Origin of the sequence: Streptomyces sp. FXJ1.172, from assembly GCF_001636945.3 — a bacterium.
Lineage (GTDB): Bacteria > Actinomycetota > Actinomycetes > Streptomycetales > Streptomycetaceae > Streptomyces.
On the sequence record NZ_CP119133.2, the window covers coordinates 226,328 to 341,670 of the forward strand.

The 115,343-nt window shown below is 68.9% G+C and carries 90 protein-coding genes and 23 pseudogenes (2 of these 113 running past the window's edge); 59 read left to right on the forward strand and 54 right to left on the reverse strand.

Translation table 11 applies throughout. The features are described from left to right. A pseudogene (locus tag A6P39_RS01205) lies at positions 1–68 on the reverse strand (cytochrome P450) (its annotated part extends 354 nt beyond the left edge of the window); the annotation flags it as partial. An 81-nt stretch (positions 69–149) separates the two neighbouring features. Beyond that, a pseudogene (locus tag A6P39_RS01210) lies at positions 150–360 on the reverse strand (ferredoxin). Positions 361–729: 369 nt separating this feature from the next. Between A6P39_RS01210 and A6P39_RS01215 the strand changes: the two are divergent. The 4 genes from A6P39_RS01215 to A6P39_RS01230 all read left to right on the forward strand — a co-directional run bounded on the left by A6P39_RS01215 (position 730) and on the right by A6P39_RS01230 (position 2,497). Beyond that, positions 730–1,167, forward strand: coding sequence for a hypothetical protein (locus tag A6P39_RS01215; protein ID WP_067055412.1), 438 nt, complete (start codon positions 730–732; stop codon positions 1,165–1,167). Positions 1,168–1,518: 351 nt separating this feature from the next. Continuing rightward, positions 1,519–1,908 (forward strand): SsgA family sporulation/cell division regulator, encoded by a 390-nt coding sequence (locus tag A6P39_RS01220; protein ID WP_234379249.1) that lies wholly within the window; start codon positions 1,519–1,521, stop codon positions 1,906–1,908. Between the two features lie 41 nt (positions 1,909–1,949). After that, the gene (locus tag A6P39_RS01225) at positions 1,950–2,279 is read left to right on the forward strand and encodes an NIPSNAP family protein (protein ID WP_067055418.1); all 330 of its coding nucleotides are present in this window, start codon (positions 1,950–1,952) and stop codon (positions 2,277–2,279) included. A 29-nt stretch (positions 2,280–2,308) separates the two neighbouring features. Further along, entirely contained in the window at positions 2,309–2,497 is a 189-nt protein-coding gene (locus A6P39_RS01230; protein WP_199841024.1) for a hypothetical protein, read from the forward strand. On the opposite strand, the gene A6P39_RS45275 is transcribed toward A6P39_RS01230, so the two are convergent. From A6P39_RS45275 to A6P39_RS01245, 4 genes and pseudogenes are all read right to left on the reverse strand, one after another. After that, complete coding sequence (locus tag A6P39_RS45275) at positions 2,410–2,811, reverse strand: PP2C family protein-serine/threonine phosphatase (RefSeq protein WP_067055421.1); 402 nt, start codon at positions 2,809–2,811, stop codon at positions 2,410–2,412. The genes A6P39_RS01230 and A6P39_RS45275 overlap by 88 nt on opposite strands. Positions 2,812–2,876: 65 nt before the next feature. Further along, positions 2,877–3,389: pseudogene (locus A6P39_RS01235) on the reverse strand (amidohydrolase family protein); the annotation flags it as partial. Between the two features lie 117 nt (positions 3,390–3,506). Further along, positions 3,507–5,015: an MFS transporter gene (locus A6P39_RS01240; RefSeq protein WP_067055427.1), complete on the reverse strand. Its 1,509-nt coding sequence runs from the start codon at positions 5,013–5,015 to the stop codon at positions 3,507–3,509. Positions 5,016–5,362: 347 nt separating this feature from the next. Continuing rightward, the gene (locus A6P39_RS01245; RefSeq protein ID WP_234379251.1) at positions 5,363–6,031 is read right to left on the reverse strand and encodes a TetR/AcrR family transcriptional regulator; all 669 of its coding nucleotides are present in this window, start codon (positions 6,029–6,031) and stop codon (positions 5,363–5,365) included. Between the two features lie 253 nt (positions 6,032–6,284). Here A6P39_RS01245 and A6P39_RS01250 point away from each other — a divergent pair, with 253 nt between their 5' ends. The 4 genes from A6P39_RS01250 to A6P39_RS01265 all read left to right on the forward strand — a co-directional run bounded on the left by A6P39_RS01250 (position 6,285) and on the right by A6P39_RS01265 (position 12,393). Then, entirely contained in the window at positions 6,285–9,506 is a 3,222-nt protein-coding gene (locus A6P39_RS01250; protein ID WP_067055432.1) for a bifunctional cytochrome P450/NADPH--P450 reductase, read from the forward strand. Positions 9,507–9,668: 162 nt separating this feature from the next. Beyond that, positions 9,669–10,715, forward strand: coding sequence for a zinc-binding dehydrogenase (locus tag A6P39_RS01255; protein ID WP_067055435.1), 1,047 nt, complete (start codon positions 9,669–9,671; stop codon positions 10,713–10,715). Between the two features lie 108 nt (positions 10,716–10,823). Next, on the forward strand, positions 10,824–11,492 hold the full coding sequence (locus A6P39_RS01260; RefSeq protein ID WP_067055439.1) for a TetR/AcrR family transcriptional regulator: 669 nt from the start codon (positions 10,824–10,826) through the stop codon (positions 11,490–11,492). A gap of 169 nt (positions 11,493–11,661) precedes the next feature. Continuing rightward, on the forward strand, positions 11,662–12,393 hold the full coding sequence (locus A6P39_RS01265; RefSeq protein WP_067055442.1) for an alpha/beta fold hydrolase: 732 nt from the start codon (positions 11,662–11,664) through the stop codon (positions 12,391–12,393). A 347-nt stretch (positions 12,394–12,740) separates the two neighbouring features. On the opposite strand, the gene A6P39_RS01270 is transcribed toward A6P39_RS01265, so the two are convergent. Continuing rightward, entirely contained in the window at positions 12,741–13,376 is a 636-nt protein-coding gene (locus A6P39_RS01270) for a TetR/AcrR family transcriptional regulator (protein ID WP_067055445.1), read from the reverse strand. Positions 13,377–13,514: 138 nt separating this feature from the next. On the opposite strand from A6P39_RS01270, the gene A6P39_RS01275 reads away from it, so the two are divergent. The 6 genes from A6P39_RS01275 (at position 13,515) to A6P39_RS01300 (ending at position 20,379) form a co-directional block, all read left to right on the forward strand. Continuing rightward, positions 13,515–14,660 (forward strand): VOC family protein, encoded by a 1,146-nt coding sequence (locus A6P39_RS01275; RefSeq protein WP_275883767.1) that lies wholly within the window; start codon positions 13,515–13,517, stop codon positions 14,658–14,660. After that, complete coding sequence (locus A6P39_RS01280) at positions 14,657–15,595, forward strand: fumarylacetoacetate hydrolase family protein (RefSeq protein WP_067045102.1); 939 nt, start codon at positions 14,657–14,659, stop codon at positions 15,593–15,595. The genes A6P39_RS01275 and A6P39_RS01280 overlap by 4 nt, the downstream gene beginning before the upstream one ends. Continuing rightward, positions 15,592–17,208 carry a bifunctional 3-(3-hydroxy-phenyl)propionate/3-hydroxycinnamic acid hydroxylase MhpA gene (gene mhpA / locus A6P39_RS01285; protein WP_067045098.1) on the forward strand — a complete coding sequence of 539 codons (1,617 nt, stop codon included), beginning with the start codon at positions 15,592–15,594 and terminating at the stop codon, positions 17,206–17,208. Before A6P39_RS01280 ends, mhpA begins: the two co-directional genes overlap by 4 nt. Before the next feature lie 16 nt (positions 17,209–17,224). Beyond that, a complete protein-coding gene (locus A6P39_RS01290) occupies positions 17,225–19,258 on the forward strand; it encodes an acetoacetate--CoA ligase (protein ID WP_067045095.1) in 2,034 nt (677 codons plus the stop codon). Then, the gene (locus A6P39_RS01295) at positions 19,255–19,602 is read left to right on the forward strand and encodes a DoxX family protein (protein ID WP_067045092.1); all 348 of its coding nucleotides are present in this window, start codon (positions 19,255–19,257) and stop codon (positions 19,600–19,602) included. Before A6P39_RS01290 ends, A6P39_RS01295 begins: the two co-directional genes overlap by 4 nt. Before the next feature lie 72 nt (positions 19,603–19,674). Next, positions 19,675–20,379 carry a hypothetical protein gene (locus A6P39_RS01300; protein ID WP_067045089.1) on the forward strand — a complete coding sequence of 235 codons (705 nt, stop codon included), beginning with the start codon at positions 19,675–19,677 and terminating at the stop codon, positions 20,377–20,379. Between the two features lie 72 nt (positions 20,380–20,451). On the opposite strand, the pseudogene A6P39_RS01305 reads toward A6P39_RS01300, so the two are convergent. Beyond that, positions 20,452–20,777 (reverse strand): annotated as a pseudogene (locus A6P39_RS01305) (4-hydroxy-2-oxovalerate aldolase); the annotation flags it as partial. On the opposite strand from A6P39_RS01305, the pseudogene A6P39_RS01310 reads away from it, so the two are divergent. Further along, positions 20,725–21,702: pseudogene (locus A6P39_RS01310) on the forward strand (IS701 family transposase); the annotation flags it as partial. The pseudogenes A6P39_RS01305 and A6P39_RS01310 sit on opposite strands and share 53 nt — an antisense overlap. Positions 21,703–22,070: 368 nt before the next feature. Then, positions 22,071–22,805: a hypothetical protein gene (locus A6P39_RS01315; protein WP_067045086.1), complete on the forward strand. Its 735-nt coding sequence runs from the start codon at positions 22,071–22,073 to the stop codon at positions 22,803–22,805. A gap of 581 nt (positions 22,806–23,386) precedes the next feature. Here A6P39_RS01315 and A6P39_RS01320 read toward each other — a convergent pair. From A6P39_RS01320 to A6P39_RS01335, 4 genes are all read right to left on the reverse strand, one after another. Next, positions 23,387–24,718: a Dyp-type peroxidase gene (locus A6P39_RS01320; protein ID WP_067045083.1), complete on the reverse strand. Its 1,332-nt coding sequence runs from the start codon at positions 24,716–24,718 to the stop codon at positions 23,387–23,389. Between the two features lie 47 nt (positions 24,719–24,765). Further along, complete coding sequence (locus A6P39_RS01325; protein ID WP_067045108.1) at positions 24,766–25,746, reverse strand: tetratricopeptide repeat protein; 981 nt, start codon at positions 25,744–25,746, stop codon at positions 24,766–24,768. A gap of 86 nt (positions 25,747–25,832) precedes the next feature. Beyond that, complete coding sequence (locus A6P39_RS01330; protein ID WP_067045079.1) at positions 25,833–26,990, reverse strand: DUF4331 family protein; 1,158 nt, start codon at positions 26,988–26,990, stop codon at positions 25,833–25,835. 115 nt (positions 26,991–27,105) lie between these two features. Beyond that, positions 27,106–27,630, reverse strand: a complete 525-nt coding sequence (locus A6P39_RS01335; RefSeq protein ID WP_067045076.1) for a hypothetical protein — start codon at positions 27,628–27,630, stop codon at positions 27,106–27,108. Positions 27,631–27,874: 244 nt separating this feature from the next. Between A6P39_RS01335 and A6P39_RS01340 the strand changes: the two are divergent. Continuing rightward, positions 27,875–29,249, forward strand: a pseudogene (locus tag A6P39_RS01340) (IS1380 family transposase). A 589-nt stretch (positions 29,250–29,838) separates the two neighbouring features. On the opposite strand, the gene A6P39_RS01345 reads toward A6P39_RS01340, so the two are convergent. Together A6P39_RS01345 and A6P39_RS01350 are read right to left on the reverse strand one after the other, a co-directional pair. Further along, positions 29,839–30,243 (reverse strand): nuclear transport factor 2 family protein, encoded by a 405-nt coding sequence (locus A6P39_RS01345; RefSeq protein ID WP_067045105.1) that lies wholly within the window; start codon positions 30,241–30,243, stop codon positions 29,839–29,841. 629 nt (positions 30,244–30,872) lie between these two features. Next, positions 30,873–31,368, reverse strand: a pseudogene (locus tag A6P39_RS01350) (pyridoxamine 5'-phosphate oxidase family protein). A 350-nt stretch (positions 31,369–31,718) separates the two neighbouring features. On the opposite strand from A6P39_RS01350, the gene A6P39_RS01355 reads away from it, so the two are divergent. Next, positions 31,719–31,865: a hypothetical protein gene (locus A6P39_RS01355; RefSeq protein WP_159396060.1), complete on the forward strand. Its 147-nt coding sequence runs from the start codon at positions 31,719–31,721 to the stop codon at positions 31,863–31,865. A 163-nt stretch (positions 31,866–32,028) separates the two neighbouring features. Here the strand turns inward: A6P39_RS01355 and A6P39_RS01360 are convergent, their stop codons facing one another. Continuing rightward, entirely contained in the window at positions 32,029–32,598 is a 570-nt protein-coding gene (locus A6P39_RS01360; protein ID WP_067046054.1) for a TetR/AcrR family transcriptional regulator, read from the reverse strand. 252 nt (positions 32,599–32,850) lie between these two features. Between A6P39_RS01360 and A6P39_RS01365 the strand changes: the two genes are divergently transcribed. The 4 genes from A6P39_RS01365 (at position 32,851) to A6P39_RS01380 (ending at position 36,372) form a co-directional block, all read left to right on the forward strand. Beyond that, entirely contained in the window at positions 32,851–34,260 is a 1,410-nt protein-coding gene (locus A6P39_RS01365) for a carboxypeptidase regulatory-like domain-containing protein (protein WP_234378922.1), read from the forward strand. Between the two features lie 226 nt (positions 34,261–34,486). Further along, positions 34,487–34,699, forward strand: coding sequence for a hypothetical protein (locus tag A6P39_RS01370; RefSeq protein WP_234378921.1), 213 nt, complete (start codon positions 34,487–34,489; stop codon positions 34,697–34,699). A 141-nt stretch (positions 34,700–34,840) separates the two neighbouring features. After that, a complete protein-coding gene (locus A6P39_RS01375; protein WP_275883768.1) occupies positions 34,841–35,278 on the forward strand; it encodes a hypothetical protein in 438 nt (145 codons plus the stop codon). 911 nt (positions 35,279–36,189) lie between these two features. Next, complete coding sequence (locus tag A6P39_RS01380; RefSeq protein ID WP_275883769.1) at positions 36,190–36,372, forward strand: hypothetical protein; 183 nt, start codon at positions 36,190–36,192, stop codon at positions 36,370–36,372. A gap of 1,682 nt (positions 36,373–38,054) precedes the next feature. Here the strand turns inward: A6P39_RS01380 and A6P39_RS01385 are convergent. Both A6P39_RS01385 and A6P39_RS01390 read right to left on the reverse strand, forming a co-directional pair. Then, complete coding sequence (locus A6P39_RS01385) at positions 38,055–39,629, reverse strand: FMN-binding glutamate synthase family protein (RefSeq protein WP_443053047.1); 1,575 nt, start codon at positions 39,627–39,629, stop codon at positions 38,055–38,057. 115 nt (positions 39,630–39,744) lie between these two features. Continuing rightward, the gene (locus A6P39_RS01390; protein WP_234378919.1) at positions 39,745–40,479 is read right to left on the reverse strand and encodes an alpha/beta hydrolase family protein; all 735 of its coding nucleotides are present in this window, start codon (positions 40,477–40,479) and stop codon (positions 39,745–39,747) included. A gap of 369 nt (positions 40,480–40,848) precedes the next feature. Between A6P39_RS01390 and A6P39_RS01395 the strand changes: the two genes are divergently transcribed. Further along, positions 40,849–41,127 carry a hypothetical protein gene (locus tag A6P39_RS01395; protein WP_275883770.1) on the forward strand — a complete coding sequence of 93 codons (279 nt, stop codon included), beginning with the start codon at positions 40,849–40,851 and terminating at the stop codon, positions 41,125–41,127. Between the two features lie 141 nt (positions 41,128–41,268). Next, a complete protein-coding gene (locus tag A6P39_RS01400) occupies positions 41,269–41,784 on the forward strand; it encodes a hypothetical protein (RefSeq protein WP_199840800.1) in 516 nt (171 codons plus the stop codon). A 38-nt stretch (positions 41,785–41,822) separates the two neighbouring features. Here A6P39_RS01400 and A6P39_RS01405 read toward each other — a convergent pair whose 3' ends face one another. The 3 genes from A6P39_RS01405 to A6P39_RS01415 form a co-directional block, all read right to left on the reverse strand. Then, a complete protein-coding gene (locus tag A6P39_RS01405; RefSeq protein ID WP_067046044.1) occupies positions 41,823–42,413 on the reverse strand; it encodes a malonic semialdehyde reductase in 591 nt (196 codons plus the stop codon). 34 nt (positions 42,414–42,447) lie between these two features. Continuing rightward, a complete protein-coding gene (locus A6P39_RS01410; protein ID WP_159396058.1) occupies positions 42,448–42,828 on the reverse strand; it encodes a hypothetical protein in 381 nt (126 codons plus the stop codon). 321 nt (positions 42,829–43,149) lie between these two features. Continuing rightward, on the reverse strand, positions 43,150–46,005 hold the full coding sequence (locus tag A6P39_RS01415; protein ID WP_079133401.1) for a helix-turn-helix transcriptional regulator: 2,856 nt from the start codon (positions 46,003–46,005) through the stop codon (positions 43,150–43,152). Between the two features lie 158 nt (positions 46,006–46,163). Here A6P39_RS01415 and A6P39_RS01420 point away from each other — a divergent pair, with 158 nt between their 5' ends. Beyond that, on the forward strand, positions 46,164–47,699 hold the full coding sequence (locus A6P39_RS01420) for a 4-hydroxyphenylacetate 3-hydroxylase family protein (protein WP_067046038.1): 1,536 nt from the start codon (positions 46,164–46,166) through the stop codon (positions 47,697–47,699). 19 nt (positions 47,700–47,718) lie between these two features. Here the strand turns inward: A6P39_RS01420 and A6P39_RS01425 are convergent, their stop codons facing one another. From A6P39_RS01425 to A6P39_RS01440, 4 genes are all read right to left on the reverse strand, one after another. Continuing rightward, a complete protein-coding gene (locus A6P39_RS01425; protein ID WP_067046036.1) occupies positions 47,719–49,938 on the reverse strand; it encodes a LuxR family transcriptional regulator in 2,220 nt (739 codons plus the stop codon). Between the two features lie 134 nt (positions 49,939–50,072). Then, the gene (locus tag A6P39_RS01430) at positions 50,073–50,561 is read right to left on the reverse strand and encodes a flavin reductase family protein (protein ID WP_079133400.1); all 489 of its coding nucleotides are present in this window, start codon (positions 50,559–50,561) and stop codon (positions 50,073–50,075) included. A gap of 106 nt (positions 50,562–50,667) precedes the next feature. Then, positions 50,668–51,537, reverse strand: a complete 870-nt coding sequence (locus A6P39_RS01435) for a dioxygenase family protein (protein WP_067046031.1) — start codon at positions 51,535–51,537, stop codon at positions 50,668–50,670. Next, on the reverse strand, positions 51,530–52,852 hold the full coding sequence (locus A6P39_RS01440) for a maleylacetate reductase (protein ID WP_234378918.1): 1,323 nt from the start codon (positions 52,850–52,852) through the stop codon (positions 51,530–51,532). Before A6P39_RS01440 ends, A6P39_RS01435 begins: the two co-directional genes overlap by 8 nt. Positions 52,853–53,080: 228 nt before the next feature. Here A6P39_RS01440 and A6P39_RS01445 point away from each other — a divergent pair, with 228 nt between their 5' ends. The 10 genes from A6P39_RS01445 to A6P39_RS01490 all read left to right on the forward strand — a co-directional run bounded on the left by A6P39_RS01445 (position 53,081) and on the right by A6P39_RS01490 (position 62,833). Then, positions 53,081–53,815 carry a sigma-70 family RNA polymerase sigma factor gene (locus A6P39_RS01445; protein ID WP_079133398.1) on the forward strand — a complete coding sequence of 245 codons (735 nt, stop codon included), beginning with the start codon at positions 53,081–53,083 and terminating at the stop codon, positions 53,813–53,815. 115 nt (positions 53,816–53,930) lie between these two features. Continuing rightward, on the forward strand, positions 53,931–54,356 hold the full coding sequence (locus A6P39_RS01450; protein WP_067046029.1) for an SsgA family sporulation/cell division regulator: 426 nt from the start codon (positions 53,931–53,933) through the stop codon (positions 54,354–54,356). Positions 54,357–54,413: 57 nt separating this feature from the next. After that, positions 54,414–55,274, forward strand: a complete 861-nt coding sequence (locus A6P39_RS01455; protein WP_067046027.1) for a DMT family transporter — start codon at positions 54,414–54,416, stop codon at positions 55,272–55,274. Between the two features lie 222 nt (positions 55,275–55,496). Then, on the forward strand, positions 55,497–56,252 hold the full coding sequence (locus tag A6P39_RS01460; protein ID WP_067046025.1) for a CoA transferase subunit A: 756 nt from the start codon (positions 55,497–55,499) through the stop codon (positions 56,250–56,252). Then, positions 56,252–56,896, forward strand: a complete 645-nt coding sequence (locus A6P39_RS01465) for a CoA transferase subunit B (RefSeq protein ID WP_067046022.1) — start codon at positions 56,252–56,254, stop codon at positions 56,894–56,896. The genes A6P39_RS01460 and A6P39_RS01465 overlap by 1 nt, the downstream gene beginning before the upstream one ends. Then, positions 56,893–58,095, forward strand: coding sequence for a thiolase family protein (locus A6P39_RS01470; RefSeq protein WP_067046020.1), 1,203 nt, complete (start codon positions 56,893–56,895; stop codon positions 58,093–58,095). The genes A6P39_RS01465 and A6P39_RS01470 overlap by 4 nt, the downstream gene beginning before the upstream one ends. Positions 58,096–58,196: 101 nt before the next feature. Beyond that, positions 58,197–60,374 (forward strand): SpoIIE family protein phosphatase, encoded by a 2,178-nt coding sequence (locus A6P39_RS01475; protein WP_079133397.1) that lies wholly within the window; start codon positions 58,197–58,199, stop codon positions 60,372–60,374. 149 nt (positions 60,375–60,523) lie between these two features. Then, positions 60,524–61,144, forward strand: a complete 621-nt coding sequence (locus A6P39_RS01480; protein WP_275883771.1) for a TetR/AcrR family transcriptional regulator — start codon at positions 60,524–60,526, stop codon at positions 61,142–61,144. Next, positions 61,141–61,896 (forward strand): SDR family NAD(P)-dependent oxidoreductase, encoded by a 756-nt coding sequence (locus A6P39_RS01485; RefSeq protein WP_067046018.1) that lies wholly within the window; start codon positions 61,141–61,143, stop codon positions 61,894–61,896. Before A6P39_RS01480 ends, A6P39_RS01485 begins: the two co-directional genes overlap by 4 nt. Positions 61,897–61,954: 58 nt before the next feature. Next, positions 61,955–62,833, forward strand: a complete 879-nt coding sequence (locus A6P39_RS01490) for an ABC transporter substrate-binding protein (protein ID WP_067046016.1) — start codon at positions 61,955–61,957, stop codon at positions 62,831–62,833. Between the two features lie 61 nt (positions 62,834–62,894). Here the strand turns inward: A6P39_RS01490 and A6P39_RS01495 are convergent, their stop codons facing one another. From A6P39_RS01495 to A6P39_RS01510, 4 genes are all read right to left on the reverse strand, one after another. After that, complete coding sequence (locus tag A6P39_RS01495) at positions 62,895–63,452, reverse strand: SpoIIE family protein phosphatase (protein ID WP_079133403.1); 558 nt, start codon at positions 63,450–63,452, stop codon at positions 62,895–62,897. Positions 63,453–63,680: 228 nt separating this feature from the next. Next, positions 63,681–64,052, reverse strand: a complete 372-nt coding sequence (locus tag A6P39_RS01500; protein WP_030651808.1) for a nuclear transport factor 2 family protein — start codon at positions 64,050–64,052, stop codon at positions 63,681–63,683. Positions 64,053–64,084: 32 nt separating this feature from the next. Further along, positions 64,085–64,798: an SDR family NAD(P)-dependent oxidoreductase gene (locus tag A6P39_RS01505; protein WP_067046056.1), complete on the reverse strand. Its 714-nt coding sequence runs from the start codon at positions 64,796–64,798 to the stop codon at positions 64,085–64,087. 287 nt (positions 64,799–65,085) lie between these two features. After that, on the reverse strand, positions 65,086–66,009 hold the full coding sequence (locus A6P39_RS01510; RefSeq protein WP_067046014.1) for a LysR family transcriptional regulator: 924 nt from the start codon (positions 66,007–66,009) through the stop codon (positions 65,086–65,088). 165 nt (positions 66,010–66,174) lie between these two features. On the opposite strand from A6P39_RS01510, the gene A6P39_RS01515 reads away from it, so the two are divergent. Together A6P39_RS01515 and A6P39_RS01520 are read left to right on the forward strand one after the other, a co-directional pair. Continuing rightward, positions 66,175–66,477, forward strand: coding sequence for a muconolactone Delta-isomerase family protein (locus tag A6P39_RS01515; RefSeq protein WP_067046012.1), 303 nt, complete (start codon positions 66,175–66,177; stop codon positions 66,475–66,477). Between the two features lie 94 nt (positions 66,478–66,571). Beyond that, positions 66,572–67,855 carry a YbfB/YjiJ family MFS transporter gene (locus tag A6P39_RS01520; protein ID WP_443052797.1) on the forward strand — a complete coding sequence of 428 codons (1,284 nt, stop codon included), beginning with the start codon at positions 66,572–66,574 and terminating at the stop codon, positions 67,853–67,855. A gap of 62 nt (positions 67,856–67,917) precedes the next feature. Here the strand turns inward: A6P39_RS01520 and A6P39_RS01525 are convergent. From A6P39_RS01525 to A6P39_RS01540, 4 genes and pseudogenes are all read right to left on the reverse strand, one after another. Then, a pseudogene (locus A6P39_RS01525) lies at positions 67,918–68,268 on the reverse strand (TetR family transcriptional regulator C-terminal domain-containing protein); the annotation flags it as partial. Positions 68,269–68,330: 62 nt separating this feature from the next. Then, positions 68,331–68,624 (reverse strand): 2Fe-2S iron-sulfur cluster-binding protein, encoded by a 294-nt coding sequence (locus A6P39_RS01530; RefSeq protein WP_331454066.1) that lies wholly within the window; start codon positions 68,622–68,624, stop codon positions 68,331–68,333. Then, a complete protein-coding gene (locus A6P39_RS01535; protein WP_331454194.1) occupies positions 68,621–69,928 on the reverse strand; it encodes an MOSC domain-containing protein in 1,308 nt (435 codons plus the stop codon). Before A6P39_RS01535 ends, A6P39_RS01530 begins: the two co-directional genes overlap by 4 nt. A 496-nt stretch (positions 69,929–70,424) precedes the next feature. Next, the gene (locus tag A6P39_RS01540) at positions 70,425–70,841 is read right to left on the reverse strand and encodes a MarR family winged helix-turn-helix transcriptional regulator (protein WP_067054399.1); all 417 of its coding nucleotides are present in this window, start codon (positions 70,839–70,841) and stop codon (positions 70,425–70,427) included. 380 nt (positions 70,842–71,221) lie between these two features. On the opposite strand from A6P39_RS01540, the gene A6P39_RS01545 reads away from it, so the two are divergent. The 5 genes and pseudogenes from A6P39_RS01545 to A6P39_RS01570 all read left to right on the forward strand — a co-directional run bounded on the left by A6P39_RS01545 (position 71,222) and on the right by A6P39_RS01570 (position 76,961). Next, a complete protein-coding gene (locus A6P39_RS01545; protein ID WP_079133747.1) occupies positions 71,222–73,966 on the forward strand; it encodes a multifunctional oxoglutarate decarboxylase/oxoglutarate dehydrogenase thiamine pyrophosphate-binding subunit/dihydrolipoyllysine-residue succinyltransferase subunit in 2,745 nt (914 codons plus the stop codon). An 81-nt stretch (positions 73,967–74,047) separates the two neighbouring features. Beyond that, positions 74,048–74,862, forward strand: a pseudogene (locus A6P39_RS01550) (1-deoxy-D-xylulose-5-phosphate synthase N-terminal domain-containing protein); the annotation flags it as partial. Positions 74,863–75,108: 246 nt separating this feature from the next. Beyond that, on the forward strand, positions 75,109–75,660 hold the full coding sequence (locus tag A6P39_RS01555) for a transketolase C-terminal domain-containing protein (protein WP_443053048.1): 552 nt from the start codon (positions 75,109–75,111) through the stop codon (positions 75,658–75,660). Further along, positions 75,572–76,663: pseudogene (locus tag A6P39_RS45280) on the forward strand (DUF488 family protein, N3 subclade); the annotation flags it as partial. The gene A6P39_RS01555 and the pseudogene A6P39_RS45280, both read left to right, overlap by 89 nt. A gap of 127 nt (positions 76,664–76,790) precedes the next feature. Continuing rightward, the gene (locus A6P39_RS01570) at positions 76,791–76,961 is read left to right on the forward strand and encodes a hypothetical protein (RefSeq protein WP_275883998.1); all 171 of its coding nucleotides are present in this window, start codon (positions 76,791–76,793) and stop codon (positions 76,959–76,961) included. A gap of 97 nt (positions 76,962–77,058) precedes the next feature. On the opposite strand, the gene A6P39_RS01575 is transcribed toward A6P39_RS01570, so the two are convergent. Beyond that, the gene (locus tag A6P39_RS01575; protein ID WP_067054409.1) at positions 77,059–78,138 is read right to left on the reverse strand and encodes a TDT family transporter; all 1,080 of its coding nucleotides are present in this window, start codon (positions 78,136–78,138) and stop codon (positions 77,059–77,061) included. Between the two features lie 563 nt (positions 78,139–78,701). Here A6P39_RS01575 and A6P39_RS01580 point away from each other — a divergent pair. Next, on the forward strand, positions 78,702–79,706 hold the full coding sequence (locus A6P39_RS01580; protein WP_199840997.1) for a GlxA family transcriptional regulator: 1,005 nt from the start codon (positions 78,702–78,704) through the stop codon (positions 79,704–79,706). 72 nt (positions 79,707–79,778) lie between these two features. On the opposite strand, the gene A6P39_RS01585 is transcribed toward A6P39_RS01580, so the two are convergent. Next, the gene (locus A6P39_RS01585; protein WP_199841001.1) at positions 79,779–79,955 is read right to left on the reverse strand and encodes a hypothetical protein; all 177 of its coding nucleotides are present in this window, start codon (positions 79,953–79,955) and stop codon (positions 79,779–79,781) included. A gap of 54 nt (positions 79,956–80,009) precedes the next feature. Between A6P39_RS01585 and A6P39_RS01590 the strand changes: the two genes are divergently transcribed. Both A6P39_RS01590 and A6P39_RS01595 read left to right on the forward strand, forming a co-directional pair. Further along, positions 80,010–80,918, forward strand: coding sequence for a DNA-3-methyladenine glycosylase (locus tag A6P39_RS01590; protein ID WP_079133754.1), 909 nt, complete (start codon positions 80,010–80,012; stop codon positions 80,916–80,918). A gap of 390 nt (positions 80,919–81,308) precedes the next feature. Continuing rightward, positions 81,309–81,824 carry a DinB family protein gene (locus A6P39_RS01595; protein ID WP_067054413.1) on the forward strand — a complete coding sequence of 172 codons (516 nt, stop codon included), beginning with the start codon at positions 81,309–81,311 and terminating at the stop codon, positions 81,822–81,824. Between the two features lie 13 nt (positions 81,825–81,837). On the opposite strand, the pseudogene A6P39_RS01600 reads toward A6P39_RS01595, so the two are convergent. The 5 genes and pseudogenes from A6P39_RS01600 to A6P39_RS01620 form a co-directional block, all read right to left on the reverse strand. Next, positions 81,838–82,524: pseudogene (locus A6P39_RS01600) on the reverse strand (IS5 family transposase); the annotation flags it as partial. A 71-nt stretch (positions 82,525–82,595) separates the two neighbouring features. Further along, positions 82,596–84,422 carry a reverse transcriptase/maturase family protein gene (locus tag A6P39_RS01605; protein WP_079133748.1) on the reverse strand — a complete coding sequence of 609 codons (1,827 nt, stop codon included), beginning with the start codon at positions 84,420–84,422 and terminating at the stop codon, positions 82,596–82,598. Positions 84,423–84,957: 535 nt separating this feature from the next. Further along, positions 84,958–85,149: pseudogene (locus A6P39_RS01610) on the reverse strand (transposase); the annotation flags it as partial. 136 nt (positions 85,150–85,285) lie between these two features. Beyond that, positions 85,286–86,566, reverse strand: coding sequence for an IS701 family transposase (locus A6P39_RS01615; RefSeq protein WP_079133749.1), 1,281 nt, complete (start codon positions 86,564–86,566; stop codon positions 85,286–85,288). 52 nt (positions 86,567–86,618) lie between these two features. Then, positions 86,619–88,106, reverse strand: coding sequence for an FAD-dependent monooxygenase (locus A6P39_RS01620; protein WP_067054417.1), 1,488 nt, complete (start codon positions 88,104–88,106; stop codon positions 86,619–86,621). A gap of 365 nt (positions 88,107–88,471) precedes the next feature. Between A6P39_RS01620 and A6P39_RS01625 the strand changes: the two genes are divergently transcribed. Continuing rightward, complete coding sequence (locus A6P39_RS01625; RefSeq protein ID WP_067054419.1) at positions 88,472–89,302, forward strand: alpha/beta fold hydrolase; 831 nt, start codon at positions 88,472–88,474, stop codon at positions 89,300–89,302. 57 nt (positions 89,303–89,359) lie between these two features. Next, a pseudogene (locus A6P39_RS45285) lies at positions 89,360–90,445 on the forward strand (IS630 family transposase). Here the strand turns inward: A6P39_RS45285 and A6P39_RS01640 are convergent. Together A6P39_RS01640 and A6P39_RS01645 are read right to left on the reverse strand one after the other, a co-directional pair. Further along, positions 90,439–91,182: pseudogene (locus A6P39_RS01640) on the reverse strand (RNA-guided endonuclease InsQ/TnpB family protein); the annotation flags it as partial. The pseudogenes A6P39_RS45285 and A6P39_RS01640 overlap by 7 nt on opposite strands. Before the next feature lie 111 nt (positions 91,183–91,293). After that, positions 91,294–92,841, reverse strand: coding sequence for an SDR family oxidoreductase (locus A6P39_RS01645; protein WP_067054422.1), 1,548 nt, complete (start codon positions 92,839–92,841; stop codon positions 91,294–91,296). 202 nt (positions 92,842–93,043) lie between these two features. Here A6P39_RS01645 and A6P39_RS01650 point away from each other — a divergent pair, with 202 nt between their 5' ends. The 4 genes and pseudogenes from A6P39_RS01650 to A6P39_RS01665 all read left to right on the forward strand — a co-directional run. Continuing rightward, positions 93,044–94,597 (forward strand): bifunctional phosphatase PAP2/diacylglycerol kinase family protein, encoded by a 1,554-nt coding sequence (locus A6P39_RS01650; protein ID WP_079133751.1) that lies wholly within the window; start codon positions 93,044–93,046, stop codon positions 94,595–94,597. Positions 94,598–94,751: 154 nt separating this feature from the next. Then, the gene (locus A6P39_RS01655) at positions 94,752–94,937 is read left to right on the forward strand and encodes a CsbD family protein (protein WP_067054424.1); all 186 of its coding nucleotides are present in this window, start codon (positions 94,752–94,754) and stop codon (positions 94,935–94,937) included. A 150-nt stretch (positions 94,938–95,087) separates the two neighbouring features. Continuing rightward, the gene (locus A6P39_RS01660) at positions 95,088–95,987 is read left to right on the forward strand and encodes a YihY/virulence factor BrkB family protein (protein ID WP_067054425.1); all 900 of its coding nucleotides are present in this window, start codon (positions 95,088–95,090) and stop codon (positions 95,985–95,987) included. Between the two features lie 9 nt (positions 95,988–95,996). Continuing rightward, positions 95,997–96,332, forward strand: a pseudogene (locus A6P39_RS01665) (type III effector protein); the annotation flags it as partial. Positions 96,333–96,489: 157 nt separating this feature from the next. On the opposite strand, the gene A6P39_RS01670 reads toward A6P39_RS01665, so the two are convergent. After that, positions 96,490–96,744 (reverse strand): hypothetical protein, encoded by a 255-nt coding sequence (locus tag A6P39_RS01670; protein WP_159396185.1) that lies wholly within the window; start codon positions 96,742–96,744, stop codon positions 96,490–96,492. Between A6P39_RS01670 and A6P39_RS01675 the strand changes: the two genes are divergently transcribed. After that, the gene (locus tag A6P39_RS01675) at positions 96,743–97,384 is read left to right on the forward strand and encodes a carbonic anhydrase (RefSeq protein WP_067054426.1); all 642 of its coding nucleotides are present in this window, start codon (positions 96,743–96,745) and stop codon (positions 97,382–97,384) included. The genes A6P39_RS01670 and A6P39_RS01675 overlap by 2 nt on opposite strands. A 272-nt stretch (positions 97,385–97,656) precedes the next feature. On the opposite strand, the pseudogene A6P39_RS01680 reads toward A6P39_RS01675, so the two are convergent. After that, positions 97,657–97,896: pseudogene (locus A6P39_RS01680) on the reverse strand (Sua5 family C-terminal domain-containing protein); the annotation flags it as partial. Between the two features lie 268 nt (positions 97,897–98,164). Between A6P39_RS01680 and A6P39_RS01685 the strand changes: the two are divergent. Further along, positions 98,165–99,157 (forward strand): diacylglycerol/lipid kinase family protein, encoded by a 993-nt coding sequence (locus A6P39_RS01685; protein WP_331454067.1) that lies wholly within the window; start codon positions 98,165–98,167, stop codon positions 99,155–99,157. 143 nt (positions 99,158–99,300) lie between these two features. On the opposite strand, the pseudogene A6P39_RS01690 reads toward A6P39_RS01685, so the two are convergent. Beyond that, positions 99,301–100,117, reverse strand: a pseudogene (locus A6P39_RS01690) (transposase); the annotation flags it as partial. 103 nt (positions 100,118–100,220) lie between these two features. Continuing rightward, positions 100,221–101,327: a group II intron reverse transcriptase/maturase gene (ltrA, locus tag A6P39_RS01695; RefSeq protein WP_275883772.1), complete on the reverse strand. Its 1,107-nt coding sequence runs from the start codon at positions 101,325–101,327 to the stop codon at positions 100,221–100,223. A 41-nt stretch (positions 101,328–101,368) separates the two neighbouring features. On the opposite strand from ltrA, the gene A6P39_RS45290 reads away from it, so the two are divergent. The 3 genes and pseudogenes from A6P39_RS45290 to A6P39_RS01705 all read left to right on the forward strand — a co-directional run bounded on the left by A6P39_RS45290 (position 101,369) and on the right by A6P39_RS01705 (position 104,024). Next, on the forward strand, positions 101,369–101,620 hold the full coding sequence (locus A6P39_RS45290) for a DUF5372 family protein (protein ID WP_443053049.1): 252 nt from the start codon (positions 101,369–101,371) through the stop codon (positions 101,618–101,620). A 237-nt stretch (positions 101,621–101,857) separates the two neighbouring features. Further along, positions 101,858–102,172 (forward strand): annotated as a pseudogene (locus tag A6P39_RS45295) (recombinase family protein); the annotation flags it as partial. Positions 102,173–102,326: 154 nt separating this feature from the next. Then, positions 102,327–104,024, forward strand: coding sequence for a recombinase zinc beta ribbon domain-containing protein (locus A6P39_RS01705; protein WP_067039993.1), 1,698 nt, complete (start codon positions 102,327–102,329; stop codon positions 104,022–104,024). Between the two features lie 474 nt (positions 104,025–104,498). Here the strand turns inward: A6P39_RS01705 and A6P39_RS01710 are convergent. From A6P39_RS01710 to A6P39_RS01735, 7 genes and pseudogenes are all read right to left on the reverse strand, one after another. Then, a pseudogene (locus tag A6P39_RS01710) lies at positions 104,499–105,272 on the reverse strand (ISL3 family transposase); the annotation flags it as partial. Positions 105,273–105,544: 272 nt separating this feature from the next. Next, entirely contained in the window at positions 105,545–106,882 is a 1,338-nt protein-coding gene (locus A6P39_RS01715) for an MFS transporter (protein ID WP_067039996.1), read from the reverse strand. Continuing rightward, positions 106,879–107,544 carry an ArsR/SmtB family transcription factor gene (locus tag A6P39_RS01720; RefSeq protein ID WP_067039999.1) on the reverse strand — a complete coding sequence of 222 codons (666 nt, stop codon included), beginning with the start codon at positions 107,542–107,544 and terminating at the stop codon, positions 106,879–106,881. The genes A6P39_RS01715 and A6P39_RS01720 overlap by 4 nt, the downstream gene beginning before the upstream one ends. A 123-nt stretch (positions 107,545–107,667) precedes the next feature. Then, a complete protein-coding gene (locus tag A6P39_RS01725; protein WP_067040002.1) occupies positions 107,668–108,597 on the reverse strand; it encodes an ADP-ribosylglycohydrolase family protein in 930 nt (309 codons plus the stop codon). 52 nt (positions 108,598–108,649) lie between these two features. Beyond that, a complete protein-coding gene (locus tag A6P39_RS01730; RefSeq protein WP_067040005.1) occupies positions 108,650–108,946 on the reverse strand; it encodes a hypothetical protein in 297 nt (98 codons plus the stop codon). 73 nt (positions 108,947–109,019) lie between these two features. Further along, positions 109,020–109,268: pseudogene (locus A6P39_RS45300) on the reverse strand (IS5 family transposase); the annotation flags it as partial. Beyond that, positions 109,232–109,864, reverse strand: a pseudogene (locus A6P39_RS01735) (IS5 family transposase); the annotation flags it as partial. The pseudogenes A6P39_RS45300 and A6P39_RS01735, both read right to left, overlap by 37 nt. Positions 109,865–110,034: 170 nt before the next feature. On the opposite strand from A6P39_RS01735, the pseudogene A6P39_RS01740 reads away from it, so the two are divergent. Further along, positions 110,035–111,305: pseudogene (locus A6P39_RS01740) on the forward strand (IS256 family transposase). Positions 111,306–111,387: 82 nt separating this feature from the next. Here the strand turns inward: A6P39_RS01740 and A6P39_RS01745 are convergent. Continuing rightward, positions 111,388–112,968, reverse strand: a complete 1,581-nt coding sequence (locus A6P39_RS01745; RefSeq protein WP_275883973.1) for an IS1182 family transposase — start codon at positions 112,966–112,968, stop codon at positions 111,388–111,390. 260 nt (positions 112,969–113,228) lie between these two features. Continuing rightward, a complete protein-coding gene (locus tag A6P39_RS01750) occupies positions 113,229–114,029 on the reverse strand; it encodes a S1 family peptidase (protein ID WP_067045286.1) in 801 nt (266 codons plus the stop codon). Between the two features lie 208 nt (positions 114,030–114,237). Here A6P39_RS01750 and A6P39_RS01755 point away from each other — a divergent pair, with 208 nt between their 5' ends. Next, a complete protein-coding gene (locus tag A6P39_RS01755) occupies positions 114,238–115,128 on the forward strand; it encodes a hypothetical protein (protein WP_275883774.1) in 891 nt (296 codons plus the stop codon). Positions 115,129–115,317: 189 nt separating this feature from the next. After that, positions 115,318–115,343 (forward strand): annotated as a pseudogene (locus tag A6P39_RS45305) (IS701 family transposase) (its annotated part continues 223 nt past the right edge of the window); the annotation flags it as partial.

A 115,343-nucleotide genomic window follows, 5' to 3' on the forward strand; every position in this document is an offset into this window, starting at 1 on the left:
AGCAGTTCCTCCACCGCTCGCGGCAGCAGTTCGGGGTCGCGGCGCAGCCGGTCCAACTGCTCGGGATGCGGTGAAGCCCTCCTCGCGCAGCGCCTCCGCGGCTCTCAGCCCGGCCAGCGACGCGCCGACGATGACCATACGGCCGTCTTTCAGGTCACCGGGCGACTCACCTCTTCCCCGAGGAGGATCGCCTGCACCGGGCACGCCGCCGCGGCCTGGCGTACCCGCTCCACCTGGTCGTCCGGGACCGCAGCGGCGTACAGCAGCCCCTCCTCCCCGTGCAGCTCGAACACCTCCGGGGCCGAGGAACACGCACTGTGCATAGCCCTGGCAGCATGCGAGGTCGACAACGGTCCGCATCTCCACCACTTCTTCCTCCGTTGCCACACCCCCTCCTCTCCAGCGTGGGGCCAGAGCTGAGTGCCTGCATGCCTGGTGATGGAGAGCTGGTATTCGGGCCAGCAGGGTGAGGGGGAAGGAGGCGAACTCACGGCAACCACCTTCCAGTTGCTGAGAAGCGTTCAGGTACATCCCTTCGGCCAGGTGGTCCGGGTGACCCGAGTCACTGTCACCGCCGCCCCATTTCCATACGTCGTATGGTTATCCTGGCGGGGTGATTCCGTACAGCGTATGGAACTGCTGACGGACAACGCCACACAACGCCAGGCGCTACACATCGCCTGCAAAAGCAGCCGTTGGTGCAGACCGCACCAACCGGAAGGAAAGATCATGAAGAAGCTCACGAAGCGGATTGCTGTCGCCGTTTCCTCCGTGGCGGTCGCGGGTGTCGCCGTTGTCGGTGCCGGGGGCACCGCTTCGGCCGCGACTCCCGCCTCCGTGCACGTCCAGCGGTCGGCCGAGGTCAACCCCGCCGACTACCGCTGGGACCACGGCGTGGGCTACCTGATCGAGCAGGGCTACTGCTGGGACGCAGAGCGTGGCTGGCACCACGACGACCATGTCGCCGGCTCCCTCTGGCACAGCCGCGACGGTCGCTGCTACCGCTGGGACGACGAGGGGCGCGAGTGGAAGTCCGACATGTCCTACCGGTACGACTGGAACCGCTACGAGAGCGACGGCCGGGGCTGGGACCACTACTACCGGAACCACGGTGGCTGGGACTCCTACGGATGGGACCACTACGGCCGGAACCAGGGTGACTGGTAAGACAGGTCCCGTCTGTGCCCCTGAGCGGAGGCTATACCTCTCACCTTGATGCCTGTCGGCGGCGGGGATGCGACCGCTGGTCACGGATCAGCGGTCCCCTGCCCGCCGCCCGGGCGGCCTGCTCCCTCTGAACCTGCCTGCGGCACCACCTCGTGCCACAAGGCGCGCGTCGCCCAACTGCCGCGACGCCACGACTCGCGCGGTCCGCCGATGCTGTCCGGCGCCCGGGCCCTGCTGAACACCTCCTGATTCGATGCGTGGTTGTCGCCACGAGCACCGGGGCGCAGCCGAGGCAAGGGGGGTGCCTTGGAGTGAATGCCCATGGAGTCTTCGAGGACCGTGGTTCGGGCAGTGACCGCGCAGCTCGTCGTCTCGCGCACCTACTCACAGCCCTTGTGCATGCGGCTGCGGTACGAGCCTGCTGATCCCTACGTCGTCCGTGCCGCTTTTTTCGTCCACAGCGACGAGCCGGTCGAATGGGTCCTGGGGCGTGACCTTCTGGCCGACGGCCTGAACGGTTGCGCAGGTCATGGGGACGTCCGGATCTGGTCGGCCGCCGACCGCGGTGACCCCGCGATGTACATCGCTCTCGGGTCTCGCGCGGGCACCGCCCTCGTCGAGGTCCCCGTACACGACGTCAAGACCTTCCTGGAGCGCACGGAGACCGTGGTGCCACGGGGCACCGAGTCGGAGCGCATCGACTGGGACGCCGAACTGGCACACCTGCTCTCGCAAAGCTGACCACTGATCATCATGCTCAGACAGAAAAGGATCGACTGTTCATGTCCCAGTACCAGCTTCGTGTCTACACGCTGTGCAGCCGCAAGGCGCTCGTCGCCTACGCGAACATCTGGTCCAAGCACATTCCCGGCATGGCGAAGTACCGGATCACCACGCACGGTGTCTGGACGGTGCCCGCGGCTCCCGGCAGTGAGACGCCCCAGCTGTACGCCCTCGTCTCCTACCGGGACGGCGACGACGTGCAGGAGCGGCTACTGGCGTATCTGGCCAGCCCGGAATTCCGCGCCGATATGGAGGGCTTCGACCTCAGCCAGATCGTCGGCGTCACCGAGACCGCGCTGACGCCCACCGCCGACTCACCCTTGCGCTGAGGGTTCTCGCGCGACCGGATGCTTCGGCCATGGCGGCCGACGTCCAACGGGTCTCGTTACAAGGCAGTTCCCTCGGCGCCGGACATGAGGTGCGGCCGGTGCAGATGACGCGAGGGGGTGCGTTGGATGATCAGGAAAGCGTCGTCGTCGGTGAGTCGCCCTGCGGTGTATTCGAGCAGGTCGTGGTGAATGTGGTGCAGCAGCGCGTGGGGGCTTGAGGCGGGGAAGAAGGCGACCCGTTGGCGAGCGGGTAGAAGGCTCCGGCGGGTGAGCGGGCTTCGATGACGCCGTCGGTGTAGAGCAGCACCATGTCACCAGGTTCCAAGGTGAACGGGTCGGTGCTGTCCTTCCGGACGCAGAGGGCGCACAGGCCCAACGGGGGCGCGGGCCGGCGGGAGTGCAAGACGGTCACCTGGTCTCCACAGATCAGCAGGGGCGGGGGATGGCCGCAGCTAAGCATCTCGGCCGGCGGACCCTGATCGGGGATGTCTAGCAGGGCAGCGGTGATGAAGTGCTCGTCGGCGTCGTGCACCGTTGCGGCGACCCGGCGCGGGCCGCGGTGCTGTCGTGGCGACCGCAGTCGTCAGACCCAATTGCTCATGACCGGTGCCGCGCAAGTTGCTGGCGTTGCCGGTGGTGAGGTAGTGACGTGGCGGACGGCTGCAGCGCGGAGTCGACGGTGGCGACCTGAGCGAGCACCGCGTCGATGGGTGTCCAGCAATAGTCGCAGCCATGCAGGAGACGCTCGGTGCCGAAGGCCGCGTCGAAGGCCGGGACCTGGCGCGGAAAGGGCGTGCCGGCCACGTCGTACCAGAGGAGGCCGAGCTGCTGGACGGCGCTCGGCGCGTCGACGGCGCCTCCGCCGACGTGCGCGCGGAAGAGTTCCATCCGGTCGGCGAGCAGCGGCAGCACACCTCCGCCGTGTGTCAAGATCCAGCTGATCCGCGGACGGCGGGCGAGGACTCCTTGCAGGAGCAGGTCGCTCATAGTGCGGGCGATGTCGAAGAGGAACTCCAGCATCGGTCGTGGCCGGCCAAGAGCAAGCTCGTCGGCGTGGGGCGCTGAGGTGGGGTGAACGTGGACGACGGCGCTGCGGCGGTCGAGTTCCTCCCAGAGCGGCTCGAACCGGGGTCACCGAGGCATCATGCCGAGATGATCTGCGACGCTCCACGCGGGCCAGCCAGGCATCCCGTCGGGATGCTTGATACCGTCGGCACTTTCTGCCCCCTACATGTGCACGACAGGTGCGGCGTTCTCGTTCTGCTGGGGCACACCCCGGCGGTAGAGCAGGGCGGTGACGACCAGGCCGGCGACGAAGACGGCCGCCGACCACCAGTAGGCCGTGGAATAGCCCTCCAGACCGGCCTGAGCCAGCACGCCGGGGTTCTTGGGATTGCGGCCGGAGAGGTAGCCGGTGGCGGCGTCGGAGGCCATCGTGCTGAGCAAGGCGATGCCGATGGAACCGCCTATCTGCTGGAGGGTATTGACTGCGGCCGATGCGACGCCGGCATCGGCGGCCTCCACGCCGGAGGTCGCCAGGCTCATGGCGGGCGCGATGACCGTGCCCAGCCCGATGCCGACGAGTACCAACTGGGGCAGTACCTGCGTCACGTATCCGCTGTTCAGGCCCAGCGTGGTCATCCAGGTCAGGTCGGCGGCCGCGATGGCCATGCCCAGCGGGACCACCGGCTTCGGTCCTATGCGCGCCACCAGGACGTTGTTCGCCACCGCGGAGGCGGACGACGACGCCACGATCATGGGCAGGAAGGCGAAGCCGGTGTTCAGGGCGCTGTAGCGGAGGCTCTGCTGCAGGTAGTAGGTCAGGAACAGGAACACGCCGAACATGCCCGCGCCGGTGACGAAGAGGGCGGCGAAGGAGGCACCGCGGTTACGGTCCAGCAGGACCCGCAGGGGCAGCAGCAGAGACGTCGCCCTGCTCTGCCACCACACGAAGACGGCCACCAGTACGGCTCCGGCCGCCAGCATGCCCCAGGTCGCCACCGAGCCCCAGCCACGCGTCTCGGCGTTCGAGAACCCGTAGACCAGGCAGAACAGTCCGATGGAGGCCAGCAGGGTGCCGGGGACGTCGAGCTTGGAGGACGTGTCGCGCGGGGTGCGGTGCAGCAGGTTCGCCCCACCGGCGAACGCCACCCCCGCGAAGATCACGTTGACGTACATGGTCCAGCGCCAGTCCAGGTACTGGGTCAGCACGCCGCCGAGGATCAGGCCGATGGCTCCGCCGGCACCGGCGATCGAGCCCGCGACAGTGAAAGCTTTCGCCCGCTCGCGCGGATCGGTGAAGGTGGTCATCAGGAGCGACAGCGCGGACGGGGCCAGCAGGGCGGCGAACAGGCCCTGGACGGCGCGCGCGATGACGAGCATGGCGAAGCCGTTCGCCGCACCTCCCACCATGGAAGCGGCCGCGAAGCCGGCCAGGCCCACCAGGAATGTCACCTTCTGACCGACCAGGTCCGCGACCCGGCCGCCGAGCAGCAGCAGGCTGCCGAAGGCGAGCGCGTAGGCAGTGACCACCCACTGCCGGTCGGCGTCCGAGAAGCCGAGGTCGTGCTGGGCTGACGGCAGGGCGATGTTCACGATGGTGCCGTCGAGGACACCCATCAGCATCGACAGGGAAATGACCACCAGGATCCACCAGCGACGCGGGTGCGACAGGTCGGGCACATTCTCAGGTGTGGTCTCGGCGCCGCAAGCAGCGACGGTGGCGTTCTGGGACATGGGAGGCAGCCCTCCGGACAGCGAATGGGGGGTGGAGGAAGAGAGAAAAGAACGGATCGAGAGATCGGGGAGGTCCCATCCGGTACGGGGCGCCACTTCGCGCTCACGGGCGGGAGCACTTGGCGGCGTAGCCGCCTCGGTGAACGGATGACGCGGGTGATTCAGCTCGACGAGGCCGACGGTCTCCCCCCTCAGGAGGGAGACCAGGAACAAGCCAACGACCATGGTCATTTCACGGTTCAGCGTCGGCATACGGCTGCCGTGCAGGGGCTGGATGTGGAACCACCCCGCCGGGCGGTCTCACCCGATGTGACGGGGTGGCGCCGGCGCCTCAGGGGCGCAGCGTCTCAGGCTGACTGGCTCAATGGCCGGCGTGCACGGCCGTCACGACCGGCGGTGAGGCGGCCTTCCAGGCCCGTGATCAGCGTGTCCATCACGAGACGGAACATGTAATCCGGGTCAGGGCCTTCAGAGGCCGCACTCGTAGAGCCAAGGTCTGCGTCCGCGGCCCCGTCTTCGTCGACTTCAGGGCCGTGGGACTTGAGGGTCGACCACTGGTGGAGTGCGCCGTTCAGTTCTGCGGCGAGGACACCGATGACGACGGCGACCATCAGCGCCGCGATCTCCGAGACCTCTGACTGCGGAACCCCGGCAGCCTCCACGATCGCGGTGAGCGCGGTCCAGAACGGGTCGTCGGGCTGGATGAAGTCGGGCTGATGGCTGAACGAGTAGGCCATCAGTTCGGGGTGACGGTGCGCCAGGGTCCGAAAGTCAGTTGCGAGCAGGCGGATGCGCTCCTGCCAGGGAGCGTCCTCCAGCGTCACGGTGCGGAACTGGGCGCCGACCATTCTCGTGACGCCGCGCAGCACCGCTTCCTTGTTCGGCACGTGGTGATACAGCGACATCGGGTTCGCGTCGAGCGCGGTGGCGAGTTTGCGCATGGTGAGCGCCTCGACCCCGTCCTCGTCGATGAGCCGCAGGGCGGCGGCATAGATCCCGGCCTCCGTCAGAGGCACGTCTCTCTTCCTCGTTCCCCGCGGGGGCCGTCTCGCCTTCTTTTCCATACCCCGTACGGTACCACTTCCGTACACGGTATGGAAATGAGCTTCACCACAGCGTCACCTGGACTCCCGGGGTTGCACTCCACTTTCCGTACCGCGTATGGTTCTAATTCCATACGGCGTATGTTTCTGTATGGCGCCACGGCATCGATCTGCGCAGCGCGCCCTTGCCCACCCCCTCCACCCCCTCCACGCAGAGGAGCAAGTCATGACCACGCACTCCGCGAACGACCTTCGTCCCATCCGGTCCCCGCGGGGGATCCCTCTGCTCGGCCACACGCCGCAGATCCCCGACACCAACCCGGTGGAGTACTTCGGTGAGCTGTCCAAGCAGTTCCCCGAGGGCATCTACGGCATGGACATCGCCGGCATCGAGCAGGTCTTCGTCTACGACCCGGACCTGGTGGCCGAGGTCAGCGACGAGACACGGTTCTTCAAGCAGATCGACAAGACGCCGCTGCACCACATCCGGGACTTCGCCGGCGCCGGCCTGTTCACCGCCCACCAGCACGAAGAGGAATGGGGCAGGGCACACCGGATCCTGCTGCCGGCCTTCAGCCAGCGGGCCATGAGGAACTACTTCGGGCAGATGCTGGAGATCGCCCAGAACCTGGCGGGCAAGTGGGAGCGCCGGGAGGGTCAGCCGGTCAACATCACCGACGACTACACCCGCCTGACGCTCGACACCATCGCCCTGTCGGGGTTCGGCTACCGGTTCGACTCCTTCGACAAGGAGGAGCTGCACCCGTTCCTCAACGCGATGCTGGGCGCGCTGACCGAGTCGATGCGGCGCTCTCAGGAGCTGCCGATGATGACCAAGCTGCGCAGGGCCGATGCCAAGAAGTACGGCGAGAACATCCAGGCGATGCGCGAGCTGGTCGAGAGCGTGATCAAGGAGCGCCAGGAGGGCAAGGGCAGCGCTGAGGACGACCTGCTGGGCCTGATGCTTGAGGCCACCGACCCGGAGACCGGCAAGCGGCTGGACGTCGACAACGTGCGTGACCAGGTGCTGACGTTCCTGATCGCCGGGCATGAGACCACCAGTGGTCTGCTGTCGTTCGCCACGTACTCGCTGATGCGCAACCCGCACGTCCTGGCCCAGGCGTATGCCGAGGTGGACCGCCTGCTGCCCGGCGACACCGTCCCGGACTACGACACGATCATGAAGCTGGACGTCATCCCGCGGATCCTGGAGGAGACCCTGCGGCTGTGGGCTCCCATCCCGATGATCGCCAAGGCGCCCATCGACGACACCGTCATCGGCGGCCGCTACGAGCTGAAGAAGGGCACACGGGTCAGCATCCTTGAAGGCCCGCTGCACACCCACCCCAAGGCATGGGAGCGGCCCGACGAGTTCGACATCGACCGGTGGCTGCCGGAGAACCGGGCCCAGCAGCACCCGCACGCCTACAAGCCGTTCGGCAACGGCGTTCGCGCCTGCATCGGCCGCCAGTTCGCGCTCACCGAGGCCCGCCTGGCCCTGACACTGGTGCTGCAGAAGTTCAAGCTCTCGGACACCAGCGACTACAAGATGGACGTACGGGAGGCGCTGACGCGCAAGCCCGGCAACTTCGAGCTGATCGTCCGGCGCCGTCAGGAGCACGAGCGGACCGTCTTCGGCACCGCGGACGTGCAGACCGGCGACACGCAGGCGCAGGCAGCGGTCAGCGGTGTCGGTGTGAACCTGACCGTCGCCTACGGCTCCAGCCTCGGCTCCTGCGAGGACCTGGCGCGCACCATCGCCGACCGCAGTGAGCGCTCCGGCTTCGGCACCACGCTGGTGAGCCTGGACGAGCTGGGCGACAACCTGCCCACCGAGGGCCTGCTCGCCGTTGTAGCCGCCAGCTACAACGGCAAGGCCCCCGACAACGCCCAGCGCTTCGACGACCTCCTCGCCGCCGGACTGCCCGAGGGCTCACTGTCCAACGTGCGGTACGCGCTGCTGGGCGCCGGCAACACCCAGTGGGTGGCCACCTACCAGGCATTCCCCAAGCGGATCGAGGAAGGTCTGCTGGCCGCCGGCGCGACCCCGGTCGTCGAGCGCGGCATCGCGGACGCCGCCGGTGACTTCGACGGCATGGCCACGCGGTGGATGGACAACCTGTGGGCCACTCTGGCCGAGGAGTACGCCGCCGACACTTCCGAGGCGAGCGGCCCGCGCTACCAGGTCCAGCTGCTCACCGAGTCCGACGTGCGCCCCGCCATCGTCTCCGAGCAGGCGTACCCGCTCACCGTGGTGATCAACGAGGAACTCGTGGCCGACGCGACCGGCCTGTGGGACTTCGCCATCGAGCCGCCGCGCCCGTCCGCGAAGTCCATCACCTTCGAGCTGCCCGAGGGCGTCACCTACGACACCGGCAACCACCTGGCCGTCTTCGCCAAGAACGAACTCGCCCTGGTGGAGCGCGCGCTGAGGCGGCTCGGCGTCGAGTACGACCAGGTGCTCCGGCTCGATCAGCCGGCCGGTGGCCGCACCCACCTGCCGGTCGGCACCCCGGTCACCGCCGGCATCCTGCTCACCGAGTTCCTGGAGCTGCAGGACGTGGCCACCCGGTCCCAGATCCAGACGCTCGCCGAGTACACCGAGTGCCCGTGGACCCGGCCGCAGCTCCAGGCGTACACCGCCGACACCCAGGAGGCCGAGGAGCGCTACAGCAAGGAGATCCTCGGCAAGCGCATCTCGGTGCTGGGCCTGCTGGAGCGCTTCCCGGCCGTCGAGCTGCCGCTGGCGGTGTTCCTGGAGATGATGGGCCCCATCCGGCCGCGCTTCTACTCCATCTCCTCCGCCCCGTCCGCCAACCCGCGCCATGTGCGCCTGACCGTCGGCCTGCTGGAGGGCCCGGCCCTGTCCGGCGACGGCCAGTACCGCGGCACCTGCTCCGCCTACATCGCCGGCCTCGAGCCCGGTGACGTCGTCTACGGCTACGTCCGCGTGCCCTCCCCGACGTTCGCCCCGCCCGCCGACCCCGCCACGCCGCTGATCCTCATCGGTCCCGGCACCGGCATCGCGCCGCTGCGCGGCTTCCTGGAGGAGCGGGCGACACAGCACGCGAACGGCACCCAGGTGGGCACGTCGCAGGTCTTCGTCGGCTGCCGCCACCCGGAGCACGACTACTTCTACAAGCAGGAGATGCAGGACTGGGAGCAGGCCGGGATCGCGCAGGTGCACACCGCCTACTCGGCGGTGACCGGGCACCCGGCCCGGTTCGTGCAGAACGCCATAGCCAATGCCGCCGACGCGGTGTGGCAGGCCATCGAGGACGGCGCGTACATCTACGTCTGCGGTGACGGCCGCCGTATGGCCCCCGCCGTCCGCGAGGCCCTCGCCGCCATCCACCGCCAGAAGACCGGCAGCGACGACGAGACCGCCCAGCAGTGGCTCGCCCAGCTCGAAGCGGACGAGCGCTACCAGCAGGACGTCTTCGCCTGACCGTCGCACGCCGTCAAGGCGTGTGCCCCTCAGCCGCCGGGAGGCGTGCGGCCCCGTCCTGCAACCCCCCACGCCTCCCGGCCACCACAAGCCCTCCAGACACCACATGGCACCCTCCGGCCCGAAACGCCGGGCGGTGCCGCTCACCGAAAGCAGATCTTCATGGACACCATGCTCGCCGGACGCTTCCACCTCGACAGCAGGAAGTTCGCCGTGGAAGAGGTCCCGATCCCCGTGCCGGGCCCGGGCGAGGTCCTCATAGAGGTCAAGGCCGCCGGCGTCTGCCTCTCCGACGTCCACCTGCTCGACGGCTCCCTCGTCCCGCTGTTCGCCACCTCCGACACCATCACCGTCGGCCACGAGGTATCCGGCGTGATCCACACGCTCGGCCCCGACCTCAAGCGCGGCCTGCCCGTCGGCACCCGCGTCACCCTGGAGGCCGGCAAGACCTGCGGCCACTGCGCCGGCTGCGTGCGCCACCGCCCCTGCACCCAGATGCTCACCGCCGGCATCGACTACGACGGCGGCTGGGCCGAGTACGTCATCGCCCGCGAGGACACCCTCATCCCCATCCCCGACAGCCTCCCCTTCGACCAGGCCGCGATCATCCCCGACGCGGTCTCCACCCCCTACGCCGCCGTCGTCGCCACCGCGGGCGTCCGTGCCGCCCAGTCCGTCGGCGTCTGGGGAGTCGGCGGAGTCGGCGCCCACAACGTACGCCTCGCCCGCCTGGTCGGCGCCGCACCGATCATCGCCGTCGACCCGCTGCCCAGCGCCCGCGAGCGCGCCCTGGCCTTTGGCGCGGACCTCGCGCTCGACCCGGCAGCCCCCGACTTCGCCGACCAGGTCCGCGCGGCCACAGGCGGACGCGGCCTCGACTTCGCCTTCGACTGCGCCGGCGTCCCCGCCGTCCGCGACCAGGCCGCCTCCGTGCTCGGCCTGGGCGGCTCCCTGATCCTGGTGGGCATCACCCCCAGGCCGCTCACCATCACCGAGGGCCTGACCTTCAACTACCTGCAGAAGCAGGTGCGCGGCCACTATGGCGGCTTCCCCGAGTCCGTCTCCGAGCTGGTGCAGCTGACCGCGGCCGGCCGGCTCGACCTGGCCCCCTCCATCACCGACCACATCCCGCTCATCGACGCGGCCAACGCGGTCAGCCGTCTGGAGAACAAGATCGGCGACCCGATCCGCCTCATCCTCGTCCCCTGACGCCCGTCAGCAGGACGACAAGCCACCCTGGGCAGGGGTGAGTGGGCGCCGGTGTGTGAGGGTGCACCGGCGCCCACGGCTTTCCGGCAACCGTGGAGAGACAGAACCATGCAGACGACCGACGCCCCGGGCCGCGCACCGCAGCGCAGCGACGCTCGCGCGAACCGTCAACGCATCCTCGCCACCGCTCGGCGGAAACTGCGGGACGACCCCGACGCAAGTCTCGACAGCATCGCTGCGGCAGCCGGCCTCGCGCGGCGCACCCTCTACGGACACTTCTCCAACCGGCACGCGCTCATCACCGAGTTGACGCAGGACGCAGCCCAGGCGCTTCGCCAAGCGTTCGCCATGACACGCATCCCGGGCGCTGATCCGCTGGAGGAGATGGCGCGGATGGCCCTGGCGGCATGGGCGGTGGGTGACCAGTACCGCATGCTCATCTCCCTCGGTCGCCGCCATCTCGGAGAGGAGGCCATCCGCGCCACCCTGGCACCTGCCCGCCAAGAGGCCATCGCGGCCATACGACGTGGCCAGCACGAAGGCGTGTTCGCGAACCACGTCCCTCCGCCCGTCCTCGCACAAACGCTGGAAGCACTGATGCTGGCCCTCGCCGAGGAGAACACCACGTCCACCTGGGCGGACCCCACGGGTGAGGCCGCGGCGACCGCGTTCCTCGTCGCCGCCGGCGTAGCACCACAGACCGCATCACTCCGGGTTCGAGCCGTGTTGCATGACCAAGTCGTCGCCCCGATCGGGACGGCTGCATCGACTCGTTGACCAATGTCGATCGAAGCGCCGCAGGCGGGAAGTGCCGCCACTCGGTCCCAGTCCCATCCACGTGGGCGCGAAGGCGCGGGCCTGCGGCACGAGGCTTCGGCTCCTTCACCCTCCCTGTGCCGTTATTTCGCTTCTCAATGAAAATATCCGTCCTTGTAGGAGTTCATTCATGCCTGCCATTCTGATCCACGGCGTACCCGACACCCACCACGTGTGGGACGGCGTTCGCGAGCACCTGACCCGCAGCGACGTGGAGGCTTGGGACCTGCCCGGTTTCGGTTCGCCGCGACCCGAGGGCTTCCACTGCACCAAGGAGGGGTACGTCTCCTGGCTCATCGAGCGGTTGCAGGCAATCGGCGAGCCGGTCGACCTGGTCGGGCATGACTGGGGCTGCCTCCTCACCGCGCGCGTGGCTTCCGTACGGCCGGACCTGATCCGCACGTGGGCCGGCAGCAACGGTCCGGTCAGCGCCGAGTACGTCTGGCATCCGCTGGCCAAGCTGTGGCAGGACTCGGTCGCGGGCGACCGCTGGGCCAAGGAGTACGACCCCGGCGCGTTCGCCAAGGACCTGACCGACAACCTCCAGATCCCGGCTGAGCTGGCCGAACAGACGGCCGGCCGCGTGGATGAGACCATGCGCGACAGCATTCTCAAGCTGTACCGCTCCGCATTGACGGTCGGTGCGGAGTGGGAACCGGGTCTGGCGGACCTGGCCGGACCGTCCCTGGTGTTCTGGGGGGCGTTCGACCCAGTCTGCCCCGTCGACTTCGGCGAGAAGATGGCGGCTTCCGTGCGCGCCACCCGCTTTCTGAGGCTGGACAGCAGCCACTGGACGCCTATCCAGAAGCCGGCCGAGGTCGCCACCGCCCTCGAGGAGCACTGGAGCAGCTCTCGGGGCTGAGTGGCGCGCCCACCAACAGCGCCCGTGGGCGCACCCCGGGCGGCGCTGGCCCCATGGCGCCCGACACCCATGGGAGGGCTCCCGCACCGCTGCGCATACCGCCGAGCGGGGCGAGGGCCCATTCCAACACGGCCGGAGCCTCGGTGTGGCGGCACTGGGTCCTGTCGACTGGCGATAGCGCCGCGGAGCTTGGCCAATGACACCGCCCCGGTTCGCAGGCTTGGGCCGCCACATGTAAATCGGTGTCCACGACATCGTGGATCGCCGACGCCCCAGCCTGTAGGGCAACGCTGCCGTAGCACGGGGCCCACCCGACTTGGCCGGCGGCGGCGCGCCGATCCGGACCCTCAGACGAGATCGGGCAGCGGGCGCCGGGTGACCTCGTGCGCGTCCTCCGGCGGGAGCCCGAGCATGCGCAGGACCATCTCCGCCAGGTCGGAGGCGGCCTCGTCGCCGTCGAGGTTGGGGCGGGCCAGCCTGAGCGCCACCAGGGACAGCAGGGTGCCGCCCAGGGCGGACAGGGCGGTGGTCGCGTTGCCGCAGGTGAAACGACCTGAGGCGATGCCGATCTCCAGGTCGCGCAGGGCGCGTGGGGCGAGGCCGCGGTCGGAGTGGATGTGCGCCAGGCCGCGGTCGCGCAGGATCCGCATGAGTTCCGGGTGGGAGTCGGCCATCCGGGCGGTGAGTCGGAAGCCGGCCGCGACCAGCTCGGCCGGGTCGTCGATGCCTTCCACGCGCTCGTCGATGACCTGCCCGAACTCCTCCAGGGCGTCCGTCACCGCCGCGTCGAACAGCTGCGTCTTCGACTCGAAGTGGTTGTAGAAGGACCCGAATCCGACATCGGCGCGCTCGGCGATGGCCTGGATGCTCGCGCTCGTGTCCCCGGTTTCCGCGAGGATCTGCCGGGCCGCGCGGACGAGCGCCTGGCGGGTCTCGGCACGGCGTCGCTCGAAGCGGTTCTTGGGCGGGGCTGACGTCGGCATACGGCCCAGTGTAACCGCCGCAAGGACGATACTGCCATTACTGATGAGATCCTCAATTATTTGGGCTGCACCTATTGACGATGAGAATCAGCAGAGTTGATGATTTCCTCATTACGGCAGTGTTGCTTGGAGGACACCATGTCCCACATCCCCGTTAACAAGGGCGGTCCTCTGACGCCCCACCAAGACCTCCACAGTGAGCAGGGGGCCCTTCGCGGCGAACATCCCGGCCGGTCCCAGAACCCCGTGATCAAGGTGGCGGACCTGGCCTGGCTGGAGTTCGAGAAGCCGGACCTGGACCGGGCCGAGGTCTTCGCGCGCGACTTCGGCTTCGCGATCGCCGCCCGCACCGAGGAGGCACTCTGGCTGCGCGGCACCTTCGCGGGCCCACCCTGCATGGTCATCCAGCGTGGGCATGCGTCCCGCTTCGTCGGGCCGGCGTTCCGCGCGGACGAGCGCACCGACCTCGACCGGCTGGCCGCAGCCACCGGCAATACCGTCCGGGACATCAACGTGCCCGGCGGAGGGAAGTCGGTCTCGCTGCTCGACCCCTCCGGCCTCCCGGTCCGCGTCGTGCACTGCGGCGAACAGCTGCCCACGCTGCCCGAGCAGAAGCCGCTGATCCTGAACTTCGGCACGGACCACCGTCGGACGAACGCCACCCAGCGGCCCCCGCGCGAGCCGTCGCGCATTCAGCGCCTCGGTCATGTGGTGCTGGAGACAAGGTCGTTCATGCGCACCCTGGACTGGTACCTGGACACCCTCGGGATGATCGTGTCCGACTTCCTGTTCCTGGACGGGCAGCGTCAGCGCGGGCCGACGATGGCGTTCATCCGCTGCGACCAGGGCAGCGTGCCGGTCGACCACCACACACTGGCCCTGCACCTGGGGCCCGGCACCGGCTACGTCCACTCCGCCTACCAGGTCACCGACCTCGACGCCATCGCCGCCGGCGGCGAGTACCTCGCCGAGCGCGGATACAAGCGCAGCTGGGGAATCGGCCGGCACATCCAGGGCAGCCAGCTCTTCGACTACTGGCGCGACCCCGACCGCTTCATGCTGGAGCACTTCGCCGACGGCGACCTGTTCTCCTGCGACCTCGAACCCGGATGGGCGCCGATGTCGGCGAGCGGCCTGGCCCAGTGGGGCCCGCCCGTCACCCGCGACTTCCTGGGCGCGAGCCCGTCCCCGGCCAAGCTGCGCCAGGTCATGAGGGCCCTGCGCGGCGACAACGAACTCGACCCCGCACGCCTGCTGGGCCTGATGAAAGCGATGACCTCATGAGCACCAACGTTCTGCGCACCCCCGACGGCTGGTGGGCCGTCCGCAACAAGCACGCCGTCCGCATCGACACCAAGGCCGTCACCACCGCCGAACTGCTCGCCGACCGTGACGCGGTCCGCGAAGCCGCCGCCTCCACCGACAGCGGCACGCCCGTCGTCGACATGGTCGCGCTGCCCCCCGTCACCACCCCGTGCCGGGTGGTGGCCCAGATGGTCAACTACCGCAGTCACGCCAAGGATTCCGGGTTCACCGGCGACATTCCGCCCACCTTCTTCCGCAAGGCGTCCGGCTCCGTCAGCGGCCCGCACGACACGATCGTCCGCCCGTCGCACGTTAAGTTCCTCGACTACGAGGTGGAACTCGGCCTCGTCATGGGCGCATCCCTGCCGGTGGGCACCGTCGTGGCGGAGCAGGACCTGCCGCGCTACGTCGCCGGGCTGGTCCTGACCAACGACGTCAGCGCCCGCGACGTGCAGCTGACCAAGACCCAGTTCTACGAGAGCAAGTCCTACCCGACCTTCACGCCGACGGGCCCGTACCTGGCGCTGCTGGAGCCCGAGGACTTCGCCCACCTGCTGAACCTGCGGCTGCGGCTGAACGTCAACGGCGTACCGCGCCAGGACCGCACCCTCGCCGACATGATCGTACGGCCCGCGCAGGCGCTCACCCTGCTCGCCCGCTTCCAGACCCTCGACCCGGGCGACCTGCTGCTCACCGGCACCCCCGGCGGCACCGCACTGAAGGCCCCGCCCGCACCGGTCGCGAAGATCAGTGCACTGCTGCCGCCCGCGGCGAGGTGGAAGGCGTTCTTCAAGGGCCAGGCCAAGAACCCCCTCTACCTGCACGCCGGTGACCTCATCACCGCCACGATCGCCACCCCGGACGGGCGGATCGACCTCGGCGAGCAGCGGAACCCTGTGGCGGACGCAAGGTGAGCGCCGCAGCCGCCAGCAGACCGGTAGTGATCATCGGCGCGGGGCCCGTGGGGGTCACCGCCGCGCTCCTGCTCGCCCGGCGCGGAGTGCCCAGCGTGCTCCTGGAACGCCACAGCGACATCTACCCCTTGCCGCGGGCCGTCGTCGTGGACGACGAGGTCCGCCGGATCCTGCAGAGCGTCGGCGTTCACGAGGAGTTCGCCGCCGTCGCGCGCCCGGCACCGGGCCTGCGGCTGCTGGACCCCCGGCGCCGCGTGATCGCCGAGTTTACGCGGTCCCTGCACGGCCATCACGGCTTCCCGCAGACCAGCATGTTCGACCAGCCCGAGCTGGAGCGCCTGCTGCGGCGCGCCTTGGCGCGCCGCCCCGAGTGCGAGCTGTGGAGCGGGGTGGAGGTCGTGTCGGTCACCCAGGACACCGGCGGATCGCACGCTCCGACGGGTCCGGTCCGGGTCACTTTCCGCCGTGACGGCGGCGACGAGGAGGAGCACCTGTGGGCCGATGCCGTCCTCGGCTGCGACGGTGCGGGCAGCATCACCCGTGACGCCATCGGCGCCGTCTGGGAGGACCTGCACTTCGAGGAGAGCTGGCGGGTCATCGACGTCCGCACCAGCCTTCCGGTGCGCACCTGGGAAGGCGCCGAGCAGGTCTGCTGCCCGACCCGGCCGGCCACCTACATGCGGGTCGGCGAGGACCGCTACCGCTGGGAGTTCCGGCTGGACGACGACGAGCGCCTGGACGGCGCGGAGGGCCGGGAGCGCCTGCGCGAGCTGGTCGCCCCCTGGGTGGACCTGCCGTCCGACGGGTCGCAGGACGATGAATTCGAGGTGATCCGGCAGGCGCAGTACACCTTCCGCGCCCGCCTCGCCGACCGGTGGCGCCGGGGACGCGTCTTCCTGCTCGGCGACGCCGCGCACCTCACCCCGCCCTTCATCGGGCAGGGACTGTGCGCCGGCCTGCGCGACGCCCGCAACCTCACCTGGAAACTCGCCCACGTCCTCCAGAAGGGCGCGGACGAACGGCTGCTGGACACCTACGAGGAGGAGCGCAAACCGCACGCCCGCCACATGATCCGCCTCGCGGTCGCCGTCGGCTGGGCCATGACCGGCGGCCAGGACCGCGGCGCGGCGCTCCGCCGGACCGTCGTGGGCGCGGCCTGCCGCATCCCCGGCGTGACCGCGACCGTCAGCCGCGACCTCAGCCCCGCCCTGACCGCCGGTCCACTCATACGACGCCGCCCCCGCCTGACCGGACGCTCCCTGGCCGGCACCTTCTGCCCCCAACCCTGGGTCCTGCAGGGCGGCAGGCGCGTGCGCCTCGACGACGTCCTCGACGACTCCTTCGCCGTCCTGACCGCCGTACCGCCGACCGCGCAGATGACAGGCGTGGCCACGGCACTGGGCGCACCCACGGTCCACGTCGGCGACCTGAACGACGACGGCACGCTGGCCGCCTGGCTGTCACGTGGCCGGGCGGACGCCGTCCTCCTGCGCCCCGACCGCGTCGTGATGGACACCGTGCCCGCCGGCACCGGCGACTTCACCGACGCCGCCGCCTGGGCCTCGCTGCTGCACACGGCCCGCCGCCCCGCCGAAGCCCGGCCCGCACCCTGACGAGGAACACCACACCATGACCACCCCGCACTCCACGCCCTGTCCGGAGCCCTTCCTGCCGCCCGACCCCCAAGCGGCCGCCGGCAGCCGCATCGCGGACTTCGCCCGCTGGGCCGCCCGACACCAGGGCGCCGAAGGGATTCCGGACCCGACCGACTACCAGGCCCTGCACCACTGGTCCGTCACGGACCTGGAAGGATTCTGGGCCGCGGTGTGGGAGTACTTCGACATCGACGCCACCACTCCGTACGAGCGGGTGCTGGCCGAGGAAGCCATGCCCGGCGCCCGCTGGTTCCCCGGCGCCACCCTCAACTACACCCACCACGCACTGCGCAACCTGCGCCCGGACGCACCCGCGATCACCGCACTGGACGAGACCGGAGCCGGCTACGAGATCACGGGCCGGCAGCTCCGCGCCCAGGTCGCCTCCGTCGCAGCCACCCTGCGCGACCTGGGCGTCGGAACGGGCGACCGGGTGGTCGGCTACCTGCCCAACACCCCCCACGCCGTCATCGCCTTCCTCGCCACCGCCAGCCTGGGCGCGGTGTGGTCCGTGTGCGGCCAGGACTACGCACCCAAGGCCGCCGCCGACCGCTTCGCCCAACTCGAACCCACGGTGCTCATCACCGCGGACGGCTACCTCTTCAACGGCACCCGCCACGACCGTCGCACAGCCTCCCGCGACCTCGCCGCCGCCCTTCCCACGCTCAAGGCCACGGTCCTCGTGGATCACCTGGGCCTTGCGTGGCCCGCGACCCGGGCCGCGAGGCTGACGGTTCCCTGGGAGGACGCGGCCGGCCGCACCGAGTACCTCACCATCACTCCGGTGCCGTTCGACCACCCGCTGTGGATCGTCTTCTCCTCCGGCACCACCGGGCTGCCCAAAGGCATCGTCCACGGCCACGGCGGCGTCCTGCTGGAGCACCTCAAGACCCTCGGCCTGCACAGCGACCTGGGCGTCGGTGACCGCCTGCTGTGGTACACCACCACCCACTGGATGATGTGGAACCTGGCCGTCTCCACCCTGCTGACCGGTGCCGCCACCTGCACCTACGACGGCAGCCCCGCGCCGGTCGCGCGCCCGGACGTCCTGTGGGAACTGGCGGCCCGCCACAAGGTCACCGTCTTCGGCACCAGCCCCCAGTACCTGCTGGCCATGGCCAAGCTCGGCGTCGACCCCGCCGTGCACGACCTGTCGGCAATCCGCGTCATCGGCTGCACCGGCTCCGCCCTGCCCGCCTCCGCCTACCCCTGGGTCCGCGACCACGTCGGCGCAGGCGTCCAGCTCGCCTCCACCAGCGGCGGCACGGACGTCATCTCCGGCTTCGCCGGCAGCACCCCCACCACCCCGGTGTGGGCAGGCGAACTGTCGGCCCCCAACCTCGGCGTGTCGCTCGCGGCGTACGACGGCGCGGGACGGCCGGTCGTCGACCAGGTCGGCGAACTCGTCGTCACCCGCCCCATGCCGTCGATGCCGCTGTACTTCTGGAACGACCCCGACGGCAGCCGCTACCGCGACGCCTACTTCGGTGCCTACCCGGGCGTGTGGCGGCACGGCGACTGGATCACGGTGACGGGTCACGGCTCGGTGATCGTCCACGGCCGCTCCGACGCCACCCTCAACCGCAACGGCGTACGCCTGGGCAGCGCCGACATCCACGACATCGTCGAACGCCTCCCCGAGATCACCGAGGCCCTCGTCATCGGTGCGGAGGAACCCGACGGCGGCTACTGGATGCCGCTCTTCGTGGTCCTCGCCGACGGGATCGAGCTGGACGATTCCCTGCGCGACCGGATTCGCGATGCGATCCGCGTCGGCGCCTCACCCCGCCATGTCCCCGACGAGATCCTCGCCGTGCCTGCCATCCCGCACACGAAGACCGGCAAGAAGCTCGAGGTCCCGGTCAAGCGCCTCCTCCAGGGCGCCCCCGCCGAGCAGGTCCTCAACCCCTCCGCGGTCGACAACCCCGACCTGATCGCCTACTTCGCCGACCTGGGCGCCGAACGCCGCCAGGCCCGCCGCCCGCACACCCCCGAAGGCGCCTCGTGATCCTCTCCGCCTCGCTGACCTGTCTCATCGCGTTGATCTTCGCCCTGCTGGGCGCGGCCAAGATCCTGGCCCTGGGTCCGATGCCCGAGCTCGCCGCCCACGCCGGCTTCACCACCGCGGCCTACCGGGTCATCGGCGGGCTGGAGCTGGCGGGCGCCATCGGTGTGGCCCTCGGCCCGGTCGTACCGCTGTGCGGCGGCCTGGCCGGCATCGGGCTGCTGATGCTGCTCGCCGGTGCCGTGACCACGCACGTACGCAGGGGCGACGGGCTGACGAAACTCCTCCCCGCGGTGACGTGCGCGGCCCTGGTCGCCTGGTATCTCGCACTCCTCGCCGGCCTCTGAACCGTTCCGGGAGACTGTCGGCGGCCACTCGTCCTGTTAGCGGGCCCACAGCGGGGCTGGCAGACTGAATCTGTGGTTCCGCTGATGGTCGCGGCGGATCGGATCGCGTCCTCGTCGCTTACCGGCGCCAGTGTGGTGTCAGCCTGCGCACTGCTCTTCACCGTCGCGTCGTTCTGGTGGCTCAACGCCCGACAGGGACGCCTGAAGGCGTGGGAACCTCACGCCTTCGCGGCGATCGTCCACGGTTCCACGGCACGCCTACGACTGCCTCTCGTCCTGCACAACACCGGTCCCAAACCGATCGTCGTGCAAGACCTCATCCTGACCTTCCCCGATGAACCCGCCTCTCATCTGCCCCTCCTGTGGGTGTCCTCCCCGTCCCGGCTCCAACCGGGGCCGGACGAGGAGACGAAGCTGCCCGCCGGATTCGTCGTGCCCGGCAGAGAAGCGCAACAGCTCTTCCTCGAGTTCGAGGCACCGTTTTCCGGATTTCTCCCGGAGGCCCGTGACTACAAGGCCCAAATACAGGTGCGGGTCGGCCACCGCAAGGGGTGGCGGCCCCTGCTGACGTTCAGCTTGAGGGCCGCCAACATCATCGATCCAGATCGCTACACCGTTTACAACAACGCACCGCTCGAGCTGACGAAGGAAGACCAGAAAAGAGCGGATGCCGCGCTCCTCGAACTGCTGGAAGAGCACGGGGACGGCTCCCCTCCGGGCGGCAGGAGACAGGGAGACCCTCCGAATGACGAAGGTGACGCCGACACGAGCCGCTGACATCGCCGTCCGTCCTCTGACGTGGACAGCGGTGGCACCCGCCCCGCCGGGCCACCACAGCCACCGCACCGATCACTCGCGCCAGTCGACGCAACCGGCCGCCGCGAGGTCGAGCGCAATGTCCGTGATCATGCCCGCCTGGCCGCCGACCATCCCGCGCCGGCTTCGACAAGGATCGCCCGGGTGTCCAGGCCGTGACAGCGCGCCGCGGCAACGGCGTGCCGGCGGAAACCGGAGTACACGCCCGCGTACCCGAGGGCGAGCGTCTCGCGGTCCACCCGCACCTCGCGGCCTGCAGGGGGCGGACGATGTCGGGTGGCAGCGTCCATCAGGCGGAACAGGGCAGATTCTGGGGACCGCAAGGACGTCACGGCGACCACGCATGTGGGCCGGCAGTGGCTGGGCCGCCTGGGAAAGACGGACAACGGCGTCGTCACGGTGACCACGGTGTGGACCGACGGCCGCGTGTACTACCCGCTGCACGCGACTCCCTACACCCCGGCCCATCACTTCGACCGCGGCCGCTTGGATCCGGCTTTCCGTACGAAACCGCAGCTGGCCGCTGCTCTCGCGGCCCGCGGGAAGGAGGCGGGCTTCGGCTGCCGGGCGGTGGTCGCCGACTGCGCCTACTCCGTCAGTGACGACTGGTACCTCGCGCTGCGTGAGGCCGGCCTGGCCTACGTGGTCGCGCTCAAGCCGCACCGCGGCACCTGGGCCCGGGCCGACCAGCCGCACACTCCCATCGAAGCCGCCCACGCCCTGGCCTGGAAGGATGCCAGGCGTCCTGGCGACTGGACGGCTGTGGAGCGTCACTTCCGCGACGGGCACACCGAGACCTGGTGGGCCGCCGATGCCCGCCTGGGCGGCTACGGACCCGACTCACCCTGCCGGCTGGTCGTGGCCACCACCGACCCAGCCACGCTGCCGGAGAAGGCCACCTGGTACCTGGCCACCAACCTGCCCCACCCCGAAGCACCCCACGCCACCACCAGCCCACATCCGCCGGCCGACCTCGCCGAGCTACAAACACATCAAGGACGAACTCGGCTGGGCCGACGTCCAAGTCCGTTCCGACCGAGCCATCCGCCGCCACCAAACCCTGGTCAACTGCGCCTCTCCTTCTGCTGGGGCCAATGGTTCGCCCCACCCGGACCCCTGGACGCCACCGCGCCGGACCCGTGCCCCGACGAGGGGCCAGAGAGGGGGCCCAGCCGAACCTCGCCAGCCCCAACAGCCTTGCTGGTCCAGGGCCTTACGGGCCATCCGTTCCTGGCTCACTCCCGCCGTCACCCTCACCCGATGGTGGCGAGCCTGGACGGCGAGGACTTCGGTTCCGGGCCGATCTGTTCAGTGCCAGTAGCTGGGCGTGTTCCCGCCGGGCTGCTGCCACGCCCACACACCCAGTGCGATCACGGCAGCGATGACGACCACGGCGAGCAGGAAGCAGCCGAGGCCGCCGCGCCGGTTACGGCGAGTGAGGTCGTCCACAGGTCCCCCGAGGAGTCGAGATGGCTCTGCATCCGAGCGTGACCGGGACCCGGGCTGCTGGGCAAGACCACACCTGGGCCTGGATCTACTTGTTACCGCCGCGCACTCAGCATCCGTTCTGTCACAGGCCGAGGCGTAAGGCACGACGGGCTCCGGGCGGGCCGAGATCTTGCGGATGTCCCAACGGCGGTCACTCTGGCGGGATGGGGGGCACCTTGATGCGGAGGGCGGCGCGGGCGCTGCTGTGGTCGGTGTGGTGGGCGCTGGCGACAGCCGTTCCGTTGGGGATTTCGCTGCTGGCGCTACGGTTCGTGCTGGATGCGGCGCGCGAGGATGACAAGGGTCTGGGCCTCGTGCTCGTGATTGCGGGCCTGCTGTTCCATATTTGGCTCTGGGCGGTGTACCTGTACTTCGGGCATTACTGGAGTGGCCGGGCCAGTAGATGGAGGGCAGTGGTCTGCTGTGCTGGCGTCGTTGTCGTCCTCGCCAGCTCGTTCGCGGCCGTCATCTTCGGCCAGCAGGATGTGGAACAGCAGATCCTGCACAACCGCGGGGTGACGGCTACGGGCGTGGTCACCGGCCCCTGGTCCACGGAAGGCGACCACGGTCCCATGGAGGCCGGGGTCCATGTCCGTCTGGGCGACGGCACGACGCTCGCCGTTGAGGGCTATCCGCGAGTCGGCAGCACTGTGCAGGTCACCTCCGATCCCCTGGGAACGGCTCATCCGCAGCTCGGCCCGCGGCCGGCCATACCCAAGAGACTGGGCCTGAAGGTGACCCTCGCGGTGCTGATCGTCGGCCACATCATGACGGCGAGCATTATCCTCGGGCCGCTCGACCAAGACCCCGTTCCACGAAGACTGCGTCGTCGGCGCGCTCCATCCGACGAAGCGCCTGTCGACAAAGCGCCGTCCTACGGGTTGGAGCCCGACTCCTGAGGGGGAATCCGGCCCGCGCGATCAGCGTGGGATGCGGCCCCTGAGGCGACACCGTGAATCGCGGGGAGTGCGCGATCAGGTCCAGGAGCCACTACGCTTGCGCGCTGCTGAGGCCGACCTCGCACCGCCGTCAGCGTCGCCGGTGACAACAGTCCTGCCTATGTGACAACTAACCTCGCGCTTTCACGAAGCTGGCCGCCCGAGGCTTGATCAAGAACGCGGGGAGTGGACCCGACCTGCAACGATAGGACTTGCTGAGGGTCCTGTTGATTGTGAGGAAAGACTCACTTCCCAGGCGAACCGACGTGATCATCGATGCCCTGCGCTGACTCCACGCCCTCCCGCACCGGCTGACCAGCTTTTTCCCATCCCTGCGAACACCACCGGCCCGCCGGAGCCGTGGAACTCGGCGTCCACCCGGCGCGACAGCCGAGTCCTCAATCTGCCTCGGCTCTGCAAACTCCACCAACTCTCAACATAACGAGCCGGTCAGTAAGCTGACGTCCCCTCAGTCAGGTTCGAAGACAATCGCCCGATCCTGGAGCGGACGATTGTCTCCACCGACATGAGCGGCGCTCGGTTCACTTGACGTCGGCCAGCCAGCGCAGCGCGCTGAGGCTCGGCAGGAAGAAGTACTCTCCGCCACGGGTGATGACAAAACGCTCCACGCCGTGCAGACGGCGCCGGATGGGGTGCTGCGGGATCGTGAAGATGCCCGTGCCGTCGTTGTCGCCCGTGAGTAGATCCTTCTCCTGGTCGAGGCCGGTGAAATGGCCGTCGTTCAGCCATTGCGACTTCACGAACTCGAACTGGCGGTCGAGGTGTGAGCCGATGAAGACGAAGACGATGCCACGGTCGGCGCCGTCGTCGTCCAGGACACCAGCCGGCAGCGGAGGACCGTAGTTGGTACCCCGCCGGATCATGTGATGCAGGCGAACGTCGCCGATGATCTCCGAGTCGCGCGGGTTGGCCCGTCTTGCGTGGGCGCCGTGGGGGCAACTCGTGCCACCCGGATCGGACGCGTAGCGGAAGTCGTTGTTGCGCTGGTCGTCCGCTCCCAGGGCCGGGTCGTCGTGTTCGGGCGCCAGGATCAACGGGGCGCCGCTCTGCCAGCGGCCCACGATCTTGGCTGCGAGCAGCGACTCTTCCTCCGGGCTGTCGGAGTTGTCGTGCAGATACCGGCGGAACGCCGCGACGCACGTGTGCAGCTTCCGCCAGGCCACGAAGGTGCCGTTGCGCCCCAGTTCGGCTGGCTGCGGCATCGGCGGCAGGTTTCCGGTCTCGTCGGGATAGCCGAGCACGAATTCGCCTGCCTTGACCACGGAACCGTCACCGGGAGGAGTCTCGGCACCGCTGCCTTCGATCGCGGGGTTGCCGATGCCGTCCTTGTAGCCGAAGCTGGTGCGCCCGGTGGACAGCTGGTAGAAGTCCTGCCGATGGACGACCTGAACACCGGGAAGCTGCGCGTGGGCCATGCGCGCACGTTCGAGGACGACCGCCAACGACTCCTGATCGGCGGCCAGGAGGGACAGCACGACGTGTACCTGGCCGGTGCCGAAGGGCGGCTCCCAGCGTGCGGGCGCGCTCTCCCCGGTGTCACCGATGAATTCGGCGCGTGCAGCCATGCCCTGCCGGAACTCCTCAGGGAAGGTGTTCAGGGCGGCTGGTGGGACCTGGAGCGCTTCGAGCCCTCGATACGTCAGTCCGGCGTTGAGGAGCGCGGGCAGGTCCGGTTGCCACCAGTTGGCGGCGGAGTCGACCAGTTCGGCCAGACGCCCCATCAGCTCACGCCCGGCGCCGGGATCGTCCACACGCAGCAGGATGTAGGTGCCGACGTACGGTGACGGCCGGTTGCGCAGCACGATGCCCTGAATCTCTTCTAGCTGCAGCGGCGGGGCTTCGGTTGCTGTCATGTCGTCCCTCCGGAAGAGTGCCGGATGATTTGTACCAATTACCCCTATCATCGGCACTCTCCGACACGACGCATCGCGCGATCGACGAGTGCATGGGCGCGCGGGGTCGCCCGAAGCACGAGGTTGTGCCGCGCGAGCCGAAGTGCTCGTTGGGGATCGCCGCCGACGGTCAGCCAGAACTCCGCCGCGTGCTCGGCGTACGCCTCGGGGTGGCGCGCCATCAGCTCCTCGTAGCGCGCGCCAGCGTGGGCACGCCAGAACCGAGCCTCCGCCGACGCTTCAGACCTGCCCAGGAGATGGGCGAGCCGGGTCGCATAGTCGGGATCGTCGCTGGCCATGGCCAGCCGGCGCAGGCGCTCGATCGCCACGGCCGTCCTGCCCTCGGCGGCGTCGGTCTCAGCAAGGTGGCCTTCGGCCGGCACGTAGGACGGCAGTCGGGAAGCGGCCGACTCCAGCCAGGTGCGCGCGCTCACCAGGCCGCCCTGGGCCAGTCGCATCTGCCCGCACTGAAACTCGAGGACCGCCAGTGGAAACGGACTGACCCCGCGGTAGGCGCTTCTCGCCGCCAAAAACCACGTCTCGGCCTCGTCCGCCTCGCCGCTCTCGGCACGACAGCGGGCCATGGCGCCGAGCGTCCTGAAGTCCTGCCGCCTCAACAGCCCCTGTCGAAGCAGCGCAAGCGCCTCGTCGTACTGCCCGACCGCCTGCCAGACGGCTGCTCGCTCCTCGTCCACGGTTCGCCGATCGAGCCCCAGCGCAGCCGCCCCGTCCAGATCGTCCAGCGCCGCCGCGAACCGGTGGAAGAGGCCCGACAGCCTGGCGCGCGCCACCAGCGGGCGAGGATCGCGCGGCGCCTGCTCGACGAACGCCTCGGCCAGCGACGCAGCGCGCTCGGCCTCGTCGATGCGGCCCCGTACGTGCCCGCGCAGGGCGGTCAGCTCCACCAACTCGCCCCAGCCGTCGGCGGTGAGTCTTTCCCGTGCAGCCTGCGACGTCAGACCTTCGATGCGCGCGTCGAGGTTGCCCATGGCGATGACGCCGGCTGTCGTGGGCGGCCCGCCCGCAAGGTCGGGCCCTCTCACACCGCCGACACGAGTGCCCGCCGTGGAACTGCTCATCGGCTCGCGGCGACCGCCGGGATGGTGGCCGCCTGCTCGGGCGGATTCGGGTTGGCCGGTGCCAGGTACGGGAATTCACGTGAAGCCGGGACGGTCCCGTCGACGCCGTCGCTCACGCGCGGGCCATGGCCCGCATTGACGATCAGCGTGTAGAGCGTGTCGATGACATCGTCGTTGAGCGATCGGCCGCCGCAGCTCGCATGCTCCCGTCCCTCTAGCAGAGCCTGCTCGATCTCGAAGTAGCTGTCTTCGGCGTACGGCTTGGCAACGTCCACGACCAGGAAGTCCGCGAGGAGCAGTTCTGTCAGCGGATGCGTCCCGTCCGGCTGTTTCGTCCAGTCCGCCTTGCCGTCGAGATCGTCGAAGAAGACCAGGTTGGCATTGAGCCGCGCGCGATAGGCGTCCATGTAGCTCGGACCCAGCCGGAACGGGTCTTCCTCGTTGTAGAGATCGCGCAGGTCCACGACTTTGTTGGCGGTGTCGACCCCGTTGTCCGACATGAGGATGTTCTTGACCTCGGGGCGGCCGAGACGTTCGAGGCGCACGGGATACGGCCCGGCCGTGACGGTTTCCGCCGCGACGGCGAAGACGCTGCCCGAGGCCGCCCCGAACAACCTGGGGACGTCAGCCTCTGCCACGAGGGCCAGGACGTCGGCTCCCTCCAGAGTGTTGGTGCCCTTCGGCACGAAGGCGAGCCGTCGGCTCGCCCGCGTCTCTACTTCCTTGGCCACGTCCATGAAGAAGGGATCCAGCCGCAGCCCGGCATAGCAGCGTACGCCATGCCCCTCTCCGCCCCGCTCGTCATTCACCAGAAACGAAACCGATTCCCCGCTCGGCAGTACGCACGTTCCCTGCTGCGCCGGCTCCCCGACGTCATCCGGTCCGGCCGGAGCCGAGAAGGTGCAGGTAAGCGCGAATTCCTCGGTGCCGACATCGAAGAGTGAACCGGAATCCCCCATCGGAACGGATGCCGGACGGACGCGGAAGCGATAGCTGGCAGCGTCGGAGAAAAGGGCTCCCGGCCTCGCATTGGGAAAGACATTCATGACAAGGACGAGCCGACCCTCCTGGGAGGGGCTGGGAAAGGCAAAAAGGTCGGTCAGGTCTATGGCCGGATCGGCCAAGGCACGGGTGCCGGAAAGATGGTCGGACATGATGCTGCGACCTCCACTGACGGGGCCCGGTCGACGACCTCGCAGCGTTGCCGGACCGCCTGGTGGTGCCCAGGCGCCATGGCCACGGCTACAGCACCTGGCCGCAAGACAACTGCTAGGCGGACGCAGTATCCAGCAGGGTGTTGAACGCCTGCGTGACCTTTTGCGCCTTGGTGGTGTCCTCGACCGTCATGGTCGGATTGGAGGCGTACCACATGTCCGCCTCAACGATCTTCGTCGCCAGCCAGTCGACCATGTGTGGATCGCTCGCCCCGGGCCAGCCCTCAACGGTATCTTCGAACATCTCGTCGAACCACGCTCCGGCGTTGGCGAAGATGTCAGCCATGTACGGCTTGAAGTCACCGTCATAGGTGACCGCGCCTATGACCTGAGTGTCATTGTTGATGAACGTGACGCGGAAGTCGTGGACAGTGCCGACGAGCTTTTCGTAGTGCCAGGCGTCCTCCTGGATCTTGGCGGCCTTCTGGTGGAACCTCTCCGCCCCGCCCGGCTTGGCATCGAGGAGAACGGTGATTTCCGCTACCTCCCCGACACGCTTGCCAAGACCGTCGGGCTGCCTGGCCACGGTCGGAGTCGCGCCCCCCGGAGTCGCCGACTGCGCAGAACTCTGTGTTGTCATGACTCCCTCTCCTTTTGATCGTCTATCGGCTGGTCTGTGGGCTCTCCTCCGTTCTGAGCGCCTTTCTGACTACCTCCACAGCCAGCTTTGTCGTCCTCCAGGGCGTCGGCAAGACGATCACGCCCCATGGGTCGAAAGATGGCGGCGGCCAGATCATGAGCGGAAACATGAAAGTGCCCTTGACCTGCAACGATAGGGACTTGCTGAGGGTCCTGTTGGCTGCAAGGAAAAGAGCACTTTCCAGGTGAGAGAGCCTATCTCGTCGTACCCGCGTGTCCGTGTCCAGGGAGACGGTCGGCGGGTGGCCTCGCAGGCCGGTGCGGTCCTGCTGCTGGATGGTCCGCAAGATCGGCCTTGACCAGGCGGTATCCACAGCCCTGGCGTCCTGGCGCAAGCCGCGGGCCGTCCACGATCCTGGGAAGATCCTTCTGGACCTTGCTCTGGCGGTCGCGCTGGGCGGGGACTGCCTCGCGGACGTCGCGATGCTGAGGTGTGAGCCGGCTGTCTTCGGGCCGGTCGCTTCCGACCCGACGGTCTCCCGCCTGATCGACACCCTCGCCGGCTCCGACGAGAAAGCCCTGCAGGCCATCCGGTCCGCACGGGCCGAAGTTCGCAGCCGGGTCTGGTCGTTGGCGGGCAAGAACGCCGCGGGCGCTGATGGACGGGTCACGGTCGACATCGACGGTGTCCTCGTGATCGCGCACTCCGACAAGGAGGATGCGGCCGCGACCTGGAAGAAGACCTACGGCCCTCACCCCCTGACGGCCTTCGTCGACCACGGCCCGGGCGGAACCGGAGAGCCGGTCGCCGCTCTCCTCAGACCGGGTAGCGCGGGCTCGAACACGGCCGCCGACCACATCACCACCGCCCAACGGGCCCTGGCTCAACTACCGAAGAAGTACCGGCGAGGACGGCGGACACTGATCCGCACGGACTCCGCCGGCGGCACCCACGACTTCGTGTCCTGGCTCGCGAAGCGAGGCCGATGGCTGTCCTACTCGGTCGGCATGGTGATCACCGAGGCGATCCACCAGCACGTGCTGAAGATCCCCGGGCCAGCATGGACGCCGGCCGTCGAGGCCGATGGCCAGGTCCGCTGCGGGGCCTGGGTTGCCGAACTCACGGGCAAGCTGCTGGACGGCTGGCCCAGCGGCATGCGGCTGATCGTCCGCAAGGAACGACCCCGCCCCGGCGCCCAGTTGAGAATCACGGACGCGGACGGCATGCGGATCACCTGCTTCGCTACCAATACGACCGGCCGGCCGATCGCCGAGCTCGAACTCCGTCACCGTCTGCGGGCCCGGGCGGAGGACCGGATCCGGGCCGCCCGGTCCACCGGCCTGCGCAACCTGCCCCTCCACCACACCGCGCAGAACAAGGTCTGGCTGGAGATCGTCCAGATCGCACTAGACCTGCTGGCCTGGATGCCCATGCTCGCTCTGACCGGCAAAGCCCGACTCTGGGAACCCCGTCGCCTGCGGCTCCGCCTGTTCTCCGCGGCCGGACAGCTCGTCACCACCGGCCGGCGCCACATCCTCCGCCTCGCCCACCGCTGGCCCTGGGCCCGTGACATCACCGACGCCCTCGAACGGCTCGCACTCCTGCCGAACCCCGGATGACCAGCGGACTCACCCGTCCCTACGGGAAGTGGATCCAGCCCGGAGCAGTGGAACCCGGCGTCCACCCGAGACGACACCCGGGCCCTCAGCCTGCCCGCCCTCCACCACCGACAACGAAATGGGCCGCCGACTTCGTCGAGGCCCATCACGAAAGTTCGAGGCTAACGTGCTTCGGCTCAAACACCCTTAACCAAGACAACTCCACCTGGTGACAGCAGAGTTGAGGAACCATAGAGTCGACACGTGGTGAGCTGTGGCTGATGCCTGTCTTTAAGAGGGCTCAGAAAAAAGTGCTCCTGACCTGCGGTTTTGTTTCGGTGGCCACCGACATTAGGGGGCTATAGATGTCGGTGGCCACCCGCACTCGCCGTGAAAACATGCATCGAGCAGCAACTTTCCCCAGAAACATGCGGATAGTCGCAAGTCTTGCCTACATGTGGAGGTGTCCACGATCAAGGTGGAGGGCCCAGCCTTCGTCACCCTCGCATGCGCGCTCATCTGCTGGAGGCGCTTGAAATCAGCGCGGTAGGAGTACCTGGAGCTTCAAGTGACAGGCTGACCAGTCGGCTGACCCGAACGAGGCCAAGAATCAGGTTCCAGCGATGGTTCGGCCGGGCATCGGCTCTGCGAGCGCGGCCCGCCAGGGCGGCGCGCCGAAGGGGTCGGCGAAGTACTGCGTCTCGTGCACCACATGCTGGTCAGCGAATTCCATGATGCTCACCGAGTACGAAGGCACACCGTCGTAGGTGATCACGCATTCGCTCACCCAAAGATTCTCGTGGCCGGTGATCCGCTTAACGGTGAAGTGACGGTCGGCCGGGTGCCCACCGCGTTGCGCCGAAATCGTCGCGCGGCCCCGGAACCGCTCACCTGACTGCGGGTAATCCAGGATCGCGTCCGTGGCGTAAATGGCGTGCTCGGCTTCGGTGTTCCCGCGTTCCGAGGCCCGCCAATGCTCTTCGATCGCGGCCCTGGTCCTGGAGTCCTCGTCCATGGCACCGCCCTTCCGTAGCGTTATCAGCCTAGGCACCGCGGGCCACAGCCGGCCCGCGGCCGCGCTGACATGGGCTGCCAAGTCCTCCCTTTGGGCGGATCCCAGGCGACAGCCGTCCACCGTGGCAACGGCTTCGAGAGATCGTCACCCGGCTCACCCGACCTTCGGTCCATTCTGAACTTGGCCACGAGACGCATGCCCGGTGGCTGGCAGACCATCGACCCCGGACTGTTGGAAGCGAGGGCCCCTGACCGACTGCAGCGCCCGCTGACAAGCGGGCGCCCACTCCGGGCTTGGTCCTCCAACCAGAGGGCCGAGCCCGGTGTCGTGGCAGGCACCCTTGGGCAGAGCTTCCGTCGGCCTCTGGAAGGCCGGTGGTGGGTGCGGCGGCCGGGCCACGCGGCAAGGCGGACCGGCCGCGGGCGAATACGGAGAGTTGCCGTGGTTCCAGGAGGGCCGAACGTCGCGGTCGGCAGTGGGGTGTGGTCGGGTTGAGTGGGCTCGGGTACAGATCAACCCAGGGGGCTCTGGTGTGGGCGGTTCCGCGGTTCCGGGCACACTGAACGGCTCGGGCGGAGTACGTCATCTCCTCCGCCCGAGCCCTCAGCCGCCCGGCAGCGCGCCGCCCTTTACGACTCCGCGCCGTCGCCGTCTGCCGCGATCAGCCTGACGCCGGTGATCAGGTCGGGGCGGATGCGTACGACGTGGTCCATGTGCTGGTCCGACCAGGGGTGCAGCATCTCCTGGTACCGGGCGACCTGACCGGGGTCGGTGACGAGGCGGCATTAGCCGGTGGCCTCCACGCTCCAGCCGGTGCGGCCGGCAGGGTCGATGTCGGCCTCGTACGCGACGACCACGCCGTGTTCGCCGCTCTCCGGGGCGTGCGAGACCAGTACGGCGCCCTCGTGGGTGCGGATGATGATGTGGCCGTCATGGAGGACGTGGTTGACCGGGCGAGCGGAAGGTAGCGCGTCACGGGTGAAGATGATCCGCCCCATCGGGACGCTGCCGAGCAGATGCAGGGCCTCGTCGGGAGGACAGTTCCACGCTGCGTCGCGGCTCGGCGTCTCCCGCCGCTTGGTTCTCCCGGGCCTTGACGAACCGGCGGGCGGCTTCGTCCCTCATAGAGCGGCCGCCAGGGAGTGCGGAGTGGTGCCGATCGCGGTCCGTCCGGTCGTGGAGGGGCGGCACTGGGATGCCATAGGGGCGTGTCCTTCGTGTGCGGCGGCACCTGTGCGCCGCACGGGGCCGGGAGCCGAGGCCGCTGGCAGGTCTGACGGCATCCATGGAAAGCGTCTCGAACATGGTGTGCCAGGGCCGTTCGGACCTTGTTGGCTGTTTGGGCGTACTGGCTTCACTGATCCGGCGGTCCCGCCTGTGGTGCTCCGGGCTCGCCCGTGGACTTGGCGTAGCGGTTCCGCTCGTGAGGCCCGGGCGGGGCCGCGTAGACACGATGGCGGATGGGAGAACGCCGCATGAGGAGGGAGGCGAAAGCGGAGATGATCGCGGCGGTCGGGCACGCCGACCTGAGTCCGGGCACGTTGGAGCTGGTGGAGGCCGAGCTGCAGGCGGCGCTGCGTGCGGGCTTGGTGTGGTGGCTGAGGCTTGTCGAGTTCCCTTGACTCAGGTCAGCCAGGGCGGTGGTCTGAAGGTCGTACGCGCCGGTCTTGATCGGCTACGCCAGCAAGCGGGGCGCCATCCATGGACTAACGCGCAGGACCGGACCAGCCTGCTTCGCGAGTGCAGGGGTGATACCGAGACCCCGAAGTGGTCGGGGGCACAGGCTCAGTCGGCCGCCGCGACTGCGTCCTTGATGAGGCGGTGGGCGGCCGCGTCGGTGCGGGCGGCGTCATGGGTCACCAAGCGGTCCTGGCACAGACCGCGCAGGCCGGAGACGAGGAGTGTGGCCGCTGTCCGCGCCTGCTGTGGCGGGTGACCCAGCCGGATGTAGGCCGCGGCGATGGGGCCGATCATGACCTCGACGGTCTCGGCCGCGATGTCGCCGTACTGCCCGGGATCGGTGGCGGCCAGGCTGAGCAGCTGGAGCAGCATGCGGACCGGCCCGGACTGCTCTCCGACGGTCATCGCTTCCCACAGGGTGTGAGCCGCCTTGCGCAGTCCCGCGCTGTCGCGGACGTCGTCGAACATCGCGCGCGCGTCGGGACGGCTGGCGGCCAGCGCCTGGGCCAGCAGGTTCTCACGGCTGCCGAAGTAGTACAGAAGCATGCGCTTGGTGGTGCCGATCGACTCGGCGAGCGGACTCAGCGACATCTGCGCGACGCCGTGCTGCTGGAGGTGGTGCACCACCTGCTTCAGCAGCTCGGCGCGCTTCTCGGCGTTGACGGGGCGAGGCACTCTTTGACTGTACCGACCGGTACGCGTAAGGTCCAGGCAGACGTAGATGTGCCGATCGGTACGTTAATCGCATGGCGCCATGGCGACGGTCAGGCGCAGCACAGCCGAGAGGGGCGCCGTGAAACTGGTTGGACCGCGAACAGTGAAGGACCACCGGTACCGGAGAGGCGGCCACGGGGTTACCGGACATCCGGTCGGCCGTGTGCCCCGCGGCCGCGGCCTGGGGCGCCGTGGCGGCCAAGGGGTGGTCCTGTGAAGCACCGGATCGAGCGTCCCCGGGGCATATCCGTGGCCAGAGTCCTCGTCGAGACCCTCACGATCCCGGCAGTGCTCTTCCTCGGCCTGCTCTTCTGCTTCCCCATGGCCTTTCACCAGCCCCAGCCCCACCACGCCAAGCTCGCGATCGCCAATCCCGCGGTGGAACGCACCGTCGACACCGCCCTGCAGCGGCAGCATCCCGGCGGGTTCGACGTCACCGCCGTCACAGACGCCCGGGAAGCCCGCCGGGCGGTGCTGGACCGGGACGCCGTGGCCGGCTTCGCCACCAAGGGCAAACATGCCGTGCTGTACGTGGCCGGGGCCAACGGCGCGTCCCTCGATCAGGCGCTGACCAAGGGCTTCACCCAGCTCGCGGCGCACAACCACCAGAAGCTCACCGCCACGGACGTAGCCCCCACCGTCAGCAAGGACGGGTCCGGCGCGACCCTGGTCTACTTCGGGATCGCCTGGAACGTCCCCGGCTACATACTCGCCACGACCCTGCTGCGGGCGGTGACCTTCAACCGGCGCAAGAAGCTGATCACCGTTGGGGGCGTCGCCGGCCTCTTCAGCGCCGTGGGCTTCCTCGTCGGCGTGGGACTGGGTTTCTTCCCCAACGACCCCACAGCCCTGGCGATCGCCTTCCTGCTCACCACGGCCGTGGCCACGTTCTCCCTCGGCATGGCGCCCTTCGTCAAGCACTTCTTCCCCCTGGCGGGGCTGGGCCTGTACGTCGTGCTGAGCGTTCCCTCCAGCGGCCTCGTCCCCGTCCAGCTGCTGCCGGGGTTCTTCCAAGCCCTGCACGCCGTCATGCCGCTGGGCAACGCGGTCGACGCCCTGAGAGGAGTGCTGTACTTCGACGGTGCCGGGGTGCTGAAGCCGGTCCTCGTGCTGTGCGCGTGGATCACCGCGGGTACAGCACTGCTGGGCCTCGACGCCTGGCACCACCACCGCATGGCCGTACGACGGGGAGCGCAGGACGAGCCGCAGGACATTCCCGAACCGCCGGTGGAGGACCCCTCCCTGGAGACGCCCACACCCACCGCGCTACCGGTCCACCCCCACCACTTCGGCGAGCCGTTGCCGATGCTGGAGGGCACCGTCTACGACGGCGAACAGCAGCCTGTCCGCCATGCAGCGGTGACCGTCATGGACACCGGCGGCCGGCAGTTGGTGCGCACCACGACGAACACGCGCGGCGAGTACGCCGTGACCGGACTGCCCGAGGGATACATCAGCGTCGTCGTCTCGCATCCCGGCCGGGACCCCCTGGTCCACCAGAAGCTGCTGCAGTCCGGTGTGGCCGTCCGAGCCGACTTCACCCTGCACGACCGGCGCAACGGCACATCAGTCCGCGCGGGCGCTCAACGCCTCGACCTCGGACCCGCGAGACACGGATCCTGAGACCACACGGATGGCGCCATCCAGGGCCGACGAGGTCGATGCGCTCTGGTCGATGCACACCGCGACGATCTTGGTTTCCCGGGAAGCCGCCGCGCCCGCGTGGTGGTGGCCCCCCGGCGCCATCGCACGGCCGGAGGATGCGGCCGAAACCATCGCTCTCTTTGCTGGACGTAAGCGGAAAACAAGAACGCCGGGATCGGCAGTGGCCCGGGCTGGAGGGAAACACATGTCTGACAAGAATCACGCCACGGTGGCGGTCACCGGGGTGACCGGTGCGCTCGGCAGCCGGATCGCGGCCCGACTCGCCGGCCACGGCGTCCCGCAACTCCTCGTCGGACGTAGTCCCGACCGCATGCCCGAACTGCCAGGCGCCCAGCGACGCGGTCCGGCCGCCTACGCCGACGCCGCGGACATGCGCAGGGCGCTCGAGGGCGCGTAGACCCTCATCCTGGTCTCCGGACACCGTACGGGTCGCCGGCTGGAAGAACACGCCACCGCGGTCGAGGCCGCGATCGCGGTCGGCGTGGGCCGGGTCCTGTATGTGTCCCTCGTCAGCGCGGCGCCCACCGAGCAATTTGTCGTGAGCGGTCCTGCGACGACTGGCCGGGCCGCCTTCGTCACCCATGAGGACATCGCTGACGTGATCACGGCCGTCGCCCTCGAGGACGGTCCGCACTCCGAGCACGACGGCGCGATCCTTGAGATCACCGGGCCCGAGGCCCTGACTCTCGACGAAGCGGTCACCCGGATCGCCGCAGCCACCGGCCGGCCCTACCGCTACGAACCCGAGACCCTCGAGGAAGCCTTCGCACGGCGATGGCGACTGGGCATGAGCGGGGAACAGATCGAGACCTGGATCTCGTGGTATCAGGCGATCGAGAGGGGCGAGGTCTCCGTGGTCACCGACGTGGTTCCCCGGCTCACCGGCTCACCGGCGACCCCGATCTCGAACGCAGCCTGGTGGCCCACGCCGAACACCGCCCGGGGGACCGCTGAGTTGAGACGGAAGCGAAGCTAAGACGGTGCCCCGTGTGGTGAGGCGGTCGTTGGGCGGTGCATGGGGCGGGGTGAGTCGCATCGAGGACCGCGATTCCATGTCCGGCCAGCTCCCGGCAGATCCGGGCGGCCGCCAACCAGTCCTTGCCGCACGCAAAAAGCAGGGGCGAATACGGCGCATACCCAAGGCGTCCCCTCAGGAACGCCCAGGCGAGCCTCGGGAGCGACGTCCATCAGTGCGTGCAGGCATGCTGCAGTACGAGAACAAGGCTGACACCGAGGACGAGTGCGATCACTCCCAGGACCATCACTTTCGCCTGATCGCTCATCTGCGGCCGTTCATTCGTGCGGAGGGCTCGGTTCCTACCGGCGACTCGAAGTCCTTGACGGCCCGGCGGCGAGCTAGCCGTCACCCGCACCTCAGGCCCGCAAGAGCTGCCGGACACACCCGACATCCGCGCGGGCGAGGGGAACGTGGCTACTGGTTTTCTGCCTGGTCAGAATGGCACGGCACGGAACTGAGGCGCATCACATGATCTGGCGATCGGTCCGACCCTTCCCTCCCCTGTCGCGAGCAACTCCTCCTTACTGGTGACCGTGCGATGGCGACGAGATACTCGACGACGCACAACAGGGATCTCCCTGAGTCGATCTTTCTGCGGCCAAGCCGGAAAGGGACGCCTCGGAGAAGGGCGGCGAGTCGCACGCCGGCCAATCACTCGATCGTGCGATGCTCCCCGCCCTTTTCCGATCCATAGTGATTCCTGTTAGCGATCGATAAAACAAGGAGAAATGACCATGGAAAAGCTCGCACATCGCATCGGGATCGTGACTGCGTCTCTTGCAGTCGCCGCAGGTGCTCTCTTCGCTTCCAGCGGTTCGGCGAGTGCGGCCGCTTTCCCGGCGGACACGCCCACCCCCACCCAATCAGGTGTGGTTGCTGGGACGGGAGCCACCGGCTGGAACCACGGCGGGTACGGCGGAGTCAGAAGTGAGGGCTACCGCCACCACGGGAAGCCCTCGGACGGGCACTGCGGCCGCTACGCCTACGACCGCTTCGACCGCTTCTGCCCTTGGGTCTGGGACCAGCTCACGGAACTCGGACACGTCAACTGACCCTGGGTGTCCGTCAACGCGAACTCCCCGCCCCAGCATCACAGCCCGAGCAACCGGCAGCGCCAAAAACAGCCCAGCCCTCCACCCCTCGCCGTCGAACGCATCCAGCGCATATCTGCCACACCAACACCTGACCCGTCGGCCTCGCCCCCCAGGACCCGCGCCGCGCCAGCGCATTGAACGTCCACGGAACATCGGCTCGGGTCCGCCGCTTCCAGTCCGCTACGGCGCGCAAGATCATCGCTTCGCCGGCCGCATGTGAACCCGCCCAGTGTGCCAGCGCACGCTGCGCCGGCGTGTAGACCTGGTCACTGCCATTGATGACCCTCCGCACACGGACTTGACGACTAATTGGCGAGAGCATCACCCCGCGTCATTAGATCTGTCGCGATGCCCACAATTCGTTCCTGATAGAAGTCGGGGGTGTTTTGCACGATGAGCGGTACTGACAGTTCCCTGAACTCCACGCCAGCTGGGTCCCAACCTTCCTCGTCCTGTCGCACGCGCATCCCGGAGTGCACCGCCACCGATCTCGACTCTCCGAAGTATGAGGCAGGCCAAACATTCACAGATGGACTGGAGCCCTGGCTTTCAGCGTGGCTGGCAGTCGGCCAGGAGAATCACTGACAGAAAATGCCATTCCCCCATCCCCTCGTTGAAGCTGATGAGCCGACAATGAATGACACAGTCATCTGGTTGATCGGATTCCGCTACCGCATTTCCCCCGATCGTATAATTCGGTGCTTCTACCTGGTCGACAACGCCAGGGACCAGCAAGAGGCTCGGCGGATCGCCGCCGAACGGGCGGAGACACCCGCCGAACGTGGACGACGCAAGCACCTCGTTCTTGACCAGGCTTGGACCGAAATACGGTGCCTGCACTGTGACTCCATCGGCAGATGGAAATTTGAGTTCGCGGAGGATTCCCGCTGAACGTCGTCCGCCACAGCCCAGTATGGAAGCGCCAAGCCGGGCATGGTGTAGTAGCGGTGAGTCAGTCAGAGCTGGTGAGCGCAGCGAGGGTTTGGCATGGGTGGGACGGTCCTGGACGGGCTGTCCCACCAACGTGTGGCCGCGCCGCATCTAGTGACAGCGGCGGGCGCGTACTTGGTGGCGACGCCGCCATCCGGACCAGTTCACCGCGTGGTCGCGGCATGCAGGAGGGCGGCGGGCTTCAGCTGCCAGCCAGACGACCGATTTCAGCTGGTGTGAGGTCCACGAGGTCGGGTGCGTCGGCCGGGTCACCCCATCTTCTCACTTTGGACGGCCATCACCGCGAGGAACGCGTGGGCGAGCATGGTGAGCGTGACGTGCCGGCACCGTCCCATGTAGCGGCGGACCTCGTACTTCTACGACAGTGGCCGCCAGCGGGGCGCAGGCGAGGTAGTACGCGTTTTCGTCGGGCTCGCTCATGCTGCGGCGTGCTGGGATCCGCCGCTGCCGGGTCGGCGCGTCGCCGTCGAACTCCCACACTGCGGGCAAGCGGGCGGCTGCCCAGTCGTAAAACCGTTCTCGCCCAGGCTCCCGCACCCGCCGACAGATGCTGCCATGTCTCGGGCGGGGCCTGGGCGAGGACGTGGTCGATGCGCGGGCCGTGCATGGGCCGCGACTTGGGCACGGCGAAGAGCGGCGGGGTGCCGGCGTTGATGGCGCACCCCGCCCGCTCACCGCGGCAAGACCAGTCAAGCGGCGAAGCGATCAGGATCTGCGGCCTTCCAGTCCACCGCCCAGGACTCCGGCGGCTCGATCAGCAACTGCCCCGGGTCCAGCCATTCATAGAGCTCCGCGTAGGAGCGGACCGTGACCGGGTCCACGCGCCGACGCAGCATGTGCGGGCGCAGCTCGGCCGGTCCGTTCACGCCCAGCGAGGCGATGATCTTCAGGGAGCTGTTCACCGTGGCGGACTGGAAGCGCTGGACCCGGACCGACTTGTCGTCGACGTGCAACGCGCGGGCGCGACGCGGGTCTTGTGTGGCGACTCCGGCGGGGCAGGTGTTGGTGTGGCAGCTCTGCGCCTGGATGCAGCCGATCGCGAACATCATGGCGCGAGCCGCATTGGTGAAGTCGGCGCCCTGCACCATGCGCTTGACGATGTCGGCTCCGGTGGCCACCTTGCCGCTGGCGCCGATCCTGATCCGGTCCCGCAGGCCGGCGCCGACAAGAGCGTTGTGGACGGTGATGAGTCCCTCGGTGAGGGGGCTGCCCAGATGGTCGGCGAACTCCAGCGGGGCGGCTCCGGTGCCGCCCTCCGCTCCGTCGACGATGACGAAATCGGGCGCGGTGCCCTCCTCGATCATGGCCTTGCACACCGCCAGGAACTCGCGCCGGGAGCCCACACAGAGCTTGAAGCCGACCGGCTTTCCCCCGGACAGCTCGCGCATCTCGGCGATGAATCGGATCAGTTCCCGCGGGGTACTGAAAACCTCGTGGTACGGGGGCGAGATGACGGTCCGCCCCTCGGGGACTTCGCGTACCCGGGCTATCTCGGCGGTGACCTTCTCCCCGGGCAGCACTCCTCCGATGCCGGGTTTGGCTCCCTGGGACAGCTTCAGCGACACGCACTTCACGCTGTCGTGAGCAGCCTTTTCCGCGAACCGCGCCCGGTCGAAACGGCCGTCCTCGGTGCGGCAGCCGAAGTATCCCGTACCGATCTCCCACACCAGGTCGCCACCGTGCCGCAGATGATATTCCGACAGACCGCCCTCACCCGTGTCGTGTGCGAAGCCCCCGAGGGCAGCGCCCCGATTCAGGGCGAGGATGGCGTTGGCGGACAGCGAGCCGAAACTCATCGCCGAGACATTGAACAACGACATGTCGTAGGGCTTGGTGCAGTCCGGACCGCCGATGCGGACCCTCGGCTGCTCCGACGGCACCGGGCGTGGCCTCATCGACGACTCGAAGTACTCGTAGCCTTCGGCGTAGACGTTCCGTTCGGTCCCGAACGGTTGCTCCGCCTCCAAGCCCTTGGCGCGCTGATAGACGAGACTGCGCACATCCCGGTCGTAGGGACGGCCGTCGTAATTGCGCTCAATGAAATACTGCTGCAACTCCGGCCGAATCGACTCCAGCATGAAGCGCACATGTCCCAGCACAGGGTAGTTGCGCAGCACCGAGTGGCGCTTTTGGAGGAGATCGTAGGTACCCACGCCCGCCAACGCCGCGCACAGCACGGCGGCTGGCCACCACCAGGGAGATAGGGTCGCCGCGAAGGATCCGAATGCGACTGCGAGGACTCCAGTAAATGCGATCGATGAAATTCTAATCACGTGCGAAACCTACTCCTGTCCCAGTAGCGTCACAATGTCTGCATGATGCGGTATACGGCACATTCGGCGCACGGAAGTCCTATCGGCTCGGGGCATGCGAATTCCGTCACGCCGGCCCGGCGTGGACCGAACCGCGCGCGTAACGGCCGGCCCATGCGGCCAGCAGCGTCGCGACATAGCGGGCGTCGGCACGATCGGTGAGTAGATGGTCGGCGCCATCGATCGCGACAAAGGACTTGGGGTGCCGTGCTGCGTCGAGGATCCGCTGGGCGTTCTCCACACCTACCGTCTCGTCGACCGGCGAGTGCAACACCAGGAGCGCGTGACGCAGTCGGCGGATGCGCTCGGCCTGAGGCTGCGCGGAGATGTCGTCGAGGAACTCCCGACGGATGTGGAATACGCGGCCTCCGAGACTCACCTCGGCCTCCCCGTTCCGCTCGATCTCCTCCCGCCTGCCGCCGAAAGTGTGCACGACGTGCTCCGGCTCCGCAGGCGCACCGATCGTGGCCACCGCCGCCGTCTCGGGTATCCGGTGCGCGGCGGCCAGCACGGCTGCGCCGCCCAGCGAATGCCCGATGAGGAGCGACGGTGCCGTGAAGTTCTCACGCAAGTGGTCGGCGGCGCGCACGAGATCGTCCACATCGGAGCTGAATGTACTGTCGGCGAAGTCACCCCCGGACTCACCGATGCCGGTGAAGTCCACACTGAGGACGGCGATTCCGCGTTCGGCCAGCTCCCGGCAGATCCGAGCGGCCGCCAACCAGTCCTTGCCGCATGTGAAACAGGGGGCGAATACGGCGTACGCCCAAGGCGTCCCCTCCGGCAGGACCAGGCGCGCCACGAGCGGGACGCCCTGCGAGCCTATGAACTCGATTCTGCTACTGCGCCTGGACATCCCGGCCCTCCATGCTCCCGACCCCGATCTGGTTTCGTGTGCCACTTTTCTTCGGCAGACGACCGCCGAGTCAGGAAAACTCGAGCGGTATCAGCCCTCTGGGCAGAGTGAACCGGAAAGGAACTGAGAACATCGCACAATCTAGCGATTCATGTGGACTATCAGGTCTCGACGCAAGCCCACAATGCATACCTGCAGCATGGCGCCACCTGGGCAGCAGTCAATCACCAGATCATGCGATGCACTACGCACCTTCCTGATCGAAACTGGCCGCGTTGGCAGTTTCTACTCTCCAGAAACAAGGGAACGATTGTTTTGCGCACCAAGAACAAGCTCGTACGGCGTATAGCAACCACCGCCGCCGCTCTGGCATTCGCCGGAGGCGCCCTCCTCGTCGCCGGGGGTTCCGCGAACGCGGCTGCTCTTCCGGCCGACACGCGCGTCCCTGCGCGAGCGGGTGCGGTGGCCGAGACGGGAACCGTCGGTGGGCACCACGACGGACATCACGCACACGCCTGGGACTGTTCCAGGTACGACCGCTTCTACCCGTGGATCTGGGAGCAGCTGAAGACGTTCGGGTTGGCACGCCCGTAGTGGGTGACACCGGCATCGCCCGCGGCCCGAGAGGTTCGGTCGCACACCGCGGGAATATCCGGGACGACGTATACGGCTGTGCCCATGTGGAATCCGGGAAACCTGCCGGTGTCGGAGGAAGTGCGCGAGGACGGACCGCAAGTGACCAAGGAACATACCGGCCACCGCGGCGTCGCGCCGGACCGCCGCAGGAGGCACACCGCTGAGCTGCTCGCCACGTGTGCCGCCTGTCTCATACCCTGGACCGTGATGCTGGGGCTGACGCTGCCGTCGTCCCACCACGTGCACGAGTGGCGCCTGACCTGGGTCGGATTCGACGTGCTGCTCATCATGGCGTTGGCGTCCACGGCGTTCCTGGCCTGGCGGCGCAGCCGTTCGGTCATTCTGTACGCGCACGCCACAGCAGTCCTGCTGATCTGCGACACCTGGTTCGACATCTCGCTCGATGTCGGAACTGAAGACGTCTGGATGGCGGGAGGCCTTGCCCTGGCCACCGAACTGCCGCTCGCCGCCTTCCTCATCCACCGGGCACACTCCCTGATCGCCCTGCTGCCATGGCCGCCCGCGCACACCGCCATCGGCGACACCGCCGGGAGCCGGACGAAACCGGTCCCGGAGGGGGAGACCCTCCCCCCGGGCCTGCGGACGCGTGGATGACCGGAGGGGGTTCCGGAGTTCAGATGCCTGACAGTGGATCAGACGGTCGTGACCACTTGGGCGTACGTCAGGCGTGGGGAGCGCGGGAACCAGGCATTCTCGCCCGGCCTGCCGATGTTGACGACGGCGAGAACCGAATGCTCGCCGTCGCTGAAGAACTCCTTGTCGATGCCCTCGGCGTCGAAGCCGGTCATCGGTCCCGCGGCCAGGCCGGCCGCGCGGACGCCGATGATGAAGTAGCCGACCTGGAGGAGCGCGTTGAGCCCTGCGGAACGCTCACGCACCGCACGCTCGGCGAAGAGGTCCCTTGCCTGCGGGAAGTGGGGGAACTGGCTCGGCAGTTCCTCGTGGAACTCATTGTCCGCGGCGAGGATGGCGACGAGAGGGGCGGCCGCGGTCTTCTTACGGTTTCCCTCGGACAGGTGTCCGGTCAGGCGTTCACGCGCCTCGGCTGAACGAACCAGCACGATACGCAGCGGCTGCTGGTTCATGCTGGTGGGACCGTACTTGACCAGTTCGTAGATGGCCTTCACCTGGTCGTCCGTCACCGGGTCGTCGGTGAAGGTGTTGGCGGTACGAGCCTCCCGGAACAGAAGGTCCTGGGCTGCGGGGTCGAGTGCGAGTGACATGGTGAACCTCTTACTGCGTGTGCGGCTTTGGCACCTAGGTGATTCGGCGAACTGAGAAACAGAGGAACTGGGCGCTGACAGCAAGCAGATAGACAGCCGTCGTGGTCGTCCCGACGAGCCCCCACAGGAGGGGACCGGAACAGCACCATGCGAGCAACAGGCTGACCAGCGCGGCGAGAGCCGCCATGGGCAGATGGAAGGCGCCCCATATCCACGTGCCGGCCGGGGCGGACCTCTCCGGCTTCATGGGGGAGCCGCCGTACGCGACGGCACCCAGCCCGACGAAGGTGAGCGACGCACCGGCGAGGAGTGCCAGGACTTCGGCCGTCCCTGGGGCGCCCCGATCGGACGACGTCACGGCGGTGGCGGTCCACAGCGCAAGGGTGTATCCGTGCGGGGCTGCGCTCGCGGTCACGGCCGCACGGAGCTGGCCGCGGTATCCGCGTCCGGCGACCGCGCCGGTGCCGACCGACCCGGGCCGCGGTTGACCATCCGTCCGCGACACGGGGGAAAGTCCTCCCACGCCGGTACTCCTTCTCGAGCGCCTGGTACGCGGCCCGGTCTGCGCCAGGGGAACGACCCGGTCGGTCTCCGGGCTCAGCCGTCCGCATGTGATCGGATCGCTGACGGCACCGTGCCTGTGGCGCCGTCGCGACCAGGATCACCCGTACGTCAGCCGCCTGCATCGCTCATTCACGGGATCCTCGCCGCCGCGCCACGCCGCCGCAGGCGTCACTCATTCCGCCCCGTCGGTGATGCCGCCCCGTTCGATCGCCAGCCGGGTCAGTTCGACTCGTGTGTTGATGCCGAGCTTGGTGAAGATGTGCTTCATATGCGTGTTGACGGTGTGCACGGACACGTAGAGCCGGTCGGCGATGGCCCGGTTGGTGAGGCCCTCCACGACGAGCGGGATGAGCTTCCGCTCGGATTCGGTCAGGCTCTCCCACCCCGCTGCGCCGGTCGTGTGGTGCCGTGGGGCAGCTGTGCGCACGCCGAACTGTCTGAGGCGCCGCATGATCCGTTCGTGATCGCGCAGGGCTCCGGAAGCCAGCGCCAGCTCACCCGCCTCTTCGAAGTACGGGATCGCCGACGTGCTGTCGCCCGACGCGGCCACGAGGCCCCCGAGGTCCTCGCAGACCGCGGCCAGGGCCAGCCGTCTGCCGGTGCTCCGGTAACCGGTGACGGCGGACTCAAGTGCACCCCGGTCGTCGTGGAGCAAGCCGTCCACATGGGCACGGACGGTCCCGATGATCTGCTGGCTGTCGTCCTGTTCGGCGAGGGTGCGCAACGCGTCGGACACGGCCTGCGCGAGCGATAGGTCCTTGCCGCGGAGCGCCATGCGCGCGATCCCGGGCCAGTGGGACGGCGGCACCGCAAGCAGCTGTGTCGGCTCGGCGTCCATGAAGCTGCCGCCCAGCGCCGCTGCCGCTGCGGTGTCCCGGCCCTCCGCGTCGGCCAGGCAGGCACGTGCGAGCGACACCCACAGGCCGAACCGCTGGGTGCTCGTGCCGGATCCGGCTTCGGCGGCGCGGAGATGGTCCCTGGCTTTGGCGAGGTCACCGCGTCTGATGTCCACCAGTGCCAGGACGGAGCGGGCCTGCGGGTTCGGCTGGGTGATCTCGAGTTCGTCGGCCACCATCAGACTGGACTCGGCCTCCACGGCCGCGTCGTCCAGCGCCCCCTGTTCGAACAGCGCGCAGGCACGGCTCGCATGCCAGTGGGGAAGCGACCAGCCCAGGCCCAGCGTCTCCGCTTCGCGCTGCCCCTCCCGCAGCACCCGCTCGGTGTCCGCGAGCCGGTCGGTGGCGGTCAGCACCGTGGCCAGCCACAGCGCGGGAATCCGCGGAGGCCGCAGGTAGAGTACGCCGGACTCCGTGCCGGCGGCGCGTGCCGTGGCCTCCTCGGCGAACTCAAGGGCGCGGGCCAGGCGCCCACGGTAGAAGAACGTCTGCGACTGGAACACCATGGCGCTGACGACGACGGCCGGGTCCTCGCTGCGGTAGGAGGCCTCGACCAGTCCGATGTCGGTCTGCTCGGCAGCGGTGATGTCCCCGAGGTACACGTGGCCCGTCGCCTTGGTCTTCAGCAGCCTGATTCGCAGGTCAGTCGGCAGCCCGGGAAGGACCAGAGCCTGCTGGAGGTGTGTCATCGCTGCGGCATCGTCGCCCGCGGCCTGGTGGATCTCGGCAGCCACCAGGCGCAGACGCGCCTCCTGCACCGGCTCCAGCCGGTCCGACAGGGTCGCGTCGACCAGGTCGAGCGCCTGGTGCACCCGGCGGGTCCGGCCGAGGTACTCCGCGGCGTCGGTGAGCAGGGCGATGCGCCGCCGGTCGTGCAGGGGCAGCAGTCCAGCGATCTGCTGAGCCAGGTCCGCAGCCGCGTCAGGGGCCGACGAGGACAGTTCCCGTACCGCGGTGGTCAATGTGGTCACGGCGTCATCGTCGACCGGGCCGCCCGACAGGACGACGTGCCAGGCCACCTCGGCCGAACGTGCCCCGATGCCCCGCAGAATGTCGGCGGCCTCCCGGTGCAGAGCGGTCCGTACGGCCGGCGCCAGATTCTCGTGGACGGCCTGCCGCATGAGGTCGTGGCGGAACGCCAGTCGCGGCCCGTCGCCGGAGAGCAGACCGGCGTTCAGGGCCGCCTCGACGCCCGACAGCAGGCTGCCGGCCTGCCTGCCGAGCATGCGGGCGGCCGTACCAAGGTCGAACTCCCGGCCGAGGACGGACCCGATCTGGAGGAGGCGCACGGCATCCTCCGGGAGCCGGTCCAGACGCGCGGCGACGCTCCGCCGAAAGCCGACGGGGATGCCGTCGTGCAGCAGGCTCGCCACGCCCGCCTCCACTTTGACGGCGTCCGTGTCGGCGAAGGCGCGCACCAGTTCGATCGCCAGGAACGGATTGCCCGCGACGCCCCCCAGAAGCCGGGCCAGCCCGGGTGACGGTTTGGCCCCGAGGACGTCGGCCGCGATGTGCTGCAGCTCCTGCTGCGGCAGGGGGCCGAGGGTCAGCCACCAGGCTCCGAGGCGTTCGAGGTCCTCCCGCACCCTGGCAACGGTCGGCCGCTCGGTCTCCGACCGTACCGCCAGCACCCACAGGATCCGCGAGGCCGCCAGTCGCCGGGGCAGGGTGCGCAGCACCAGGAGCGTGGCCGGATCCGCCCACTGCGCATCGTCCACCAGCACGGCCACCGGGGCGCGCTGGGCACGGTCCTCCAGAGCGTCCGTGATGCTGTCCAGCAGCCACAGCCGCTGGTCGTCGGTGGCCGCGACCGCTCGTTCGGAACCGTCGGAGAACTGCAGGGCGGACTTCAGGGCGGCTCCGGCGGCGTACTGGTCGAGTTCGTCGGCCCGCACGGACACCACGTCGAATCCGGACCGCCGTGCCATGTCGTCCAGCTCCGCGAGCAGCCGGCTCTTGCCGACGCCGGGTGCGCCTTCCACAACGACGCAGGCACCCCGTCCGCCACGCACCGCGTCCAGGGCCTCACGGACAGCGGCCATCTCGCGGCCCCGCCCTCTGAGGCGCAGCCCGTTCATGGCCTGCTTCCCACGCCCACCGGGCCGGTCACCCACGGGGTCTGTGCTGCGCATGGGGCCAGCATGCCGCACGGCCACATCGCCCTCAACGCCGGTTCAGGTGTGCCCGGCGCTTTCACCCGGGTGATTGCCGGTTCCGTGCCGTCCGCTCACCCCGCCACGACACATCCTTCGGTGCGTCCAGATCTCTTGCCCCCCGAGAGGAGCACGACGTGCGTACAGGCAAGGAATACCTCGCGGCACTGAACGACGGCCGCACGGTGTGGGTGGGTGACGAACTCGTCGACGACGTGTCCACGCACCCCAAGACCAGGGCGTACGCCCGGAGCATCGCGGACTTCTACGACCTGCACCACCGTCCCGACCTCCAGGACGTCATGACGTTCCTGGACGAGGACGGTGTCCGGCGGTCCATGACATGGTTCCAGCACCGCTCCAAGGAGGACCTGCTGCGCAAGCGGCGCTACCTGGAGACGGTGCAGCGGGAACTGGGCGGCGGTGCGATCCCGCGCACGCCGGACGTCAACAACTACGTCCTGCTGACCTACGTCGACGACCCCGAGCCCTGGAGCAGCCAGTCCGTCGGGACCGACGGGCGGGACCTCACCGGTGGGATCCTCGACTTCTGGAACGTGATGCGGGACGGCGACCTCAACGCGACGCCGGCCTTCGTCGACCCGCAGGCGGACCGCTCGCGCGATTCCGCGCAGGCCGTCTCCCCCGCACTGCGGGTGGTCGCCACCTCGGACGAGGGCATCACCGTGCGGGGCGTGAAGTCGATCAGCACCGGCGCGGCCTTCGGGGACTGGATCCACATCGGCGTCTTCTACCGCCCCGGCATCGTGTCGGAGCAGATCATCTACGGGGCGGTGAAGCCCAACACCCCCGGGGTCACCATCATCTGCCGCGAGAGCAACGTCCGCGACGGCGAGGAGGTGGAGCACCCGCTCGCCTCGCAGGGTGACGAGCTGGACAGCATCATCGTGTTCGAGGACGTGGTCATCCCCTGGAACCGGGTCTTCCACATCGGCAACCCCGAGCACGCCTCGCTGTACCCGCAGCGCGTCTTCGACTGGTTGCACTACCACTCGCTGGTGCGTGCCATGGTCAAGGCCGAGCTGATGCTCGGTCTGGCCCTGCTGATCACCGAGCACATCGGCACCTACCAACTGCCGCCCGTCCAGGCGCGGATCGCCAGGTTCGCCGGTTTCCTCCAGACCCTCAAGGCGCATGTGATCGCCTCGGAGGACGAAGGCTTCTTCACTCCCGGCGGCATCTACAAGCCGAACGTCCTGATGTTCGACTTCGGGCGGGCGTACTACATCGAGCACATCACCGACCTGACCCACGAACTCATCGACCTGTCCGGTCGTGCCGCGCTCATCTATCCCACCGAGGGGCAGTGGGAGCGGCCCGAACTGCGGCCGTGGCTGACGGCGCTGCAGACCGGACCGGTCGGCAGGCCGCACGACCGGCTGAAGATCAGCCGGGTGATCCGCGACATGTTCCTGTCCGACTGGGGCGACCGCATCAGCACCTTCGAGAACTTCAACGGCACGCCCCTGCTGGCCATCCGAAGCCTCACGATGAAACGTGCCGAGATGTCCCCCACCGGCAGCATGGCGGACCTCGCGCGCAAGGTCTGCGGCATCGAGAGCGTGAGCAGCGACGGTGAGCAGGAGTCCGCGTACCTGGCCCAGGCGGACTACGCCCGACGCCAGGACGCCTCTCGTCAGAACGCCTCGTAGCAGGATGCCGGGGCCCGGGTCAGAGCATGCCGCACTCCCGGGCCCTGGCGACCGCTGCGCTCCGGTCGTGCGCACCGAGTTTGCGGAAGACCGCCCGTACCTGTGTCTTGACGGTGTTGTGGGACACATAGAACTCGGCGGCGATCTCACGCAATGTCAGCGGACCGCACAGGGCGCGGAGCACCCGGCGCTCGCCGAGCGACAGCTCCTGGGGGCCGGACACGACGAGCGGCACGACGGTGTCCTCCCCGACTCCCCCGAGCAGATCCGTGAGCGCTCCTGGTGACTCGCACCGGGCCGCTGCCCGCTCGGACGCCTCACGGGCTTCCCGCGCGGCGTCCGCGTTGCGTCGCGCAGTGGCAAGTCGTGCCCGTGTGCCGTGATACAAGGCGTGCATCTGGGGTTCGCATCCTGTCCTGGACGAGTCCGCCAGCGCCGCTTGCGCATCGGCCAGGGTCCGTTCGGCCTCGTCGGCCCGTCCCTCATCGAGGAGCAGGCCCGCCCTGCCGATGTAGGCGGGCGCCGCGACGAAGTGCCGCTCCAGCCCGGCCGTCCCGGCCGCGTCCAGGGCTTCGTCGCTCAGCATGCGCGCCGGCTCATGGCGTCCGGCCAGCAGGGCACACAGCGCCCGCAGCCCCAGCGCGCGGACGAGCGTCAGGCCGTGCCCGGCGGCATGCGCGTCACGGGTCGCCTCGCCGAGCAGTGCCTCGGCCTCCTCGTACCGGGAGGTCCACAGCAGGGCGGTACCGCGGGCCGTACAGGCCAGGGCACGCCAGGACGTCAACGGGACCGTCCCGGCGAAGACGGTTTCGGCGAGACGGTCGCCGGTCAGGACCTCCCCCTGCAGCCAGCAGGCCACGGCCCGGGCGACGGCTGCCGCATCGGACACCGTGCTGCCCTCGCCGACCTTCTCCGCTCCCGGCCCCCTGAGCCGGACCACGTCCAGCCAGCGCCGGGCCGTTTCCGGAGCACCCCCCGACAGGGCTGCCATCGCCGCGACGACGCACAGTCTTGCGTCGGAGGCGACCGTGCGGAGCGGCAAGAGTTCCAGCCATTGCCTGACCTCCCGACCGCGGCCTGCCGAGATCGCCTGTTCCCAGTCGTGGAGTATCGACGCGACGGCGGCGGCCTCGTCACCGCCGCGCACCCAGTGCCGTACGGCCGCGGTCGTCTCGCCCTGCCGTGAGTACCACCGAGCCGCCGTCCTGTGCAACGACACGGCGGTCTCCCGCCCTTCGGATCCGAGAAGGTCGCAGAGCAGCGCGGACAGTGCGCGGTGACGCCGGTATGCCGAGGGATCGGCGGCTACGGGCACGAGCAGTTGGACGGTCCGTGCAAGCTCGCGCAGCAGTACGCCCGCCCGGTCCCCGGCGAGGGCCCGGCACGGCCCTGCGCTCAGCTCGTCGAGCACACTGGTACGGAGCAGGAACCGGCGCTGTTCGGTGGTGAGCCGGTGGAGCACTTCGGCGGCCAGGTACTCGGTGACCGCTCGCCTGCCACGGGCCAGGCCGGCCTTCGTATCCGCGTCGTCCGACGAGCGGGCGAGGGTACGGCCCATGATGCACACTCCCGCCGCCCACCCCTCGGTGGCCTCGTACAGCGCGCTCGACGTGTCCGGGGCCGGAGGGGACCCGAGCAGATCGGTGAGCACGGCGTGCGCCTCCTCGGGGGTGAAGGCCAGGTCGTGCTGGTCGAGTTCCGCGACCGCGCCCCGAACGCGCAGGGTCGGTACGGGTCCACCCGGTACGTGACGGGTCGACAGAATGACGCGGAAGCCCGGCGGCAGCCTTGTCAGGAAGTCCGAAAGGCTGCGGACCGCGTCGACGTCCGTGATCGATTCCACTCCGTCGAGGATCAGCGCGAGCGGTCCCTGTCCGTCCAGTCCGGTCACGAGGCTCGGCAGGATCTCCTCGAGCCACGCGTCGAGTGTCCACTCGCCGCTGTGGGGGCGGACGGGCAGTTCCGGCCGTACGTGCTGCAACGCCCGCAGGATGCCGGCCCAGAGCCGGCCCGGGGCGTTGTCGTACACGTCCAGGCTGAGCCAGGCGCACGCTCCACGAGTTGCGAGACTTCGCGACCACTCGGTCAGGAGCACCGTCTTTCCGGCACCGGCGGGCGCGGAAACCACCACCACGGGCTCGGTCGACGCGTCCAGCCGACGCAGCAGCCGGGGGCGGGTCAGCAGGTGCGGGGGCTGGTCCGCAGGACGCAGCTTGAAGGTCGGCACGGAACTGGTCATGGCACCTTCGGTGGAGTCGTCAGAACTGGTGGAGCCCCCGGCGTCCGTGGCTCGCCTGCAGAAGCCGGACGCCGGGGGCCGTTGTGGACCGAGGCAGGGATTCGCCAGCCTTCGTCGGGCCGCTGTCGCCTGAGCTAGCAGGGGGGCCTGAGCGTGCCGAAGTCTCCGCCGAAGTGGAGCAGCGGCCGGCCTTCCATCCGGTGTTCGAAGTGGCGCACGTCGCCCACGAATATGGTGTGATCGCCGCCGGGCAGTGCCGCTGCGACGTCGCACACGACAGCCGCGATGGCGTCCTTCAGCACCGGCACGCCGTGGTCGTCGATGGTCTCCACACCCGCGAACTTGTCCGGCTTGGAAACGGAGAAGTTCCGCGCGAGGTGCTCGCTGTCCTCGCCGAGGACGTTGACGGCGAAGCGACCGTGCTCCGCGATCGCGGTTCGCGTGTAGAGCTGGTTGCCGATGCACACGAGCAGTTGGAGCGGCTCCAGCGACAGCGCGGAGACGGCGCTCGCCGTCATGCCGATGGGCGTGCTGCCCGAGCATGTGGTGATCACGCTGACACCCGTGGCGAGCCGGCTCATCGTGGCTCGGAACCCGAAGACGACATCAAGGGTTTCACTCATTTGAGGACCTCCGTGAATTCGGGGCTGAACCCCGCGGTGTGATGAAGTGTTCGACATCGGCCGTCCTCGTGGATGACCGGCTCCCGTCGTGGTGACGCCGTGAGGATCAGTCCGTGACGCAGGGTTCGAGGACGAAGGTGTGGCGCAGCAGGGTGTACGGCACGTCGGTCATGCCCCGGCAGGGCCCGGCGTCGGCCGGGTAGGTGTCGTAGCGGTCGACCAGCGACTCCTTGACGCCGAACACCGGATCGGTGTCCAGGTGCGGGTCGTCCGAGGGGAAGAGCATGGTGGTCACGCGCTGGAATCCCGGCGCTTCGATCAGCAGGTGCACATGGGCGGGACGCATGAGCGACCTGCTGGTCGCGCTCATGAGTTCGCCGACCGGGCCGTCACCGGGTATCGGGTAGCTGGACGGGCGGATGGAACGGAATGCGAAGTGCCCCGTCTCGTCGGTGCGGAACAGCGCGCGCATGGCCGGCTCGTCCAGGCCGGGCACCTCCATGTCGTAGTGGCCGTCCGAGTCGCTGTGCCAGACGTCCACCGCCGCGTCGGCCACCGGTGCTCCCTCGTGGTCCACGACCCGTCCCTCGAAGAACAGCGGGGTACCGGACAGACCCCCGGAGATGTCTGCGGCGTCGGCCTGCTGCGGCCTGTCCTCCCTGAAGTACGGGCCCAGCACGCTGTTCTGCGTGGCCTGGCTGGGGCGTCGGTTGGTCAGGGCGTCGACCAGCATGGTGACTCCGAGCACGTCGGACAGCAGGATGAACTCCTGACGCGTCGGGGTGCACGTCTGCCCGGTGCGCGTCAGGAAGTCGACTCCCCGGGCCCATTCGTCCTGCGTCAGTTCGACGTCGCGGACGAAGGCGTGCAGGTGCCGCACCAGTGATTCCAGGATCTCGGCGACGCGGGAGTCCTTGGTGTCCCGCATGGTCGAGATCACGGCCTCGGTGATGGTGTCGCTGGTCAGATCACGCATGACGCGCTCCCGTGGTGGTTGGGCGGTGGGTCGCGGACTCGGTCCAGGGATGTCCGTCGCCGGGTGATGTGCACGGCGGTTGTCCGGCCCAGGCGTGGGTCAGGAGGGCGCGTACCGCCGTCCGTTCTACTGGTCGCGGGTTCCAGTAGCCGTCCCGCACGATGAGTTCGGCCGCCTGCTCGATGCCCGATTCCGGCATGCCGAGGTCGCGCAGTGCTCTGGGGGCGCCGAGCCTTCCCGCGAAGTCGAAGAGACCGCTAGCGGCATCAACCTCCGACAGCGCCTTCGCGATGCGTGCCATGGCCTCGGGCGCCGCCGGTGCGTTGTAGGCGACCACGTGCGGCAGGACGACAGCATGAGTTTCGGCGTGCGGAAGCCCGAACGTGCCGCCCAGGACGTGGCACACCTTGTGGTGCAGGGCCATGCCGACCGTGCCGAGGCACGTGCCCGCCAGCCACGCCCCGAACAGGGCATCGGCCCGCGCCTCGCCGTCGTCCGGACGCTGTACGACGACCGGGAGGGAGCGGATGAGGGATTCGAGCGCTTCACCGGCCATCAGGAAGGCGAGCGGGTCCCGGTCCTGTGCGTAGAGGGCCTCCACCGCGTGCGCCATCGCATTGATGCCGCTGACCACCGATGCCGCCGCGGGAAACGTGAACGTCAGGTCGACGTCGTACACCACGGTCTTCGGCAGCACTTCCGGCAGCCGACGGGTCGTCTTCCGGCGCCCTTCGGTCTCTCCGAGGATCGGCGTCATCTCCGAGCCGGCGTAGGTGGTGGGCAACGCCAGCTGCGGCAGCCCGGTCCGCAGAGCGATCGCCTTGCCGAGGCCGATCGTCGAGCCACCGCCGATGGCGAGCACCGAGTCCGCTCCCACGGTTCTGGCATACGCGACCGCCTTCTCCGTGACCTCGACGGGGGTGTGCGGAGCCGCTTCCGTGAAAGTTCCCACCGCCGCCGTGCCCAGTACGTCGTGTACCTCCACTGCCTGGCCCACTTGACCAGGTGTGCACAGGATGAGCACCCGACGACATCCGAGGGCATCAGCCTCTTCAGGGATACGGCTGCGCGTACCGCTGCCGAAGACCACCTTGGTGATCTGTCCCCGATGCACGAATGTCTTCATGAGAATTCCCCAGTCCCGCCGTCTGCTTGGAACCAAGACTTTCGATGCCTGAATGACGGGGGTCAACGTCATCCGCGAGGGATAACGGGCACCGGCATTGAAATACCTTGTTCGTGCGACAGGCTCCGCGCCCGGGGCCTCCGGCTCTCGACGGACATCACTCGTCTGCGCGATGCGGTGGGTGTCCATGGGCTGGATCGTGGATCCGGACCTCTGTCAGGCGGATATGCCGGTCGAGATCACCGAAACGGCGTCCGATGGGTCCGCATTCACGAGCGGCGAGGGTTCAGGTCGGGGGGTCCCGAACCCAGCAATACGGCGGCTGTCCGTGCGTCGCCCGGACCAGGTGCGGACCGGTCCGGCGCGCACCTGATCGACGGCTGAGATCCGGCCGTCGTCCCCACCCCAGGAGGCACCATGACCGGAACCGGACCCGACTGCGAGGCCGACCCCGGCATCCCGCTGAGTCGTGCGGCGACGGGGAAGACCGATGAGGACGCGAAGGCCGTGGCGGACCACGACATGCAGGCCCGCTTCGAACCGGCACTGGTACACCGTGACCGGCTTTTCGCGGCCGCCGTGCGAATGACCGGCAGTCCGACCGACGCCGAGGACCTGCTCCAGGAGACGTACGCCCGGGCCTACGCCTCGTTCCACCAGTTCCGCGAGGGCACGAATCTCAGGGCCTGGCTCTACCGCGTCCTCACCACCACGTTCCTCAACTACCGCCGCAGTCAACGCAGGCGGCCGCAACGCGACGACACGACGGCGATCGAGGACTGGCAGATCGCCCGCGCGGCCTCGCACACCTCGTCGGGACTGCGCTCCGCCGAGGCCGAGGCGCTCGACCACCTGCCCGACTCGGACGTCAAGGCGGCGCTGCAAGCCGTCCCGGAATACTTCCGAACGGCGGTGTACCTCTTCGACGTCGAGGGCTTCACCACCCGTGAGATCGCCGACATCATGCAGACTCCCGTCGGCACCGTGCTGTCCCGACTGCACCGAGGTCACCGACGGCTGCGCTCGCTGCTGGAGGGCTATGCCCAGGAGCACCGTCTCGTCCCGGCGGGCCACGTTCGAGGCAGTGGGTCCGCACCACGGGCTGGTGAGCGAGGTCACCCGGGACGGCGGCGGAAGGCGGGATGCATGTAGGGGGCAGCGGTGTTCCAAGAGCGCATGGAACACCCGTTGACAGCCCTCCGGCCCGGTGTCCGGGACAGCCCCGGGCCGGGGGGCTCGACTCCCGTACCGAGTGAGTGAGGAAGAGATGCCGAGACCCAGCACCGGTGCCGTCGATGCCGAGCTATGTGCACTCCTCGTCATGCCGGACGGCTCGGCGGTGACCGTGTCCACGCGACTGGGCTATCGTCCCGACGATCCCTACGCGGTCCGTGCGACCTTCCGCCTCGGCGGTGACCGGGCGGTCGAATGGTTCTTCGCCCGTGACCTCCTGAGAGAGGGGCTGCTCCAGCCAGTCGGTATCGGCGACGTCCGCCTGCGCCCTGCTGTGCACCAGGGACAGCACATGGTGCAGATCGTCCTCACGTCGCCCACAGGACGGGCGGACCTCATGATCCCCTGGCCGGTGGTGACGGAGTTCCTGCAACGCACCGATGCGGTGGTGTCACCCGGCACCGAGCACATGCATGTCGACCTGGACGCCCAACTGATGCATCTTCTCGCAGAGCACTGACCCACACCCACGATCGATCGATCATCGATCACAGCGATCTCGCGACAGGAGACCACGATGTTGACCGTGCTGTCGCCGATCTTCGCTCTGCTCGCAGCGGCGACCAACGCACTGGGAACCGTGATGCAGCGCCGGGCCGCCACCGTCGTCCCGCAGTCCAGCGGTCTGCGCATCGGCCTGATGTGGGACCTGCTGCGCACACCGGTCTGGCTGCTCGGCATAGGTGGGGTCGCCCTCTCGGCGATCTTCCAGGGCGCCGCGCTGGCCACCGGCGCCCTGGCGGTCGTACAGCCGCTCTTCATGCTGGAGTTGCCGTTCGTGCTGCTGCTCGCGAGCATCGTCTTCGGGCGCCCGTTGCCCCGGGCCGGCTGGCTGCCCGTCGGCAGTATCGGGGGCGGCCTGTGCCTGGCGTTGTTCGCGGCCGCGCCGACCGGTGGCACTCTCGAGATCCCCGCGGCCCGGTGGACAGCGGTGCTGACCTGCTGCCTGCTCGCCTTGGTGGTGCTGTGCAGCGTCGCGGTCAGGCTGCCCAACGGCGCGGCGCGCGCCGCGTGCATGGGCCTGGCCGCCGCCGTCTCCTACTCCCTCACTGCCGCGCTCATGAAGTCCTCGACCGCCGTCCTCGGCCGCCGGGGTATGGGTGCCTTCTTCACCACATGGCAGACCTATGCGTTCGCAGCCCTCGGCGTGTGCGCCCTGCTCCTGCTGGAGAACGCCATGCAGTCCGGACCGCTGGTCGCCTCCCAGCCTGCCCTGACCCTCGGGGACACCCTGGTGAGCCTGGCGCTCGGCGTCACCCTCTACGGGGAAAGACTGCGTGCCGGCTGGTGGCTGACCCTCCAGGTGCTCGGGCTCGCGCTGGTGGCGTACGGGGTCGCCCGCCTGTCACGTCAGCATCTCGTTCCCGCAGGAATGTGAAATACCCGATTCGTGCGAGAGCAGCCGACGGCACAACGCTTGAATCGCAGCCAATATCGCCGATCTGCGGGATGGCCAAGCGCGCCGTGGCATCGGACCGTGAGACCAGGTCTCAGCGGACGGCCCCGGCAGGCTGGATGCACATCGGGCGGACATGTCGGCGGCGTAAGACACTCCGCGATGGACACAGAATTCTCGCGAGCATCTGGAGATCCGAAAAATATGGGGAAATTGGTCAATACGGCCCTGGAGGCCGTGGCGGATGTGCCGGATGGAGCGTCGTTGGCCGTGGGCGGGTTCGGATTGAGTGGTGTGCCGAACGTGCTGATCCAGGCCCTGTTCGAGCGGGGCGTCGGCGGGCTGTCGGTCGTCTCGAACAACTGCGGGGCAATGGATTCGGGCCTGGCGGTACTGCTCTCGGCGGGCCGGATCGGACGGGTGACGGGATCGTATGTCGGGGCGAACAAGGAGTTCGCGCGGCAGTACCTGTCCGGTGAGCTGGAGGTGGAGCTTATCCCGCAGGGCACGCTCGCCGAACGGCTGCGCGCCGGCGGCGCGGGCATCCCCGCCTTTTACACCCCGGCGGGGGTGGGCACGCAGGTCGCCGAGGGCGGGCTGCCCTGGCGCTACGACGGCTCCGGCGGGGTCGCACTGGCCTCGCCGGCCAAGGAGGTGCGGGTCTTCGACGGCACCGAGTACGTGCTCGAACGCGGCATCCGCACCGACTTCGCGCTGGTACGGGCGGCGCAGGGCGACCGGCACGGAAACCTGGTGTTCAGCAAGTCCGCCCGCAACTTCAACCCCCTCGCGGCCATGGCCGGCAGGGTCACGATCGCGGAGGTGGAGGAGCTGGTCGAGCCCGGCGAGATCGATCCGGACGCGGTGCACCTGCCCGGCATCTTCGTCCAGCGGGTGTTGGCCCTCACCCCGCAGCAGGCGGCGGACAAGAAGATCGAGCGGCGGACGGTGACCAGCTGATGGCCTGGACTCGTGAGGAGATGGCCGCCCGCTCCGCGCGTGAGCTGCGCGACGGCCAGTACGTCAATCTCGGCATCGGCCTGCCCACGCTGATCCCCGCCTACCTGCCGCCAGGGGTGGAGGTGATCCTCGAGTCGGAGAACGGCATCCTGGGCACTGGCCCCTACCCGGGTGCGGACGAGGTCGACCCGGACCTGATCAACGCCGGCAAGGAGACCGTCACGGTCCTGCCCGGTGCCTCCTTCTTCGACTCCGCACTGTCCTTCGCGATGATCCGCGGCGGGCACATCGACGCAGCGGTGCTGGGTGCCATGCAGGTCTCCGAGCAGGGGGACCTGGCGAACTGGGCGATCCCCGGAAAGATGATCACGGGGATCGGCGGTGCGATGGACCTGGTCCACGGCGCCCGCACGGTCATCGTCGTCATGACGCACACAGCCAAGGACGGCTCGCCGAAGATCCGCACCGAGTGCACACTGCCGCTGACCGGGAAGCACTGCGTGAACCGGATCATCACCGATCTCGGTGTCCTCGACGTCACCGACGAGGGGCTTGTGCTCGTCGAGTGCGCACCTTCCGTCGACGTCGAGGAGATCATCGCCAAGACCGACGCCAAGCTGACCGTCACGGAGGGCCTGCTGTGAACCCCGTCTACATCGTCGACGCCGTGCGCACGCCGATCGGGCGCTACAACGGCGGCCTGGCCTCGGTGCGCCCCGACGACCTGGCTGCCCACGCCATCCGCGAACTCCTCTCCCGCACACCCCAGTTGGACCCTGCGCACATCGAGGACGTGTACCTCGGCAACGCCAACGGCGCCGGCGAGGAGAACCGCAACGTGGCCCGCATGGCCGCCCTGCTCGCCGGCCTGCCCACCAGCGTGCCCGGGGCGACGGTCAACCGGCTGTGCGCCTCCGGACTCGAAGCCGTCATCCAGGCCGCCCGCGCCATCGCCGTCGGCGACGCCTCCGTCGCCATCGCCGGCGGCGTGGAGTCCATGACCCGCGCCCCCTACGTCCTGCCCAAGAACGACAGACCGTTCCCGGCCGCCCACGCCGAGCTGTACTCCACCACGCTGGGCTGGCGCATGGTGAACCCGGCGATGAACCCGCAATGGACCATCCCTCTCGGGGAGTCGGCCGAACTCATCGCCGAGAAGCACAAGATCGGCCGTGAGCAGCAGGACGAGTTCGCCCTGCACAGCCACCAGAAGGCCGCAGCCGCCCAGGAACAGGGCCTGTTCGACGCCGAGTTCGTGCCCGTCCCAGTCCCGCAGCGCAACGGCGACCCCCAGCTGTTCGCGGCCGACGAGTGCGTACGCCCAAACGCCTCCCTCGCGGCGATGGCAAGGCTCAAGCCGTCCTTCCGTACCAAGCAGGGCACGGTCACCGCCGGCAACGCCTCCCCCCTCAACGACGGCGCCGCAGCCCTGCTGCTGGCCGACGAGGAGGGTGTGAAGGCCATCGGCCGCGAGCCGCTGGCACGCGTCTGCGCGACCGGAGTCTCCGCGATCGACCCCGACTACTTCGGCCTCGCCCCCGTCGAAGCCGTCGACCGGGCCCTGGCCAAAGCCGGCCGGACCTTCGCCGACCTCGACGTACTGGAGCTGAACGAGGCCTTCGCCGCCCAGGTCCTCGGCTGCCTCGCCGAATGGCCAGAGTTCGACCCGGCAATCCTCAACCCGCAGGGCGGCGCCATCGCGCTCGGCCACCCCCTCGGCGCCTCCGGCGCCCGCCTCGCCGGCACCGTCGCCCACCAGCTCGCCCGCCGCGGCTCCGGCACGGGCGTCGCCACCCTCTGCATCGGCGTGGGCCAGGGACTCGCCCTCGTCCTCGAACGCTGACACGCACGGGACGAGCAGACCGTCGTGGGGAACAGCGTCCGGGACGGGAATCGGCAGCGGCCTCCGCGCGGGGGCGGCGGGTGCGGACGTACGGTACTGATATGTGCGCCATGCGGGAAGGCGGCGCGGCGCAGCCCCACGGGCCCCGCTCCCCTTCACCCACCGCCGGGTCACTGCGCCGGGCCGAGCTGGACCGGCTGCTGGAGTTCGCCGTGCGCGACACCGGCGCGCACGCGGGAGCGGTCTTCCTGCTGGCGTCCGACGAGCAGACCCTGCGGCTGGAGGTGACCGCAGGGATGCCGGCGGAGTATCTCGCGCCGTGGTTCGGGGTGGCGCTGTCGAGCCGCTTTCCCGTGACCGACGCGGTGCGCGAGCGGCGGCTCGTCTGGCTCGGCGACCCGGAGGAGCTCGCCCGTCGCTACCCCCGCACGGCGATCGCCCTGCCCTACCACCATGCGGTGGCCGTGGCGCCGCTCCTCACCGGCACGACGGTCTGGGGCGCACTGCTGCTGTTCTGGCCCGGCGCCGGCTCCACCCGTGCCGACGGCCCGAGCCCCGAACGGGTCCGTGCCGCCGGTCGGCGTCTGGGACGGTTCCTGCGCGACGCCGCCGGCACCGGCCATGCCGTCGGCCCGGGACCCACACCCCGCACCCTGGTGCAGCCGCCCGCCCGCAAGCGGGGGCCCGCCGAGGCGCTCGCCGCGGCCGACTTCGTCGAACGGCTGCCCTGGGGCAGCTGCTCCCTCGACCTCGAAGGCACGTTCACCTACGTCAGCGCCACAGCCGCCGCCCTGCTGGGCGCGAGCAGCCCCGACGAACTGATCGGCACTCGCCCATGGCAGTCCCTGCCCTGGTGCGCCGACCCGGCCTTCGAGGACCACTTCCGCGCTGCCGTGGTCAGCCGGAAGCCCGGCCACTACACCGCCATGCACCCGCCGGACCAGTGGCTCGCGTTCGAGCTCTACCCCGACGACTCGGGGGTGAGCGTCCGTATATCGCCGACCGGTCCGGGCGGAGACTCGCAGCCGGCACCCACCGGGACGGAGACGTTCCAGGGCGAGCCGATCCGCCTGGGCGAGGTCTACCGGGTACTGCACCTGGCCGCCGCCCTCTCCGAAACCGTGGGCGTCTCGGACGTGGTCGATCTGGTCACCGAGGAGATGCTGCCGGCGTTCGGAGCCCGGACCGTCGCCCTGCTCACCGCCGAGGACGGCCGAATGCGGGTCGTCGGCCGCAGGGGCTACAACCCCTCGCTGCTCCAGCACTTCGACGGGGTGCCGCTGACCCACCCGGCACCCGCGGTCCGGGTCCTCGCCACCGGCGTGCCCAGCTTCTACGCCTCCTTCGACGAGCTGTCCCGGGCCTACCCGCCCGCCCCGCACCAGAAGGGTCTGCATGCCTGGGCGTTTCTGCCGCTCATCGCCTCCGGGCGCCCGGTGGGCTCGTGCGTGTTCGCCTTCGACCGGCCCCACCCGTTTCCCGACCAGCAGCGGGTCGTCTTCATCGCGCTCGCGGGACTGATCGCGCAGGCGCTGGAACGGGCCCGCATGTACGACACCAGCAACGAACTCGCCAGGACCCTGCAGGCGGCCCTGCTCCCCGACTCGCTGCCCGACCTTCCCGGACTGGATGTGGCGGCCCGCTATCTGCCCAGCGTCCGCGGCATGGACATCGGCGGCGACTTCTACGACCTGGTCCGGGTCGACGACAGCACCGCCGCCGCGGTCATCGGAGACGTCCAGGGCCACAACGTCAACGCCGCCGCGCTCATGGGCCGGGTGCGCCCCGCCATCCGCTCGCACGCCGCCTCGGGGGCCACGCCGTCACAGGCCCTCGCCCAGGCCAACCGCCTGCTGGTCGCCATGGACCCGGGCCGCTTCGTCAGTTGCCTCTACGCCCATCTCGACCTCGCACACCGCCGAGCCGTCCTCGCCACCGCCGGCCATCCCCCGCCCGTCATGCGTCGCCCGGACGGCCACGCCGAGGTCCTTCCGCTCCAGCCCGGGCTGCTGCTCGGCATCGACCCCGACGCGGACTATCCCGCCACCGAGATCCCGCTGACCCCCGGCACCGTCCTCGCCCTGTACACCGACGGCCTCGTCGAGACTCCCGGGGTCGACATGGACGACGCCATGTCAGGGCTCGCCACCCAGCTCGCCCGGGCCTCGGCCCAGCCCATGGACCGACTCGCCACGACCTTGATCGACCATGCACGGCAGACCGCGCCCCGGACGGACGACATCGCCCTGCTGCTCATCGGGCTTGCCACCGCCGGATAGCGCGCGCCCCCGGCTGGGCTTGCACGGCAGTCACTGCGGCCGGACGGCCTGCCTTGACAGCGCAGGCACCGAGGGCAACGATGGGAACCATGGAAACTAATTCAGTTTCTTCAGTTTCCCCCAGTGGCGAGCGGCGTGCGGACCTGATCGTGGAGGCGGCCGGCCGGCTGTTCTTCGGGTCGGGTTTCGCGCGGGTGAGCATGGACGATCTCGCTCGTGAACTCGGGATGAGCAAGAAGACGATCTACCGCCATTTCCCGGACAAGCGCAGCCTGCTGGCCGCGGTGCTGGACCGCCAGTTCGCCGCGGTGGAGCGCACGCTGGTGACGGCGACCGAGGACGCAGCAGGGCAGCCGTTCGCTGTGCGGGTGCAGCGGTTCCTGATCGCGGCGGGCAGTGAGCTCGGACGGATCGGCGCGCCTCAGCTCGCGACGGGGCGGGGCGACGCGATGCTGCGCCAGTACGTGGAGCAGCGTGTGGACGCGGTGGTCTACCAGCGGCTCGACGAGCTGTTCCGGGAGGGGCACCAGCAGGGCTTGCTGCCGGCGCCGCCCGAGCTGCTGAGTGAGATCACCCGCGGCGCGTTGGAACGGCTGCTCATGTCGGAGTTGCCGCGCGATCTGGAGTGGACCGCAGCCGATCTGCTGCGGGCGACCGTCGACACCGTGCTGTACGGGGCGATCCGCCCGACAGGCCAGGGCATCGACGACGAACAACCCCGGGCGGTCATCCCGACGGCCCGCGACGACGAGCAGGAGGTGGGCCCATGACCGGGACAACCGGCAGGGTGGCATTGGTGACGGGGGCCAGCAGCGGAATCGGCGCAGCCACGGCGCGACTTCTGGCCGCGCGAGGAATGCGCGTGGTGGTCAACTACCTCCGCAACGCCAAGGCGGCCGAGGAGGTCGTGGCCGACATCGAGGCCGCCGGAGGCCAGGCCATGGCCGTGCAGGCCGATGTGCGCGAGGAGGCGGCCGTCGAGAGCATGGTCGGACAGGTCCAGGCGGCTTGGGGCGGCATCGACGTGCTCGTGCACAACGCGCTCATCCCGTATGCGGTCAAGCCGTTCAAGGACATGACGTGGGAAGAACTGGGCGGCAAGATCGACGCCGAGATGCATGCGGCGTTCGCGGTCACCAAAGCCGTACTGCCCACGATGACCGAACGAGGGTGGGGACGCCTCATCTACATCGGTACCGGACTCAGCCGCCTGCCGCGGGCGGGCATGATCGCGCTGGGCGTTTCCAAGGCCGCACTCGAGCAGTTCGCCCGGTATCTCGCCCAGGAACTCGGCCCGCAGGGCATCACGGTCAACGTCGTCTCGCCCGGCCCGGTGGAGTCCCGCACCGCTGATGCCGTGCTCGACGACGCGACGAGGCAGCGGCAGGTGGCCGCCACCCCCTTGGGCCGCCTGGCCCACCCGGCCGACGTCGCCCAAGCGGTCGCCTTCTACGCCGCCGAGGACAACTCCTTCATGACCGGCACCACGGCCGCGGTCAACGGCGGCATGGCCATGTACTGACACACCGCTGACCTCCGCACACGCGGCCGAACCCTTAAACAATCAAGGAAAGACGTTCATGCACACGATCGACCTGGCCTACGTCGGACGGGGCCTGCACGAAGAACTCGCCGCCTACATCGCCGACCAGCAGGACTACTACGCCGAGGAGGGTGTCCACGTCGCGCTGCGCGACGGCTGCATCTGGGACGTGGAACGGCTGCGCCGCTGCGCCACCATCGGGCTCGGCCGGGCACTGCTGTCACGACTGACCGACGGCACCCCGTGGGTCGCACTCAGTGTCAACACCCAACGCCCGCTGTTCTGGTTCCTCGCCCGCCCCGGCCTGACCTCCCTGGCCGACCTGGCCGGGCGACGGCTGGCGATCCACGCCCCGCACACCCCGCCCGGCGCATTCGCCCGGATCGTGCTGCGAAAGGCCGGCCTCGACCCGGACCGCGACGTGAAGACCATCGTCCGCTCGCCCGGCGACTACGGCATGGACCTGCGCCGGCTCAACGACGGCAGTATCGACGCCGCCTACGTCGGCAGCACCATGGCACCGGAGGCGGTGGCCGCCGAGCACGGCTGGAACGTGCTGGCCTGGGTCGGCGACCACTTCCAGATCCCCACCGTGGGCGTGGCCGTCGACCCCACCTACATCTCACCGGACGACCCTGCGGTCCAGGCCGTCGTACGAGCCCACCGGCGCGCCCTTCAGGTGATCCACGACGACCCCGACACCACGGTGCGCCACATGCAGACGTTCCTCGGCGGACAGACCGCGAAAGAGGCCCGAGCCCACTACGACACGTTCATCGCGCCGTACTTCACCACGGACGGCCAGGCCGACCTCGCTGTCGGCGACGAGGCGATCACCGCGGTCGCCGCCGAACTCGGCGTTCCCGCCGGTGTCACCGCGGCCGAGTTCTTCCACACTGCGGCCACCACAGCCTAGGCATCAGGACCCGTGCGGCAGTTATGGCACGTGATCCTATCCAGACGAATGATGGCGTTCTTCACTGCGGAGTCGCAGTCGCGCAACCGGTCGACCGGTGCCCCAAGTCTTGGAAATCGGGCTCCTCTATCGCCCACGTGATCACGGCTTTCGCCCTCGACGAGGGTCCCCGCTTCTCGTCGGCGAGGGCGGCCGGCGTCGACGTGTAGAAGCCCGTCGCAGCGTGCAGCGGATCCCGGCCCCTGCCGCGGACACGCTCGGCACCGGTGGCAGACCCTGCAGGCGTTCCGGGGCGACTGGGCAGGCCGAGACCCAACCGACATCCGTGTGAAGGTGTGCTAATGGCCAGGAACTCGTCGGGTTCCAGGTCGAGGGCGACCAGCGTTTGCACGGCCGTGCGTACTTGCCCCATGGTGGCTGCGGCGTGGATGCCCTGTCCGGCGACTTCGCCGATCACCAGCGCGGTACGGGCGCCGGGCGGGGACGGGGCATCGAAGCAGCTGCCGTGGAGCCTGACACCGTGCCAGCAAATGCCGCTGAATGGTTGCGGCGGCGGTGTGCTCGCGGCGAACCGAGGGACGTTGTCGAGACACACTGCCGTGTGAGCCGCCGCTTCCATGGCCAGAGCGCACGTGGCCACCGCAACGCCAGTGAGACTCGGGCCGCGGAGAAGGAGCCGCTGGCACGCTTCCGCAGTGGGGAGAAGGCGTCGCTGACAACAGCGCAGGTACGCCACACCGGTCACCCCGCTCAGGGGGCACGGTGCGGCGCAACCCGGGTGCGAAGCGCCCGTTGAGCGGGCGTCGACATGCGCCAGAGACGAGGTCGGTTGATCTGGCCGAACAGGCTAGTCCAGGCGGGATACCTGATAGTGGCCGATGGACCAGTCGTCCCCTGTGCGGACGACGAGGACGGAGAGTTTCACGTCCAGCGGAGGCCGGTCCGTGAACGAGAACTCGACGGCGAGGTAGCCGAGGACGAGGTCGTCGGCGTGCCGCCTGGTCTCGAGGATCCGGTATGCCGCCTTCATGCCGAGGGGCTGGGAGTCGTAGTAGTCGGCGACGCCCTGGCGTCCGACGCTGTAGGGGTGCAGCCCCTGGAAGACGGCGTCCTCGGTGAAGAGGGCGGCGACGCGGTCGGGCTGGTGCGCGTCGACCGCGGCCTTCCACTGGTCGAGCACTCCGCTCAGGATCTCCGCGTCGTCGGTCGTGGCGGTCATGTCCACTCCTTGGTCCAAGACTCGGTGTACGGTCAGTGTCCGGCGCTCATGCCGCCGTCGACGTGCAGGATCTCGCCGGTGACGAACGGCGCCGCTTCCAGGAAGAGCACTCCGCCGACGATGTCGCTCACTTCACCCATCCGGCCGACCGGGTGCAGGGCGGCAAGGAACTCGTGGGTCTCCTCGGGGTGCATGGGGGTCTTGATGGTGCCGGGCGACACGGCGTTGACGCGGATGCCTCGGGTGGCGTACTCGATCGCCAGGGACTTGGTCGCGGACTGCAGGCCACCCTTGGTCAGCGAGGCAAGCACCGAGGGCACCCTGGAGTCAGCGCTGTCCACCAGGCTGGTGGTGATGTTGACGATGTGACCGCCGCCCTGGGCGAGCATCTGCTCGACCGCCAGCTGAGTGATACGGAAGAAACCGCTCAGGTTCACGCCGATCACGGCCGCATAGTCGTCGACGGTGTAGTCGGTGAAGGGCTTGGCGACGAAGACGCCCACGTTGTTCACCAGGGTGTCGACCCGGCCGAACCGCTCCACCGCGGCGGAGATGACACGGCCGGCGGTGGAGGGATCCGCGACGTCCCCCTGGATGGTGACGACCTCCGCGTCGTCCGAGGGTGCGATGGTGCGGGAGGTGGCGACGACCGCGTACCCGAGTGCGCGGTAGCCGTCCACCAGTCCGGCGCCGATGCCCTGTGACGCGCCGGTGATGACGGCGACCTTCTGCTGCGCAATGCTCACGGTGATCTTCACTTTCGAGGTGGGAGGACTGTTCCGGACCGGTGGAAGAATTTTTAGCCGACCGGTCGACTATTTGACGATAGGCAGCCGTGCGCCCGCGAGGCAACAATTGGCGGCCCCTCCTCTGGGACTCGATTCCTCCCGTCTGGGAGGCCGTGGCTCTCAGTGCAGGTGGGGACGTTGCAGGTAGAAGACCACGGATTGCGTCGGACCGACGGATCGCGTCGGGACTGACGGATCGCGTCGGTGCCGGGGAACGGCGGCTTCCGTCGGCGGGGACTCGGTCTCTACTGTCGGTACGGGCAGCCGGCGGGCAGCCAGGCGTCGGCGGCGTGTATGCCGAGGTCTAGGACGCCGTCACACAGGGCGTCCATGGCAGCGATGACCGCCGCGCGTGCCTCGTTCTCGCGTCGTACGAGGGACCAGGTCCAGTAGACCTCGGGGGCGACGACGGGGCGTCGCACCAGGTCGGCCGGGAGCGCGCAGGTCTGCCCCTTGGGCGAGTTGATGATCGGACGGTCGCTGCGGCGGACGTGGTCGAAGAAGGCCGGGCCGGTGATGCCGCCGTCCGATATGGGCACGGCTCGGGCTCCGGTGTCACGGGCGAGTTCTTCGGCGTAGACGTTCCAGGACGACCAGGACGTGATGTCGTCGTCGAGGAGAACCGCGGTGTCCCGGGCCCGCACCGGGCTGGTGTCGTCTCCCTTGGCGACGGCATAGAGCCGATCGGCGCCGAGGATCCGGGCGTTCAGGCGGTGCCTTTCCACATCCTCGGCCCGTACCCAGCACACCGCGAGATCGAGGCTGCCGTCGGCCACCCGGGCTGCCTGGGTGTGGGAGGGGGCGACCCAGGCGTCGATGTGGATCTGAGCCACCGAGGAGGTACGAACGGTCAGATCTCCGGGCAGCCAGTTGACGTAGCCGAGCCGGACCGGTTCGGAGCCGGACAGCCGGCCGGCGCGGCGCTGGAGGTCATCCGCCCGTTCCAGCAGAGCGCGGGTGTGCGGGAGCAGTTCCGCACCGGCCGGAGTGAGGGACACCGAGCGGCGATCGCGCTCGAAGAGGCGCACCCCGAGGTCGCGTTCGAGGGCCTTGATCTGCTGGGAGAGGGAAGGACCGGCGATCAGAAGCCGCGAGGCGGCCCGGCCGAAGTTCAGCTCCTCGGCCACCGCGATGAAATACCTCAGTTGGCGCAGCTCCACGCCCCTCATGCTACGCGCGCTGGGAGGGGTCACCTATCAGCAAGGAGGGAGCCGGTCATGGCAACGTCCCTGGTGGCAGGGCCAGGATGGAGGCACGAAGGCGAGGACGGGGCACCGAACGGCCCCATGACGCGGATCCAGTGACTCCGGCGTGGATCCGAGAGGAGCGAGGAAATGCCAGAGTTCCTGGTGCAGATCACCACCACCGTCCCCGAGGGCGCCGGTGCGGACGAGGTCGGGCGCCGCCGAGCCGCCGAGGCCGTCCGCGCGGCGGAACTGGCCGCTTCCGGCCATCTGTACCGGCTGTGGCGTCCGGTCGGCGAGCTGCGCAGCATCGGCATCTGGCGGGCCGCAGACGAAGCCGAGCTGCACGAGAAGATACTCGGCACACTGCCGCTCCGGTCCTGGATGACCCTCACCGTCACCGCACTGGTGCCCCACCCCAACGACCCGGGCACGGTCGGCGCGGCGCAGTGACCGCCGCCTGTGCCGGAGCCATCGCCGTCACCCATGGCTGCGGCACCGGGGCCTTCATCAACCAAGATCTGCACCGCGTCAGAGGGATATCCACATGAGTTCGCCGGACCTGGGCCTGTCGTCCGTTCGTCCGCACCGCACGCTGCACTCGCCGCGCGGCCACGCGGCCCAGGCCGCCGCGGCACTGGCAGCAGGCATGGGCGTCGGCCGCTTCGTCTACACCCCGATCCTGCCGCTGATGCACACGCAGGCAGGGCTGTCCGCGAGTGCCGGTGCGAACCTGGCCACCGCCAACTATGTCGGCTATCTGATCGGCGCGCTGGCGGGCATCCTCGTCCCGGCACTGGTCCGCTCCCGTCTGCTCCTTCGCGTCTCCCTGGTGGTACTGACCGCCACTCTGGCGGGGATGCCCACCGTCCACAGCACCGGCGCGTGGCTTGCGCTCCGGCTGCTCGCCGGGATCACCAGCGCCCTGATCTTCGTCATCGCGGTCAACTCCCTCCTCGGCCACCTCAGGCCGCACCCCGCCCACCTGACCGGCTGGGCCTTCGGAGGCGTCGGCGCCGGGATCGCCCTGTCCGGTCTCGTCGTCCTCTTCCTGCGCGCGTTCGGCGACTGGCGCTCCGCCTGGTGGGCCTCGGCCGTGCTCTGCGCGCTCATGGCCGTCGCCTGCTGGACCTTGCGTCCGGAGGAAACGCCCGCACCCTCCGGCGGCGGGGCGGGCTCGCATCCCAGGACACGGGTACACCGCTGGTTCAGCGCCCTGTTCGTCAGCTACACGCTGGAGGGCATCGGGTACATCGTCGCCGGCACCTTCCTCGTCGCCGCGATCGGACAAGGCTCCCCGGGCTGGGTCGGCAGTGGCGCCTGGGTGCTGGCCGGACTGGCCGCCGTGCCGTCCTCGGCGCTGTGGGCATGGTTCGGGCATCGCTGGTCCCGCCCCGGCCTGCTGCTCACCGCGCTGGTCATCCAGGCCGTCGGCATCGCCCTGCCCGCCGTCGTCGGCGGGGTGCCGGCCGCACTGGTCTCCGCGATCCTGTTCGGCGCGACGTTCATCGGCATCAGCACCCTCACCCTTGCCGCGGGCGCTCACCTGCGGTTCCCGCGGTCGGTCGCGCTGCTGACCGCCGGCTACTCGGTCGGCCAGATCCTCGGCCCGCTGGCCGTCACCCCCTTGCTCCACCACGGCTACCACCAGGCTCTGATCCTGGCCTCGGCGGTGGTCCTCGCCGGCGCGGTCGCCGCCGCCGTGCTCCGCGTCGGCTTCCCCCACGCGATGCCGGTCGTGGACCAGAGCCCTGCGGCACGGTCTGCCGGGGAGGTGGGGCAGTCCGCGCCGGTGTACGCCTGCCCCGTGCCGGACGAGGACGAGGCCTGAGGAGACCGGGCCCTCCCGGGCCGCCGCAGCCGCCGGGAGCAGTCGCGCAGGCGAAGATCGGGTCAGACGCCGGCCACGGCCTCCTGCGTCGGCCGTCCGCCGAGGAGGGTCAGGCAGTTGGGCCACAGGGGGCCGAGCCGGTCCGTGTTGTTGTACAGCTTGGCGAACATCACCTGGCCTTCCAGCTGAGCCACGACGGCGCGCCCCGCCTCACGGGTGTCGGCCACGGCGGCCTCGCCGCGCTCACGGGCCTCGGCGATGACGGACTCCACCATGGCGACCTGTGCGTCGAAGATCTCCTGCAGCCGCTCACGGACCGCCTCGGTCTGGTTGCTCAGCTCCAGAGCGAGGTGCCCGAACAGACAGCCCGCCACGGTGCCGCAGCCCAGCTGGACGGCACGCTGGCCGGCCTCCGGTGCGATCCACCACGGCTACGTGGCTGGTCAGCCGGCTCCTCGCCCGCTTTGTCGGCCGATCACAGATCGAGGACGACCTCGGTGGTCGGCTTGCTGCAGCAGACCAGGACGGTCCCGGACTCGGGGAGTTCGAGGGGTGGGGTGGTGTAGGTGATGGCGCCTGCGACGAGGTGGGTGATGCAGGTGTGGCACACGCCGGTGCGGCAGGACCAGCGGGTGGGGATGTCGCAGGCCTCGGCAAGATCGAGGAGGGTCGCGTGAGCGGGTGACCATGGGGTGGAGATGCCGCTACGGGCGAAGGTGACGAGGGGCCCGGTTGCGGTGGGACCGGGTGGCTGGTGCGGCCGGATCACGGCGCTGGCGGTGACGCCTGGATTGATGGCGGGGAGAGCGGTGAACTGTTCCGTATGGATTTGCTGGGGGCGCAGACCCAGATCGCGCAGGAAGCCGGCGAGGTCGTCCATGAAGGCGGGTGGGCCGCACAGGTAGGCGTTGGCCTCGGCGTGGATACCCATGGCCATGAGGGATGCAGCGGTCGGGCGGCCGTGAGTGATGTGGGGCTCGTCGGGACGCGGGGTTTCGCCGGTGTAGTAGATGTACTCGCGGGCGCCCGGGAGTTGGGCCAGAAGGGTATGCGTCTCGTCCGCGAAGGCGTGGTGGGCACCGACGAGGCGGCGTGGATCCACCAGACGGCGCGCGGGTCTCGCGTGGCGGCGAGTTGGTGGAGCATGGCGAGCACGGGTGTGGCACCGATCCCCGCGGAGATCAGCACGATCGGGCCGGGGTGTTCTTGCAGTACGAAGGTTCCGCGGGGGCTGGCGATGTCCACGAGGTCGCCGGGGTGGAGCCTCGCATGAATGTAGCCGCTGGCTTTCCCGTGGGGTTCGCGCTTGACGCTGATGCGGTAGGTGCCGGCTGTGGGCGCGCAGGACAGGGAGTAGCTGCGCACTTCGGGGGCGGCGTGGTCGATGGCCAGGCGGATGGAGAGGTACTGGCCGGGGCGGGCCTCGGGCAGGGGTGTGCCGTCGGTGGTGGTGAGGTAGAGGGACGAGACGGTGGGGGTCTCGGGGACGATGCGGGTGACGCGCATGGGCTTGAAGCCCGGCCATCCCGGTTCTTTGCCAGGCTGCTCGCCCGGCTGTCCCGGCTTCTGTGCGGGCTGCTCGGGCGCGGCGAGTTCCCGGAAGGACTGCTGCCATCCGGGACTGAGGGCGGGGATGTTCAGTGCTTTGCGCAGCTTCGCGGGGTCGCGGTCCGGGAGGTAGAGCAGCGCGTCGGCGTCGGCGACGCTGAGTTGTTCCGGTCCCTTGCGGGTGAGGGTGACGGCGTCACCGGCCTGGACGCGGCCTTCGGTGATCACTCGGAGGTAGAAGCCCGGCCGGTGGTGGGCGACGAGCAAGGAAGCCATGGTGGGTTCGCCCAGGCGCATGCCGACCCGGTAGCAGGTGACGCGGGGCTGGGAGACTTCGAATTCCGCTTCGCCGATGCGGTACCGGTCACCGATGCATACTTCGTCGTCGGGCAGGCCGTCGACTGTGAAGTTCTCCCCGAAGATCCCGAAGGTCAGGTCGTCGCGTCCGAGCTGTTTGCCAGTACTGGTAGGACTGCAGCTGGTAGACGAGGACGGCTCGCATTTCGCCGCCGTGCCCGACCAGATCTCCTTGACCGTCTCCGTCGACGTTCAGCCGCCGGACCATGCGGGAGCCCTGGACAGGGGCCTTCCAGGCTCCGGTGTGCACGGTCCTTCCCTGCCAGGGCACATCCTTGGGCAGTCCTACGTTGACGGACAACAGCGTCGCCATGGTGGACCTCCTGCGCGTTGGTAGCCGGGACAGCCCCCATGACGCTGTGCCTCGCCGAGAAGCGCGCTCAGCCGCACATCGGTCCCATCGTATGCGCGCCTTGTGACGGCAGGCCGTCAGAAGGCGGACCTGTCACTCCGTGCCAATGCATGCGGCTCGCCCTGCGAACGCTCGATCGCGCCTGACGCCCGTCCAAGTGGCGGACTGGAAGCCCTTGTCTCCCAGCAGGGAGTAAACAAATCCGACTGTTGGCGGCCCGACCCCTGCTACGACCGGCTCGCCAACCGCTTCGGAGCATTCACCGACCAGCGCGTCCGCCGACCACAGCCGTTGCCGTGGAAAACGAGCAGATCAAGTGACGTCACACGATCGGCCGGACGGATCCTGGGCGTCCAGGTCCGGACCGAGGTGCTGGCGCAGCAGCGCCTGCGCGGACGTCTCGGCGGCGGCGAACCTGGAGCGTCCTGCGTCGGTCAGGGCGGCCTCGACCGTCCTGCGGTCTCCGGCACGACGATGACGATCAATCAGTCCGGCCGCCTGCAGACCCCTGAGGAGGTAGGACATCCGGTCCCCGGATTCCTGGAGGAACGCCGCCAGCTTGGCAACGGGCACAGATCCGCTCGCGGCCTCGGCGAGCGCGCCGAGAATGAGGTAGTCATGGAGCGACAGACCGTGCCGCACCCGCAACTCACCGTGCACCAGACGCAAGGTCCGCAGGACCCCTGGAAACTGCCACCGCGTGGTGTCCGGCAAATCGTAGTCGATCATGTTCCTTCCCAGGGGTCGATTCTCCGGCCGCAAGCCCGCCGCCGCAGCATCACAACCAGATTCCCTACGACGCCGATCCCGGGCCGGACGGACACGAAGCCGTCGGATCAGGACACGGCGTCACCCGCCCGCACTCCGACCGTGCGACGACGGCAGGCAGCGGGCCGCACCCGGCCGATGTCCTGATGTGAGGCCGTCGTGACGCGCCCGGCCATCCGTCTCCGCACTCCCGGCGTCCTAGCGTCGTCAGTGCGACGCGGTCGAACGGGTCGGCCTCCACAACAGTTGCGAAGTCCTCGGACACCTGACACGCAGGCGGACGACCGCCGTAGCCGCGTCCGCCATCCCAAGGCTTCACAGAGAAAGAAGGTGGTCGCGCCATGGCGTCGCAATCAGACACCGCTCGAGCAGCGTCTCACGGGCTGGACTTCGGGCTCAACGAATGGGTCGTGGACGAGCAGCGACGGCGTTACCTCCACGACCCCGGCTCGGTCGACCAGACGTGGCGGAACTTCTTCGCCAACCTGGTGTCCCCGAGCGCCGCGGCCTCGCTGACCGCCTCAGCCCAACACCACGAGGGCACCGACGAGGCGGCGCTCAAGGCGGTACAGGTCGCGGCGCTCATCCACGCGTATCGCGTGCGCGGGCATCTGATGGCCGGAACGGACCCGCTCATGGCGCGGCCCACCGCAGCACATCCGGAGCTCGACATCGCCGCGTTCGGACTTGACGACGCGGACCGGGCGGAGGACGTCGCCGTGGACGGGTTCGCCGGGCGCGCCACGATGTCGCTCGACGAAGTGCTGGGCGCATTGCGGGAGTTCTACTGCCGCACCGCCGGGTTCGAGTACATGCACATCCAGGACGCCCGGGAACGCCGCTGGATCCAGCAGCGCGTGGAGGGGCCGCAGCGCCGCCCGGACCGTGCCGGACAGCTCCGGATCCTCTACCGGTTGGGGGCCGCGGAGGCCTTCGAGACGTTCCTGCAGACCAAGTACGTGGGCCAGAAGCGGTACTCGCTCGAAGGCGGCGAGTCGGCCATCGTGCTGCTCGACGCCCTGTTGCTCCGCGCCATCGAAGACGGTGTCCAAGAAGCCGTCATCGGGATGGCGCACCGCGGCCGGCTCAACGTCCTGGCCAACATCATCGGCAAGTCCTACGCCCAGATATTCGACGAGTTCGAGGACGCGGTGGACATCCGGTCGGTCCAGGGCTCGGGGGACGTGAAGTACCACCTCGGCGCGGAGGGCACCTACCGTGCCCTGGACGGCGGCACCATCGCCGTCTCGGTCGTGGCAAACCCCTCGCACCTGGAGATCGTGGGGCCGGTGGCCCAGGGCGTGGTGCGCGCCAAGCAGGACTTGGCCGGGGACCAGGGCGAGCCCTTCCCCGTACTGCCGGTCGTCCTCCACGGCGACGCCGCCTTCGCCGGCCAGGGCGTGGTCGCCGAGACCCTGAACATGTCGCAACTGCCGGGCTACCGCACGGGCGGGACGGTCCACGTGGTCGTCAACAACCAGGTCGGCTTCACCACCCTGCCCGCCAACGGCCGTTCGAGCACGTACGCCACCCATGTGGCACGGATGGTGGAGGCCCCGATCTTCCACGTCAACGGCGACGACCCGGAAGCCGTCGACCGCGTCGCACGGATGGCCTTCGACTACCGCCAGACGTTCCACAAGGACGTCGTGGTCGATCTGGTCTGCTACCGGCGCCACGGGCACAGCGAGGTCGACGACCCGTCCATCACGCAGCCGATGATGTACGAACGCATCGCCGCCAAGGCTTCGGCGCGCACGCTGTACGCCGCGGCCCTCATACGCCGCGGGGACATCGGCGAGCGGCAGGCGGACAGTGCCCGCCGCAACTACCAGGATCACCTCGAACGGGCCTTCGCCGAGACCCGGGCGCTGCCCGCTCCCGCACCGGCCGAAGACCTTCCTTGCGCCGACGCCGGGCAGGCGGCCACCCAGCGCACGGCGACCGCGATCGACGAGGCGACAGCCCGTCAGGTCATCGCATCGCAGACCGACCTGCCGCAGGGCTTCACCGTGCACCCGCGTGTCCTGCCGCAGCTCCACCGGCGTACGGCGACGCTCGACACCGGCACCGTCGACTGGGCCACCGCGGAGACACTGGCGATCGGTTCGCTGCTGCTGGAGGGCGTCCCGGTACGGCTGGCCGGACAGGACTCCCGGCGCGGCACCTTCGGCCAGCGCCACGCCGTACTGACCGACCGGCGCACCGGCGCGGAGCACACGCCGCTGAACTCCCTCAGCCCGCAGGCCGCGAGTTTCGCACCGTACGACTCGATGCTGTCCGAACTGGCGGCGCTGGCCTTCGAGTACGGCTATGCGCAGGCCCGCCCGGAAGCCCTGGTGCTGTGGGAGGCCCAGTTCGGTGACTTCGCCAACGGCGCGCAGACGGTCGTCGACGAGTACATCGCCTCGTCCGAGCAGAAGTGGGGCCAGCGCTCCGCCGTGACCATGCTTCTGCCCCACGGCCTGGAGGGCCAGGGTCCGGACCACTCCTCCGCCCGGATCGAACGCTTCCTGCAACTGTGCGCGCAGGACAACATGACCGTGGCCATGCCCTCCCTGCCGGGCAACTACTTCCATCTGCTCAGGCAGCAGGCGCTGGACGGCCGCAGGCCCCTGGTGGTCTTCACCCCGAAGTCGATGCTGCGGTCGAAGGCGGCCGTCTCCGCCCTGGCCGAGTTCACCCAGGGCGGCTTCCGCCCGGTCCTGCCGGACGACACGACGGATCCGGCCCGTGTCTCGCGCGTGCTGCTGTGCTCGGGCAAGGTCTTCTACGACCTCGACGCCCACCGGCACGCCGCGGGCACGACCGACACGGCGATCGTCCGCGTGGAGCGCCTCTACCCGTTCCCCGACGAGGAACTCGTGGCGGAACTCGCCCACTTCCCCGCGGCCGCGGACGTGCGGTGGGTGCAGGAGGAGTCGGAGAACCAGGGTGCGTGGTCGTTCGTCGCGCCGCGTCTGCACCGGCTGACCCGGCGCGCTGTGGAGTGCGTGAGCCGGCCCGAGGCGCCCGCGCCCGCGGTCGGCTCGGCCCGCCGGCACGGCGTGGAGCAGAAGGCTCTCGTGACATCGGCCTTCCAGTGATCAGCGGCTCGCGTGGTACGCATCGGCTGCCCACCGCGCGTATCCGTCGACACCACGGCAGCATCGAGGAGGAGCAGCGGCATGAGCCTGCTGCCGCGCATCAACCAGCCCGCGGACCTGAGGGGTCTGAGCCATCCAGAGCTGGTCCGGCTGGCCGGGGAGATCCGCGACTTCCTGGTCCGCCATGTCGCGGCCACGGGAGGCCATCTGGGGCCCAACCTCGGCGTCGTGGAACTGACCCTGGCACTGCAGCGGGTCTTCGAATCCCCGCGCGACCGGCTGCTGTGGGACGTTGGGCACCAGGCGTACGTCCACAAGATCGTGACGGGGCGGGCCGGTGAGTTCTCCGGCATGCGCGTGGCGGGCTTTCCGGATACCCGAGCCGGGAGGAGTCCGCGCACGACCACATCGAGCACTCCCACGCATCGGTAGCCGTGTCGTACGCCGACGGCATGGCCAAGGCCGCACAGCTCGCAGGAGAGTCGGACCGGCACATTGTCGCCGTCGTCGGCGACGGAGCACTCGCCGGAGGGCTGGCCTGGGAGGCCCTCGACAACATCGCGGCGGCACCGGACCGGCCGGTGGTGATCGTCGTCAACGACAACGGACGCTCGTACGCACCGATCGTGGGCGGACTCGCCCGGCCCCTGGCGGCCCTGCGCACCCACGCCGGCTACGAGTGTCTGGCCGGCTGGGGCAGACAGGCGCTCGACGGCGCCGGAGCGCCTGGCCGGGCGCTGCACCGCACCTTGCACGCGGCCGAGGAAGGCATCAAGGAGGGCCTGAAAGCGGGCCTCGCAGGGGGCAGCGCGGAGGCCGTGATGCCGCACTCGCTCTTCTGCGAGCTGGGACTGCACTACCTCGGGCCCGTCGACGGCCACGGCATCACCGCCCTGGAAGCAGCCCTGGAACGGGCCAAGGCCCATGGCGCGCCGGTCGTCGTCCACTGCATCACGCGCCAGGGGATCGGATACGCGCCGGCCGAGCAGAACGAGGAGGACCACCTGCACGGCATCGGCATCATCGACCCGCAGACGCGGCACCCTCTGCGGCCCGCTGGTCTGACCTGGACGGCGGTGTTCGGCCGGGAACTCGTCGAACTGGCCGACGCGCACCCGGACGTCGTCGCGATCACCGCGGCCATGCCCGGCTCGGTCGGTCTCAACGACTTCGCCGGTCAAGCCGCTCCCCGGCGATCTGCCCGCGCTCGCCGCCGAGCACGCCTGGTCGCCACGGTCGAGGACGGCCTGCGCGCCGGAGGAGCGGGCACCACGGTGGCCCAGGGCCTGCAGGAGGCCGGCATCCGCACCCCGGTACGCGCCGTGGGCGTGACGGACGGGTTTCCCCGGCAGGCCACCCGGGCCGAGATAGTCGCGGAAGCAGGCCTGACCGCTCAGGCGATCGCACACACCGTCACCCAGACCCTGGCCCGCGCGGCCGTCACCGCGGTACCCACCGGTCCCCCACCATCCCCGCACCCAAAAGGCAATGAATTTCGCATACCAGCAAAATGCATCTACTGCGAAAGCGGCCGGAGGATGCGTCATGTCCGAGATCATCTGCCGCAGAATCGACGAACAGACGCCAAGCGAGGTCGGCGAGCGCGTGTTGGTCGACCGGGTCTGGCCGGAAGGTCTGCGCCGGCAAGGCGCACCGCTCGACGAGTGGCTGCGGGAGGTCGCACCATCCATTGAGGTGCAGCGCTGGTACGGCCACCACCCCCAGCAGTTCGGTGAGTTCCGCCGCCGCTATCTCACCGAACTGGGCGATCAACGGCACAAATACGCAGCTGCCCGGCTTCGGGACCTGGCCCAACACCGCAGCCTCACCCTGCTGACCTCCACCCAGGACATGGACCACAGCCATACCGCGGTCCTGGCCGAATGGCTCACCGAACCCGGCTCTCACGAGGAGCGGCGCCCGTATGCCGCCCTTCCCGAGCACGGGCGTACCGCTCCCGGTTCCCGGCCGCCCGGACACCGCGCGGCCGTCTCCGCCACGGTGGCCAATCTGAACGCGGGCGCACTCGCGTTCGTGATGGGCACCGGCATCGTCTCCACGGCCCTGTACGTCAACGGCGCCGACACCGCCTCCGCCGTACTGCTGTGGGTGGCCCTGGCCGGTTATGCCGTACTGGTGCCCGCCTACGGCTGGCGGCTGCTGCGCAGGCGCGAGCGGTTCGTCGCGGAACTCCTCGGGCCGCGTGCCTTCGCGTTCCTCACCCTCGCGATCTCCTCGAACGTGCTGACTGCTCGCTTTGTGCCGGCCGGACACACCGCGGTCGCCGGGGCGTTCCTGGCGTTCGGAACGCTGGGATGGGTAGTGCTGGACTACGGCATCCCGCTCGCGCTCATCACCACGCTGAAGCGGGGCCCCTCGCTCGACCAGGTGAACGGCACCTGGTTCCTGTGGTCGGTGGGATCGGAGTCGGTGGCGGTCGCGGCGGCATCGCTGGCCCGGGTGACCCCGGGACACGCACTGGCCGTCCTGGCAGTGGTGTGCTGGGCCGTCGGCCTGATGCAGTACCTGCTGACCGCCGCGCTGGTCCTGGCCCGGCTGCTGGCCCGGCCGGTGCAGCCGGAAGGCCTCATGACGTCCGTATGGATCTTCATGGGGGCGGCGGCGATCGCCGTGCTCGCCGGAGTCCGGCTGATCGCACTCCATCCAGGCACCACGATGTTGTCGCGCCCGTTCGTCATCGGGACGTCCGTCGTCCTGTGGGCGTTCTCAAGCTGGCTGATCCCGCTCCTGCTGGCTCTGGGCGTTTGGCGGCACGCGCTGCGCCGAGCTGGGACGCGCGACCGCAACCTCGTGGATGACGAGCATGGGCCGCTGGGAGGTCTGGATCGCCGTGGTGTTCTGGACTGTCGTGTTCGCCGCCATGGTGGCCGCCAGACTCCGGGCCCGCCCCACGACCGCGCACGGATCCGCCAGTGCGGGGCAGACGGCCGGCCCGCAGAGCACGGCTTCGACGGCACCCGGGGCGCTGCCATAGGCACGTGTTGCGGTGCGGCGCGAACCCGGCTGCCCGTCGGCAGACAGCCGGGTTCGCGCGACGCGTCCGTGTCATGCGGAGCGTTGCACGGGCCCTGTCAGCGGCGGGCGCGCTCACGCTGCCGGACAGCATGGCGCAGGGAGTGCCAGGCGACGACCGCCCAGGCGGCGACGAGCAGGGCGTACAGGACGACGGCGATCCAGACGAACAGCTGCGAGCCGGTACGGGCGGCGAGCGCGCTGGTGGCGGTGACGCATGCACCGAGGGGGAAGATGAAGGACCACCAGGTGGCTGCGAAGGGCAGCCCTCTGCGGATTTCCCGTACGGTCAGCGCCGTGGCCAGTACCAGCCACAGCAGGGCGAAGCCCCAGATCCCGAGCCCACCCAGGAGCGCTACGACACCACTCCCGCGCGCGTACGGGGCGGGGAGCGCGCTCGGCGCCGCCGTGGCCAGCGTCCCCAGCGCCGTCACCGCCTGATCGAGCGCCCCCACGCCGATCCACATCGTGGGCACGACCGCACCGCCGGGCGCGTCATGATGCACCAGGCGGGTGTAGACCATGGCCAGCACCAGCAGGACCGCGACCAACCCGAGCCCGAGCATCGAGTAGCAGCACAGCAGCAGGGCCAGCCGCACCTGCCCGGCCGGCGCCCGCGGGATGAGCAGCGCGCCCGTCGCGGCGGAGACCAGCGGCGGGACCACCGGTAGCAGCCAGCCGCCGAACGCCGCGTCCGGCGTGAAACGGTGCCGCGTGACCATCAGATACGGCACCGTGCAGGCGGTGGCAAGACCCAGCACCGTACCGGCCGACCACAGCGCCCAGTCCGCATCCACCGCCGCACGCTCCCCGATCAGCCGCCGGCCGAGCAGCAGCGTCCCGGCCCCGACGGTAAGCAGAGCCATCGGCGGCGCCCCGAAGAACTGGGCCAGTACCGGATCACCGGCATGCGCCCGCAGCGTCCGCTGCCCGATATAACTGACGGCGAGCACGACCAGCAGCAGCGCGGTCCCCGCCCAGACCACCGTGGCGGCCTCGCCGAGCCCAGGGAAACCGCGCGGCAGGGTGGCGGCCGCGACGGCGACGATCCCGCTGCCCATGACGGCGGCGAACCAGCCGGGACCGAGCCGGCCACGCTTCCTGCCGTTCCCCTCCTCCGGCTGGTCACGTACATGCACGGATGATCTCGGGGCCGAGCCGACCGCGGACGCTCTCGTGGCCGGCCCGACCTGGGACGGGACCGCTCGGCTGGTACTGGGGTGGGGTGTCACGGCGCGGAGTGCCTTCTCTTGGAGTGTCGGATTCGTCACCGTCCAGGACCAGCCACGGTGACGGACCGGCCGACTGGCCAGGCCACACCCAGCAGCTCAGGGAAGCGGCCGAGACGGTCGGCCCGCTGGCGCCCTCGACGCTATGGCGAAGCGCGGCTCCCGCCACAGAACAGCACGCGCCATGACGCCCTCACACCAGGACATCGAGCACCCGCCCGTTGCCGGGTGCCGCCCGGATGCCCCGATGTCCTTGTCCGAGCGTGTTGTGGCCACACCTGTGGCCATGACGAGACGGCAAGCGACCGCTGAACAAGGGCGAGGCGCCGAAGCCCGATGCCTCGTTCCACACCACGGAAGGCAGCAGCATGCCGCAGGGACGCGGACGACAATCGGCACGGGAGCGGCAGAGCATCGCCGGGCGGATGATGGTGTCCTCCGATGTGGGCCCCAGTCCGTCCGGGAGGCGCACGATGAAGGGCAGACCGTCAGGCAGGAAGCCGCTCCTGGTGACCGTGCTGGTCTTCCCCGGCGTACGGCTGCTTGACGTCACCGGCCCGATCGAGGTGTTCACGACAGCCAACGAATTCGGCGGCCGCTACCGCGTACGCACGGTCTCCCCTGACGGCGCCGACGTGGTCACCGCAGCCGGCACCGGACTGCGCGTCGACCTCGCTGCCGCGCAGGTACAGGCGGCCAGCGATGTGGTCATCATCCCCGGCGGCCCGGAGTGGCCCTCCCTCATCAAGGACGACGCCCTGCTGGAAGCCATCAGGGCGCTCGACGCACATGGTTGCCGCACCGCGTCCATCTGCACCGGAGCCTTCCTCATCGCCGCGGCCGGACTGCTCGACGGACGCAAGGCGACAACGCACTGGCGCTTCGCCGACCAGCTCGCCCTGCGCTACCCGAAGGTGAGCGTGGAAGCGGACGCACTGTTCGTACGCGACGGCCACATCATGACCTCCGCAGGCGTCACCTCGGGCATCGATCTCTCGCTCGCCCTGGTCGAGGAGCACCTCGGCGCCGACGTCGCCCGCGCCGTGGCCAAGGACATGGTCGTGTTCATGCAGCGGCCGGGCGGCCAGTCCCAGTTCAGTGTCCGCACCCACACCCCGCGCGTGAGACAGGAGATGCTGCGCCGGGTCCTGGACGCGGTCGCCGAGGACCCGTCCGCCCCGCACACCCTTGCCGCCATGGCGCGCCGGGCGGGTGTGAGCACCCGCCACATGACGCGCCTGTTCCACGACGAGATGAGCACGACCCCGGCCCGCTATGTCGAGCAGGTCCGCATGGAGGCCGCCCAGGCGATGCTGGAAGACAGCGACGACCCCACGGCCACGGTGGCCCGGCGCACCGGCTTCGGGTCACCGGAGTCGCTGCGCCGCGCCTTCACGCGCAACTTGGGCATCACGCCGGGGGCCTACCGAGCACGCTTCCGCACCACGCACACCGCCGGCCACGGCAAACCTGCCTGATGCCCTGGAGGTGTCCGGCGCGCATGGGCAATCGCCGAGATCCGGCACGTCGGCCGTGCCGGACGAGGCCAGTCAGGCCTCCTCGACGGTCCGATCCAAGCACCGGCTCTGCGAGCGCGGCCCGCCACGCGGCGTGCCGAGAGGAGCGGCGAAGTACCGCGTCTCGTGGACAACCTGCTGGTCGGCGAGTTCCATGACGCTCACCGAGTACGAAGGCGCACCGTCGTAGGTGATGCCGCGATCGCTCACCCGTACACGCGCCTGGCCAGTGATGCGCAGGACGGTGAAGTGCCGGTCGGCCGGATGCCCGCCGCGTTGCGCCGCGATCGTCGCCCGGCCCCGGAAACGCTCACCCTGGGGCTCGAAAGTCCGTATCCGAGCACCCCACGGCAGCTTCTACGGCCATGGAGCAACGCAAGGAGAGCGCTGGGACGGAGGGGTCGCCGGATCCGGCGTCCCGGAATCTCGACAGGAGGCAGCGGCTTGACAGAGAACCTGACGGTCCCGGGCACGGGCGGGGCCGATCACGAGCAATTGCGGGCGTTCGATGAGCCGGGGGCTGCGTCGGCAGGGCGGTCCGTCTTGCGCGAGCACTTCTTCGACCGGCCCGCCCTCGAGGTGGCTCCCGAACTCCTGGGTGCTCTCGTGGTCTCGCGCTCGCAGCGCGGCGTGACGGCGGTGCGTATCACCGAGGTGGAGGCGTACGAGGGGCCGGACGATCCTGCCTCGCACGCGTTCCGGGGCCCGAACCGGACCAATCGAGCGGAGTTCGGGGCCCCGGGGACCTTCTATGTGTACCGGACGCACGCGGTGCATCGGTGCCTGAACGCCGTCTGCGGACCCGGGCGGCGTCCCGCTTCGGTGCTGCTCCGCGCCGGCACCGTCGTGGAGGGACCAGACGTCGCGCAAGAACGCCGGGGGCCTGGGGTACGGGCGCGCGACCTGGCGCGCGGCCCGGCCAACCTCGCGCGAGCGTTGGGCATCGCCGATCTCCGCTATGACGGACAGTCAGCATGCGACGGAGCGGCGGAGTTGTTCCTCGCGGAACCCGCCGGGGGCGTCTCGTCCGCTCGGGTCGGTCGAGGGCCGCGGACGGGGGTAGGCGGTCCTGCTGCTTCGTACCCCTGGCGCTTCTGGATGCTGGGCGAGTCGAGCGTCAGCGCCTATCGGGCACACCCGGGGTCCCGCCAACGGAGGCGGGCGGAGGGCTGACCCTCCCCCGGCCTGGGACACCACGAGTGCCGGCGCTGCACCTGATGCGCCTGTTCGGCATCTCCTCCCACACCGCAATGCGGTACATCACCGCGGCCCACCCTGAACGCACCGCGAAGCTGCCCCGGTAGCGAAGCAGCCGAGTGAGGCGAAGCCGTCACCACGACCCCGGACGAACTCCCATTCAGCATCGGACAGTTCATGGCGACGTATCACCCGACTATGATCCACCACTCAAGATCATTTGACGACAGACCAGTAGGACTCCGTTAGGGTCTGTCCGGCGGATCTTGCCGGGCTCTCCCTGAGCACAGCCGGTGCTGTGGCACTTGATGGTGCTTCCGATCAATTGAGTCGACACCCGTTCCGAGCTGCGGGAAACTCCCCGCGATGACTCAACGAACCGACACGCCTCCCACGTGGGACGAGCGTACGCAGCTGGCCACCTTCCTGGACTACGCCCGTGATACCGCGCGAGCCAAGTGTGAGGGCGTGTCCGCCGAAGATGCTCGCAAGGCCCCACTCCCGAGTTCTCCGCTGATGACGTTGTGCGGGCTGATCAGTCATCTGCGGTGGGTCGAGTACTACTGGTTCCAAGTGATGTTCCTGGGCGAGGAGCTTGCGGGGCCGCTCACCGAGGCGACCGACGATGATCCCGATCCTGAGATGCGGACAGCAGTCGACATCCCGTTGCCCCAGCTTCTCGCCGAGTACGAGGAGCAGAGTGCCCGCTACCGTCGCCTGGTGTCCGACCACGAGCTGAACTCAACGGCCAAGCGTCCCATCAGCGACGGCCGCCACGTCGATCTCCGCTGGGTGATCCTCCACCTCATTGAGGAGACGTCCCGCCACAACGGCCACCTCGACGTCGTGCGTGAGCTCGTCGACGGGTGGACCGGCGCCTGAGATCTCGTGCGAGTCACGAGCGGAGCCAGAGCCGGATCGAGGCGAGGGTGACGGTGCCGTGGAACACATAGGCGCGTTTGTCGAACCTGGTGGCCACGGCGCGGGAGTTCTTGAGTGCCAAGATGGTCCGTTCGACTTCGTTCCTGCGCTTGTAGATCGTCTTGTCGAAGCCGGCGGGCCGTCCGCCCTTGCTGCCGCGGCGTTTGCGGTTGGCTCGCTGGTTCTTCGGCTCGGGGATGGTGTGCTTGATCTGCCGTCTGCGCAGGTAACGGCGGTTGCGGCGGGAGGAATACGCCTTGTCACCGCCGAGGTGGTCCGGGCGGGTGCGGGGGCGTCCGCCGCCGAGGCGGCCGACACGGATGCGTTCCATGACGGGGATGAACTGCGGGGCATCGCCCCACTGGCCTGGAGTGATCAGCAGGGCCAGGGGACGGAGCCCGCCTTCCCCAGCCAGATGGATCTTGGAGGTGAGGCCGCCCCGGGAGCGTCCGAGCCCCTCGTCGGGACGGTGTTGCCGGGGCGCGCGCCTTTTCCCGATCTGCGGGGGCCTCTTGCGTGCTCCGGCCGCGTGCTGGTGGGCTCGGCAGGTGGTGGAGTCCACCGACACCATCGACCAGTCGATGCTGCCCTGGGCATCCGCGTCGGCCAGGACGGCCGCGAAGAGCCTGTCCCACGTGCCGTCCGCTGACCAACGTCTGTGTGAAGTAGGCCGCCGGCGAGGTGCTCGTGGTTCGAGTCCTTTTCCGACGGCCCCTTCCCGAACGGTGCGGGCTAGTTTCCCAGCACACCGCTCTCCAGTGATTCTCTTCGAGTTGACGAGGGAGCCCGTCCTGCGTGAATTTCGTGGTGACACGCTTGACAGACCACCAGGGTATTTCGCCTGCGTGACGCCATGATCAGCGCCCACACTGGGCGGGCGGGCCGACCCGGCTTGTTCAGGTCTGCGAGCTTGCGGATGTGGTGAACCTCCACCCTCTCCGCTGACCCGCACATCTCGCACGTGTCGGCCAGGAGCCTTTTGACGAGTTCGTTCCTTCCGAAATACGTCATAGGCAGCGGCTCCTTGTCGGTGACTTCCGCCATGCGCTGCCGCTTCAAAGGGATACCTCCGAAACGGGCCACCAGTGGCTTCTTGTCGGCGCCTCGTGAGACCCTCACCTCGAAGCATGTTCGCGGACCGTCCGGAGTGGCGACGACCGCTTTAAATTTCCGAGCCATCCGCGTTGCGGAGGTTCGGTGCTTGGATGCGAGTGTCTTGAGCATGGATGACTCCATCACCCAGCGAAGACGCGATAGGCGTGAGACATCCTGCGCCAGCAAGTAGTACTGAACGAGACCCCGGTACTCTGCTTGATATGCAGCAACGATTGAGAAATCGCTGTCGTGGAGTAGCACCCCACGCTGGTAAGGTTTCCCGTTTCGCATGTAGGGCGCGCACCGCTGTCGGACTAACTCCTGCGGCACGAACAGCCCAATGATGCCGTTGGCTGAACGGCGAGGACCTGTGAGTTTCGTGTCGCATCGCTGTGCTTTGACCTCGTAGCCGAGGAAGCGCGCCGCCTGGCTGGAGGCGTGCGTGATGAGAGTCTTTGGTTCAGAGAGGCTCAGCTTGAGGTCAGCGTAGAGGAACTCTTTGATCCGCGACTTTATCTCTTCGGCTTCGTTCTTTGGCCCAGCGAATCCGAGTAGCCAGTCGTCGGCGTACCTGACGTATCGCAGCCGACGGAATCCCGGGTCGTGCGGGTCTAAGCTCGGTAGCGAGCGTCGCTTGAGACGCAGTTCTCGCGCTGCTTCCTTGTCGCCGCGTGCCACCGCCCGCCACATTCGGGCATCCAGCCGGTGATATTCAGGATGATGCCGCCTCTGCCTTCCTCGGTTGTAGTCCGGCAGTAGTTCCTGTTCAACGAACCGGTCCAGCCGGTCGAGGTAGATGTTGGACAGGACAGGCGAGACGACCCCGCCCTGCGGCGCGCCGCTGAGCGTGGCGTTCCACTGCCAGTCCTCCAGATACCCCGCACGAAGCATGCAGCGAATGAGCTGCACGAATCGGCCATCGTGGATCTTCTCCCTGAGGATCGTGAGCATGACCTCGTGATCCAAACTGCCGAAGCAATCAGAGATATCGCCCTCGATGAACCACCGTGTTCCAGTCCAGTTTTTCACTACCTCCTGCAATGCCGTGTGGCAGCCACGACGGGAGCGAAAGCCATGGGATCGGTCGGAAAACTGGACGTCGTAGTACGCCTCCAGCAAGAGGCGGACTACTTCGGCAACCAGCTTGTCCGACCACGTCGGCAAACCAAGCGGGCGCTTCTTCTTCGAGTCTCCCTTCTTTTCGATATAGACCCGCTTGACTGGCGTCCACCGGTAGGACTCCGAACGGAGTCTCTCGATGATCGCGTCGATCTTCAGTATCGACATTCCGTCGACTGTCTCTCCTGTGACTCCAGGTGTCATCGCACCGTTGTTCCGGTAGATGCGCCCGTATGCCAAAAGATAGAGATCCCTGTTGAACAGTTGCCTGTAGATCCTCTCCAGCGGCAAGCCTCGCTTGCCGCGTTCTCGAATGACGTCCAGTACTGTTCCAGCACTCTGCATTACGCATACCTCCCTTTCCTGGACGTCGTCATCACCTGTGTCCCTTCGCCCTGCGGTCCGGTTTTCCCGGCCTCCCCGGCAGGTCGTCACTCCTGCGACTAATATGGACACTCCGTCACCATAGGACTCTCGTCCCGTAGGTGATCCCGCGGTACGTCTTTGTTGTACGTATCTAGCGCAACTTAGGTCGCCCACTCATTTCCTTAGCCGCCCTCATTGGGAGGCGTCTCCTATCCCGGAGGTGCCCGGCCAAACGACACATAGCCAGGCAGGGTAAGAGCATCGGTTTCAGGTGCTGTTCCGATGGGTTTCTACTTGTGCCCCTGGAAATTAGGCTTTAAGCAATCCAGCTTTGACCATATTGCGCGGGTCTTGCGGCACTCCGTCGTCATGCACCTTCAGATCGGCTGCCGCTTTCCTGACATGCTACGGTCCCCTTTGGCTTTCACCGCCAGGTAAGTCAGGTGACCCAAGAACCCCCTCCGAGTTCATCTCGGATACTCCGGGGATACAACAAAGCGCCTCACGGCGCACGCCGCTCATACACGGTCTTCCACTTCCCGAACCGCGCAGGCAGATCCCGCCACGGCATCCCGGTCCGGTTCCGGTACAGGATCCCGTTGATGATCCTGCGGTGACTGGCCCAACGACCACCGCGCTGCCCAGCCTTGGGCAGATGCGGCTTCAGCCGGGCCCACTCCTCGTTCGTGAGATCTCCCCGCCCCATGGCCATGCCAACGGACCGAAGCGCGAGAAGTCACATCATCCGCCGGACAGGCCCTAGGTCTGTCTCGATCTTGGTGTCGTATATGTCCTGCTGGGCAGGGGCTGGTGACAGGTGGTGCAGATGCCGGTCCAGCACCTCAAGATGTCCTGGAGAGCGTCGAGGATCTGGTAGAGGGTGAGTCCGGTCCGGGGACTTTGGGGGCCAGTCGCTGTTCGGTGAGGAAGGCATGGGCGGCGGTCACGAGGGTGACGTGGTGGTGCCAGCCCGGCCAGGACCGGCCTTCGAAGTGGTCCAGGCCCAGGCCGTGCTTGAACTCGCGGTAGTCGTGCTCAATGCGCCAGCGGACCTTGGCCAGACGGACCAGGTCGCGGATCGCCGTGTCGGCCGGCAGGTTGGACAGCCAGTAGTCGGTGGGAGCCTCGGCTTCTTCGGGCCACTCAACCAGAAGCCAGCAGTCCGGCGGGACCCCGTCCCACCAGCCCTGCTCGGCGGAGGCAGCGGCACGGATCGGACGCTCGACGGCCTTGCCCGCAGGGCGGATACGCACGGCGGCGAAGCGGGACCGTAACTCTCCTCGCGAGCCGTTGCGCCAGGTGACGGTGGTGAACGCCTCCTGCGCGAGACCGGCGGCCAGGGCCGCCACCGACGGGGCGGGATGGCGATAGCAAGGCTGTGGCCAGCATCCGATGGGCCCGTTGCGGGTCGGGGCAACGGGCTGTTCCTGGAAGGGGTGGGCGGTCACGTCCGCGCGGACGGCCAGCACGTAGTCGATGCCGCGGTCTGCCAGGCCGGCCCGCAGGTGTGCGTTGGTGCCGTAGGCCGCGTCGGCCACGACGACCGGCGGCCTCATGCCCCAGCCGGCCAGCGTGTCGAGCATGTCCAGAGCCAGCCGCCACTTCTCGCGGTGCGTGACCTCGGGCGGGACACGGGTGACGGCCCTGCGGTCGGTGTCGAACGCCCACTCCTTCGGCAGGAACAGCCGCCATTGCAGCGGGCAGGACGCGATGTCGGTGGCAGCGTGGACGCTGACCGCGACCTGGCAGTTGGCACGCTTGCCCAAGGCCCCGCAGTACTGCGGGGCCACCGCGACCGACATCCGGCCGTCCTTGGGTACCGACACGTCGTCGATCACCCAGGCCGTCGGGGTGATGAGCGGCAGCATCCGTTCGCAGATCCGCCGCTGCACCGGCACCGGATCCCAGGTGGACTGGTTCACGAACTGCTGCAGGTTCTGTTCGTCGCCGTCCGGCAGCCGCGAGGCCATGGCCTGGATCGACTTGCGGCGGCCGTCCAGCATCAGTCCCCGCAGGTAGCAGTCGCCCTTGGCTCGCTGGTCCTTGCGCGGCACCGAGGCGAACACATCAGCGACGTATAACGCCAACAGTGCCCGGACACGGTTCACTTCGTGTGCGTCCACACATCCAACATGCCCAGGAACAGCCCGAACCGGAAGACCTAACGGAGTCCTACTAGTCGGGTGAAGGGACTACAGAGCTGGAGCCCTGTGTGCCGCACCATTCGGTCAATGCTTTACGGGCCGCGTCGATGCGATGTTCAGGTGACTCGTCCGAGATGGCCCATGCGATATAGGCGTCTGGTCTGACCAGAACGCTCTTTTTGGTAGCGCCCTTCGGGGATACGATCTCCACCTCGTCGGCCCACTCTGTGATCAGTGAGGGGAAGCGTTCCGTGTCGGACGGTGTGACAAGGACGAACCGTCGCTTACGAAGGGCTTCGTAGAGTCTGCGTCCGTCGCTGAGGCGGACGTCAGGTGCCCGCTTCCCGACAAGGGGATGCGCGCCGACCGGAGCGGCGTAGGAAATGTCGATTCCCGAGATTGCCATGGCCAGTCGTCGGGCCACTGGTGGGGTTTGCAGCACCGTACGCGCTGACAAGTCACGGAGGCCGCACAATGCCCGTGGTGTGGTGAGGACGCCGCGGAGCAGCGCCCCGCTCATCCGCAGAACCCGGTGTCCCACTGGGTGCCGTTCGTTCTGATAGCTGTCGAGCAGGGTGTCTGGTGCGCGGCCACGCTGAACGGCTGCGAGTTTCCAGCTCAGGTTTGCGGAGTCCTGGATGCTGGTGTTGAGGCCCATGCCGCCGGCCGGGGAATGGACGTGGGCGGCGTCGCCGACGAGGAATGCTCGGCCTACTCGGTAGCGGGGTGACTGGCGTTCGTCGCTGTGGAATCTGGAGAGCCAGCGAGGGTCGTGCATGCCGAAGTCGCTGCCGAGCGTCTGGCGGGCGACGTCTTTGATTTCTTCCAGGTCGACCGATGCGTTGTCGGGCATGGGGTGGTGGCGATTCCAGGCCATGACCCTGAACCAGCCGTCGCCGAACGGGACGACAATGGCGAAGGCGTCTCCGGTCGCTGCCACGGTGGGCGGCTTCTTCGGCGGATCAGCCATCCGGACGTCTGCGAGCATCATGGAGCGAACGGCGGAGCGGCCGGGGAATGGGAGGCCGAGGGACTGGCGCACGCAGCTGTTTCGTCCGTCTGCGCCGACGACGTAGTCTGCGCGCAGGCTGTGTTCAGTGCCGGCTGGTGTCTTCACGGTGACGTCGACACCGCTCGGGTCTTGCTGGACGCCAGTCACTTCGTGGGCCCGCATGATGTTCACGCCGTGTGTCAGGGCGCGGGACAGGAGCAGTCGCTCGGTGTTGTACTGGGGCGTCACGAGCACGTGGGGGTAACGGGTCGGCAGGTGCGACAGATCGATCCGCAGGAATTGCAGGATCGGGTTGCGGAGGCCGGTCATCAGCAGGTCGTCGGCAAGGCCGCGGGCGTCCAGTTGCTCCATCGTTCGGGCGTGAACGGCGAATGCGCGGGTCAGCTGGGATTCCCCTTCTCGCCGTTCAACGACGGTGCAGCGCACTCCGGCCTCGGCCAGGTCACCTGCGAGCAGCAACCCCGCGGGGCCAGCACCGACGACCAGCACGTCAACGTCGGATCCCATGTCCTGCCCTCCGCGTGTCACAGAACGAGTAGTACCGACCCGTGATCACCTGGCTGCCGCCCGCCACCGGTGGTGATGTTCAGGGCGGGTGGGTGACTGTGCCCAGGAGCACACTCGAGTGGCGTAACCGGTGAATTCTCCTGACCGTGGATGTGCCCGCGGCATGTAAGGACCACCGTACGAGACAGACCACTTCCTCGCCTGTCAGGCAACGGCCGTCCCACTCGTACCGAAGCGGTGTTTCCAGACGCGCTGAATCGCTGCCCCGCAATTAATGTTGACCTCATGCGGCGCCGCTTTCCCGTCACATCCCCGGAGGGCATGACGTAAGGGGCCCGCGAGCGGACATCGAGAGGAGCGCAACCATGCCCTTCGCCACCGCCGAGGACGGCACGCAGATCTTCTACAAGGACTGGGGCTCGGGCCAACCCGTCGTCTTCTCCCACGGCTGGCCGCTCACCGCCGACGCCTGGGACCCCCAGATGAAGCTCATGGTGGACAACGGATTCCGCGCCATCGCCCACGACCGACGCGGCGGCGGACGCTCCGGTCAGCCCTGGGACGGCAACAACCTCGACACCTACGCCGACGACCTGGCCGCGGTCATCGAAACCGAAGACCTGCGCGACATCATCCTGGTCGGGCACTCCACCGGCGGCGGCGAAGTCACCCGCTACATCGGCCGGCACGGCACGGCACGGGTCGCCAAACTGGTCCTGCTCGGCGCCATCCCGCCGCTGATGCTGAAGACGGAAGCCAACCCCGAGGGCCTGCCGATCGAGGTGTTCGACGAGATCCGCCAGGGTGTGCTCACGGACCGCTCGCAGTACTACAAGGACCTCAGTGCCCCGTTCTACGGTGCCAACCGTGAGGGCTCGACCGTCTCCCAGGGAACGCGTGACGAATTCTGGCTCTGGAGCATGACCGTCGGCATCAAGGGCGCCTACGACTGCATCAAGGCGTTCTCCGAGACGGACACGACCGAGGACCTGAAGAAGGTCGATGTGCCGACACTGATCGTGCACGGCGACGACGACCAGATCGTGCCCATCGTCTCCGCGGGCGCCAAATCATCCAAGATCGTCAAGGACGCGCAGTACAAGGTCTACGAGGGCGCACCTCATGGCCTTGCGATGGTGCCCAAGTACGCCGAGATCTTCAACAGAGACCTGCTTGAGTTCGCGCGTAGTTACTGACCTTGTTGGCGTGATGTCGTGGCTGACAGGTGGTGGTTGTCGCGGTAGGCCGGTCACATGAGGTATCCGCAAGGGGGCGGGCTGACCGCGGAGCGGCGGGCATTTCGCGAGCACATCCGGATGGAGGCGGCCGAGTTATTCGCCCTGGGACACGACAATGCCGCTATCGCCCAGCAGTTACGGGTCAGCGTGCGCTCGGTACAGCGGTGGCGCCAGACATGGGAGCACGGCGGAACGCCGGCCCTGGAGTCAAAGGGGCCGGCGTCCAGGCCCAAGCTGAGTGAGGCACTGTTCGCAGTGCTCGAGCAGGAGCTGGCCAAGGGGCCGGTCGCGCACGGCTGGCCGGACCAGACCTGGACGCTGGCTCGGATCAAGACGCTGATCGGGCGCCGGTTCCACAAGAGCATGACGCTGTCGGCCATCGCGCAGATGCTGCACCGGCACGGCTTCAGCCACCAGGTCCCCGCCCGCCGCGCTCTGGAGCGCAACGAGGAAGCCGTCACCGGCTGGGTGAAGGAGACCTGGCCCCAGGTGGAAACGCCGTGGCGGCGCTCGGGGCCTGGCTGTGCTTCGAAGACGAAGCCGGCTTCTCGATGACGCCGCCCACCACCCGCACCTGGGCCAGGCGCGGACACACACCCCTCATCCGGGTCCGGGGGGCGCTCCCAGCGCCGCTTCTCCATCGCCGCTCTGGCCTGCTACAAGCAGGGCGAACGCTCACGCCTGATCTACCGGCCCAAGCACCACGTCGATCACAAGCGGGGCGGCAGACGCAGCTTCACCTGGACCGATTACCGCGACCTGCTGATCGCCGCCCACCAGCAGCTCGGCGCGCCGATCGTACTCGTCTGGGACAACCTCAACGTGCACAAAGACGCCCGGCTACGGGAGTTCATCGACACCCACGACTGGATCACCTGCTACTTCCTGCCGGCCTATGCACCAGACCTCAACCCTGTCGAGGGCATCTGGTCACTGCTGCGACGCAGCAGCCAGGCCAACACCGCTTTCGCCGATCCCGACCACCTGATGCGCACCCTTCGACAGGGCCTGCGCGAGATCCAGTACCGCAGCAAACTCATCGATGGATGTCTCGCCGAAACCGGCCTCACCGTGACGACATCACGCCAGCAAGGTCAGTAACCGTGGCGGGCGTCGCGACGGACCAGCCCGGCCCGTAGAACGTTGAGAGCGCCCACCGTGTCCGCGTGCGCGCTGTGGCCGCACGAGACGCAGTGGAACTTCTCCTGGGTGGGCCGGTTCTGCGCTGACGCGTGCCCGCATTCGGGGCAGGTCCGGGAGGTGTTGCGGGGGTCCACGGCGATCACGTCTCGTCCGGCGCTTTCAGCCTTGGCGCGCAGGATCGTCAGGAACGCCCCCCATCCGGCATCAGAGATCGAGTGGTTGAGTCCGGCCTTCGCTGCCGCGCCGTTGGACAGGAAGGCGCTCGGCCGGTCAGGGTCGGGCTTCGGTGCGGGGGCCTTGACCATGTTGCGGATCTTGAGGTCTTCGTGCGCGATGAAGTCGTGTTCACGGACGAGGTCAAGGGCGGTCTTGTGGGCGTGGTCGAGGCGCTGCCGCCTCACCCTGCGGTGGAGGTCGGCAACCCGCTGGACGGCCCGCTGGTGGTTCTTGGTGCGCTTGTCGCGCCGGACGCGGGGGAAGCGGGCGAGGGCCTGCTGTGCGGCTTCGAGCTTGGCGGCGGCCTTGCGGCCGTGGCGGGGGTTGGGTACGAACTCGCCGCCAGAGTCGGCGAGGAAGTTCGCTATGCCCATGTCGATGCCGACCACAGAGCCGGTGACGGGCAGGGGTTCGGGCTCGGCCTGGTCGGCGGTCAGAATGACGTACCAGCGTTTGCCTTCACGCTTGACGCTGACCAGGTCATCCGGCCGCTGTGATGGTGTCCGATGGTCCGGCAGGGGGATGCCGGCCTCGCTGCGCCACAGTACGTCGCTGAGGGCGTCGCGGACGCGACAGGTGTCGTGGCCGGCTCAGTGGTGTGTGGTGTGGTCGTGCTGGGCGCGGGCGGCGGCGCGGACGATGTTGCGGGACATGCCTCCGAAGACGACCGCGTGGAGGGGCTTGATACTCCACCAGTACAGATGGCCCAGCAGGCCGCGGGGGTGGAACAGCGCCCGCTGCCGGTATCGGACCGGGCCACTGCCGTTGCCGTCCACTCGCATCTCCAGCCAGGCCAGGCCGGGGAGCCGCATCTCGGCGCGTAGTCGCAGCAGCCCGCCGCGTTCGATCTCCTCGACTCGCCAGAAGTCGAGCGAGTCACCGGCCCGCAGCCGTCGGGCGTCCCGCCGGCCCCGGCGCAGGCCGACGCCGCCGACGAGGCGGTCGACCCAGCCGCGCGCGGCCCAGGCCAGCGGGAGGGAGTACCAGCCGTTCTCGCCGCCGATGCCTTCGATGACCTGCCACAGTGCCTCCGGCGCCACGTTCGCCTCGCGTTCTCGGACGTCGGCGTACAGGCTGCCGCCTGCCCAGTCCGGGTCGGTCGGCAGCGGGTCGCTGGGGGCGCCGGGCACGGAAGCCGAGGACCAGCGTGTGGCGACCTGGGCTTCCCGGACGCGCTGCAACGCAAGGGTGACTGCTTGGTCGAAGCCGAGCGGATGGCCGGGCGGACTGGGCAGGTACCGCTCGATGTCCCGCTCCCGGCAGACCACTTCGTTGCGCAGGGACTCCGTGAGCGGGCGGGCGATCGAGGCGGGCACCGGGGTCACCAGGCCGACCCAGTGACTTGACAGTCGGGGTGTCAGCACGGGCACGGGCATGATGAGCCGCCGGGGCAGTCCGGCGACGGCGGCGTACCGCTGCATCATCTCCCGGTAGGTGAGCACCTCCGGGCCACCGATGTCGAAGGCGCGGCTGACGTCGGCGGGCAGACGGGAGCAGCCCACCAGGACGCGCAGGACGTCCCGCACAGCGATGGGCTGGATACGGGTGTGCACCCAGCGCGGGGTGACCATCACCGGCAGCCGCTCGGTGAGATAGCGCAGCATCTCGAAACTGGCCGAGCCGGAACCGATGATGACGGCGGCGCGCAGGACGGCGGTCGGCACACCCGAGCCGAGCAGGATGCGGCCCACCTCGGCACGGGAACGCAGGTGGGGAGACAGATCCGACTCGGCAACCCCTTCCGGGGTCAGTCCGCCGAGGTAGACGAGGCGGCGGACGTGGGCCCGACGGGCCTGCTCGCCGAAGACGCGGGCCGCGTCACGGTCGGTCCGTTCGAAGTCGCGCCCGGTGCCGAGGGCGTGCACCAGGTAGTAGGCCACGTCCACGCCGCCCATCGCCCGTGCCACCGACGCGGCGTCGAGGACGTCGCCCCGGACGACCTCCACCCGGTCGGCCCACGGATGGTCGCGCAGCTTGCGCGGTGTGCGCGCCAGGCAGCGCACCCGGTACCCGGCGTGAAGCAGCTCGGGCACGAGCCGACCGCCGATGTAGCCGCTCGCGCCGGTCACCAGACAGGTCAGTGGCTCGTGAGTCGTCGCCCCGTCGCCGGTCGTCGTCGTGGTCGCCTCGTCCGCCACCGGTACCGTCCCTGCTCCTCGCTCGTGCGCCGCACCTTGCTTTCCCGGACTTCTACAGTGTTGACCGTCCAGCGGAACGCGCCTCGTACTCGCGCTGATCGGGTGACGTCAGCGGCTGCGGGCACCGCCGGGCGAGAGGACCGACCGGAATGACCGGGCCGGCCCAAGGCATCACCCCGTACCCAGCGGGCACATTGATCACATGGTGCCCCGGCCTCAGTACACCGCACGCACGCTGCTCACCCTGCTCACGCGGCCGCCCGCTGCACGGGGCAGGGCCGACTCCTTCCACGGGCCGCTCCGGACACTGCTGGCCCGTGCCGACCGCCGCGTCTTCGAGGAGGTCGCCGCCCGCCACTGGCCGCTCGCCGAGAAGGTGCTGCCCCGGCTGAGCCGCAGCGCCGACCACGGGCTGCTGTGGTTCGGTGTCGCGGCCGGAATGGCCACGCTAGGCGGGCGGCCTCGGCGACGGGCCGCCGTCCGCGCCGTCGCGTCACTGGCCGTGGCCTCGGCCACCGTGAACACCCTCGCCAAACGGTCGGCGCGGCGCCCCCGTCCGCCGCTGGACGGTGTACCGGCGGTGCGGCACCTCGCCCGTCTCCCCTTCACCACTTCGTTTCCCTCCGGTCATGCGGCCTCGGCCGCGGCCTTCGCCGTCGGCGCCGGCCTGGAGTCCCGCCGCTGGGGCGTTGCCCTGGCCCCACTGGCCTGGTCGGTGGCCTTCTCCCGCATCTACACCGGAGTGCACTACCCCGGCGACGTACTGGCGGGGGCGGCCCTCGGGGTGGGTGCGGCGTACGCCGTGCGCGGTATTGCCCCGACCAGGGAGCAGCTGGGCCCGCAGGCCCGACCGCGCGCCGAGGCGCCGGCTCTGCCCGCCGGGCGCGGACTGGTGGGCGTGGCCAACAGCGCGGCAGGCACCGGGGGCGAGGCGCTGCGGCAGGCACGCGCCGCACTGCCGGAGGCGGAGTTCGTCACTGCGAGGCCGGACGCTTCGCTGGAGGAGCTGTTCGACCAGGCCGCCGGACGCGCCACCGCACTGGGGGTGATCGGCGGCGACGGCACGGTGAACGCGGCCGTCACCGCGGCCGTACGGCACAGGCTGCCGCTGGCGGTCCTGCCCGGCGGGACGCTGAACCACTTCGCCTACGACCTCGACCTGCACTCGGTCGAGGACGCGGCCGAGGCCGTCACCGGCGGACACGCGGTGAGCGTGGACGTGGCCCGGTTCCGGCCGGGGCCGCACGGCCGCGAGGCCTACTTCGTCAACACCTTCAGCATCGGCGCCTACACCGACCTGGTGAGAGTGCGGGAGAAGTGGTCGCCGCGGCTGGGTAGCTTGGCTGCGGGCGCTCTCGCGGTGCTGCACGTGCTGGGTACCGCGCGTACGGTGGAGGCCGAGTTCGACGGGCGGCGGCGTCAGATCTGGCTGTTGTTCGCCGGTAACTGCACCTACCGTGGCCTGGGCCTGGCACCGGTACGCCGCCACGACCTGGCCGACGGCCTGCTCGACGTACGGGTCGTACGGGCCGGACACCTGGCCCGACTGCGCCTGGTGGCCGCCGCCCTGTCCGGCACCCTGCGCCACTCTCCCGTGCTGTCAGCGCGGCGCGTCAAGCGCCTACGCGTCACCGGCTTGGACGGCGCCTCCCATGTGGCCTACGACGGTGAGACCGCACCGGCCCCGCCCGCACTGCTGCTGGACAAGGCGCCGAGCGCACTGACCGTCTACCGCCCACTGCCCGAGGCGCCCTGACGGTGGGGTGTGGAAGCCGTGGTGCGTCTGTCACCGGCGCGTCGTCGGTGGGGAGGCAGCGTCGGTGGTCCGGGCGCGGAGCGGACATCGCATGAGGCGACGCGGGTAGAGGAGCTGGGACCGCGAGGAGCGCAGGCTGAGGAGGACGGTTTCGATGAGCACAGCGGACAAGGCCGACAACACCGGCGACAAGAAGAAGGGCAAGGCAAAGGAAGCACTCGGCAAGGCGGTCGGCGACGAACGCTTGCAAGCAGAAGGCAAGGCCGACCACGTCGAAGGCGACGTCAAACAGGCCGACGAGAAAGCCAAGGACGCGGCGAAGGACCTCTTCAGGGACTGAGTTGCATTCCTGACGAAGGCGGCTCATGGCTCATCGAGCTGCGGCCCGGCTTCCGCGCTGCCCCCGGTTCGACAGCGGAGTCGCGCGCGGCAGCGGACCGGCGAGGCAGGTGTGAGGATGCCCAGTCATTCCTGTGGGGAGTAGACGATCATGGATGATACTGACGGCCGTAAGCAAGAGTGGTGGGCGGCGCTGTGCCGCACACCGGTGGCGGTCTGGAACGATGACGTCGCCGACTGGGCCGCCGCTCTGACCTACTACGCCGTCCTCGCCCTGTTCCCCGTCCTGTTGGTGATTCTCTCGGTTCTGGGGCTGACCATGCCCACTACGACGCCTGCGGTGATCGACCGGGTGACGGGGGTCGTCCCGGTCGCCTCCCGCGGGCTGCTGCGCGGTGCTCTTCTGCAGATGGCCGAACAGTCGTCCGCGGCATGGATGCTGGTCTTCTTCGGCGCCGTCGGAGCGTTGTGGTCGGGCTGCAGCTATCTGAGTGTCTTCCGCAGGGCCCTGCACGCGATCCACCACGCCAACGCACACCGGCCGGTATGGCGCACCGCCCCGCGCATCATCATCACTGCGATCGTACTGATCAGCCTGCTGCTCACCACGACTCTCGCGCTGTTGGTGAGCGGGAGCCTGGCCAGGCGCCTGGGCCGGGCCTTCAACCTGGGCACCGTGCCTCAGACCGCGTGGGACGCGCTGCGCTGGCCCGTTCTGGCTGCGGTGGCGGTTGCCCTCGTCCTGGTGCTCTACCGGTCAGGTCCGGCTCCCTCGAGACGGGTGCGGAAAACGGCGCCGGGTGGTGGGCTGGCGATCGTGCTTCTGCTGACCATCTCCCTCGGCTTCACCCTCTACGCCTCGCACGTGAGCACTTACCACCGTCTGTACGGTTCGCTGGCGGGCGTGGTGGTCTTCCTCATCTGGCTGTGGCTGTCCAACCTGGCCCTCTTGATCGGCGCTCAGTTCAACGTAGAGCTGGCGAAACCCGCCCCGCATCGGTCGACTGCGATTGCTGCCTCAGCGTCGGCGACCCCACAGTCTCCCAGCTGATCGTCTGCTTACCTGCGAGGCCGGCCCGGCCCCATCGGCGCCACCGGCGAACAACGCGTCCAGGCCACCCGCGAACGCCGCGCCGCCGACCGCGCCCTCACCGCCTGGGCCCGGAACAACGCCGCCGACCTGCGCCGCATCGCCGGCCAGATCACCGCCCTCACCCAGCTCCCCGCCGCCGCCCGCGGCCCCGTCAGCCAGCTCGACGCGGCCCTCGCCCAGGACGATCCCGCCGCCCTCGTCCGCCCGCTGAACGCCACTCGCCCCTACCTGACCCACCTCCACCCCGACCTCGCCGCCCGACTCGACGCCCTCACCGACACCACCTCCGCCGCCTCCGACTGACCCGGTGCTTCCTCGACTGCTACAGATGTCGGCGCCGAGAGGGATCTGCTGCCGGGAGGCGCTGTCAGGAGGTCCGGGCACGGCGCCGACGACGGTGACCGGCCGGCTGCGGCGCGCCGGCTCCGCACTACCAGTTCTCCAAACAGCCCATGGGCGCTCACCTGGGCAGGTCACCTACCACGGCGGACACCACCGCGAGGATCACGGTGGCCACCGTGATGGCAGCTATCACCGGGCGTCCGTTCCACGACGCCGGCCGCTTCGCCGTGCGTTCATGCACGTCGGCGTTGTTGGGACTATCCGACTCGGGCGGCAGCCGGTACGCCCCAGCGAGGCCGCAAAAGGCTCCGCACCAGCGTTGTGAGCATCCACGCACCGCCAACGGGTGATCCGACTCGTAGGCTTCGGCCATGACAGAGATCAAGACCCCGACGCCCCGTGACGCCTACGAGCTGCTGCTGGCCGGTAACCAGCGCTTCGTCGCGGGCTCCCCCGAGCACCCGAACCAGGACGCTACCCGCCGCGCCGAGATTGCACCGTCCCAGCAGCCCTTCGCCGTGCTGTTCGGATGCTCCGACTCCCGGCTGGCCGCCGAGATCATCTTCGACCGCGGCCTGGGCGACCTGTTCGTGGTGCGCACCGCCGGCCACGTCATGGGCCCGGAGGTGCTGGGCAGCATCGAGTTCGGCGTGGACGTGCTGGGCTGCCCGCTGGTCGTGGTCCTCGGTCACGACTCGTGCGGCGCGGTCGGCGCGGCGTGCGCCGCGCTGGAGGACGGCATGACACCGGCCGGATACGTCCGGGACGTCGTGGAGCGGGTGACCCCCAGCGTGCTGGCCGCACGGGCCGCCGGACAGGTCGAGCCCGATCAGATCCTCGCCGAGCACATAAGGCACACCGCCGACCTGCTGCTGGACCGCTCCCGAGTCCTCGCCGACAAGGTCGCCGCCGGGCAGGCCGCCGTGGTGGGCCTGCACTACCGCCTAGCCGACGGCAGCGCACAACTCGTCGCAGCCCGCGGCCTCGACGCAACGGTCCCCGCCGCGTCCTGACCGCCCCGGCCGTGGCTGCTCAGCGCGATGTGCCGCGGCCGCAGGACACGCCTATGTACGTGGATGAGGCGCGCGCCCAGCACCGTCCCCCGCCCTGATCTGGCGCGGGCCGCGGGCTGCGAGGTGTGCCGGGGATGAGGAACGGTCGTCACCGACGACGGGCGGCACGAGCTGTGCCCGGCCTGCCAGAACGGTGGCCGCTCAGCCGAACCCGTCCCCAACCCGCCCCGCCCCGTCTCCAAGAGCAGTGAGAGCACGGCGCCCGGCGCCGGTCACGCGGTAGACCGTGGCCCCGCGGCGCGGCGAAGCTGGTTGACGATCGCCAGTCCTAGTCCCTCCTCCGTCGGCAGGGAGGCGATGATGAGGTCGCATCCCTGCTGGTCGAGTTCGCGCAGGAACCCGTACAGCCCGCGCGCGTAGGCGGCGAGATTGCTGGGGACCCTCACCAAAGCGTGCGCCTTCACCGCAGTGCCGGCGAAGGTCGGGGGAAGGAATACGCCCACCTGGTGTCCCGGGGATCGGTCCGGGCACGGTGGACTTAACGGGGGTGGCGGGTCGACCAGGCACGTCCCAGGTGCGAATGCTCAGGCCACGCTGCAAGCTGGTGCCGTAGGCCGCAACTGTCGAAGGAAGTGTCGTGGTGGCGGTGGCCACACGTGGGATCGCCGGAGCGTCGACCCGGTGGGGGACGGCGCCGCCAGCCGAGGGTGTGATCGGGGCAGCCCTGCTGTCGCCTGTGATGTGCGCCGGGCTGATGCATGCGGCTTGCCGGTACATGCCGTGACTGAGAACGCGTCGCGACCGGCGACCGGCGCACGACGGCCCTATCTGATCGTGAACCCGCATTCAGGGGGAGGGAAGGCGAGCCGGTTCCGGATCGCGCAACGCGCCCGTGCGTTCGGAGTTCAGGTTTTCCTGATCGATCATTCCCTGCCCCAGGACCTGGCGACTGTCGCGCGACGCGCCGTGGACGACGGTGCGGATCTGCTCGGGGTCGCCGGGGGAGACGGCACGCAGGCGCTCGTCGCCGAGGTGGCCGCGGAGAGCGGCCTGCCGTTCATGGTCATTCCGGCGGGCACCCGCAACCACTTCGCGATGGATCTCGGTCTGGACCGTGAGGACCCTTCGGCCGCGCTGGAGGCCCTCAGGGACGGCGTCGAGCTGCGCGTGGATCTCGGGTACGCAGGCGAGCGGGCGTTCGTCAACAACGTGTCGTTCGGAGCGTACGCCGCCCTGGTGCAGGACCCCGCCTACCGGGAGGACAAGATCGGCACGATGGTACGGATCCTCCCGGAATTCCTGGCCCACCACCAGGGTCCGGAGCTGGTGGTACGCACAGGGCTGCTCACCGTGGACCGGCCGGACGCCGTACTGGTGAGCAACAACCCCTACCAGATCGACGACCCGGCCGGGCTCGACAGGCGTGCGCAGCTCGACTCCGGGCTCCTGGGAGTACTGGCCGCCAGGGCGGAGACCCCCGCCGAAACGGCCGCCAGGCTGCGAAGCGGGCAGATGCACGGACTGACCCGTCTGGCGACACCCGACGACGTCGTCATCCACGCCGATCCCCCGGTCGTCCCCGTCGGGCTGGACGGCGAAGCCGTCACCCTGCGCACTCCCGTGCGGTGCCGGATCAGTCCCCGGACGCTTCGGGTATGGGTTCCCCGCCATCGGCCGGGCATCGCGCCCACCGGATGGCGACCGCCGGGATGGTCCGTCGCCCAGCGGGCTGCTTCACTTGTCGGGCGGTTTCATGGCCGTCACACCGCTTGACCGAAGCAGGTCGCACAGTGGGCAGCGGAGACAGGGCCCGAAGGCCCATTGGGGCGTGGCGGCTAAAGGTGGAAGGCGAGATGGTGAGGCCGCTGTCAGGTGATCGGGTCTGTTCCGTAGTCGGTGGTGACGCAGAGGTGTGGTCAGCCCAGGAGGATGCGGTGGCGGAGGGGGGAAGCTCGCGCGGCCGTACATCTGGCGCTTGATCAGCTTGGTTTTGTTGTTCACGCCTTCGGTGCCGCCGTTGTGGTGCGGCAGGGTGAGTGCGGCGTCGACTGCGGCGCGGTCCTTCTCGAGGCCCCGGGTGAAAGCATGCAGGTGGGGCAGGTCCTCAGCCTGGACCGAGGTGATCCAGGTGCTCAGCAGGGTGGCATTGCCGTCGGCGGGATCCAGCAGCACGGCGAAGTGGTGGATGAGGTCGGCCAGGGCGGTCATCTCGTGGCAGGCAGTGCGGGCGGTCTCGATACGTTCCCGCTGGTGGTCCTTGAGGCGGTCGGGACGGGTGAGCAGGTAGCGGGCCAGGCGCCGGGGCGAGAGGGCAGGCCGGTCGGCCTCGACACGGCCCTGGTTGATGTAGCGGACCAGCAGGTTCGAGCTGCCGGTGTAGCCCAGCTCCCTGATCTCCTGGAGGAGATGGGTGACGGGGACGGCTGGGTTCTCCAGTCGGCGCTTGCGCAGGTGATCGCGGTAGGGGTCCACGAGGGTGGGCCGGTACTTGGGGGCGCGGATGAGGCGCTCGGGCTCGGTGACACGGTCATAGCGCTTGACGGTGTTCAAGGCGAGGTTCAGGCGCCGTGCGCACTCCAAAAGTCCGACTCCGCGCTCGCGCAGGGCGTGGACCTGCTGCCAGCGCTCGCGGGTGGTGGCAGCCTGTCCCCCCTCAGCCGGGGGCGGGCCCGCTTTCGCCCAGCAGGTGCTGTGCGCGGCGACTTCTTTGCGGACGGCCTCGGCGAGGCTGTTGGGTCGGACCGGGGCGCCCTGCCGGGATTGCTCCCGGTGGGTTTCCCCGGCCCGCCCGCCGAACCCGGCGTGCCCGTTTCCGAGCACCGGGCTCTCCACGAGATCATGCCGTTGGGATTGGGTCGGTCAGGGCGTCCGGCCAAGGGCTGGGGATGCTGTTGCCCCGGTAGCGATACCGAGTGATCGGCACCTTGCCGAGGTGGAACAGCGTGATCCCGTCCAACTCGATGAGTTTCCAACGCCCTTGCGGGCCTCGGAGCCATCGCCGGACGGCCGTCCACGTCATGCGGTGCCGGTGCATCACCCAGCGGACCAGCCGCCACCAGACGAAGGTGTGCAGGCGGGCCATGGTGTGCTTGGCGACCGCGTGTTTGAAGTAGTTGGCCCAGCCGCGCAGGATCTGGTTGATCCGGATCAGCGCGATCTTGTAATCGAGATGCGACAACCTCTGGGTCAGTGCCTTGATCTTCCGCTTCAGCGACACGACCGGCTTGTCGGCGATGAAGGTATAGACGTGCCACTTGTCCGTTCCCCGCTTCCGCATCCAAACGATACGAAAGCCGAGGAAGTCGAGCCCGTCCGCAAGATGGACGATCCGGGTCTTGGCCGGTGACAGGACCAGGCCCATCGGTGCCAGGACCTCACTCACCTGTTCGCGAAGCTCTTCGACGTGCTCCTTCGTGCCGTGGACCATGATGACGAAGTCGTCCGCGTAGCGGACCAGTCGCCAGGTCGGCAGGCCCCGATGTCGCCGTCGTTCGCGATCCCGCCGGGTCGTCATCACGCTTGACCATTGCTCGGCGGCGAAGTCGTCGAGCGCGGACAGCGCGATGTTGGCCAGCAGGGGCGAGAGGATGCCTCCTTGCGGTGTTCCGGAGGTGGTCTCGTTCCGTTCGCCGAACTCGGTCGTGATCCCGGCTTTGAGGAACGACTTCACCAGCGCCAGCACTCGCTTGTCCTTCACTCGCGCTCGGACCCGGCCCATCAGGGCCGCGTGGTCGATGCGGTCGAAGCACGCCTCGATGTCAGCGTCCAGCACCCAGCGATATCCCTGGGAACCGAACAGGTGAATCTCAGCGATCGCGTCGTGCGCACGCCGGTTGGGCCGGAACCCATACGAGCACGGACGGAAATCCGCCTCGAAGATCGGCTCCAGGACCAGCTTCAGCGCGGCCTGCACCACCCGGTCGGTGACGGTCGGCACGGTCATCGCATAGGGCCGTATCGTCCAGTGATTCCTTGGGTTCGCTGGTGGTCACGCATCCGTTTCACCCGCTGGCGGGCCGGCGTCTGGTGGTGTTGTTCACCAAGCGGCGAGCGGGAGCCGTGGTGTTTGTCTGCGCAAGCGGCGCATCGCGGAGTGTGACCCTGCCCCGGGAGTGGACCGACCGCGCCGGGGAGCCTGTCGGGCACCGGCTCACGGCCGAGGGCCTGAGTGCCGCTCGTGCACTGGTGGATGCGCTGGTCAGCTGTCGCGCCGGTGCGGACGGAGGCGGATCCTGATGACAAGGGACCAGCACCGTGCCGCTGTTGGGCTGCGGGCAGGAACGAGGCGCCATGGCCGGAGCGAGCGGGGTGTGTCGCGAGGCTGTGATGGCGGTGGCCAACATGGTCGAGTCCGTGCTGGGAGGCGGACGTGAACGGCAGGGGAAAATCCGCAGTTCGCATCTCGAGCGGCTGGCCGTCATTTATCTGCGGCAGTCCACGCTCGTGCAGGTCAGGGAGAACACCGAGTCCACGATGCGGCAATACGGCCTGGCCGACGAGGCGGTCAGGCTGGGCTGGGCCCGCTCGAACGTAGCCGTGATCGACGCCGATCTGGGGGCCTCGGGCCGGTTCGGCGCCGACCGGGAGGGGTTTCGCCAGGTCGTGGCGAAGGTCTGTCTCGGCGAGGCTGGAGCGATCTTCGGGCTGGAGGTCTCCCTGCTGGCGAGGTCCTCGGCGGACTTCGCCCGGCTGCTGGAGCTGGCACGGCTCACCGACACCCTGCTCATCGACGACGATGGCACCTACGACCTGGCCGACATCAACGACCGCCTCCTGCTGGGTCTGAAAGGCCAGATGAGCGAGGCCGAACTGCACATCCTGGCCTGCCGCATGCACGGGGGCCAAGAAGGCCGCGGCCGCACGCGGCGAACTGCGCTTCCCGCTGCCGGTCGGCTACGTCTACGACGACGAGGGTCTGTGCGTCCTGGACCCGGACGCGCAGGTGCAGGCCGCGATCGCGGACGTGTTCGCCGCCTTCAAGGCCGGCGGTTCGGCTTACGCGGTGGTCTCCACGTTCGTGGGCCGCCCCTTCCCTCTGCGGGCTTTCGGGGGCATCTGGGCCGGCCAGCTGCGCTGGGGCCGGCTGACCCACGCCCGTGCCCTCGGGGTGCTCAACAATCCCTGCTACGCGGGGACATATGTCTACGGACGGTACATCACCCGGCGGCGCGTCGACCCGGACGGCACCGTTCACACCGGCATCCAACTGCAGCCGCGGGCTGAGTGGCCGGTGGTCATCCATGACCACCACGATGGCTACATCACCTGGGACGACTACGAGGACAACCAGGCCAGGCTGGAGGCGAACTGCACCCATGACGGCGCCCGCCCGCCGCGCGAGGGCCTCGCCCTGTGTCAGGGGATCATGCTCTGCGGCTCCTGCGGGCGCCCGATGACCACCCGCTACCACCGCGGCGGCCGGGCCGCCTACGAGTGCTCGGCCTCCCGCGCCGACCAGCAGGCCACCGAAACCTGCCGCTCCATCGCCGCGGACACTGTGGACGACGCGGTCACCGAGCGGCTGCTGGCCGCACTCACCCCGCAGCAGATCGCTCTCGCCCTGGCCGCCGCAGGCGAGGTCGCCGACCGGCACACCCGCGGCCACCGCGCCGCTGAACTCGCCCTGGATCGCGCCCGTTACGAGGCCGACCGCGCCGAGCGCGCCTTCACCCGGGTCGAACCGGAAAACCGCCTGGTCGCCCGCACCTTGGAGACTCGCTGGGAGGCCAAGCTCGCTGCCCTCGCCGAAGCAGAGCAAGCCTTGGACGATGTCCGCAAGGCCCGGCCGGCGCTGCCCGAACCGGACGCTCTCAAGGCCCTCGCCACCGACCTGCCCCGCCTCTGGGACGCACCCGACACCCACCACAAGGACCGCAAACGCCTGCTGCGGACACTGATCGCGGACGTCACGCTACTGCCCGAACCCAACCGACACCGAGCACGGATCGGCATCCGCTGGCACACCGGCGCCACCGACGAAATCAGCGTGATGCGCAACGACCTGCGCACGCCGAGCGCCGCTATCGATCTGATCACCCGGCTCGGTCCCACCCACACGGACGACGAACTCGTCGACCAGCTCAACGCAGCCGGCCTGACCACCGGAAAGAAGCGCCCCTTCGACGTCAAAGCGGTGCGCTGGGCCCGCCATGCCTACCGCGTTCGGGCGCCCCGCACCGTTCCCTACCGGGACGGAGAGATCGGCATCGACGACATGGCCCGGATCCTGGGCGTCAGCTACAGCGCCGCCTACTACTGGATCACCCATCACCGTCTCGACGCCCGCCAGGACCGCAGCGGACGCTGGTGCGTGACCTGGAACGAAACCGTCGAAGCCGACTGCCGAGCCCGGATCGCCAGCTCCGGACACCTCAACCCCACCGGCCCCGGCGCCCGCCCGCTGCCCGGCCACGTCTACGGCTGCCTCACCGTCCACGACGTCGCGATGCGGCTCGGTATCCCAGCCGACGCCGTCTACTACTGGATCCGCATCCGCCGGCTGGCCGCCTATCGCACCCCGGCAGGCCGCTGGTGCATCCCCTGGGACAGCACGATCGAGGCATCAGCTCGCCAACACGCCGCCCACACACGGAACTTCACAGTCACAACGCCAACTATCACAGCAGGAGGGGCAGTATGAAGCATCCATTGGGATCCCCAGCCGGCGCAGTTTCCCACCGGACTTGGGGATCATCCGCTGCCGCACCGGCAGGGGCCGAAAGGTCCCAGCCTTCAGCGCCGAACGGATGCGGTTCAGGTGCGCTGTCATCCCGGACTCCTGGACATCGGCGGCGCGTTGGCCGTCGACGCCCGCTGTCCGGGCTCCCTTGTTGCCCGCAACCCGTTCGAAGGCCATCACCAAGACGGCTGGGTCGCAGACGAAGTTGAACACATCGTCGAACCGGAAGCCCTGGTGGCTACCGCCCAACGGTGCAGTTTGATCTGCATTCTCCGTACCCGCAGCTCAGCGAATTCGGCCGCTGGCCACGCGACCGGGGTATCCACCCCGGATTCTTCGGACATTGCAGTACCTCCCCTGCGATCTCGCTGCCGCCCTTCCCCATGTGCCGGGCTCTCCCCGGCTCGGAGTACTACGGCGGCTCCGCCCCTCCCACGGCATGCTCGGCAGACGGTGTGCCCAGCAATCAATCAGCGCCTCACGGCGCACCTGCCACAGGTGCCAGCGGTCGCTGATCTGGACCGCGTCGGGCAGGGCTCGGCGGACCGCCTCGGCGTAGGTGGCCGATCCGTCCCGGCACACGGCCTCGATGCCCGGATGTCCGCGCAGCCAGGCTTCCACAGTGGCGGCGTCGCGGCCGGGCAGTACCTCGATTGGCTCACCGGTCTCGGCGTTGATGATGATCGTGGCGTAGCTCTGCCGACGCCGCAGGGCGAAGTCGTCGACCCCGATCACCCGCGGGATCCGCACCGCCGGCACGGGCACCCGCCGCAGCAGCCGCAGGGCGGAGGCGTACGACACGGGCACGGCCAGCGATCGGGCGAGTCGGGCGGACGCCCGGCCGCATAACTCCCTGACCAGCTCGGCGAGCTGACCGGTCAGACGTGTGGTGCGGCGCTGATGGCGCTCCAGAAGCCCGGGAACCTGCTCTCGGAAGGTCTGCCGCCTGCAGCCCAGGACCGGACAGACCAGCCGTCGTATCCTCACCCGGACCACGACCTGCCGGCCGTCGACCGGCACATCCCGCACCGTCCGGCCGTGATATCCGTGGACCCTCCCCGTCACGACCCCGCACACCGGGCAGGGAACGGGAACATCCCGGGTCCGAGCCGTAACCCGGACTATCTCGCCACCGTCCGCCACTTCCTCGATGACCAACGCCGACAACCCCGAAAACACCGTTCCTATAAGCGCGTTCGCATCATGCACGCTCAATGATCACAGGCGGGCACTCACCGTCACCACCGACTACGGAACAGACCCAGTCACAGACCCGCCCCTATGCCTTTGGCCAGGGAATACAGTGCTGCGTTGAGACCAGGTACCGACGCTGACGCCTACGTGGAGGGCTTTACCGCTTGGTCCAAGGTCGATCAGGGCTACTTTTGGGCTGGAGAACATCTCGGCGGGGAACGCAGGTTCTCGCAAGTTCCTCGAGTCGCGGCCGAAGATCGATGTCGTACACCCTCCCTCCGGGAGGGTCATGTCGCTACATTCGCGCTGTCTTGTGAGGCGTCTTCCTTGGAGTGCGGCTTCAGGACGCCCCGCCCACGCGTACGGTCTATCTCGCGCCATTCCGTCCGCAGTCCAGCCAGATTTGTGGTGAGGAAATACGCGGCACCGCAGGCGAGCAGCACCGGCACGAGTCCGGCAGCGGTCACCGCCGCCCCTGCGAGCAGCCCGCCGAGAGGGAAGCCTGCCCAGGCCAGTGAGTCACCGAGGGCGTTGACCCGGCCCAGCATGCGGCGCGGGACCCGCTCGACGAGGACGGCTCCCAGCACTGGGTTGACGAAGCCGGCACCGAACCCGCTGATGGCGAAGACGGTCAGTACCACCCCCAACGGAGCATCGAAGGTGAGGATCAGGAACCTCGGTGCCCCGGCCAGCAGGAACCCGGTGAGAACCACCACCCGCCGCCGCAGCCGGTGCGCGGCCATCGCGGCGATCAGGCTCCCGCCGACCGCCGCGGCCCCCATGACGCTGCCCATCAGGCCGATCGCGGTCGGCCCGTTGCCGGACTCCCTGGCCCAGACAGGTATGAGCACTGAGGTGATCGCCGCGTCCAGCAGGTTGGTGATGCCGCACATGACGATGACGGTGAGCAGCAGCGGCTCGCCACGCAGGAAGGTGAAGCCCTCGCCGAACCGCCGCCAGTAGCCCGGTCCGGTTCCCCCGGTCGGCGAGGGGGCTTCCTCGACCGCGTGCCCCATGCCGCGAGGCAGCGCGAGTTTGATGATCACCGATCCGAGGGCGAAGCAGCACGCGTTGACGGCAAGTCCCGTCAGGGGACCGAGCAGCGCCACCAGAGATCCGCCGACCGCCAGGCCGACGGTGGAGGCGAGCCGCTCGATCACACCGGCCAGACCGGTGGCCCGCTCCAGCGGCACCCGGCCGCGCTCAGCCGCCTCCGGGACCATCACCTCCTTGGCGAGGTCGCCGGGTCCCCGGGCCGCGCCGATCAGCGCGACCAGAACCAGCAGAAGGGGAAAGGACAGCAGGTCCAGGGCGTGGAGCAGGGGAACCGCGGCGGCGGCGGTCGCGCTGGCCAGATCGGTGGTCCAGGAAACGGCCCGCGGGCCGATCCGGTCCACCAGCGGCCCTGTGAACGCCTTGACCACCACGTAGGGAGTCATCTCGCAGAAGGCGACCAGTCCGGTCTGGGTGGCGCTCCCGGTTGTGACCAGGACGAACCAGGGCAGTGCCACAACGGAGATCCGAGTGCCGGTCAGCGACACAACCATGGCCGCCAGCACCCCGCCCAGCGGTCGTAAGGACCTCTTGCCGGGTATGCCGCCGGCCTTCGAGGCATCGTCGGTCATGACGTCGGGCTTCCTTCCTCTTCCTGAGGGCGGGAAGGGAGCGACGACGAGGCAGGCGCATCCAGTTCGGGCAGGATCTGCGTGATCACGGCGACGCGTTCGGCGCCCTCGGGGGCACTGGCCGCCGTCTCCGGCGCGTCTCGCCGGTAGCGCGCGATGACGTCCGTCAACTCCCGGTACAGGGCGGCGGCTTCCTCGGGCGTGAGCCGCAAGGCCCAGTCGCTCATGTCGAAGGTGTTCTGCCATGCGCGGGGCATCGTCTGAAGCCCGTTCAGGGTCTGCTGCGTGCGCAAGGTGTAGATGGCGGCGACGGACTGCTGGTAAGCCAGTGCTGCTTCGGGTTCCCGCTCGGCCAGCTCCGGATCGTTGAACCAGGTAGTCCGGTGCACCGAACGCCACCAGCGCTCCCGCGCGTTGCCGCGTTCGGTGTCCTCCTCGACGAAACCGGCCGCGCCGAGCTGCCGGAGGTGGTAGCTGGCCGTACCGGAATTCACGCCCAGCCGCTCCGCGAGGCGGGTGGCCGTCGACGGGCCGTACTTCCGCAGCAGCCCAACCAACTGCACGCGCACCGGATGCGCCAAGGCACGCAGCCCCTTGGCGTCCAGGACAACGGCGTCCTCTTCAACGTTCGGGCCGTCCGGCTTCACGTTTGGGTCAGTCATACCGCCCACCCTAGACCGCAAAGACTTGTTCGCAAAGGTCCCTTTGCGAACAAGTCTTTGCGGTCTAGGAGCCTTTGCGGCGCCACTGCTCATCCATCGGCCGATTGGTGAGCAAGGCCCGGTTCAGCCTCCGAGGCGGCGCGCAAGGTGGAGCAGATCTGCCAGGTGCAGCACCCGCCCATCGAATCCGGGGAGGGGGACATGGAGTGGCTGGGTCCAGCGGGCTGGGATTGCGTCCAGCCCGTAGTGCGCCCCCGCGAGGCCTCCGGTGACCGCGGCGACGGTGTCCGTGTCACCGCCGAGGTCGATCGCCGCGCGTATCGCGTCTTCGAAGCTCGTGGTGGTGCGCAGCGCCCAGACGGCTGAGCCCAGGCAGGGCCAGACGGCACCGTTGAACTCGGTCGCCTGAGCGGGGTGCCAGTTGGGCGCGAGGACTGCGGCGTAGCGGCCGCGGTGGTCGGGGTGGACGAGAGCCAGGATGTCCGGGAGCGCGGTGAGAGGGTCGGTGTCCTCGAACGTGACGCGGATGAGTTCGTGGAAGATCGCGGTGCCTTCCCAGGCCGCGCGGTCACCGTGGGTGAGGGCGGCGATCCGGCGGGCCGCGTCCATGGTGGCTTCCTGGCCGGAGAAGGCGAAGTAGACGGCGGAGGTCGATGCCCGCATCAACGAGCCGTTTCCGGCTGCTCGTTGGTTGACCTGGAAATGGATCGCAGCGGCGAGGTCCCAGGGCATGCCGTTGGTCAGGACGTCTTCGGTCTGCAAGCCGATGTCTTTCGGTTCTGATGCCGCCCACCGCTGGAAGCGGGCGAAGATGTCCGGCAGATCCAGTCCGCCCCGCTCCAGCAGCGACTCCGCGACCAGGACGGCCATCTGCGTATCGTCAGTGGCCTCGCCGGGGTCCCAGCCGCCGCCTCCGCACATCTCGCCACCGGCACCAGGCTCGGGAAACCGTGCGGAGAACGCTCCCCGGGGACCGAACTCGAAGGGACCGCCCAGCGCGTCACCCACCGCTGACCCGACGACCGCGCCGGCGGCCCGCTGAATCCGCTCCATCCGCGCAGGCTATCTGTGCCGCGCCGACGGCCGCGCGGCCTTAGGCCGTGTTTTAGGTAGCGCGGGTGGCCAGCCATTTGGTGAGGTCGCCCGCGATCTGGTCGATGCTTGTCTCTACGGTGACGTCGTGCTCGCGGCGGCTGGTGTCACGCCGGACGATCTCGTAGCCGCCCGTCTCCAGGACGGCGACGGACGCGAACCAGGCGGGATCGTCCTCATCGGGCTGGATCACGACGAAGGTGTTGTCTGTGCCGTTCAGGTCGCTGACCAGCTCGAACAGGGCGTCTTCGGACGGGTCGTCGACGTGGTCGCCGTTCTCGCTGTCCGCGCAGTAGTAATCAGCGGCCACCGGACCTCCCCATGCGTGTGCTGCTCGAAGTGCCGGGGGCCAGCATGGCACGGCCGCCGGGCCGCCCGACGGCTCACAACCATTGGTGGATCGCCGCGACGTGAACCGTCGCCTCGTACCGAACCGCGAGCTTGTCGAATCGGGTGGCCACTGCCAGGTGCTGCTTGAGACGGCTGATCCCGCACTCGACCGCATGGCGCTCGCGATAGTCGATCTTGTCGAACTTCGGCGGTCGCCCGCCCCGTGAACCACGCTTCTTGCGGTTGCGGACTTGATCAGCCTTCTCCGGGATCGTGCATCCGATGCCGCGTCTGCGTAAGTAGGCGCGGTTCGCGCGGGAGCCGTAGGCCTTGTCCGCCCGGACCTTGTCCGGCCGGGACCGGTCCGAGGCACGCCGATGGCCTCCAGGACCGGCTGGAACTGCGGGCTGTCGTGCCGGTGCCCGGCGGTGACGAGCAGCGACAACGGCCTCTGACCCTGCTCGCAGGCCAGGTGAATCTTCGTGGTGAACCCACCCCTTGACCGGCCCAGCCCGTGGTCGATGGCGACACCACCAGGCGCCTCCTTCTGTCCCCCGCCGTCCCGGCGGGCACCGGCCGCGTGCTGGTGAGCCCGGCAGATCGTGGAATCGACGTTGACCTCCCACGTGATCAGCCCGGCCTCATCGGCCCGCGCCTGTAACAGCGTCAGCAGCCGCGCCCACACCCCCTGCCGCTGCCATCGCCGGAACAACCCGTACACGGTCTGCCAGGGCCCGTACTCAGGCGGCAGGTCACGCCACGGAACACCCGTCCGCACCCTCCAACGCACACCGTCCACCAGGCGTCGCCGCCCCGGCCACCTGCGACTCACACCCGCCGCAGGCAGCAACGACTCCAGCACTGACCACTGCTCATCAGAAAGATCCCCACGCCCCACACGGTGATCATCACGGCGCGAGGCATGGAACGGAACCCGGACCTAAAACACGGCCTAGAAGCCTCATGAAGATCTTGGTGAGCGTGTCTGAAAGATCGTGTAAGTCCGTGACATGACAGCCTGGCCGTGGGCTCGGCCTCGGGTCCTTGGCCAGGCGGATCGGACAAGTCATGGCGGAGAAGACAGAACCGGTCGCCGCGGCGGCCGGGGAGGCGATGGTCGACGAGGTCGTCGAGCGGCTGCTGAACAGCGCCGACGCCTCTGGGGCGGCTTTGCTCGGTGAGGGCGGGCTGCTGACGGAGATCACCAAGGCTGTTCTGGAGCGGGCTCTGGAGGCCGAGATGAGTGGACACCTCGGCTACGAACGCGGTGATCCCGCTGGTCACGGGTCGGGGAACTCCCGCAACGGCACGTCACCCAAAACGGTTTTCACGGATGCCGGCGCGGTCACTTTGGCGGTGCCGCGGGACCGCAACGGCGACTTCGAACCACGACTGGTCCCGAAGAACGCCCGTCGGCTCGCGGGCTTCAACGACCGGATCCTCTCGCTCTACGCGCGAGGGATGAGCGTGCGGGACATCCGCTCCCATCTCGCTCAGATCTACGGGGTCGAGGTCAGCCCCGACCTGATCAGCAAGGTCACCGACGCGGTGGTCGACGGTTCGTGACCTGGCAGAACCGGCCCCTCGACGCTGTCTGGCCCATCATCTACATCGACGCCCTGTGGGTGAAGATCCGCTGCGGCTCGGTGACCTCGAAGCCGGTCTACCTGGCCGTCGGCGTGGACATGGACGGCCGCAAGGACGTTCTGGGCTTGTGGGTCGGCTCCGAGGGCGAGGGCGCCACCACCTGGATGGCGGTCTTGTCCGAACTGCGGAACCGGGGCATCGAGGACGTGTGCATCGTCGCCTGCGACGGGCTGAAAGGCCTGCCCGACGCGGTCACGGCGACCTGGCCCAAGGCCACCGTCCAGACCTGCGTGATCCACCTGACCAGAGCCTCGCTGAGGCTGTCGTCGGTGCGCGACCACCCCAAGCTGGTCCCGGCACTCAAGGCCATCTACACGGCCCCGACCGAGCAGGCCGCCGAACAGGCCCTCGACGCATTCGAGACCTCTGAGCTGGGCGAACGCTACCCCGCGATCGTGCGGACCTGGCGGGCGGCCTGGCCGGAGTTCACGCCTTACCTCGCGTTCCCGCCGGCCATAAGGACCGTTGTCTACTCCACGAACATGGTCGAGTCGATCAACTCGCGGCTCCGTAAGGCCACCCGCAACCGCGGTCATTTCCCCTCGGAGCAGGCCGCGTTGAAGGTCCTCTACCTCGCCGTCCGCGAGCAGATCAACCCCAAAGCGCGCGACGCGAACCACGTCGCCGCACACTGGAAAGAGGCACTCAACCAGTTCTCACTGTTCTTCGAGGACCGGCTCAGCATCCAATGAAACCAACCGACTTACACAAAGTCGCTGACACGCCCGATCTTGGTGGGGGGCTGTCCGGCCGGAGGCCGGGCAGCCCCTGTTGCTATGCGGTTGGCGGGGCGAGTTGCCAGCGGCCGCCGGTGTGGGTGAGTCCGAGGTTGACCAGTCGGCGGAGGTTGAGGGCGGCGGCTCGGGTGTGGAGCCAGGTGTTGTTGTTGATGGTTCCGCGGTAGCGCAGGCGGCGGTTGCCGTGCTGGACGAGCCAGGCGACGGCGCGTTCGACCGGGGGTCTCCAGCGCCGGGAGTCGGCTTGCCAGTCCGGGTCGGTGGCGGCTTGGTGGCGGGCCGCGGCCTGGAGGTCGTGGTGGGGGCGGATGGTCAGGATGCGGCCGGCCTTGGCCTTGGTGCACCGCTCACGCAGCGGGCATCGGGTGCACAGGCCCTTGAAGGCGGCCTTGCGCTGGTGGTGCTGTCCGCCGGGGTCCGACAGGGGGACCGTGTGCCCGGCGGGGCAGGTCACGAGGGCGGCGGTGGTGTTGATGGTGAAGTCGTCCAGGGTGAAGCCGCCGGGGACGGCGGGCCGTAGCGGGGCGGGTTTGAAGAACAGCCGGTGTCCCGCCTGGTGGAGGGCTTGGCGCGTGTCGCCGGCGGAGTAGGCGGTGTCACCGAAGGCGTCCACCGGGTTCTCCTCGTCGGCCAGCAGGTCCAGGCCGACGGTGGCCTCGTGGTGCTCGGCTCCGGCGCCGGGCCGCAGAGCCACGGCGGTGTATAAGCCGGTCTCGGGCTCGATGGCCAGGTGGGCTTTGTATCCGTCCTGCTGGTGGGTGCGGGTCTTGTGGATGTGCCGGGCTTCGGGGTCGACGGTGGACACGACGCGGCCTGGAGCGGTCCCCTGGCTGATGCGCCAGCGTCCGTCGCGGCCGTCGGAGTCCTCGGCCGGCTCGACATCCTGCCCGGCGACCAGGGCCAGCAGGCCGAGTGCGTTGGCCGCCTTCTCGCCCAGTTCCTGCTCGGGCAGGTGGCCCAGCAGCCTGAGTGCGTCGGTGACCAGAGCGTCGACGAGTGCGGCGCGGGCCTGTTCGTCGTTCCAGGCGATACGGGGCTTGCCGGGATCGGTGTAGTCATGCGCGGTGCACTGCACCGCGGCCACCTCGCCGGCCCCGGGGACCTCGCGGATCACCGCGCGGACGGCGGCGATGAGCTGGGTGACGGTGTCCTGGGTGGCGACCGCGTCGTCCAGCACGGTGGAGTCCAGAGCCCGCCGGTGCTTGCCCTTCAGCACGCCGGTGACCCTCACGACCTCCCGCACCGCCTCAAACACCCGGTTGGGCCGGGGCGAACGCGATAGCCGGCGCCGGAAGTAGGCCAGCAACGACGCATCGAACGCCATGTCATGCAGACCGAGTCCGCAGGCGGCCTTCCATCGCAGGTCACACCGCAGTTCCTGGACCGTCTCGAAGTCCGACAGCCCGTGCAGGGACTGCAGCGTGATCGCCGCGGCCAGGATCTGCGGCGGCATGCTCGGCCGCCCGTTCGCCGACGGGTACATGTCCGCGAACATCTCAGCCGGAAACAGCGCACCACGGTGCTCGGCCAGAAACGCGAACACACTCCCCGCCGGGATCAACTCCCGGCAGGTCTCCCACACATCCGGCCCGACCGTCTCCCCGGCCCATTCCCCCATCACCACGAAACGAGTCTGGCCCCGCCGTTCACGCGGCGGGGCCAGAACCCCAAGATCTTCATGACCCTTCTACTGGCATGTCGCGGTGACAGGTGGGGCAGGCGCCGGTCCAGACCGCGAGGAGTAACTGCAGTTCGCGGGCGACCCGGTAGAGGCTCAGGCCGACGCCGTCCCTTTTGGGGACCGGGTGATGCGCTGGAGGGTATGGAACGCCGGCCTGGCCGTCCCGCTGGCTGACGGGGCGGCCAGGCCATCGATGGTCAGTTGTCGATCTGCTTCTGGATGTCGCTCGCGTAGGTGGCGACACGGACGAGGACCCCGGGCAGTTCCACCGGTGTGCAGGGCTCACGGCCGAACGACACTATTCCGGCCAGTTTCCCGTCGACGACCAGTGGCCCGCCACTGTCACCCTTGCACTGCCGGGTGGTGTCCGACCCAGCACACACCATCATCTCCGGGTCGAAGTCAGGGTATTCGACATCACAGAAGCTGTCCTTGGACACCGCCACAGCACCCTTCTGCAAATGTGTGATGCGGGGGACGTTGTCGCCGGTCAGGCCCCAGCCCAGGATGGTTCCGGGAGCGCCGGGCCGGTACAGGTCGTCGTCCGGCGTGCCGAGGGGCAGGGGCGGGGCGTCGGCCGCCTCGGTGAGGGTGAGGACGGCGACGTCATTGCCGTTCCAGACGTCATAGAACTTGGGGTGGATCCATACGGAACCGACGTCCAGGACCTTGCCGCTGGTGTGGTCTTTCAGATCGGTGCGGCCGGTGACCACCTTCAACTCAGCTGCCTTCATGCCTTTGGCGCAGTGCGCGGCGGTGACTACTTTGCGCGGGGCGACCAGCGTGCCGCCGCAGAACATCCCGGAATACTGGTTGTTGGCCGAGGGCGCGTAGGAGACCGCCACCATCCAGGGGAATTCATCGGTGCTCGCCTCCGAGCCGCCGATGACCGACGGCTGGGCGGCGGGGGGCCCAGTCTTGGCGGCCGCGGGCGCGGTGATGGCCAGGGCCAGCCCGAGTGCCACCAGGGCAGCCCATATCCCGGTACGGAATCTCATGCCTCGCCTCCAAAGCGATGGGGAGCGTGGAAGTTCTCTCCGGATCAGTGGCTGCCACCGCGTCAACGGTAGTGAGTGTCCGCCTAGCGAGGAAGCGCGGGAATTCTCGGTTTTAGGCTTGCGAGGCCGGTCATTGACAACGTGGTGGCGGAAGGGTTGGTTACCAACCATGGCGCCAACCCCATTACTGCCAGGGCCTGGTGAGCCAATGCCCTTCGCGGACGCACTACGGGCCGCGGTCAGCGCATGCGGGCTGGCACTGGACCGTATCCAGCACAGGCTGCGGCAGCGTGGCACACCCGTCAGCGTTGCCACCCTCAGTTCCTGGCAGTCAGGCCGCACCCGGCCGGAACGGCCTGGATCGCTGGCCGCGCTGCCGCACCTTGAGGACATCCTCGGCATTCCATCCGGCGGCCTGAGCGGACTGCTGGGAAAGCCCAGACCCCGAGGCCGGGGCCGCCGGGAGGCACGGATGCTGCCGATCGGTGCGCTCAAACCCCACGCGGACCGGGTAGCCGCCCTGTTGTCCGGGCTGGACGTCGACTCAGATCCGTACCTGATCCGGATCAGTCAGTACGACCGCTACGAGTACGGGCCCGACCGCACTCAACTCCGGGCGTGGAACCGGCAGATCCTGCGCGCGGACCGGGACGGCCCCGACCGATGGGTAACCCTGTTCTACGCGGACGAACCCGGCTCCGGCATTCCCCGGCTCCGCGCGCTGCGCAACTGCCGCTTGGGCCGCACGGTGAAGGACGAGACGGCCGGGATGCTCGCCGTCGAATTGCTCTTCGACCGTCCACTGCACTGCGGTGAAACATTGATCATGGAGTATGAGCTGGTCAACCTGGTGCCACAGCAGCCCGCGACCCAAGGCAGTTGCGGCCGCACCCTGCGGATGCTCACCCGCGAGTACCTCTTGGAGGCGGCCTTCCACCCCACCGCGCTGCCAGCCCTCTGCGAGGAGTTCAACGAACCCGCGGACGGCGGCCCGGCCACCAGCCGCCGGATTCCCCTGGACAGCACCGGGTGCGCACACGCCCTTGCCCTGAACACCGGCCCGGCCCAGTTCGGCATCCGCTGGACCTGGAACGACTGAACTCTGTCCTTCATGGCCTGTGCGGCTGACCGGTCGTGCGCCACGGGACGGGTTGTGGCCGAACGCTCAACTGAGACTATCGGGGGGTTACCGGTAGTTCGTTAAATCCGGTGGTGGTGTGGATTGACGGCAGGTCCGGGTTGGTCGTAGGCCGGTGGTAGGAGTCAACTGCCTTGCTGGGGGCTGAAGATGACTGCTCGCCGTCCGTGTCCGCC

What these genes read in the sequence shown, in the direction of transcription:
- A6P39_RS01215 (WP_067055412.1), top strand. Translation starts at nt 730, where the DNA reads ATGAAGAAGCTCACGAAGCGGATTGCTGTCGCCGTTTCCTCCGTGGCG.
- A6P39_RS01225 (WP_067055418.1), top strand. Translation starts at nt 1,950, where the DNA reads ATGTCCCAGTACCAGCTTCGTGTCTACACGCTGTGCAGCCGCAAGGCG.
- A6P39_RS01230 (WP_199841024.1), top strand. Translation starts at nt 2,309, where the DNA reads ATGGCGGCCGACGTCCAACGGGTCTCGTTACAAGGCAGTTCCCTCGGC.
- A6P39_RS01240 (WP_067055427.1), bottom strand. Translation starts at nt 5,015, where the DNA reads ATGTCCCAGAACGCCACCGTCGCTGCTTGCGGCGCCGAGACCACACCT.
- A6P39_RS01250 (WP_067055432.1), top strand. Translation starts at nt 6,285, where the DNA reads ATGACCACGCACTCCGCGAACGACCTTCGTCCCATCCGGTCCCCGCGG.
- A6P39_RS01255 (WP_067055435.1), top strand. Translation starts at nt 9,669, where the DNA reads ATGGACACCATGCTCGCCGGACGCTTCCACCTCGACAGCAGGAAGTTC.
- A6P39_RS01260 (WP_067055439.1), top strand. Translation starts at nt 10,824, where the DNA reads ATGCAGACGACCGACGCCCCGGGCCGCGCACCGCAGCGCAGCGACGCT.
- A6P39_RS01265 (WP_067055442.1), top strand. Translation starts at nt 11,662, where the DNA reads ATGCCTGCCATTCTGATCCACGGCGTACCCGACACCCACCACGTGTGG.
- A6P39_RS01270 (WP_067055445.1), bottom strand. Translation starts at nt 13,376, where the DNA reads ATGCCGACGTCAGCCCCGCCCAAGAACCGCTTCGAGCGACGCCGTGCC.
- A6P39_RS01275 (WP_275883767.1), top strand. Translation starts at nt 13,515, where the DNA reads ATGTCCCACATCCCCGTTAACAAGGGCGGTCCTCTGACGCCCCACCAA.
- A6P39_RS01280 (WP_067045102.1), top strand. Translation starts at nt 14,657, where the DNA reads ATGAGCACCAACGTTCTGCGCACCCCCGACGGCTGGTGGGCCGTCCGC.
- A6P39_RS01290 (WP_067045095.1), top strand. Translation starts at nt 17,225, where the DNA reads ATGACCACCCCGCACTCCACGCCCTGTCCGGAGCCCTTCCTGCCGCCC.
- A6P39_RS01315 (WP_067045086.1), top strand. Translation starts at nt 22,071, where the DNA reads ATGGGGGGCACCTTGATGCGGAGGGCGGCGCGGGCGCTGCTGTGGTCG.
- A6P39_RS01320 (WP_067045083.1), bottom strand. Translation starts at nt 24,718, where the DNA reads ATGACAGCAACCGAAGCCCCGCCGCTGCAGCTAGAAGAGATTCAGGGC.
- A6P39_RS01325 (WP_067045108.1), bottom strand. Translation starts at nt 25,746, where the DNA reads ATGGGCAACCTCGACGCGCGCATCGAAGGTCTGACGTCGCAGGCTGCA.
- A6P39_RS01330 (WP_067045079.1), bottom strand. Translation starts at nt 26,990, where the DNA reads ATGTCCGACCATCTTTCCGGCACCCGTGCCTTGGCCGATCCGGCCATA.
- A6P39_RS01335 (WP_067045076.1), bottom strand. Translation starts at nt 27,630, where the DNA reads ATGACAACACAGAGTTCTGCGCAGTCGGCGACTCCGGGGGGCGCGACT.
- A6P39_RS01345 (WP_067045105.1), bottom strand. Translation starts at nt 30,243, where the DNA reads ATGGACGAGGACTCCAGGACCAGGGCCGCGATCGAAGAGCATTGGCGG.
- A6P39_RS01355 (WP_159396060.1), top strand. Translation starts at nt 31,719, where the DNA reads ATGAGGAGGGAGGCGAAAGCGGAGATGATCGCGGCGGTCGGGCACGCC.
- A6P39_RS01370 (WP_234378921.1), top strand. Translation starts at nt 34,487, where the DNA reads ATGTCTGACAAGAATCACGCCACGGTGGCGGTCACCGGGGTGACCGGT.
- A6P39_RS01405 (WP_067046044.1), bottom strand. Translation starts at nt 42,413, where the DNA reads ATGTCACTCGCACTCGACCCCGCAGCCCAGGACCTTCTGTTCCGGGAG.
- A6P39_RS01415 (WP_079133401.1), bottom strand. Translation starts at nt 46,005, where the DNA reads ATGCGCAGCACAGACCCCGTGGGTGACCGGCCCGGTGGGCGTGGGAAG.
- A6P39_RS01425 (WP_067046036.1), bottom strand. Translation starts at nt 49,938, where the DNA reads ATGACCAGTTCCGTGCCGACCTTCAAGCTGCGTCCTGCGGACCAGCCC.
- A6P39_RS01430 (WP_079133400.1), bottom strand. Translation starts at nt 50,561, where the DNA reads ATGAGTGAAACCCTTGATGTCGTCTTCGGGTTCCGAGCCACGATGAGC.
- A6P39_RS01435 (WP_067046031.1), bottom strand. Translation starts at nt 51,537, where the DNA reads ATGCGTGATCTGACCAGCGACACCATCACCGAGGCCGTGATCTCGACC.
- A6P39_RS01440 (WP_234378918.1), bottom strand. Translation starts at nt 52,852, where the DNA reads ATGGACACCCACCGCATCGCGCAGACGAGTGATGTCCGTCGAGAGCCG.
- A6P39_RS01445 (WP_079133398.1), top strand. Translation starts at nt 53,081, where the DNA reads ATGACCGGAACCGGACCCGACTGCGAGGCCGACCCCGGCATCCCGCTG.
- A6P39_RS01450 (WP_067046029.1), top strand. Translation starts at nt 53,931, where the DNA reads ATGCCGAGACCCAGCACCGGTGCCGTCGATGCCGAGCTATGTGCACTC.
- A6P39_RS01455 (WP_067046027.1), top strand. Translation starts at nt 54,414, where the DNA reads ATGTTGACCGTGCTGTCGCCGATCTTCGCTCTGCTCGCAGCGGCGACC.
- A6P39_RS01460 (WP_067046025.1), top strand. Translation starts at nt 55,497, where the DNA reads ATGGGGAAATTGGTCAATACGGCCCTGGAGGCCGTGGCGGATGTGCCG.
- A6P39_RS01465 (WP_067046022.1), top strand. Translation starts at nt 56,252, where the DNA reads ATGGCCTGGACTCGTGAGGAGATGGCCGCCCGCTCCGCGCGTGAGCTG.
- A6P39_RS01475 (WP_079133397.1), top strand. Translation starts at nt 58,197, where the DNA reads ATGTGCGCCATGCGGGAAGGCGGCGCGGCGCAGCCCCACGGGCCCCGC.
- A6P39_RS01485 (WP_067046018.1), top strand. Translation starts at nt 61,141, where the DNA reads ATGACCGGGACAACCGGCAGGGTGGCATTGGTGACGGGGGCCAGCAGC.
- A6P39_RS01490 (WP_067046016.1), top strand. Translation starts at nt 61,955, where the DNA reads ATGCACACGATCGACCTGGCCTACGTCGGACGGGGCCTGCACGAAGAA.
- A6P39_RS01495 (WP_079133403.1), bottom strand. Translation starts at nt 63,452, where the DNA reads ATGGAAGCGGCGGCTCACACGGCAGTGTGTCTCGACAACGTCCCTCGG.
- A6P39_RS01500 (WP_030651808.1), bottom strand. Translation starts at nt 64,052, where the DNA reads ATGACCGCCACGACCGACGACGCGGAGATCCTGAGCGGAGTGCTCGAC.
- A6P39_RS01510 (WP_067046014.1), bottom strand. Translation starts at nt 66,009, where the DNA reads ATGAGGGGCGTGGAGCTGCGCCAACTGAGGTATTTCATCGCGGTGGCC.
- A6P39_RS01515 (WP_067046012.1), top strand. Translation starts at nt 66,175, where the DNA reads ATGCCAGAGTTCCTGGTGCAGATCACCACCACCGTCCCCGAGGGCGCC.
- A6P39_RS01520 (WP_443052797.1), top strand. Translation starts at nt 66,572, where the DNA reads ATGAGTTCGCCGGACCTGGGCCTGTCGTCCGTTCGTCCGCACCGCACG.
- A6P39_RS01540 (WP_067054399.1), bottom strand. Translation starts at nt 70,841, where the DNA reads ATGATCGACTACGATTTGCCGGACACCACGCGGTGGCAGTTTCCAGGG.
- A6P39_RS01545 (WP_079133747.1), top strand. Translation starts at nt 71,222, where the DNA reads ATGGCGTCGCAATCAGACACCGCTCGAGCAGCGTCTCACGGGCTGGAC.
- A6P39_RS01555 (WP_443053048.1), top strand. Translation starts at nt 75,109, where the DNA reads ATGCCCGGCTCGGTCGGTCTCAACGACTTCGCCGGTCAAGCCGCTCCC.
- A6P39_RS01570 (WP_275883998.1), top strand. Translation starts at nt 76,791, where the DNA reads ATGGGCCGCTGGGAGGTCTGGATCGCCGTGGTGTTCTGGACTGTCGTG.
- A6P39_RS01580 (WP_199840997.1), top strand. Translation starts at nt 78,702, where the DNA reads ATGAAGGGCAGACCGTCAGGCAGGAAGCCGCTCCTGGTGACCGTGCTG.
- A6P39_RS01590 (WP_079133754.1), top strand. Translation starts at nt 80,010, where the DNA reads ATGCCCGCCGCGTTGCGCCGCGATCGTCGCCCGGCCCCGGAAACGCTC.
- A6P39_RS01595 (WP_067054413.1), top strand. Translation starts at nt 81,309, where the DNA reads ATGACTCAACGAACCGACACGCCTCCCACGTGGGACGAGCGTACGCAG.
- A6P39_RS01605 (WP_079133748.1), bottom strand. Translation starts at nt 84,422, where the DNA reads ATGCAGAGTGCTGGAACAGTACTGGACGTCATTCGAGAACGCGGCAAG.
- A6P39_RS01620 (WP_067054417.1), bottom strand. Translation starts at nt 88,106, where the DNA reads ATGGGATCCGACGTTGACGTGCTGGTCGTCGGTGCTGGCCCCGCGGGG.
- A6P39_RS01625 (WP_067054419.1), top strand. Translation starts at nt 88,472, where the DNA reads ATGCCCTTCGCCACCGCCGAGGACGGCACGCAGATCTTCTACAAGGAC.
- A6P39_RS01650 (WP_079133751.1), top strand. Translation starts at nt 93,044, where the DNA reads ATGGTGCCCCGGCCTCAGTACACCGCACGCACGCTGCTCACCCTGCTC.
- A6P39_RS01655 (WP_067054424.1), top strand. Translation starts at nt 94,752, where the DNA reads ATGAGCACAGCGGACAAGGCCGACAACACCGGCGACAAGAAGAAGGGC.
- A6P39_RS01660 (WP_067054425.1), top strand. Translation starts at nt 95,088, where the DNA reads ATGGATGATACTGACGGCCGTAAGCAAGAGTGGTGGGCGGCGCTGTGC.
- A6P39_RS01675 (WP_067054426.1), top strand. Translation starts at nt 96,743, where the DNA reads ATGACAGAGATCAAGACCCCGACGCCCCGTGACGCCTACGAGCTGCTG.
- A6P39_RS01670 (WP_159396185.1), bottom strand. Translation starts at nt 96,744, where the DNA reads ATGGCCGAAGCCTACGAGTCGGATCACCCGTTGGCGGTGCGTGGATGC.
- ltrA (WP_275883772.1), bottom strand. Translation starts at nt 101,327, where the DNA reads ATGACCGTGCCGACCGTCACCGACCGGGTGGTGCAGGCCGCGCTGAAG.
- A6P39_RS01715 (WP_067039996.1), bottom strand. Translation starts at nt 106,882, where the DNA reads ATGACCGACGATGCCTCGAAGGCCGGCGGCATACCCGGCAAGAGGTCC.
- A6P39_RS01720 (WP_067039999.1), bottom strand. Translation starts at nt 107,544, where the DNA reads ATGACTGACCCAAACGTGAAGCCGGACGGCCCGAACGTTGAAGAGGAC.
- A6P39_RS01725 (WP_067040002.1), bottom strand. Translation starts at nt 108,597, where the DNA reads ATGGAGCGGATTCAGCGGGCCGCCGGCGCGGTCGTCGGGTCAGCGGTG.
- A6P39_RS01745 (WP_275883973.1), bottom strand. Translation starts at nt 112,968, where the DNA reads ATGGGGGAATGGGCCGGGGAGACGGTCGGGCCGGATGTGTGGGAGACC.
- A6P39_RS01750 (WP_067045286.1), bottom strand. Translation starts at nt 114,029, where the DNA reads ATGAGATTCCGTACCGGGATATGGGCTGCCCTGGTGGCACTCGGGCTG.
- A6P39_RS01755 (WP_275883774.1), top strand. Translation starts at nt 114,238, where the DNA reads ATGCCCTTCGCGGACGCACTACGGGCCGCGGTCAGCGCATGCGGGCTG.